Origin of the sequence: Amycolatopsis sp. NPDC051128 (genome assembly GCF_040682715.1) — a bacterium.
Classification (GTDB): Bacteria; Actinomycetota; Actinomycetes; order Mycobacteriales; family Pseudonocardiaceae; genus Amycolatopsis.
This window is the reverse complement of the sequence record NZ_JBFBBN010000043.1, coordinates 1-88,112: the sequence shown is the minus strand read 5'-3', so window position 1 is coordinate 88,112 and position 88,112 is coordinate 1. Positions and strand designations below refer to the sequence as shown.

The following is an 88,112-nucleotide window of genomic DNA, read 5'->3' as shown; positions in this document are numbered from 1 at the left end:
TATGTCCCTCAATGCGACATTCACGGCCGTGGGCGAGCACCTGAAACCGGGCCAATCGGGCCAATCGGGCAGCTTGACAGCTCGCTGCCGCAGCTGACTGCCCGGCCTGACCCAATGCCCCATTGGGGCGCTGGCAAGCGGTCAACAGCGGGAGCCGCCAAGCCCGCGGTCGTGTCATGACGCCAGACCTGCCTTCGGCCCAGGGCAGTGAAGGTGGTGTCACACAAGAGCCTTCTGCTGCTAAGCCTCGAAGCGGTAGCCCATGCCCGGCTCGGTGAGCAGGTGCCGGGGCCGGGAGGGCTCCCGCTCCAGCTTGCGCCGCAGCTGGGCCAGGTACACCCGCAGGTAGTGGGACTCCGTCTCGTACGACGGGCCCCACACCTCGTGCAGCAGCTGCTTCTGCGCGACCAGCCGCCCGCGGTTGCGGACCAGCAGTTCCAGCACGCCCCACTCGGTCTTGGTCAGGTGCACCTCCCCGCCGTCGCGCAGGACCTTCTTCGCCACCAGGTCGACGGTGAACGACGCCGTTTCCACCACCGCGTCCGCGCCGTCGGCGCCGGCCACCGCCGAGCGGCGGACCGCCGCCCGGAGGCGGGCCAGCAGCTCGTCCATCCCGAACGGCTTGGTGACGTAGTCGTCGGCGCCCGCGTCGAGGGCCTCGACCTTGTCGGCCGAGTCGCCGCGGGCCGACAGCACGATGATCGGGACCGTCGTCCAGCCGCGCAGGCCGGCGATCACCTCGGTGCCGTCCAGGTCGGGCAGCCCGAGGTCGAGCACGACGACGTCGGGCTTGGTCTCGGCGACCGCCTTGAGCGCGGCCGTGCCGTCGTGCGCGGTGATCACCTTGTAGCCGCGGGCGTTCAGGTTGATCCGCAGTGCCCGCACGATCTGCGGCTCGTCGTCCACCACCAGCACGGTGGCTCCCGTGTCGGTCATCGCACCCCCTCCTCGGCTTCTTCGAACGTGACGCTGTGCGCGGGCAGGGAAACCACGATGGTGAGCCCACCGCCCGGGGTGTCCTCGGCGCGGATCGTGCCGCCCATCGCCTCGGTGAACCCTTTCGCCACCGACAGCCCGAGCCCGACGCCCGGCGTCGTGTCCCGGTCGCCGCCGAGCCGCTGGAACGGCGCGAACGCCGAGTCCGCCGCCCCCTTGCGCAGGCCCTTGCCGTGGTCGACGATCCGCAGCTCCACCTGACCCGAGTGCGCCGAAGCCCGCGCGGACACCGGCTTGCCGCCATGGCGCAGGGCGTTGTCCAGCACGTTCGCCACCACCCGCTCCAGCAGGCCGGGGTCGGCGAGCACCGACGGGAGCTGGTCGTCGACCGCGACCACCACCCCATCGGAGTCGTCCACAGTGGACAACGCGTGCGCGACCACCTCGTCGTAGCCGACCGGACGCAGGTGCGGCCGCACCGCGCCGGTGGCCAGCCGCGACGAATCGAGCAGGTTGTCGATCAGCCCGGCGAGCCGGTCGGCGGACAGCTCGATCGCCTCCATCAGCTCCGCGGTGTCCTCTTCGGACAGAGCGAGGTCGGCGGCACGCAGGCTGCCGATCGACGCCTTGATCGACGTCAGCGGCGTGCGCAGGTCGTGCCCGACGGCGGACAGCAACGTCGTGCGCAGTTCCGTCGCCTCGGCCTTCCGCTCGGCGCGGGCCGCGGCGGCGGCCGCCCGCTGCTGGCGCAGGGCCAGGAGCGCCTGCCCGGCCACCGCTTCCAGGACCCGCCGGTCGGTCGCCGGCAGCGCCCGCCCGCGCAGGGTCAGGTGCACGTCGGCGGTGACGGCGACATCCACGTCGGCCTCGTCCGGGTCGGCGCACGGGTGCTCCCCGGCGACGGCGACGCGATGCCACTCGCCGTCCTGCTTCTCCAGCAGGGTCACCGACGTCAGGCCGAAGTTCTCGCGGACCTTCGCCAGCAGCCGCTCGATCGGGTTCGCGTGCGTCAGCACGATCTTGGCGTAGGAGGCGAGCAGCGCCGCCTCGGTCCGCGCCCGCGCGGCCTGCGTGGCCCGGCGCGCGGCCTGGTCGACGACCAGCGCGACGAGCACCGCGACCACGACCATCGCGATCAGCGTCACGAGGTTCTGCGGCGTGTGCACGTTGAGCGTGTACAGCGGCGGCGTGAAGAAGAAGTTGAGCAGCCCGGCGCCGAGCACGGCCGCGGCCAGTGCCGGGCCGAGCCCGCCGACCAGGGCGACGATCACTGTGGCCAGCACGTAGGAGATGACGTCGGTGGCGAAGTCGAGCCCGGTCGGCACGACCACGCCCACGACGGTGACCAGCACCGGCAGTGTGACGCCCAGCGCCCAGCCCGCGACCAGCCGCGAGGGCCCCAGCGGGCTCCTCCCGAGCCGCGCGCGCAGGCGGCCGCCCGCCTCGGCGTGGGTGACCATGTGCACGTCGATCGGCCCCGACTGGTGGACCACCGAAGCGCCGATGCCCTCGTCGAACAGCCGGGCCACGCGGGAGCGCCGCGAAGTGCCGATCACGAGCTGGGTCGCGTTGACGCCGCGGGCGAAGTCCAGCAGGGCGGTCGGCACGTCGTCGCCGACGACGGTGTGGAACGTCGCGCCGACCTCTTCGGCCAGCGTGCGGCAGCGGGCCATCGCGGAGGGCCCGGCCCCGGCCAGGCCGTCGCCGCGCAGGATGTGCACGACCTGCAGTTCGGCGCCCGCCCGGGTGGCGATCCGGCTGGCGCGGCGGATGAGCGTCTCGCTCTCCGGCCCGCCGGTGATGGAGACGACGACGCGTTCGCGCGCCTCCCAGGTGTCGGTGATCCGCTGTTCGGCCCGGTAGCGCTGCAGCGCGACGTCGACCTGGTCGGCCACCCAGAGCAGCGCCAGTTCCCGGAGGGCGGTGAGGTTGCCGGGGCGGAAGTAGTTGCCGAGCGCGGCGTCGATCCGCTCGGCCGGGTAGACGTTGCCGTGCGCGAGCCGCCGCCGCAGGGCTTCGGGGGTGATGTCGACCAGCTCGAGCTGCCCGGCACGGCGGACGACCTCGTCGGGCACGGTCTCCTGCTGGGTGACGCCGGTGATCCGCTCGACGACGTCGTTGAGGCTCTGCAGGTGCTGCACGTTGACCGTGGACAGCACGTCGATGCCGGCGTCGAGGAGTGCCTCGACGTCCTGCCAGCGCTTCGCGTGGCGTGACCCCGGCACGTTGGTGTGCGCGAGCTCGTCGACGACGGCGACCTCCGGCGCGCGGGCCAGGACGGCGTCGACGTCCATCTCGGCGAATTCGCGGCCGCGGTGCCCGGCGTGCCGTCGCGGGACGACCTCCAGGCCGTCGAGAAGATCCGCCGTCTTCCGGCGGCCGTGCGTCTCCACCAGCCCGACGACGACGTCGGTGCCGCGGTCGAGGCGCCGCCGCGCCTCGCCGAGCATGGCGAAGGTCTTGCCGACGCCCGGAGCCGCGCCGAGGTAGATCCTCAGTTCCCCGCGGCGCGGCCTGACGTTTTCGGTGGTCACGGTGTCAGTGTGCCCCTCCGGCCGCGGCGCGTACGGCCAAGTTGAGCGGGAGCACAGTCACCCCGGGGACGCCGATGCCCGCGCCCGAGGTGTTCGCTTCGATCAGTTGCTTCACCCGGTCGAGCGGCAGCCCCGTGTTCCGCGCGACCCGCTGTGCTTGGAGGTCGGCGTAGGCGACGCTGATCGCCGGATCGAGGCCCGAACCGGACGCGGTGACGGCGTCCGGCGGCACCTGGCCGGGTGGCACGCCTTCGCGCTTCGCGATGGCGTCCTTGCGCTCGGCGATCGTCTTCACGAGGTCCTCGTTGTCCGGGCCCTTGTTGGACGCACCGGACGGCACACCGGGGCCGGCCGCCGAGGGCCGGGTGTGGAACCACGGGTCGTGCGCCGGGTCGGCGGGCACCGGGTCGACGCCGATGAGCGACGACCCCACCGCCTGGCCGTCCCGCGTCACGACCGAGCCTTCGGCGTTCGCCGCCAGGCCGGGGACGTGGGCGATGGCCCACACGGCGAGGGGGTAGAGGATCCCGAGCAGGACCGTCATGACGAGCAGGACGCGCAGCCCCGCCCAGGTCTGCTTGACGAGAGTGTTCACTTCGTTCACCCGATTCCGGGGATGAGGCGCACCAGCAGGTCGATCAGCCAGATCCCGAGGAACGGGCTGACGATCCCGCCGAGGCCGTAGACCAGCAGGTTGCGGCGCAGCAGGGCCGAGGCCGACGACGGCCGGTACCGCACGCCGCGCAGCGCCAGCGGGATGAGCACGACGATGATCAGCGCGTTGAAGATGACGGCGGACAGGATCGCCGACTTCGGCGTGGCCAGGTGCATGATGTTCAGCCCGCCCAGCTGCGAGTAGATGCCCGCGAACATCGCGGGCAGGATCGCGAAGTACTTGGCCAGGTCGTTGGCGACGCTGAACGTGGTCAGCGCGCCGCGGGTGATCAGCAGCTGCTTGCCGATCTCGACGATCTCGATCAGCTTCGTCGGGTCGCTGTCGAGGTCGACCATGTTGCCGGCCTCCTTCGCGGCCGACGTGCCGGTGTTCATCGCGACGCCGACGTCCGCCTGCGCGAGCGCGGGCGCGTCGTTGGTGCCGTCGCCGGTCATCGCGACCAGCCGCCCGCCCTCCTGCTCCCGCTTGATGAGCGCCATCTTGTCCTCGGGCTTGGCTTCGGCAAGGAAGTCGTCGACGCCCGCGTCCACGGCGATGGCCTTGGCGGTGCGCGGGTTGTCGCCGGTGATCATCACCGTCTTGATGCCCATCGAGCGCAGTTCCCCGAAGCGCTCCTTCATGCCCGGCTTGACGACGTCGGAGAGCCGGATCACGCCGCGCACCACGGAGTCCTCGGCGACCACCAGCGGCGTGCCGCCTTGGGCACCGATCTCGTCGACCACGCGCTCGGTCTCGCCGGGGAACTCCCCGCCGTTGCCGCGAACCCACTCGCGCACGGCGGAAGCGGCGCCCTTGCGGATCCGCCTGCCGCCGATGTCGATGCCGCTCATCCGGGTCTGCGCGGTGAAGGGGACGAACTCGCCGTGCTCGTCCTGCCCCGCCTGGGCCGCGGTCAGCTCGACGACGCTGCGACCCTCGGGGGTCTCGTCGGCGAGGCTGGCCAGCCGGGCGGCGCGCGCGAGCTCGTCCGGAGTGGACGATCCGACGGGCACCAGCTCGGTGGCCCGGCGGTTGCCGAAGGTGATCGTGCCGGTCTTGTCGAGCAGCAGCGTCGAGACGTCGCCCGCGGCCTCCACCGCGCGGCCGCTCGTCGCCAGGACGTTGCGCTGCACCAGGCGGTCCATGCCCGCGATGCCGATGGCGCTCAGCAGCGCGCCGATGGTCGTCGGGATCAGGCACACCAGCAGCGCGGTCAGCACGACGACGGACTGTTCGCTGCCGGAGTAGCGGGCCATCGGCTGCAGCGCCACGACGGCGAGCAGGAAGATGATCGTGAGCGTCGAGAGCAGGATGGACAGCGCGATCTCGTTCGGCGTCTTCTGCCGCGAAGCGCCTTCCACCAGCGCGATCATCCGGTCCACAAAGGACTCACCCGGCCGGGTCGTGATCCGCACGACGATCCGGTCGCTCAGCACGGTCGTGCCGCCGGTGACGGCGCTGCGGTCGCCGCCCGACTCGCGGATGACCGGAGCGGACTCGCCGGTGATGGCCGACTCGTCGACGGTCGCGATGCCCTCGACGACGTCGCCGTCACCCGGGATCACCTGGCCCGCTTCGACGACGACCAGGTCGCCGATCTTCAGCTCGGCCCCGGGGACCTGTTCCTCGCCGTCCTCGGTGAGCCGCCGCGCGACGGTCTCCTTCTTCGACCGGCGCAGGGATTCGGCCTGGGCCTTGCCGCGCCCTTCGGCGACGGCTTCGGCGAGGTTCGCGAAGACGACCGTGAACCACAGCCAGACGGCGATCAGGATGGTGAACACACTCGGGCCGGTGACCGCGAAGACGGTGGTGAGCGCGGAACCCACCCACACCACGAACATCACCGGGTTGCCGAGCTGGTGCCTCGGATGGAGCTTCCGGAGGGCGTCCGGCAGCGACGTCCGGAGCCGGCGCGGGCTGAAGATCCCGGCGCCGGCCCGGGCCGGCGTCTCAGCCACGGGAACCACCTGCGGACGTTCTCCGGTGACGGTCATGCGAGTGCCTCCGCGATGGGCCCGAGCGCGAGCGCCGGGACGAACGTGAGGGCCGCGACGAGCACCACCGTGCCGGTGAGCAGGGTGGCGAACAGCGGCCCGGTGGTCGGCAGGGTGCCGGCGGTCTCGGGCACCTTGCGCTGCGCGGCCAGGGAACCGGCCAGGCAGAGCACGGCGAGGATCGGCACGAACCGGCCGAACGCCATGGCGACGGCGAACGACGACTGGAACCAGCCGCTCGTCACGGTCAGCCCGCCGAACGCGCTGCCGTTGTTGTTGCCGGTCGACGCGTAGCCGTAGAGGATCTCGGACAGGCCGTGCGCGCCGGAGTTGCCCAGCGCGCCCGCCGTGCCCGGCAGCAGCAGCGCGATCGCCGAGCCCAGCAGCACCACGGACGGCATCGCCAGCATGGCGACCGCCGCGCAGGTGACCTCGCGCCTGCCGAGCTTCTTGCCCAGGTACTCCGGCGTCCGCCCGACCATCAGCCCGGCCAGGAACATCGCGATGACGGCCATGACGAGGATGCCGTAGAGGCCGGTGCCGACGCCGCCGGGCGAGATCTCGCCGTAGAGCATGTTCAGCAGCGCGCCCCCGCCGCCGGGACCGGACAGGCTGTCGTGCGCGCCGTTCACCGCGCCTGTCGACGTGCCGGTGGTGGTGCCGGCGAAGATCGACGTCAGCCCGATGCCGAACCGCTGCTCCTTGCCTTCCATGCTCGCGCCGGCGGCCAGCGCGGCCGGGTTGCCCGCGTGGGCTTCCGAGAACCAGATGAGCGCCAGCGAAGCCGCCCACAGCAGGCCCATCACGCTCAGCAGGACGTAGCCCTGGCGCTGGTCGCCGACCAGCTTTCCGAAGGTGCGGGTGAGGCTGACCGGGAGCACCAGGATCAGGAACAGCTGAACCAGGTTCGTCCACGCGGTGGGGTTCTCGAACGGGTGCGCGGAGTTGGCGTTGAAGACGCCGCCGCCGTTGGTGCCCAGTTCCTTGATCGCCTCCTGGCTCGCCGCCGGGGCCAGCGCGATGGTGCTTCCGCTGCCGTCGGGACCGGTGACGGCGACCCCCGCCTTGAGGCTCTGCACGACGCCGAGCGCGACCAGCACGAGGGCGAACACGAAGGCCATCGGCACCAGCACGCGGATCGTGCCGCGCGTGAGATCGACCCAGAAGTTGCCGAGCCGGTCCGTCTTCGCGCGGACGAACCCGCGGGTCACCGCGATCGCCACGGCCAGGCCGACGGCCGCGGACAGGAAGTTCTGCACGGTCAGCCCGGCCATCTGCACGAAGTGGCCCATCGTCGTCTCGGGGACGTAGGACTGCCAGTTCGTGTTCGTGACGAACGAGACCGCCGTGTTGAACGCGACGCCGGGGCTCACCGAGCCGCGGCCCAGGCTCCACGGCAGGACCGGCTGCAGCCGCTGCAGCAGGTAGAGGAGCACGACCGAGACGAACGAGAAGCCGAGCACCCCGGCGGCGTAGACCGGCCACCGCTGTTCGGAGTCCGGGTCGACCCGGAAGAGCCGGTAGAGGCCCTTCTCGACCTTGAGGTGCTTCTCGGTCGAGAAGACGCGCGCCAGGTAGTCGCCGAGCGGTTGGTGAACCACGGCGAGGGCGGTGAGGAGCAGGCCCAGCTGGAGGAGCCCGGCCGCGGTGTCGGTCATTTCTCCGGCCTGATCAGCGCGACGAACAGGTACCCGAGCAGGCCCAGCGCCAGCAGGCCGCCGACGGCGTCGGCCACGGTCCCCGCGCCGCTCACAGCTTCTCCAACCCGCGCAGCGCCAGCGCGAGAACCACGAAAACGCCGATCAGCAGAACGGCGTAGAGCAAGTCGGCCACCAGGCACCTCTCAAGGCAGGTCACCGGGGTTCGGTGACCGGACTCGTTCACCCTGCGGCTCGGGGACGCCGTTGCGGCCTCGGACTGATGGCGCCTTGACGCGTTCCCGACGCGCGTTTACGCGGCCTTGATGGCCAGTGAGCCGAGACACAACGTGTGACCGAATGAGCGCGGAACGTGCAATTCGGGCAGACACGACCTTCGAGCCGTGTTAAACCTGGGTTACCAATAGTTGTACTAGCTAAGCGAATGGGAGGGGCTCCCCATGTGTGGTATCGCCGGCTGGGTTTCCTACGACACCGACCTCACCCGCCACCGGGACGTGGTCGACGCCATGACGGCGACCATGGCCTGCCGCGGCCCGGACGACACGGGCACCTGGGTGCGCAGGCACGTCGCGCTCGGCCACCGGCGGCTGGCCATCATCGACCTGCCCGGCGGCCGTCAGCCGATGACGGTGTCCACGCCGGGCGGCGACGTGACAATGGTCTACAGCGGTGAGGCGTACAACTTCACCGAGCTCAAAGCGGAACTGACGAAGCTGGGCCACCGGTGGGAAACCGACAGCGACACCGAAGTCGTCCTGCACGGCTACCTGCAGTGGGGCGACGCGGTCGTCGACCACCTCAACGGCATGTACGCGTTCGCGATCTGGGACGAGCGCGACGACCGGCTCGTCATGATCCGCGACCGGATGGGCATCAAGCCGTTCTACTACTCCCCGACGGCCGACGGCGTCCTGTTCGGCTCCGAGCCGAAGGCCATCCTCGCCAACCCGCTGGCCGAGAAGGTGGTCGACACCGACGGCCTGCGCGAGCTGATGGCGTTCACCAAGCGGCCCGGCTGGTCGCTGTGGAAGGGCATGGAGGAGGTCCGGCCGGGCACGATCGTCACGGTGACCCGCGACGGCGTCCGCACCCGCACGTACTGGAAGCTGGCCGCCGAGCAGCACACCGACGACCAGGAGACCACGGTCGCCCGCGTGCGCGAGCTGATGACCGACATCGTGCACCGGCAGCTCGTGGCCGACGTCCCCCGCTGCGTGCTGCTGTCGGGCGGGCTCGATTCGAGTGCCGTCACCGGCCTGGCCGCCGCGCGGCTCGCCGAACAGGGCGAGCGGCTGCGGACGTTCTCCGTCGACTTCTTCGGCCAGGAGGAGAACTTCAAGCCCGACGAGATGCGCGACACCGCGGACGCGCCGTACGTGCGCGACGTCGCTTCGCTGGTGGGATCCGCGCACCAGGACGTCGTGCTGGACCCGGCGGAGCTGACCGACCCCGACGTGCGGCGCGCGGTGCTGCGGGCGCGGGACATCCCGGCCGGGCTCGGCGACCTGGACACGTCGCTGTACCTGCTGTTCAAGGCGATCCGCGGCGAGTCGACGGTGGCGCTGTCGGGCGAGTCGGCCGACGAGGTGTTCGGCGGCTACCGCTGGTTCTTCGACGAGACGGCGGTCAACGCGGACATGTTCCCGTGGATCGCCTTCCGCAGCGCGATGATGACCGACCGGACGTCGATCTACGCTCCCGGGCTGATGGCGAAGATGGACCTGGAGGCCTACGTCCGCGACCAGTACGCCACCGCCGTCGCCGAGGTCGACCACGTCGACGGCGAGTCAGCGCGGGAGGCGCGGATGCGGACGATCTGCCACCTGCACCTGACCCGGTTCGTGCGGATGCTGCTCGACCGCAAGGACCGCGCGTCGATGGCGGTGGGCCTGGAGGTCCGGGTCCCGTTCTGCGACCACCGGCTGGTCGAGTACGTCTACAACACGCCGTGGTCGCTGAAGACGTTCGACGGCCGGGAGAAGAGCCTGCTGCGGCACGCCACGTCGCACGTCCTGCCGGAGTCGGTGGCTCAGCGCGTGAAGAGCCCGTACCCGTCGACGCAGGACCCTGGCTACGCGGCGGCGTTGCAGCAGCAGGTCAAGGAGGTCCTCGCGGAGCCGGCCCACGCGGTGTTCGGGCTGGTCGACCGCGGCTGGGCGCACCAGGTGTCCGAAGTGGACCCGGCGGCCATGGCCCCGGCGGCGCGCGTCGGCCTGGACCGGCTGCTCGACCTGTACCACTGGATCGAGATGTACTCCCCCACGCTCGAACTCTCTTGACCTCGAGTGCCCTTGAGGTCGCAGACTCGAGGGCATGAAGGTACTGCTGTTCGGTCTCAACCCGGCGACGGTCTCGAGAGTGACGGCGGCGCTGTCCGCGGCGGGTCTCACCGCGGACGGCGTCGTCTCGGAGGAGGCCACGCTGGCCAGGCTGGGCGTCGTGGACGCGGTGGTGCTGGGTGCGGGCGTGGTGGGTGAGCTACGGGAGCGCGTCACCGCCGCGGCCGTGCGGCACGGCATCGGCTGGGTTCAGGGGCCGCACATCCGGCCGGAGCGGGACGCGCTGGAGTACGTGCGGACGGAGATCCTCCCGCTCCTGCGTGCCCGAAGTGGTCCGGGTTCGTGACGTCGCCGAAGAGCGGGTCCGCCCAGCGCGCGCAGGAAAGCCCTCAAGCAGGCCGCCACGCTGGTCGAACGCACGGTCCGCAAGCTCCTGCGGCCGTATCTCGCGTGATCGGGGCCGCAACTCACGTGATTGCAGGCGGAACTCGCGAGATCCGCTTCCGATCACGCGAGTTACGGCCTCCATCACGCAAGTTCCGCCAAACGTTCCCGTGATCAGAGAGGGGCGACTCGCGTGATTGAAAGGTCAACTCGCGTGACGGGAGGGCGACACGGCGACTCGCGGCGTGTCGGCTCCGCAATCACGCACGCCGGCGCTCAGCGGCGGACCTCCGCCAGCCCTACCGGACGGCGTTCCCGGCGGGACACCTCGCACGCTTCCGCGATGTAGAACGCCTCGAGCGCGTCGGCCGCCACGCACGGCGAAGGGGCCCGGCCCGCGACGACGTCGAGGAACGCGCGCAGCTCCGTCGTGTACGCCGGGCGGAACCGCTCCATGAACCCCGGGTACGGCGGGCCGGGCAGGGGCGCCACCCCCGGCTCGACCGACCGCAGCGGCGCCCGGTCGTCCAGGCCGACGACCACACCGGAAACCGAGCCCAGGACGTCGAGGCGGACGTCGTAGCCGGCCCCGTTGTAGCGGGTCAGCGACACCGTCGCCAGGGTGCCGTCGTCCAGGGTCAGCGTCGCCGCCGCCGTGTCGACGTCGCCCGCGTCGACGAAGAACCGCTCGCCCCGGTTGGCGCCGATCGCGTAGACCTCCGTGACCTCGCGGCCGCTCACCCAGCGGATGATGTCGAAGTCGTGCACGCCGCAGTCGCGGAACAGCCCGCCCGAGTGCGCCACGTACTCCGCGGGCGGGGGCGCCGGGTCGAACGTCGTCGCGCGCAGCGTGTGCAGCCAGCCCAGCTCCCCGGACGCGACCGCCGCCCGCGCCGCCGCGTATCCCGCGTCGAAGCGGCGCTGGAAACCGATCTGCACCGGGACGTCCGAGCCGTCGATGCGGTCGAGCACCGCCAGGGTCCCCGGGATGTCCGCGGCCACCGGCTTCTCGCAGAACACCGGGATGCCCGCGTCGACCGCCGCGATGATCAGGCCCGGGTGCGCGTCGGTGGCCGCCGTGACGACCAGGCCGTCGAGCCCGGAAGCGAAGAGCGACTCCAGGCTGTCCGCCGCCTCGACGCCCAGCTTCGCCGCGGCCGCCCGGGCGCGCGCGGTGTCCACGTCGGCGACCATGACCGACTCGACCTCCTCGAAGCCCTTCAGCGTCTCCGCGTGCGCGGTGCCGATCCGGCCGGTGCCCGCCAGTCCCAACCTCATCGTGATGACCCTCCTGTCAGAGAAACCTCAGTGGTGGTCGAACGGACCACCAGGGACGGGTGCAGCAGATGCCGGACCGGCTCCGTGCGGTCCCCGCGGACGCGTTCGATCAGCGCTTCGAAGGCCAGCCGCCCCATTTCGGTGCGCGGCTGGTCCACTGTGGTCAGCGAGAGGTGCCGCAGCGCCGCGAGCGACGTGTTGTCGTAGCCGACGACCGAGACGTCCTCGGGCACGCGCAGCCCGGCTTCCTCCAGGGCCGAGATCGCCCCGACGGCGTTGAAGTCGTTGCCCGCCACCAGTCCGGTGGGCAGGTCGTCCCGCGAGTACGTGGCGAGCAGCTCGCGCACCGCCTTCTCGCCGCCGGTGTCGGTGTGCTCGCTGCGCACGACGATCGGCTCGAGGCCGTGCCGGCGCATCGCCGCCTGGAAGCCCCGGCGCCGCTGGGCCGCCCCGGCCGCGCCGCCGCCGTCGAGGTGGGCGATACGCCGGTGGCCGAGGCCGGCCAGATGGTCGACGGCCAGCGCGGAGCCCGCTTCGCCGTCATCGTTCACGGTGTCCACACCGGACGCTCGTGAGGTGCGCGAGACCAGCACCACCGGGCACTGCCGCGAGGCGGCCTCGATGGCCGACGCCGGCACGACCGGCGACAGCAGGATCACCCCGGCCGGGCGGAAGGAAAGCAGGCTGCGCAGGGCATTCCCTTCGCGAGCGGGGCTGCGGCCGCCGGTGTTGAGGACGAGGTCGAAGCCCGCGGCCTGCGCGGCCGCGTCCAATCCCTCGACGACGTCGGCGAAGAAGGCGTTGCGCAGGTCGTTGACCATCACGCCGAGCACCGTCGACGTGCGGCTGGCCAGCGACCGCGCCATCACGTGCGGCTGGTAGCCGAGTTCCTCGGCCGCGCGCAGCACCGCCGCACGGCGGGTGTCGGAGACCTTCGGTGAATTCCTCATCACCAGGGAGACCAGTGCGCGGGAAACTCCCGCCCGCGCGGCGACGTCCTCCATGGTCGGACGCACCATGACGACACCTCCTCCCCTGGTGTTACGGGCCGGAAACAGGCCCTTGACTTTGCTGTGACGGACGCTACAAGATTAGAGCGCTCTAATCAATAGAGCGCTCCAACGCACCCGATCAGAGCACGGAGTCCTCCCTATGACAGCGACGTCGAAAGTGCACGTGGCCGCCGCCCCGATCTCCTGGGGAGTGTGCGAAGTCCCGGGGTGGGGGCGCGTGCTGGACGCGGCGACCGTGCTCGGCGAGATGCGGGAGCTGGGCGTCCAGGCCACCGAGCTGGGCCCGCCCGGGTACCTCCCCCGCGACCCGGCCGAGCTGCGGGAGCTGCTCGGGAAGTACGACCTGAGGCTCGTCGGCGGCTTCCTCGCCGTCGTCCTGCACGCCGACCAGGCGAAGGCCCTCGAAGAAGCCGAGGAGTCGGCCGCGCTGTTCGCGGCGTGCGGCGGTGACGTCCTCGTGCTCGCGGCCGCGACCGGGCTCGACGGCTACGACGAGCGCCCGAAGCTCAGCGACACCGAATGGGCGACGCTGGTCGGCACCGCCGGGAAGATCCGCGACATCGCCGGGCAGCACGGCCTGCGCACGGTGCTGCACCCGCACGTCGGGACGCACGTGGAGCAGCAGGCCGAGGTCGAACGCTTCCTCGCCGACTCCGATCTCGGGTTGTGCCTCGACACCGGGCACCTGATGATCGGCGGGACGGATCCGGTCGAGCTGGCCAAGCGCTTTCCCGAACGGGTGGGGCACGTGCATCTGAAGGACGTCCGAGAAGACCTGGCGGCCGACGTCCGCGCGGGCAGGCTCGGCTACACCGACGCGGTCGGGCGGGGCATCTACACCCCGCTCGGCGAGGGGGACGTGGACGTGGCGTCGATGGTGCGCTCCGTCCAGGCGGCCGGCTACGACGGCTGGTACGTCCTCGAACAGGACACCGCCCTCGGCGACTCGAGCCCCGACGACCTACCCCGGCGGGACACCGAGCGCAGCCTGGCCCACCTCGCGAAGATCATCGACTCGCTGTACTGATCCGACCATGGTCGGATTAGTACCCGAACGGCTCAGTAACTGGTCCCAAAGGAGTGACTGTGTTTTCTTTCAAGAACCTGGCCGGGGTGGCGGCGATCGCCGCCACCGGCCTGGTGCTCTCCGCCTGTAGCGGCCCCAGCGCCGACAAGTCGGCCACCAGCGCCGCCGGCAGCACCTCGGCCGCGGCCCCGAGCTCCAGCGGCCCGCTCAAGGTCGCCGTCGTCACCCACGGGAGCGCCGGTGACGCCTTCTGGAACGTCGTCAAGAACGGCGCCGAGCAGGCAGGCAAGGATCTCAACGTCGGCGTCGACTACTACTCCGACGGCGACCCCGGCAACCAGGCCAAGCTGATCGACAACGCCGTCGCGCAGAAGGTCGGCGGCCTGGTCGTCTCGATGGCGAACCCGCAGGCGCTGCAGACGTCGATCCAGAACGCGGTCAAGGCCGGCATCCCGGTCATCACGATCAACTCCGGCGAGGACTCCAGCGCGGCGTTCGGCGCGATCGCGCACGTCGGGCAGAGCGAGGGCCTGGCGGGCCAGGGTGCCGGGCAACGGCTCAAGGCCGCCGGCAAGACGAAGATGCTGTGCGTCATCCACGAGGCCGGCAACATCGGCCAGAACCAGCGCTGTGACGGCGCGAAGCAGACCTTCGGCGCCGTCACCACGCTGCAGGTCGACATCTCCAACCCGACCGACGCGCAGTCGCGGATCCGCGGCGCGCTGCAGTCCGACCCGTCGATCGACGCGGTGCTGGCGCTGAACTCGCAGGTCGCGGCCCGCGCGGTGAGCGCGGCGAAGGAGGCGAGCTCGAAGGCGCAGGTGGCCACGTTCGACCTGAACGCCGACGTCGTCGCCGGCATCAAGGACGGCACCATCCTCTTCGCCGTCGACCAGCAGCAGTACGAGCAGGGCTACCTGCCGATCGTGTTCCTCAAGCTGTACAAGGAGAACGGCAACACCATCGGCGGCGGCCACCCGGTGCAGACCGGCCCGGGCTTCGTCGACAAGACCAACATCGACACCGTGGCCCCGTACGCGCAGCGCGGCACCCGCTAAGGGGACGGGGATGACCGCAGCGATCCAAGCCCAACCCGACGAACGCGTCGCGAAGAAGAGCCTGACCGACCGGCTGGTGGTGCGGCCCGAGATCGGCGCGCTGCTCGGCGCCGTGCTCGTGTTCGTGTTCTTCTCCGTCGTCACCAGCCAGTTCCTCAGCCCGCTCGGCGTGGCGACCTGGCTCGACGACTCGTCGACGCTGGGCATCATGGCCGTCGCGGTCGCGCTGCTCATGGTCGGCGGCGAGTTCGACCTCTCGGCCGGCGTGATGACGGCGTCGACGTCGCTGGTCACGGCGATCCTGGCGACGCAGGCGGGCTGGAACGTCTGGCTCGCGCTGCTGTTCTCGCTGGCGTTCGCGCTCGGCGTCGGCGCGTTCAACGGCTGGCTGGTGATGAAGACCGGGCTGCCCAGCTTCATCGTCACGCTGGGGTCGTTCCTGGCCCTGCAGGGGCTCAACCTCGGCGTGACGCGGCTGGTCACCAACACCGTCCAGGTGTCGGGGATGCGCTCGACCAGCGGCTACGAGTCGGCGGGGTCGCTGTTCGCGTCCACGTTCGACGTCGGCGGCACCGAGTTCCAGTCGTCGATCCTGTGGTGGATCGTCGTCACGGCGATCGCCGCGTGGCTGCTGGTCCGGACCCGGTTCGGCAACTGGATCTTCGCGGTCGGCGGGTCACAGGTGTCGGCGCGTTCGGTCGGCGTGCCGGTGGTGCGCACGAAGATCCTGCTGTTCATGGGCACCGCGCTCGCCGCGTGGCTGGTCGGCTCGATCAACATCCTGCGCTTCGCCAGCGTGCAGGCGAACCAGGGCATCGGGCTGGAGTTCCAGTACATCATCGCGGCGGTGATCGGCGGCTGCCTGCTCACCGGCGGGTTCGGCTCGGCGGTGGGCGCGGCGATCGGCGCGCTGATCTTCGGCATGGCGCGCCAGGGCATCGTGTTCGCACAGTGGAACAGCGACTGGTTCATGCTGTTCCTCGGGATCATGCTGCTGGCCGCGGTCCTGGTCAACAACGCCTTCCGGCGGCGCGCGGAAAGGGTCCGGCGATGAGTCCCCTGCTCGAGGTCCACGACATCGGGAAGACCTACGGCAGCGTGATCGCGCTGCGCGATGTGTCCACTGTGGTCAACGCGGGCGAGGTCACCTGCGTGCTCGGTGACAACGGCGCCGGGAAGTCCACGCTGATCAAGATCCTGGCCGGCGTGCACCAGCACGACCAGGGCGAGTTCCTCGTGGACGGCGAGCCGGTGCGGTTCGCCTCGCCGCGCGAGGCTCTGGACCGCGGCATCGCGACCGTGTACCAGGATCTCGCGGTGGTCCCGCTGATGAGCGTCTGGCGGAACTTCTTCCTCGGCTCGGAGCCGACGACCGGGTTCGGCCCGTTCCGGATGCTGGACCGCAAGAAGGGCCGCGAGACGACCAAGAAGGCGTTGTCCGACATGGGCATCGACCTTCGCGACGTCGAGCAGCCGGTCGGGACGCTGTCCGGTGGGGAACGGCAGTGCGTGGCGATCGCCAGGGCGGTGTACTTCGGCGCGAAGGTGCTCATCCTCGACGAGCCGACGGCCGCGTTGGGCGTCAAGCAGGCCGGCGTCGTGCTGAAGTACGTCGCCCAGGCGCGCGACCGCGGCCTCGGCGTCGTCCTCATCACGCACAACCCGCACCACGCCTACCCGGTCGCCGACCGGTTCCTGCTGCTCAAGCGGGGTGCCGCGCTCGGGCACTACGAGAAGTCCGAGATCGACATCAACGAACTGACCCGGCAGATGGCGGGCGGCGCCGAGCTCGAAGCCCTGGAACACGAGCTGCGGCAGGTGGAGAAGGCGTGAGCCTCGAAGCGCTGACGATCGGCCGGGTGGGCGTCGACCTCTACCCGGAACAGAGTGGCGTGCCCCTGGCCGGGGTCAGCACGTTCGCCAAGTCGCTCGGCGGGACCGCGACCAACGTCGCGGTCGCCGCCGCGCGGCTCGGCCGGTCGACGGCGGTGCTGACCAAGGTCGGGCGGGACGGCTTCGGCGACTACGTGCGGCAGGCCCTCGACGGCTTCGGCGTCTCGCCGGAGTTCGTGGGCACTTCACCGGACCTGCGGACACCGGTGGTGTTCTGCGAGCTGAACCCGCCCGAGGACCCGCCGCTGCTGTTCTACCGCTCCCCCATCGCGCCCGACCTCACGCTCACCGACGACGACGTGCCGTGGGACGTCGTCGCGTCGGTGCCGCTGCTGTGGGTCACCGGCACCGGCGTCTCCGCCGAACCGGCGCGGACGACCCAGCGGAAGATCCTCGAAGCCCGGGGCCGCCGGGCGCACACCGTCCTGGACCTGGACTACCGGCCGATGTTCTGGCCTGACGTCGAAAGCGCGCGCACCGAGATCGGCGGGATGCTCGACCACGTCACGGTCGCGGTCGGCAACCGGACCGAGGTCGAGGTCGCCGTCGGCACCGCGGACCCGGACACCGCCGCGGACCGGATGCTGGAACGAGGGCTGCGGCTCGCGGTGATCAAGAAGGGCGCCGAAGGTGTCCTGGTGGCGACGCCGGACGGCCGCTCGACGGTGTCGCCGCAACGCGTCGAGGTGGTCTGCGGACTCGGCGCCGGTGATGGCTTCGGCGGGGCGCTGATCCACGGGCTGCTCTCGGGCTGGGACCCGGTGCGCATCGCTGAGTACGCGAACGCGGCGGGCGCGCTGGTGGCGTCCCGGCTGGCCTGCGCCGACGCCATGCCGACCGCGGCCGAGATCGAGGCACTGCTGTGACCGCTGTGCGTGAAGGTACTGGAGGCCGCGAAGTGAGCAAGCTCCACCGTCCACTCGGGACACTGTCCGACGACGCCGACCCGGTCCGGCTCACCCCCGACACCGCGGGCTGGACCTACAGCGGGCTGCGGGTGCTCTCCCTGGCACCAGGCGAAGTCCGGGTGCTGCACACCGGCGAGTTCGAGGCCTTCGTATTGCCGCTGAGCGGCTCCGCGACCGTCCGGGTCGACGGCCAGGTCTTCGAGCTGCGCGGCCGTGACTCGGTCTTCACGCGCGTGACGGACTTCGCTTACGTGCCACGAGAAGCCGAGGTCGAGTTGTCGGCAAAGGACGGTCTCGAGGTCGCGCTGCCGATGGCGCGCTGCACCCGCCGTCTGGAACCGAAGTACGGCCCGGCCGAAGACGTGCCGGTGGAGGTCCGCGGCGCCGGGCAGGCGACGCGGCAGGTGACCAACTTCGGCGTGCCGGGGGTGTGGGACCACGCCGACAAGCTGAACGCGTGCGAGCTGATCACGCCGGGCGGGAACTGGTCGTCGTACCCGCCGCACAAGCACGACGAGGCGTCCGAATGCGAGGTCGTCAACGAGGAGATCTACTACTTCCGCGTCGCCGGCCGCGACGGGGTGACGCCGTCGCGGGAGGGCTTCGGCCTGCACCGGACCTACACCGCGGACGGCGAGCTGGACGAGGACGTCGCGGTGCGCGACCACGACGTCTTCCTGATCCCGCGCGGCTACCACGGCCCGTGTGTGGCCGCGCCGGGCTACCCGATGTACTACCTCAACGTGCTGGCCGGACCGGCCGACGAGCGGTCGATGGCGTTCTGCGACGACCCGGCGCACAGCTGGGTCCGTGACACCTGGAAGTCGCAAGAACTCGACCCTCGCTGCCCCGTGACGAGCCACGAAGGAATCGTGCGATGAAGCTGACGACGGCCCAGGCGCTGGTCCGCTGGATCCTCGCGCAGCGGTCGGAAACCCTGGCGGGGCAGGAAGTCCCGCTCTTTCCCGGCGTGTTCGCGATCTTCGGGCACGGCAACGTGCTCGGCCTCGGCACCGCGCTGGAAGAACACCGGGCCGAGCTCCCGGTGTGGCGCGGGCACACCGAGCAGGGCATGGCCCTGGCCGCGGTCGGCTACGCCAAGGCCACGCACCGGCGGCAGGTCGGCGTCGTGACGTCGTCGATCGGGCCGGGCGCGCTGAACATGGTCACCGCGGCCGGCGTCGCGCACGCGAACCGGCTGCCGGTGCTGCTGCTGCCGGGCGACACGTTCACCAGCCGCGCGCCGGACCCGGTGCTGCAGCAGGTGGAGTACTTCGGCGACGCGACCGCGACGGTGAACGACGCGTTCCGCGCGGTCTCCCGCTACTTCGACCGGATCAGCAGGCCTGAGCAGCTGCTCTCGACGTTGCCGCAGGTCGCACGGGTGCTCACGGATCCGGCCGACGCCGGGCCGGTGACCCTCGCGCTGCCGCAGGACGTCCAGGCCGAGACGTACGACTTCCCGGACGAGTTGTTCGCGCCGGTGACGCACCGGCCGTTGCGGTCGCGCCCGGACCGGCGCGCGGTCACCGAGGCGGCCGGGGTGCTGCGTTCGTCGAAACGGCCGCTGCTCGTGCTCGGCGGCGGCGTCCGGTACTCGGGCGCCGGACGACGAGCCCTCGACTTCGCCGAGCGGCACGGGATTCCGGTCGCCGAGACGACCGCGGGCCGCACGCTGGTCCCGCACGAGCACCCGCTGAACGCGGGGCCGCTCGGGGTCACCGGCTCGACGTCGGCGAACGTCGTCGCGGCCGCGGCGGACGTCGTGCTCGCGGTGGGGACGCGGCTGCAGGACTTCACGACAGCGTCGTGGACGGTGTTCTCGCCGGACGTCCGGCTGGTCACGCTCAACGCGGCCCGGTTCGACGCCGTCAAGCACGGGGCGCTGGCGGTGGTCGGGGACGCCGACGCGGGCCTGGCCGACCTCGGCGCCCAGCTGGAGAGCTGGCGGGTGGACCCGTCGTGGACGTCGCGGGCTTCGGCCGAGCGGGCTTCGTGGGACGCGCACATCGACACGCTGCGGACGAGGCCGTCGGAGCTGCCGTCGTACGCGCAGGTCGTCGGGGTCGTGAACGACCTTTCGGCGCCCGACGACTACGTCATGACGGCGTCCGGCGGGCTGCCGGGCGAGCTGATCGGCGGCTGGCGCGGGTCCGGTTCGGTTTCGATGGACGTCGAGTACGGCTTCTCGTGCATGGGCTACGAGCTGTCCGGCGCGTGGGGCGCGGCGATCGCCCACCCGGGCCTGGTGACGACGCTGCTGGGCGACGGCTCGTATCTGATGCTGAACTCGGAGCTGTTCTCGGCGGCCTTCGCGGGTCATCCGTTCGTCGCGGTGGTGTGCGACAACGACGGCTACGCGGTGATCGCCCGGCTCCAGCAGGGTCAGGGCGGGAAGCCGTTCAACAACTTCTACGCGGACTGCACGACTTCGCACGCTTCGCCGCCGCGGGTCGACTTCGCCCGCCATGCGGAGTCACTGGGCTGCGTGGTGTTCCCGGCGTCCTCGCTCGAGGACCTCCGCGCGGCGTACGCCGAGGCCCGCGAGGCAGCGGTCGCCGAACAGCGCCCGGCGGTGGTCGTGGTGAAGACGCAGCCGTCGGCGTGGACCGAGGCGGGGGCCTGGTGGGAGGTCGGGGTGCCGGAGCACCTCGCGGGCCGGGACGAGTACGAGCGGACCAAGGGCACCCAGGTGCGCTACCTGCGTTCCTAGTCTGCCGCGGCTGTCGTGAGTGCGCTAACCCTGTTTCCCGCTCACGACAGCCGCACGATCGCGAACGCGCGGCCGCAAGGTGAACCCGCTCGGCTTGAGCGTCAGCGACTCGGCGATCTCGAGTTCGTACGCCGGGTCGGCCTCGAAGTCGTAGCGCTGCAGCACCATGCCCAGCGCAAGGACCGCTTCGTGCAGCGCGAACTGGCGGCCGATGCAAGCGCGGTCGCCCGTCCCGAACGGCTTGTACGCCTGCGCCGGCCGCTTCTTCACCGCGGCGGGCTCGAAGCGGTCCGGGTCGAACCTTTCCGGGTCCGGCCCCCAGGCCGCGGGATCGCGGTGGACCAGGGGCAGCGGCACGATCACCCAGTCACCCTCGCGCATCCGGTACTTCCCGCCGAGCACGACGTCTTCGCGCGCTTCGCGGGAGTAGCCGGGCGCGGTGGGCCAGAGCCGCATCGCCTCGTCGAGCACGCGACGCACGTAACGCAGCTTCGCGACGTCTCCGAAGGCAGGCTCGCGGTCACCCCACACCGCGTCGACCTCGGCGCGGGCCTTCGCCAGCAGCTCGGGGTGGCGTGTCAGGTAGTACAACGCGAACGACAGCGCCCCGGACGTCGTCTCGTGGCCGGCGACGACGAACGTGATCGCCTGGTTGCGGATGTTCACCGGGTCCAGCCGCTCCCCCGTCGCCGGGTGCCCCTCGGTGAGCATCAGGCCGAGCAGGTCGCGGCTCTCCTCGCCGCCGCGCCGCCGCTCGGTGATGACCTCGTCGACCAGGTCCGTCATCACCGCGATGTCGGCCTGGTTCTGCGCCGGCGTCCCGGCGAACGCGCGCCGGGCGAACGGCAGCTTGACGTTCTGCAGCTGCGCGTACCGCAGCGCCCGGGTCATCGCCGTCACGAACGGGTGCGGTTCGGTGCGCTCGAACGAGCCGAAGCGGTAGCCGAAGCCGGCCCGCCCGATCGTCTCCAGGGTCAGCCGGGTCATGTCGGCGGCGACGTCGACCGGCCCGCTCGCCGCGTCCCAGGCCGCGACGAGCTCACGCGCGACGTCCACCATGATCGGGTGGTAGCGCCGCATGGCCTCGGCGGAGAACGCCGGCTGCAGGATGTCGTGCGCCAGCCGCCAGTTCGGCTCGTGGGTGTGCGCGGTGAACAGGCCGTCGCCGGCGAGCGCGCGCAGGTTCTCGACGCCCAGTCCGACGTGCTTGCCGAACTTCGTCTCGTCGTTCAGCTGGGTGACCAGGTCGACGCCGGAGACGAAGACGATCTCGAAGCCGAAGATCTTGCGGGTGAAGATCGGCCCGAGCCGCTTGCCGAGCCGCACGGTGTCCTGCAGCGGCGTGCGGGGGTTCGCCCCGATCAGGTCGCCGATCACCGGCAGACGGCCCGGCCGGTGCGGAATCCCGGTGGTGTCCACGGCTGCTCCCTATTGAACCCGAATCCAATAGAGTTACCATCCCGCGCTACTGAACCCGTGTCAAGTAAGCTCGGGAGATGCGGACGAGGCTGAGCACCGAACAGCGGCGCGAGCAGCTCCTGGCGATCGGCGCCGGGTTGTTCGCGAAACGGCCGTACGACGAGGTGTGGATCGAAGAGGTCGCCGAGATCGCGCAGGTCTCGCGCGGCCTGCTCTACCACTACTTCCCCACCAAAAAGGACTTCTTCGCTTCGATCGTCCGCGCGCAACGCGACCAGCTGCTGGAGATGAGCGCGCCCGACCCGGAGCTGCCGGTGGTGGAGCAGCTCCGGGTCGGGCTCGACGCCTATCTCGAGTTCGCGCGCACGCACCCGGACGGCTATCGGATCGTGCACCGCGCCGCGAGTGGCGCCGACCGCGAGATCCAGGAGATCCGCGAGGCCGGGATGGCCGCGAACGCCGAGCGGATCGTGGCCGCGCTGAGTGCGCTGACCACCGTCACCGAGACGACCCGGGTGGCCGTCCGCGGCTGGCTGACGTTCGTCGCCACGGTGATCCTCGACTGGCTGGACCAGCCGAAGATCACCCAGGATGAGCTGCGCGACCTCTGCGTCCGGACGCTGTTCGCGGCGGTGGACGTCACCCCGTGACGGCCGGGGACGCGGCGTCCCCGGGCCGCGGATACTTTTCCGCTGACCGCTACGCCCCGCCCAGCAGCTTCCGGATCTCCGTCACCGCGGCACGTCCGGCCCGGTTGGCCCCGACCGTGCTCGCCGACGGCCCGTACCCCACCAGGTGCAGCCGCGGCTCGAGCACGACCCGCGTGCCGTCCATCCGGATCCCGCCGCCCGCTTCACGGATGCGCAGCGGCGCGAGGTGGTCGATCGCGGCGCGGAAGCCGGTCGCCCAGAGGATCACGTCGGCGTCGAACCGCGAGCCGTCCGCCCACTCGACGCCGGACGGCACGATCCGGGAGAACATCGGCCCGCGGTCGAGGATCCCGGCGGCGCGCGCGGCCCGCACCTCCGGCGTCACCGCCAGGTCGGTCACGCTCACGACGCTCTCGGGCGGCAGCCCGGCACGCACCCGCTCATCGACCTTCGCGACGACTTCGCGTCCCCAGTTCTCGTTGAAGGGCTCGTCGCGCCAGACGGGCGGCCGCCGCGTGACCCAGGCGGTCGCGCGGGCGAGCGGGGCGAACTCCATCAGCAGCTGAACGGCCGACGCCCCGCCGCCGACCACGACCACCCGCCGGCCGCGGAAGTCCTCGGGCCCGGTGTAGTCGGCGGTGTGGAGTTGGCGACCGGCGAAGGTTTCCTGCCCGGGGTAATGCGGCCAGAACGGCCGGTCCCAGGTCCCGGTGGCACTGATGACGGCCCGCGCGGCCCAGGACTCGGCGGGGCTCGACACCACGAGCCGCTCACCCTCCCGCGTCACCGACTGGACGTCGACGGGCCTGAGCACAGGAAGGTCGTAGACGCTTTCGAAGCGCGCGAAGTACTCCGAAACCACTTCGGACGCCGGCCGCGTCACGTCCGGGGTGCCGAACGCCATGCCCGGCAGGTCGTGGATGCCGTGCACCTTGCCGAGCACCAGGGACGGCCACCGGTACTGCCACGCGCCCCCGGCGCGCTTCCCGTGGTCGAGCACGGCGAAGCCGGTCCGGTTGGCGAACCCGGCCCGCCGCAGGTGGTACGCCGCGGACAGGCCCGCTTGGCCGGCCCCGATCACCACCACGTCCGTCTCGTGATCCGCGCCGCTCATACCGGGTTCAACGGCCGGTCAGGCCGGCTATTTCGCGCCGTTCGTCACACGGCGACGCGGTTGCGGCCGGCCTCCTTGGCCCGGTAGAGCGCCGCGTCGGCGGAGCGGAGGACGTCGTCGAGCGTCGGCCCGGCGTCGGGGTGGCGCGCGACGCCGATCGACACCGAGAGGCCGTTGACCCGGACCGTGCCGCCACCCGTCGAGATCACGACGTTCAGCTCTCCCACCGCCACCCGCACCCGTTCGGCGATGGCGAGCACGTCGGCGCGGCCGATGCCGGGCAGCAGCACGACGAACTCCTCACCGCCGAACCGGCCGACCGTGTCGCCTTGGCGCACCGAACCGGAAATCGCCACCGCGACGGCCGCCAGCACGTCGTCGCCGGTCAGGTGACCGTAGGTGTCGTTGATCCGCTTGAAGTGGTCGAGGTCGATCATCAGCACCGCGAAGTCGCCGACGGCCCCACGCCGGTGCGCGCGGGCGTGTTCGCGCACCGCCGACTCGTGCCAGCCGGCGGTGTTGAGCAGCCCGGTCTTCTCGTCGGTGACGGCGGCGACCTGCAGCTGTTGTTTCAGCAGGAGGTAGCGGTGCAGCAGCAGCAACGGCGCGACGACGAACACCACCAGCACCGGCTGCGCGACCAGCGCCAGCGCGGCGAGCCCGCCGAGGCAGAGGGTCGCCAGCTCGAAAGCGTTGTCCTCCCAGGTGCCCATCAGGTCGGCCGCCGAGCGCTGGCTGGTGTAGAGGTAGATCCCGGCGGCCACCAGGCCGACGTTCACCAGTTCGAACACCGCGGCGGCCAGGCAGAGCGCGATCAGCCCGCGCGACGTATCCAACGGCGTCCCGTGCAACCCGGACACCGCGAGAACGGACGAAGCGGCGAAGCAGGAGAGCATCGCCCATGCCGTGCTGGCGACGAAGCGGTGCGCGGGCCGCGTACGAACATGACGCCACACTCGTACCCACAGGTGCGTGTAGAGCACGAGAGCCAGCAGGGCGACCCAAGCCGGCGGGAGCAGGACGACGCCGGCGAGGTACCAGACCGACGTGACGTTGATGTGCGTCTGCCCGCTCATCCACCGGCGCAGCCGCTCGATGCGGCGGGACATTTCGGCCTGGGCCACGCCGAGGCCGACCAGCGCGGCGAACCAGACCGGCCGCACCGGGCCGCCGAACCCGGTGACCAGCGCGGCCCCGGTCGCCACGACGGCGACCAGCTCACAGCTGAGCGCGTAGGTGATCCAGCGGACCTTCGCCCCGCCCCACATTCCCCACCGCGCGGGCCAGCCCGGCCAGGTCGAAAGCGCTTCCCGGCGCACGGCGGCCTGGGCTCTCAAGAGCCGAGGCTCCGGCAGTGACGGACCGGCATCGTGACGTACCCCTCGCGCGAAGTTCGGCCGACCAGGTAGCCCAGCGTAGCCGTTCCGACGAGCCGCGTCGCCGGTCCAAAGGATTTGCGGGCAACACACCTGGCCCAGCTCACCACCCACCGAACCGGCGGCACGACACCCGAGCAACCACGAGCACTCCCGCCGGAGCCCGGGTTACTTGCGCAGCGCGCGGACGATCGCCACCAGACCGGCCACCGCGGCGATCGCGACCAGCACCGGCAGCGCCCGCTTCAGCACCGACTGCCCCGCGTAGTCGAGCAGGTCGATCGCCTCCGTCTCCGGGGCCGCCGGGACGCTGCGAAGCTGGGGGCGGTCCGTGGGCGTCGACGCGGCCTTCGGCTCCGTGTCGATCTCCGGGGTCGTCGGGACCGCCTGGACCGCCGGTTCCGGCTTGGCCGCCGGCTCGACCGGAGCCGAAGCCGCGGCCGGGGCTGCGGCCGGCGCCGCGGCCGAAGAGGACTCCTGTTCCGGGCCCAGTTTGCCCGACAGGCACCCCGCGAACGTGTCGAGGATCTTGCCGCCCACCTCGCTGATCAGGCCGCGGCCGAACTGGGCCGGCTTGCCCGTGATCGCCAGGTCGGTCGCGACCGCGCCGCGCGTCCCGGACTCCGTCTCCGTCAAGGTCAATGTCACCGTCGCGGCCGCCGTGCCCGCTCCGCGCGCGTCCTTGCCCGAGGCCTTGATCGTCACCTTGTGCGCGGCGTCGTCCTTCTCGACGAACTCGCCGTTTCCCTTGTACAGCAGGGAAATCGGCCCGAGCTTGACCTTCACCGTGCCACTGAAACGATCTCCCTCGACCTTGGTCAGCGTGGCTCCGGGCATGCACGGCGCGACGCGCTCGGGGTCGACGACCGCCTGCCAGACCTCGCCGATCGGAGCCGGGACGGTGAATTCGTGGTCGAGCCGCACGGGCCGACCTCCTTCCTGCCAGTCCTGAGGTGTCCGGTGCCCACCCTAGCCGCCGCCGGAGCGGCGGCCAGGTGGACGAACTCCGAAGGTCAGGCGCCGGCCGCCGCCGCGATCGCGCGGCCCGTCAGCACCTGGGCCAGGTGACGGCGGTATTCGACGTCGGCGTTGCTGTCGACCGGCGGATTCGTGCCTTCCGCCGCATGAGAAGCCGCCGCGGCGATCGAGTCCGCCGAGGCCCGCACCCCGACCAGCGCCGCTTCGACGCCCGAGGCGCGGACCGGGGTCGAACCCATGTTGGTCAGCGCGACCCTGGCCTCTTCGATGACGCCGGCCTCGGTGCGGACGGTGACCGCGACCGCGACCATCGACCACGCCTGGGCGACCCGGTTGAACTTCTCGTAGTGCGCCCGCCACCCGGTGTGCTTCGGCACGCGGACCTCGACCAGCAGCTCGTCCGGGGCCAGCGCCGTGGTGAACAGGTCCTGGAAGAACTCCGCGGCCGGCACCGTCCGGCGCCCCGAAGGCCCGGCGATCACCAGCGTCGCCTCCAGCGCGAGCACCGGCGCCAGCAGGTCCCCGGCCGGGTCGGCGTGGGCGATCGCGCCGCCGAACGTGCCGCGGTGGCGGATCTGCGGGTCGGCGACCGTGTCGGTCGCCTCCTTGAGCAGCGCCGCGTGCTCGGCGACCAGCGCGTCGCGCTGGACGTCGTAGTGCGTGGTCATCGAACCGATCACCAGCGCGTCGCCGTCCTCGCGCACGCCGCGCAGTTCCGCGACGCGCCCGAGGTCGATCAGCGTCGTCGGCGTGGCCAGCCGCATCCGCAGCACCGGCAGCAGGCTCTGCCCGCCGGCCAGCACCTTGGCGTCCTCGCCCGCCGACGCCAGCGCCTGTACCGCCTCGTCCACTGTGGACGGGCGGACGTAGTCGAAGGGAGCCGGGATCACTGCGCACCTCCGGTGGCGTCGATGGAGCCGAGCCCGCCACCGGCTTCGCCGCGGCCGGGGCCGCCCGCGTCGGTGGTGCCGTGCTGGATGGCGTGCCACACCCGCATGGGTGTCAACGGCATCTCGATGTCGTCGACGCCGAAGTGCCGCACGGCGTCGATCACCGCGTTGACCACCGCCGGGGTGGACGCGATGGTGCCCGCCTCGCCGACGCCCTTGGCGCCGAGCGGGTTCGTCGTCGACGGCGTTTCCGTGCGGTCGGTGGTGAACGACGGCAGGTCGGCCGCCGACGGCAGCAGGTAGTCGGCGAACGTGCCGGTGGTGAGCGTGCCGCTCTCGTCGTGCTCGGTGCCCTCGAACAGCGCCTGCGCGATGCCCTGCGCGAGCCCGCCGTGCACCTGGCCCTCGACGATCAGCGGGTTCACCGCGACCCCGACGTCGTCGACGCAGACGTACGAGCGCAGCTTGATCCGGCCGGTCTCGGTGTCCACCTCGGCGGCGCACAGGTGCGTGCCGTGCGGGAACGAGAAGTTCTCCGGGTCGAACGTCGCGTCCGAGTCGAGCGACGGCTCGACGCCGTCGGGCAGGTTGTGCGCGAAGAACGTCGCGAGCGCGACGTCGCCCATGGTCGTCGACGTGTCGGTGCCCTTCACGGTGAACTTGCCGCCGGCGAACTCGAGGTCGTCCTCGGCGCATTCGAGCAGGTGCGCCGCGATGGGCTTCGCCTTCGCGACCACCTTCTCGGCCGCCTTGATGACGGCGATCCCGCCGACCACCAGCGACCGCGAGCCGTAGGTGTCCAGGCCCTTGTGCGAGGACTGCGTGTCGCCGTGCAGGACCTCGACGTCCTCGAACGCGACGCCCAGCTGGTCGGCGACGATCTGGCTCCACGCCGTCTCGTGCCCCTGGCCGTGCGCGGACGCGCCGGTCGTGACCTCGACCTTGCCGGTGGGCAGCATCCGGATCGACGCGTACTCCCAGCCGCCGGCGCCGAAGTCCAGCGAGCCGAGCACCCGCGACGGGGCGATCCCGCACATCTCGGTGAACGTCGAGATGCCGATGCCGAGCTGCACCTTGTCGTTCGAGGCGCGGCGTTTCTCCTGTTCGGCACGGAGGCCGTCGTAGTTGAAGAGCTGCTTGGCCTTCGCGGTCGCGGCTTCGTAGTTGCCGGAGTCGTAGGTGAGCCCGCACACCGTGGTGAACGGGAACTCCTCGTGCTTGATCCAGTTCTTCTCGCGCAGGTCCATCGGGTCCATGCCGAGCTCGACCGCGAGCTCGTCCATGATCCGCTCGACCGCGAACGTCGCCTCCGGCCGGCCGGCGCCGCGGTAGGCGTCGGTCAGCGTGGTCGTCGTGTACACGTTGGTGCACGCGAAGTGGTACGCCGGGAACTTGTAGATCGCGTTGAACATGAACGCGCCGAGGATCGGCACGCCGGGGCCGACCAGGCCGTTGTACGCGCCGAGGTTGGCGAGCAGCTCGACCTTGAGGCCGGTCACCCGGCCGTCGCGGGTCGCGGAGATGGTGATGTCCTGGATCTGGTCGCGGCCGTGGTGCGCGGCGAGCATCGTCTCCGACCGCGACTCGTTCCACTTGACCGGCTTGCCGAGCTTCCGCGCGACCAGCAGCGACATCATCTCTTCCGGCAGGACGCCGATCTTGCCGCCGAAGCCGCCGCCGACGTCCGGGGCGATCACGCGCAGCTTGTGCTCGGGGATGCCGAGCGTCAGCGCCGACATCACCCGCAGGATGTGCGGGATCTGCGTGGCCGACCACATCGTGATCTGCGTGCTGGTCGGGTCGACGACGCAGGCGCGCGGCTCCATGAAGGCCGGAATCAGCCGCTGCTGGCGGAAGCGGCGCTTGACGACGACCTCGGCCGAGCTGATCGCGTCCTCGACGTCGCCGCCGGTGCCGGCTTCGGCGGAGTCGAACTTCCAGACCGCGCTCGTGTTGGTGCCGAGGTCCTCGTGGACCAGCGGCGCGCCGTCGGCGATGGCGGCTTCCAGGTCGAGCACGACCGGGAGCTCGTCGTACTCGACGTCGATCTCTTCGAGCGCGTCGTGCGCTTCGGCCGAAGACCGCGCGACGACGACCGCGACGCCCTCACCGGCGAAGTTGACCTGGTCGGCGGCGAGGATCGGACGGCGCGGCGCCTTCATGTCCGGGGTGATCGGCCACGCGCAGGGCATGCCGATGGAGCTGTCCGGATCGAGGTCCCTGGCGGTGAAGACGGCGACCACGCCGGACGCGCTCTTCGCCGCCGACGTGTCGATCGAGACGATCTTGGCGTGCGCGTACGGGCTGCGCAGGATCGCCATGTGCAGCAGGCCCGGCAGCGTGAGGTTGTCGGTCCACCGGGTGCGGCCGGTGATCAGCCGCTCGTCCTCCTTGCGGCGCCGGGACTTCCCGACTTCCGGCTCGATCGTGGCGGTCATCAGTCACCACCCACGCCGACGTGCTTGTTCTCGGCGATCCGCTCGGCTTCGGGCCCGGCGCCGGGACTCATGTGGCGCGCGGCGTCGCGGACCGCGCGGACGATGTTCTGGTAGCCGGTGCAGCGGCAGAGGTTGCCTTCGAGACCTTCGCGGACGGCCTGCTCGTCCGGGTCCGGGTTGTCGGCCAGCAGGTCGATCGACTGCATGATCATCCCCGGCGTGCAGAACCCGCACTGCAGCGCGTGGTTGTCGTGGAACGCCTGCTGGACGGGGTGCAGCTTGCCGTCGCGGGCGAGGCCTTCGACGGTGGTGACCTCGCAGCCGTCGGCCTGCACGGCCAGTACGGAGCAGGACTTTACGCTGTGCCCGTCCAGGTGGACGGTGCAGGCGCCGCAGTTGCTGGTGTCGCAGCCGACGACGGTGCCGACCTTGCCGAGCCGCTCTCGCAGGTGGTGCACGAGCAACGTGCGGGGTTCGACTTCGTCGGTGTACTTCGTCCCGTCGACGGTGACGGTGATGCGCATCAGGCCTCCAAAAGCCGGTTCGGAAACGGCCCGCCCGACAGTGATCGGGCTCACAGTCCCCGAGACTGCTACGCGACCTTCGAGCGGACAAGACCTGATGTCACACGTTCAACTACCCGTTCCGCAGATGCGCGGGAAAGATCGATATCGGTCCGAATGTGCGGAGAACCGGATGGGTGATCTTTTGTGGGCCGGCCGGACCAGTCAGCCGTGGATGCGCCCCGAAAGCTCGGCGAGCCGCTGTCCCCCGCCGCCCCACCGCAGGGCGATGATCTCCGCCGCGATGGAGACCGCCGTTTCCTCCGGCGTCCGCGCACCCAGGTCGAGGCCGATCGGCGAGGACAGCCGCGCCAGCTCGGCCTCGGTGATCCCGGCCTCGCGCAGGCGGGCGAACCGGTCGTCGTGCGTCTTGCGGGAGCCCATCGCGCCGACGTAACCGACGTCCAGCCGCAGCGCGACCTCCAGCAGCGGCACGTCGAACTTGGGATCGTGGGTCAGCACCGCGATCGCCGTCCGCTGGTCGACGCGGCCCGCGTCGGCCTCCGCCTTCAGGTAGCGGTGCGGCCAGTCGACGACGACCTCGTGTGCGTCCGGGAAGCGGCTGGCGGTGGCGAACACGGGCCGCGCGTCGCACACCGTGACCTGGTAACCGAGGTAGGCGCCCATGCGCGCCATGGCGGCCGCGAAGTCGATCGCGCCGAAGACCATCAGCCGGGGCGGCGGCTCGAAGGAGTTGACGAACACCGCCATCCCCTCGCCGCGGCGCTGCCCGTCCGGGCCGTAGTGCAGGGTGCCGGTGCGGCCGCTGGCCAGCAGGCCGCGCGCGTCGTCGGCCACCGCGTCGTCCATCCGCGACGACCCGAGCGAGCCCGCGGTGCGGTCCGGCCAGACGACCATGTGCTCGCCGACCAGACCTTCGCGCTCGTGCTCGATGATCGTGACGACCGCGACCGGCTCGCCGCCCCGCACGGACGCGACGACGTCGCCGAGCTCCGGCATCGACTCGCGGTCGACGTGCTCGACGTAGATGTCGATGATCCCGCCACAGGTCAGGCCGACCGCGAACGCGTCGTCGTCGGAGACGCCGTAGCGCTGCAGCACCGGCTTGCGCTCGGTGACGACCTGCTGCGCCAGCTCGTAGACCGCGCCTTCGACGCAGCCACCGGACACACTGCCGGCGACCGTGCCGTCCGGGGCGACGACCATCGCGGCGCCGGGCGCGCGCGGCGCCGAGGAGAAGGTGGCGACCACGGTGCCGAGCCCGACCGTCTCCCCCGCCGACCAGCGGCGGAACACGTCGTCCAGTACGTCACGCATCGGAAATCTCCCCGAGCAGTCGTTCCAAGGTGGCCAGGGTGTGCCCGGCCAGCAGCCGGTCGATGTGGGGCAGCGCGGCCACGATGCCGGATTGGACCGGAGCGTAGCCCGCACGGCCGGCGTGCGGATTCACCCAGAATACGGCGTGCGCGAGCCGGCGCAGCCGGGCGAGCTGCTCGCCGAGCAGGCCGGTGTCGCCGCGCTCCCAGCCGTCGGAGAACACCGTGACCACGGCGCGGCGCGCCAGCCCGCGCTGCCCCCAGCGGTCGAGGAACGCCCGCAGCGTCTCGCCGAGCCGGGTGCCGCCGGCGAAGTCCGGCACCGCCGAGCCGGCCGCGAGCATCGCGCGTTCCGGGTCGCGCTGGCGCAGCTGGCGTGACACCCGGGTCAGCCGCGTGCCGAGCGTGAACACCTCGACGGACTGCGGCGCGGACCGCGTCAAGACGTGGGCGAAGCGCAGCAGGGCGTCCGCGTACGGGCTCATCGAGCCCGAGACGTCGATGAGCAGCACCACCCGCCGCTCCCGCGAACCGCGGCGGACGTGCGCGAGCCGGACCGGTTCCCCGCCACTGGCGAGCATTGCCCGTAGCGTGCGCGACGGATCGAGCCGGCCGCGCCGCGACGGCGTCCGCCGGGAAGCCGGCCTTCGTGGTGGCTTGGGACGGAGAGCGGCGAGCAGCGCGCGGAGGTGTTCGCGTTCCGCGGTGGTCAGCTCGGCGAGGTCGCGGTGGCGCAGCACCTCCTGGGCGCTCGCGGCGACCTTGAGCTGGTCCGGGCCTTCGCCGCCTTCGGCGTCCCCGCCCTCGGCGTCCACGAGCGGCGCGATCCGCGCCTGCTTCGGCGCCGCGGACTTCACTCGCCGCGGAGCGGGCGGCTCGGTCGAGAACCACTGGCTGAACGCCTCCTCGTAGCACGGGAGGTCGTCGGGGCTCGAGCACAGCGTCAGCCGGCCCGCCCAGTACAGCCGCGCGGGCTCGGCGACGTCGATCTCGGCGACGGCCGCCAGATACGCCTGCACGCGGTGCGCGTCGCAGGCGACACCGGCTTCGCGCAGCGCGGCGGCGAACCCGGCATAGCCGGCGACCGGATCGGCGGTGGTCATGCTTCCATTGTGCGCCGGTTTCGGTGGGGGGTGCTGGGTGTCCCGGCGAGGAGTCGAACCTCGGACCTCGGCGTTCGTAGCGCCGCGCTCTGTCCAGCTGAGCTACCGGGACGGGGCGGCCTGCGCGCACGCCCCTCCCCGGACGGGCGCAGACCGCGCTCTTCGCCGCGGCCGGCCCAAGGTAGCGGCGGGCGGGCGCGAAGAGCTTTCAGGAAGAATTTCAGCGAACGGCACGGGAGATCGTGCCGCATCGGTTCCGGTGTCCGGTCACGATCTCCTCCTCTCGGTGGGTTTGCCTGCTGTGCTGGGAAAAGCATGCCGGAGTCCGGGCCAGGGAGCAACGGAATTACCGCCGGACGACGAGGCGCCCGCCCCGAAGTCCGTTGTGGACTTCCGAGGCGGGCGCTCCGGGGCCGGCTCCGGTCAGGAAACCTTCATTCCAGGCTGGATGTTCGCGCAGCCGCGCAGGCCCGCGGTCTTGTTCAGCTCCAGGATCGGCGGCAGCGTCTTCCGCGCGTACGCCTGGAGTTCCGCGAGCTTCGCGGGGTCGACCAGGTCGCGCCGGACGTGATAGCTGACCCAGTTGCGCGAGTCGACGGTCGTGTCGCCGGTGGGCCGGTTGAGGAAGATCGTCGCGTAGTCCTGGTCGAACCGCGGGTCCCGGTCGAACTGCAGCGTCGTGACCCACGAGCCGATGAACGTGATCATCTCCGGCTTGGCCTGGGTGAACACGTAGTCGCGCAGGCCCGCCATGTCGGCGCGGTGCAGGTAGTCGGCGATCGGCTTGTCGCCGAGGCCGGCCAGGTCGAGCACCCGGATGCGGCTGCCCAGCGACGTCCCACCGAGGTCGATGAGGCCGACCTGGGCGGTGGCGGGCAGCTTCAGGATGTCCGCGAAGCCGTTGATGGCCTGGGCGTCGCGCTCGGCCACGATGCAGAACGCGGTCTTGACCTTGGCGCGGTAGGTGGTGCCCTGGGTGTAGAGGCCGCTCACCGAGCTGACCAGCGCCACCACGAGCAGGCAGGCCAGCGTGATCCGGCCGCGCGGCCGGGCCGAGGACAACGCCTCGACGATCACGATCGCGGCGCCGAACGCGCCGAGTGTCCACACCGGCGTGGCGAACCGCAGCTGCCCCATCCAGTCGTCCTCGAGCACGATGTAGGCGACCACGGTGAGCCCGAACGGCACCAGCAACGCGATCAGGCCGGTGCGCAGCCGCGACGGCCGGACCAGCAGCATGACCAGGCACGCGACCGCCACCGCGACGACCAGCCAGCCTACGTAGGAGACGATGTCGCCGGGCCGGGCGAGATCGTCGAGCGTCGGCGGTTCCTGCCCCTTCGCGACGGCGGTGTTGGGCACCAGCCTGCCGAATTCGAACCAGCGGAACACCACATAAGCGCCGTACGGCACGGCGAACGCGGCGACGGAGACGACGACGGCGCGGATGCTGCGGCCGAGCAGTTCCCGCTTGAGGAACACCGCGACCACGATCGGGTAGGCGCCGGCGTAGATGATCCCGTCCGGCCGGGTCAGTGCGGCGGCCGTGGCGATCAGCCCGGTCCCGATGGCGACCTGGTGGCTCAGCAGCTTCCCGCTCTGCACCGCGCGCAGGACGAGCACCGCGAGCGCGGCGACCGTCAGCGCGTAGAACGAGTTCTCCAGCCCCGAGAAGCACCAGATCACGAAGGACGGGATCGCGGCGAGGCCGGCCCCGGCGACGAAGGTGACCAGGGCCGGACGGCGGGTGAGCGTTTTCGCGCCGACGTGGAACAGGACGAGGACGGCGGCGCAGCAGGCCAGCGCGAGCCCCTTCGGGAAGAGGATCTGGTCGGAGATCCCGAAGAGCGTGCCGTGGTCGAACAGGCCGACGAGCTTGCCAAGGGCGAGCAGGATCATCCAGGTCGGGTTGGAGTACCCCTCGACCGGCGCGGCGCCGGGCTGGAGCACCGGCCCGAAGCCGTCGGCGACATTGCGCGAGTAGGCGAAGGTGATGGCCGCGTCGTCGATCATCCAGTAGCCGTAGAACGACGCGTGCGCGGCGATCAGCGCGGTGCCGCCGAGCACCGCGGCCACGGCGGCCAGCCCGGCCTTCCAGCTTCGCCGGGCGGTCTCAGTCCCGGCAGCGCCGGGCCGATCCGGCTCCGCCAGTGGTCTTGCCTCGGTCGATTCCGCCAAGCTCATCCGCAGGTCCTCCCACGCCTTCGGTCGCCCCGGAACCGGCCGTCAAGCGAACAGCGCGTCGAGTTTCGCCCTGACCCGGTCGAGGTCTTCGCTGTATTTCAGGACCGCGCCGAGCGTCCGCGCCGCCGATGCCGCGTCCAGCTCGTCACGCTGCAGAGTCAGCAGGGCTCTCGCCCAATCGAGTGACTCAGCTACCCCTGGTGGTTTAAGCAGGTCCATTTCCCGGAGCCGATGCACTGCTTCAGCGACCTGCCGAGCCAGGAGTTCACCTATTCGAGGGATCCTACGGCGCAGGATCATGACCTCCCGAAGCAGGTCCGGGTGTTCGAGCCAGTGGTAGAGGCAGCGGCGCTTGAGGGCGTCGTGCACCTCGCGGGTCCGGTTGGAGGTCAGCACCACCAGCGGCGGCCGCGCCGCGCGGACCTCGCCGTATTCGGGGATGGTCACGGCGTACTCGTCGAGCAGCTGGAGCAGGAAGGCTTCGAACTCGTCGTCGGCGCGGTCGATCTCGTCGATCAGCAGCACGCAGGGTGCGTCGATCAGGGCCCGCAGCAGCGGCCGGGCCAGCAGGAACCGTTCGGTGTAGAGCGAACGCTCGGCGGTCTCGACGTCGACGCGCCCGTCTCCGGCCGCTTCGAGGGCTCGCAAGTGCAGGAGCTGGCGCGGGAAGTCCCATTCGTAGAGGGCCTGGGCGGCGTCGATGCCCTCGTGGCACTGGAGGCGGATCAACGGCAGGCCGAGCGCGGTGGCCAGCGCGATCGCGAGCGAGGTCTTGCCGGTGCCGGGTTCGCCTTCGCAGAACAGCGGACGGCCCATGCGGAGGGCGAGGAACCCGGCGGTGGCGAGCCCGTCGTCGGCGAGGTAACCGGTCGCGTCGAGCGCGGCGGCAAGTTCTTCAGGCGAGGCGAGCGAGTCCGTCACGGTGTCGATCGTAGGCGGCTCCGGGGCCGCGCGCGCTGGGTCAAGGGGCCGGCAGGTCGGCTTGGCGATCGACGTCCCGGCCGCTGCCGAGATCGCCGCACTCGACGAGGCGGAGGTCGGCGCGGGTGGCCAGCCAGTCCCGGGCTCCGCGGTCGCCCCGGGCGGTCTCGGCGATTTCCGGCCACCAGCGGCGGCCGAGCAGGACCGGGTGGCCGGGAACGCCGTCGTAGGCCGCGCGGGCGACGGTCTCGGTGGTCGCGTGCGCGGCTACCCGGGCGAGGATCTCGGGGCCGACCCAGGGCAGGTCGACGAGGTGCACGAGCGCGGCGACCGGTCCTTCGGTGTTCTCGAGCGCGGCCAGGCCTGCCCTGAGCGAGGCGCCCATGCCGGTGGCCCAGTCCTCGGCCGGCACGGCTTGGGCGGGATCGGGCAGGAGCGCGCTCACATCCTCGGCGGCGGCACCGACGACGACGCGGATCGGGGCGCAGCCCGCCTCGGTGAGGATTCGCAGGGCGCGGAGCACGAGGGGTTCACCGCCGATCTCGGCGAGGGCTTTGGGGCCACCGAACCGACGACCGGCCCCGGCGGCCAGGAGAAGCCCGGCGACCGCCGGTGGGCGGTCAGCCATCGGCGCCATCCGGGGCATCGATCGCTCGGGCGGTTTCGTGCGGCCGCGCCCGCCCAGCCACGAACACGGCCCGGCGAACCGGCTCGATTCGCGGCCGCTGGTCAGCCACTGGGACAGCAGCAGTTCCGAACGGCACCGTCACCTCGGACGCCATAACACCTTCCGCCCGGTCAGCCATGGGCGCGGCTCGGGGCGCCGGCCGCCAGGTCGGCTTCGATCGCGCGGGCCGTCTGCAGGAGCGGGGGGACCAGGTCGCGCTCCACCGACTCCGCCGTCGTCCGGCTCGCGTGGGTGGACAGGTTGACCGCCGCCACCACGCGGCCCCTGCGGTCGTGGATCGGGGCCGCCACCGAGCGGAGGCCTTCCTCCAGCTCCTGGTCCACCATCGCCCAGCCGTGGGCCGTGACCTTGGCCAGCTCGGCTCGCAGGCGGTCGGGGGCGGTGACCGTGCGGTCGGTCAGGCGGTCCAGCCTGGCCACCACGAAGTACGCCTCCAGCTCCGCTTTGCTGAGCCCCGCCAGCAGGACGTGCCCCATCGACGTCGCGTACGCCGGGAAGCGGGTGCCCACGTTGATGCTCACCGTCATGATGCGCGAAACCGCCACCCGCGCCACGTAGACGATGTCCGTGCCCTCCAGCACGGAGACCGAACTCGACTCGTGCACGCCGGCGGACAGGTGTTCCAGGTGCGGCTGCGCCACCTCGGGCAGCGTCATGCTCGACAGGTACGCATAGCCCAGCTCCAGCACCCGGGCCGTCAGCGAGAAGTACTTGCCGTCGGTGCGGACGTAGCCGAGGTCGGTCAGCGTCAGCAGGAACCGCCGCGCCGCCGCGCGGGTGAGGCCGGTCGCGCGGGCGACGTCGCTCAGGGTCAGCTCCGCCGCGCCGGCGTGGAAGGCCTTGATCACGGCCAGCCCACGCTCCAGCGACTGCACGTGGTGGGCGCCCCGGTGCGCCGGCTCGCCGTCCAACTCGGCTTCGATGGGCCTCCCCGCGTCCATGCCCGGCACCTTATCCGGCGTCGCCCGGGCGGGCGCTCGGCTCGCCGAGTTCCGCGAGGGTGCGCTGCGCGACGGCGAACGCCGCGTTCGCCGCCGGCGCCCCGGCGTAGACCGCCGTGTGCAGCAGGACCTCGCTGATCTCCGCCGCCGTGAGGCCGTTGCGGACCGCCGCCCGGACGTGCATCGCCAGCTCGTCGTGCGCCTGTAGCGCGGTCAGCGCCGCCAGGGTGACGCAGCTGCGGGTCCGGCGGTCCAGGCCGTCGCGGGCCCACACCGAACCCCACGCGCCTTCGGTGATGTAGTCCTGGAAGGGACGGCTGAAGTCCGTGGTGCCCGCGACCGCGCGGTCGACGTGCTCGTCGCCGAGCACTTCGCGCCGCACCTTCATGCCCTGCTCGTGGCGGTCCGTCACGTTCGCTCCAAGTGGTCCAGGATCAGCCGGGTGAACTCCTCCGGCCGTTCGTAGTTGCCCAGGTGCGCGGCGTCCGCCACGACCTCCAGCCGCGCGCCGGGAATGCTCTCGGCGATCGGGCGGGCGTGGTCCTCCGGCGGTGTAGCCGGGTCTTCGGCGCCGGCGATGACCAGCGTCGGCGCGCTGATCTTCGGCAACGCGTCCAGCTGGTCCATCCGCTCGATGAGCTCGCAGCACGCCGCGTACCCCTCGGCCGGGGCCGCGGCGATCATCGCCCGCAGGAACTCCGCCACGTCCGGGCGGCTCTTCGCGTACGGCTCCGTCAGCCACCGGCCGACCCCGGCTTCCGCGATCGACGCCGTGCCTTCCGCGCGGACCTTGCGGGCGCGCTCCGCCCACATCGACGGCGGTCCCAGCTTGGCCGACGTGCAGCACAGCACCAGGCTCGCGATCCGGTCCGGGGCGTGCACGCCGAGCCACATGCCGGTCATCCCGCCGAGCGACAGGCCGACCAGGTGGGCGCGCTCGACCCCGAGGTCGTCGAGCAGGGCCACGAAGTCGGCGCCGAGGTCGTCCAGGCCGTAGGGCGGGGGCGGCACCGGCGATCCACCGTGGCCGCGGGCGTCGTAGCGCACCACCCGGTAACCCCGCGCGACCAGCGGCGCGACCTGGGGCTCCCACATCCGGAGGTCACTGCCGAGCGAGCCGGCGAAGACCACGACCGGCCCGTCGCCGGGTCCGTCGACGACCCGGTGCACCCGGACGGCGCCCACGCGCCCACCTCCGTTCACAGCGCGAAGAAGACGGTCTCGCCGTCGCCCTGGAGGCGCACGTCGAAGCGGTAACCGTCGCCGGTCTTCGCCGCGATCAGCGTGCCGCGGCGCTCCTCCGGGACCGTCGCCAGGACCGGGTCCGCGGAGTTGTCCTGGTCCTCGAAGTAGATCCGCGTGACGACCCGGTTGAGCAGGCCGCGCGCGAACACCGACACGTCGATGTGCCGGGCCTGCGTGGTGCCGCCCCCGCCGGGCAGCACGCCCGGGAGCAAGGTGAAGATCCCGTAGACGCCGTCGGCGGTGGTCGGGCAGCGGCCGAAACCGCGGAACTCGCCGGACGCCTCGCCCCGCGGGTCGTCGGGGTGGCGGAACCCGCCGTCCGGGTCGGCCTGCCAGGTTTCGATCATGGCGTCCGGGACCGGATCACCGTTGCCGTCACGCACGGTGCCGCGGATCCAGAACGCGCCGGGCGTGCCCTCGGGCACGACGTACGGGCCGTCCGGCCAGGGCAGCCCGATCGAGAGGTACGGGCCGACGGTCTGCGAAGGGGTGGGCAACAGCCTGGTCATCAGTCTTCGTCCTCTTCCTCTTCGAACACCGACGCGTCGCGCCCGCGCAGCACGATGTCGAACTGGAACCCCAGCGCCCACTCGGCCTGCGTGATCTCGTGGTCGTACCGCGAGACCATCCGCTGCCGGGCCTTCTCGTCCGGGATCGAGTTGAAGATCGGGTCCTGGGAGAACAGCGGGTCGTCCGGGAAGTACATCTGGGTGACCAGCCGCTGCGTGAACGCCGAGCCGAACACCGAGAAGTGGATGTGCGCGGGGCGCCAGGCGTTGTCGTGGTTCTTCCACGGGTACGCGCCGGGCTTGATGGTGGTGAAGGTGTAGCGGCCGTCGCTGTCGGTCAGGGTGCGCCCGACGCCGTCGAAGTGGGGGTCGAGCGGGGAAGGCCAGCGGTCGCCGGTGTGCCGGTAGCGGCCGCCCGCGTTCGCCTGCCAGATCTCGACGAGCGAGTCCCGCACCGGGCGGCCGTCGCCGTCGAGCAGCCGCCCGGTGACGATGATCCGCTGCCCCTGCGGCTCTTCCGCGTGCTGGCGGGTGAGGTCGTTGTCGTGCTCGCCGAGGCGGCCCGGCCCGAGCAGCGGGCCGGTGACCTCGGTCAGCATCTGCGGGAGCAGCACCAGCGGCTGCTTCGGGTACCGAAGCGCCGTGGAGCGGTAGCCGGGCGAGTCGAGTGGGGGGTGCGTGCCGTCGGGCTCCTGCCCGTAGCGCGGCAGCCTGAGTTCGGTCGGAGTAGCCATAACGCCTCCTTTCTCCTGAAACCTGTGCGTGTTCGACAACCCGAACGAACGGATCCGGACCACACGCGGGGGTCCGGGGGCTTGCCCCCCGGCGGGGGTCTGGGGGCTCGGCCCCCAGAAGACACGACGAGCGACGACGGCGTGTGCTTTCCACGCGCACACTCCTCCCACTCGCGAGGCTTCTCCCTTACCGGCCTTCGAGAACGACGGCCAGGCCCTGGCCGACGCCGATGCAGATGGCGGCGAGTCCCCAGCCACCGCCGCGGCGGTGCAGGTCGTGCGCCAGGGTGCCGAGGATCCGGCCACCGGACGCGCCGAGCGGGTGGCCGATGGCGATCGCGCCGCCGTGGGTGTTGACGATCTCCGGGTCGAGCGTCTTCCAGTCGCGCAGGCACGCCAGCGACTGCGCGGCGAACGCTTCGTTGAGCTCCACCGCGGCCAGGTCGTCCCAGCCGATGCCGGCGCGCTCCAGCGCGATCTCCGCCGCGCGCACCGGGCCGATGCCGAACACGTCGGGATCGACGCCCGCCGCGCCGCGACCGGCGATCCGCGCGAGCGGGGTCGCGTCGAGACGGTTCGCGGCGGCTTCGTCGCCGAGCAGCAGCGCCGAGGCGCCATCGTTGAGCGGGGAGGCGTTGCCCGCGGTCACGGTGCCGTTTTCCTTGCGGAAGACGGGCTTCAGCTTGGCGAGCTTCTCGGGGCTGGAGTCCGGGCGGATGCCTTCGTCGCGGGCCAGGTCCACGCCCTCGACCGGGACGACCATGTCGTCGTAGAAGCCTTCGTCCCACGCCTTGGCGGCGTTGACGTGGCTGCGCGCGGCGAAGGCGTCCTGCTCGTCACGGCCGATGCCGTAGCGCTCGGCGAGCTGCTCGGTGGACTCGCCGAGGGAGACGGTCCACTGCTCCGGCATGGCCGGGTTGACCATGCGCCAGCCGAGCGCGGTGTTGTACAGGGTCTGGTTCCCCGCCGGGAACGCCTTCTCCGGCTTGGGCATGACGAGCGGTGAGCGGGTCATCGACTCGACGCCGCCGGCGACGACCAGGGAGGCGTCGCCGACCTGGATCGCCCGGCTGGCCTGCATCACCGCGTCGAGGCCCGAGCCGCAGAGGCGGTTGACGGTGCTGCCGGGCACGCTCGTCGGCCAGCCGGCGAGCAGGGCGGCCATGCGGGCGACGTTGCGGTTGTCCTCGCCCGCGCCGTTCGCGTCGCCGAGGGTCACTTCGTCCACTGTGGATGGATCGAGGTCGTTCCGCCGTTGCAAGGCGCGAAGGACTCCGGCGGCGAGGTCGTCCGGACGGACGCCGGCCAGCGCGCCGCCGTAACGGCCGAACGGGGTACGGATCGCGTCGAGGACGTAGACGTCGGTCATGCGCTCGCCTTCTCGAGGTCTCGCAGGAGAGTCAGCTCCTGCTCCGTGGGGGCCGGGGTGGTCTTGAGGTCGTCCGACACCTTCAGTTTCCACCCGGTCGCCCGGACGGCCTGATCCAGCTCCACACCCGGGTGGAGCTCCGTGAGCGTGAGCTCGGCCGTCTCCGGATCGGGGCGCAGCAGGCCCAGATCGGTCACCACCAGGGTCGGGCCTTTGCCGGGCAGCCCCAGCCGCTCCCGATCCCCCTTGCCTGCGCCGTGGCCGAACGACGTCACGAAGTCGACCTTCTCGACGAAAGCGCGGGCGCTCTGACGCAGCACGACGAACACCTCGCCGCAGGAGGCCGCGATTTCCGGGGCGCCGCCCGCGCCCGGCAGCCGGACCTTCGGGTCGCGGTAGTCCGAGCCGATCACCGTCGTGTTGATGTTGCCGAACTTGTCCAGCTGGGCGGCGCCGAGGAAGCCGACGTCGATGCGGCCCGGCTGGAGCCAGTAGTTGAACACCTCGGGGACGCTGACCACGGCGTCGGCGGTGTCGGCCAGTTCGCCGTCACCGATGGACAGCGGGAGGCGGGACGGCTTCGCGCCCAGGCAGCCGGATTCGTAGATCAGCGTCAGGTTCGGGGCGTGCGCGCGGCGGGCGAGGTTCGCCGCCTTGCTCGGCAGGCCGATGCCGACGAAGCAGGACATGCCGTCGCCGAGCGCGCGGGCCGCCGCGACGCTCATCATCTCGTCGGCGGTGTAGCCGGTGTTCATGCCTTCACCCCGGTCAGCTCGTTCAGCCACTTCGTGAACCCCTCGCGGTCGCGGCCCACCTCGTCCCACGCCTGGTAGGCCGCGTTGTCGCGCTCGTAGTAGCCGGCCGCGTACGACGGCTTCGCGCCGCCCGGGACCTCGGCCACCGCGGTGACCACCCAGGCCGGGAGCACGACCGCGCCCGGACGCGGCGCCAGCTCGTCGACGACTTCCTCCACCGTCACCAGAGAGCGCTTCGCCGCCAGCACCGCTTCCTTCTGGACGCCGGTGATGCCCCACATCTGGACGTTGCCGGCCCGGTCGGCGCGCTGCGCGTGGACGATCGTCACGTCCGGGTTCAGCGCCGGGACCGCGGTGAGCCGCTCGCCGGTGAACGGGCAGGTGATCGGCTTGATCGTCGCCGTCTGCGCCGGGAGGTCCGTGCCCGTGTAGCCGCGCAGCACCGCGAAGGGCAGCCCGGACGCGCCGGCGACGTACCGGTTCGCCATGCCGGCGTGGCTGTGTTCCTCGATCTCCAGTGGCACCGGCCAGTCGTGCTGGACCGCGTCGCGGAAGCGGTGCAGCGAGCCGACGCCCGGGTTCCCGCCCCACGAGAAGATCAGCTTGCGCGCGCAGCCCGCGCCGATCAGCTGGTCGTACACGATGTCCGGGGTCATCCGGACCAGCGTGAGGCCACGGCGCCGCTGCCGGATGATCTCCTGCCCGGCCGCGACCGGGATGAGGTGCGTGAAGCCCTCGAGCGCGACGGTGTCGCCGTCACGCACCAGCCGGGCCACGGCCTCCTCCAGCGACAGCAGCTCCGCCATCACACGCTCCCCACTTGTTCGCATCACGCACACTCGTTCTGAAACCGAACATAGCATGACGCGCAGGCCGCCGACCAGACGTCTTCCACCCAATGGATGACGGAGGCAGGACGAAGGGGATTTTCACCTGCCGCGCGGCGCGAAAAGGCGTTGGATGGCGACCGCTGCGGCGCCACGCGCCCACTCCTCGAACGGCAGCGGCCGGATGACCAGGCCGCACCGGGCGGCGCTGCCGAACGCCTGGGCCGCGAAGGTCCGGCGGATCCGCTCCTCGAACAGGTCGTAGGTGGCGACCCCCTCGCCCGAGACCACCACCCGCTCCGGGCCGGCCAGGTTGACCAGCGCGGCCAGCCCCAGCCCGATCGCGTGGCCCGCCCCGGCGAAGACCTCGCGCAGCGGTTCGTCGCCACCGCGGGCGCGGGCGACGGCGTCGGCCATGCTCAGCACGGGGTCGCCCGCGACCCGCCGGGCGCGGGTCAGGATGGCCTCGGTGGACGCGATCGCTTCGACGCAGCCCTGGCCGCCGCAGTGGCAGGACGGCCCGCCTCCGTCGACCGGGACGTGCCCGATCTCGCCGGCGACGCCGTGCGCGCCGCGCACCAGCTCGCCGTTCACCACGAGCGCGCCGCCGATCCCGGCGCCCACCGTGACCAGCGCGAACGAGGACACGCCGACGCCTTCGCCGAACCACTGCTCGGCGACGGCGAGGGCCTTGACGTCGTTCTCCAGCGTCGTCGTCAGGCCGGTGGCGTCGTCGAGCAGTTCGGCCAGGGGGACGTCCCGCCAGCCGAGGAACGGCGAGTACCGGACGACGCCGGAAGCGCGGTCGACGTCGCCGGACACCGCGACGCCGAGGCAGTAGGCGCGTTCGCGCAGGTTGACGGCCTCATCGGGGGTGGGCCCGGCGAGGAGCTCGCCGACGAGGCCGGCCAGCGCCGCGACGACGTGCTCGACGTCGCGGGCGGCCAGCGGGCGGCGGGCGGCGGCCCGGACGTCGGCACGCAGGTCGGTGACCACGCCGATCAGCTCGTCGCCGGTGATCTTGACGCCGACGAAGTATTCGCGGCCGGGGCGGACGGCGAGGGGGTTCGCGGGGCGGCCGGCGCCGGGCGCGATCCGGCCCTCCGCGGCGAGTTCTTCGAGGTAGCCGGCCTCGATGAAGGGCCGGGCGGCCTTGGTGACGGCGGCGGAGGAGAGCCCGGTGCGCCGGGCGACGTCGACGCGGGACACGGGCCCCTGGGTCAGCACCGTGGTGAACACGGTCGCGGCCGCGGGACTGGTGATCGGCGCCCGCGCCGGCGCACTGCGAGGCATGGCGGCAAGGCTAGGCAAGATTAATTAACTTCGTCAAGAATTTATTTTTCCGCTCGAGTTCCCTACGCTCGGCGGCATGTCGCTCGTGGAACACGCCCCCGCGCACCGGCTCTGGCTGCTGCGCACCCCCGAGAGCTCGTACGCCTTCCGGCTCGGCTCCGACGACCGGCCGCGGCACGTCCACTGGGGTCCGCCGCTGACCCTCGCCCAGGCCACGCAGGTCGCCGCGCGCCGCAACCCGGCCGACAGCAGCTTCGACGAGCCCGGCGACGAACGGCAGGAACTGCCGGCCGAGGGCGGCGCGTTCTTCGGCGTCACGGCACTGGCCGTGCGCTACGAGGACGGAACTTCGGCGCTCGAGTGGCGTTACGAGGACTTCGCGATCGACGGCGACGCCCTCGTCGTGCGGCTCGCCGACCGGCACTACCCCCTGGAGCTTTCCCTGCACTACCGCGTGCGCGGCGACGTCGTCGAGCGCTGGACGACCTTGCGCAACACGGGAGAGGTGCCGGTTTCCTTGCTGCGCACCGACTCCGCGTCGTGGACGCTCCCCCGGCGTGACGGCGCGCGGCTGAGCCGGACGTCCGGCGCGTGGAGCGCCGAGTACGGCGTGCTGCGCGAACCGCTGCCGGTCGGCGAAACCACGCTCACCAGCCGCCGCGGCGTGTCCAGCCACCAGGTCAACCCGTGGGTGATGCTCGACGACGGCGACGCGACGGAGACGTCCGGCGAGGTGTGGTCCACCGCGCTGGCGTGGAGCGGGAGCTGGCGGATCACCGTCGAGCGCACGCACACCGGACGCGTCACGTGGACCGGCGGGTTCGGGCACGAGCACGTCGGCTGGCGGCTGCGGCCGGGCGAAACCTGGGAGACGCCGGTGTTCGCCGGGCTCTACGCGGCCGACGGCTTCGGCGGCACCAGCCGGCGCTGGCACTCCTACGTCCGCGAGTTCGTCCAGCCGCACCCCGGCGAGCTGCGGCCGGTCGTCTACAACTCCTGGGAAGCGACCGGCTGGGACGTCGACGAGCGGACCGAGACCGCGCTGGCCGCGGCGGCGGCGCGGGTCGGCGCCGAGCTGTTCGTCATGGACGACGGCTGGTTCGGCGCCCGCACCGGCGACACCGCCGGGCTCGGCGACTGGACCGCCAACGAACAGCGCTTCCCCGCCGGGCTCGGGCCGCTCGTCGACGCCGTCCACGCGCACGGGATGCGGTTCGGGCTGTGGGTCGAGCCGGAGATGGTCAACCCGGACAGCGACCTCTACCGCGCGCACCCGGACTGGGTGCTGCACATGACGAACCGCGAGCGGACGACGCTGCGGAACCAGCTGGTGCTGAACTTCGCCCGGCCGGACGTCGCGGACTGGGCGCACGAGTGGCTCGACCGGCTCGTCGGCGAGCACGGCATCGACTACCTCAAGTGGGACATGAACCGCGCCTTCACCGAAGCGGGCTGGCCGGGCGAGGACGCCGGACGCGTGTGGGTCGAGCACGTCCGCGCCGTGTACGCGATCCTCGACCGGCTGCGCGCCGACCACCCGCGCCTGCGGATCCAGGGCTGCGCGGGCGGCGGCGGCCGGACCGACCTCGGGATCATCGCCCGCACCGACGAGATCTGGGCGTCGGACAACACCGACGCCGCCGACCGGATCGCCATCCAGCACGGCTACGGCCAGCTCTACCCGGCGGGCACGATGTCGGCCTGGGTGACCGACAGCCCGAACCCGACGACGGGACGGGAGGCGCCGCTGAGCTTCCGGTTCCACGTGGCCATGGCGGGCGTGCTCGGCCTGGGCGGCGACCTGCCGCGGTGGTCCGCGGAGGAACTCGCCGAAGCGGCGTCGCTCGTGGCGCTGTACAAGGAGATCCGGCCCGTCGTGCAGCACGGCGCGCTGTACCGGCTGGCGGCCCCGGCTTCGGCGCTGACCGCGGCGCAGTACGTGCTGGGTGACGACGTGGTCGTCTTCTTCTGGCGGCGGCCCACGGAGTTCGCGCGGCCCTTCACCCCGCCCCGGCTCGCGGGACTGGATCCGGCCGGGCGCTACCGCGACCAGGACGGCGTCGTGCACGACGGCGCGGTGCTGCTGAGCCACGGTCTCGACGTCACTCTGCCGGGGAGCGGGTACGCGAGCGCGGTCGTGCGGCTGACGCGGGTGGGCTGAATTGTCGGGGGTTTGGCCTAGGCTGTCGGGGTGCCCAAGATCGCGGTGACCCGCTGGATTCCCGACGACGCGGTGAAGCTCCTCGCCGAGGCCGGCGACGTGGTCGTGTCGCCCGCCGACCGCCCGTTGACGCCCGGGGAACTGCACAAGTTCGTCGCCGGCGCCTCGGCTGTGGTCGGGATGTTGCACGACCGGCTCGACGGCGCGCTCGCCGACGCCGCCGGGCCGGAGTTGAAGGTGGTCGCGAACGTCGCGGTCGGCTACGACAACGTCGACGTCCCGGCGCTCGCCGGACGCGGCGTCGTCGTCACCAACACTCCGGGCGTGCTCACCGACGCCACCGCCGACCTCGCCTTCGGCCTGCTGCTCGCCGTCACGCGGCGCCTCGGCGAGGGTGAACGGCTGCTGCGTTCGCGCATGCCGTGGTCGTTCCACCTCGGCTTCCTGCTCGGCTCCGGCCTGCAGGGCAAGACGCTCGGCATCGTCGGGTTCGGCCAGATCGGCCGGGCGATGGCGAAGCGGGCCGAAGCGTTCGGCATGTCGATCGTCTACACCGGACGGTCGAAGCAGGAGACCGACGCGGAATTCGTGTCGTTCGAGGAACTCCTGGAACGCTCGGACGTCGTCTCGCTGCACTGCCCGCTGACGCCGGAGACGCGGCACCTCATCGACGCCGCCGCCCTGCGCGCCATGAAACCCGGCGCCTACCTGGTGAACACGACGCGCGGCCCGGTCGTCCACGAGGCCGCGCTGGCGGACGCCCTCGAAGCCGGGGAGATCGCCGGCGCCGCGCTCGACGTGTTCGAACACGAACCGGACGTCGAACCGCGCCTGCTCGGCCGCGACGACGTCGTGCTGAGCCCGCACCTCGGCTCCGCCACGGTCGAAACCCGCACCGCGATGGCCGTGCTGGCGGCCCGCAACGTCGCGGCGGTGCTCGCCGGGCGTCCCCCGCTGACGGAGGTGAAGCCGTGACCCGTGTCGTCGTCGCACCCGACAAGTTCAAGGGGAGCCTCACCGCCGTCGAGGCCGCGAACGCGATCGCGCTCGGCGTGCGCGACGCGCTGCCCGACGCCGAGATCGTCACCTGTCCCGTCGCCGACGGCGGCGAAGGCACCCTCGACGTGCTCGAAGCCGCGGGCGCCCGCATCGTCCGGCTGACGGTCCGCGGCCCGCTCGACGAAGCGGTCAAGGCGCGGTACGCCGTGCTGGACGGCACCGCGTATGTCGAGTCGGCGCGCGCGTGCGGGATCGAATTCGTCGACCCCAGCCCGGAAACCGCGCTGGCCGCCCACACGTGGGGCGTCGGCGAACTGCTCGGGGACGCGCTGATGCACGGCGCGAAGAAGCTTGTCCTGACCGTCGGCGGCACGGCCAGCACCGACGGCGGAGCCGGGATGCTGAGCGCGCTCGGCGCCGGCGTGCTCGACGCGTTCGGCGCGCCGGTCGGGCTGGGTGGCGGGACGCTGTCGAGGGTCGCGTCGACCGAGCTGGCGCCGGTGCGGGAGCGGCTGTCCGGGGTGTCCGTCGCGGTCGCGACCGACGTCACCAACCCGCTGCTCGGCCCGGACGGCGCCGCGGCGGTGTTCGGGCCGCAGAAGGGCGCCGGGCCCGCGGAAGTGGCGGCGCTCGACGAAGCGCTGGGCCGGTGGGCGCACGCGCTGCAGGTGGGCGGCGCCCCCGACGTCTCGCGGATTCCGGGCGCCGGGGCCGGCGGCGGAGTCGCGGCCGGCGCGATCGCCGGGCTGGGGGCGACCGTCGAATCCGGGTTCGACCTCATCGCCGGGCTGACCGGGGTCGACCGGGCCCTGGAGGGCGCCGACCTCGTCATCACCGGCGAAGGTTCGCTCGACGAACAGAGCCTCAACGGCAAAGCGCCTGCCGGGATCGCGGCACGGGCGCGGCCGCGCGGAGTGCCGCTGATGGCGCTCGCGGGCCGGATCGAACTCGACGAAGCCGGGCTGGCCCGGCTGGGGGTCGTGGCGAGCAGCGCGCTGATCGACCACGCGCCGTCCCTCGACCACGCCCGGCTGCATGCGGCGGAACTGCTGCGGGCCCAGGCCGCGGAGCTGATCCGCGGCTGGCGGTCCCGCTAGCGAACCGGGCGCCCGACAGCGAACGGACCTTCCGCACCCGACGGCGAAAGGCCCGTCCGCCGCGGTCAGCTCGTGTGCTGCGGCAAGACGGCGAAGGCGACTCCGCCGGCTTCGTCCTCCTGGACGTCGAGCACCTTGTCGTCGAGCAGCGCCGCGGCCTGGGGTTCGAGGAACACCTTCGGCCCTTCTTCGGCACCCAGCACGCTGTCGCCCTCCACCGGCTCGGGGGCGACCGACAGCGCCAGCTGGGCGCTTTCGCCGTCGGCGTTCTGGACCGCCAGGCGGAGCCCGGCGTCACTCTCCCCCTGGCTGGTCAGCGCGGTGATCGCCTCGGCGGCGGCTTCGGTCACGGTCAGCACTTTTCGGCCTTCCCTTCGTCGCGGTCCGATGCACTGGAAGACCCCACGCTAGGGGCGTCCGAACGGACGCGCAGTCTGAGCGGATCAGCCCTGCCGGGCTTGGCGGATGGCGTCGGCCACCGAACCGCCGGCGTAGTCCGCCCGGCCGCGTGGATCAGCGTCGGCCTGCCGGTGCGGCACGTCGACGTCCGGGGTCACCTCCTCGAAGTCCGGCGGGGCGTCCTCGACCGTCTCGTCGAGGTCGGTCGCGGGCGTCACCGCGAGCGGGCGGTCCGGAACCGGCTCCGGCTCGGCGTCGGGCTCTTCCTCGGCGAGGCGTTGCTTCATCGGCTCGCCTTCACGGATTTCTCTGGGCGTGGTGCCGTAGCGGTCGGCCGCACTCCAGTGCTCGGGTGGCTCGACGCCCTTTTCCAGGGGATCCACGCGCAGTTCGTCCTCGTCCAGCGCCTCGCTGGGGGACAAGCTTTCCGGTTCGGCCGTGTCACGATCACTCACAGGGTTCTCCCGGCGCGTAGGAATCAGTCATCGCCGGTGACCTACCCGAGGCCCCGGAGGCCGAAACCCGGGCGGTGTCACCGGGATCACATTTCTTCAACCGGTTCAACACATTCACAAGTTTGTGAACGCAAGGTAGGTTCGGATCATGGCCACCACCAGGTGCGCGCCGGAACGCCGGCTACTCGCCACCGATCCGGACCGCCACCACGAGCTCGGCACGCACGCGGCGTGGTACGCCGTGGCCGGCGTAGTGACGACCGGCCTCCAGGCCGTCCTGTTCCTCCTGCTGCGCGACGAGCTCGGCTCCCAGGTGGCGAACCTGGTCGCGATCGCGGTCACCACGGTCGGCAACACCGAATTCCATCGCCGCGTCACTTTCGCCGGGCGAAGCAGCAACGCCGGCAAGTGGCACCTGCAGGACTTCTTCACCTTCGCCTTCTACGCCGGGTACGGCTCGGCCGTGCTGGCGATCCTCGACGCCGTCGTCGACCGGCCGACGTCGTGGGAGGAGACCGGCACGCTGCTGCTCGCCAGCCTGGTGGGCGGGGTCGTTCGGTTCGCGGCGCTGCGCTGGTGGGTGTTCGCGCACCGCACCGGACCGGCCGTGACCGCGCACACCGGCTAGCGTCTGCGGACGTGGCCTCGGACGACATCAAGCCCCACGCGGGCGGCAGCGAACCGGACTACCGCTTCACCCTGGCCAACGAACGCACCTTCCTCGCGTGGCTCCGCACGGCACTCGGCCTGCTCGCCGGCGGCGTGGCGGTGCACCAGCTGGTGCCGTCACCGGCCACGGCCGGCACGGTGCTCGCCGGACTGTGCGTGGCGCTGGCGGCCGTCCTCGCCGCGACGGCGTACCCGCGGTGGCGGCGGGTCCAGATCGCGATGCGAGCCGGGGAGCCGCTGCCGCGGAGCTTGATGATCGTCGTGCTGACCGGCGGGCTGCTGGTCCTCATCGTGGCCGCCGCCGTGCTGCTGGTCGTTTCGTGAGCGGCATCGGCAAACGGGGGACGCCCGCCTGCCACGCTTGCCCACGGAGCGCACACACCACCAGGCTGATCGAACGGTCCCGAAGCGCCTCACAATCCGGTGCGCGAGGCACCCGGCCCCGCCCCGCGCGAGCCCCCGGCGAGTCGCGAATACCGCTGGTTCGCGATTATCACCACGTCAGAAGTACCGCCATTCACGCCCCGGGCCGGCCGTGACCGCCCCCGCCGGCGCCCAGGCCGAGCGCACCGGGCTCGCCTGGCGGCGGACCGCCCTCGGCTCCGCGGCCTGCACCGCCCTTCTCCTCCACTCCGCGGCCGTGCGGCACTGGGGCCTCAGTCTCGTCCCCGTCCTGTTCGCCGCAGGGACATCCGCCCTGTTCGCAGCCATCGGCGTCCACCGGGAACGGACTTTGCGCGCCCCCGAACCAGGGCCGCTGAACCCCGCGCTGCCCGCCATCGCGTCGCTCGCGGTGACCGCGACCGCCGGGTCCGTGGTCATCCTCCACTGACAGGTGAACTCGGCACATCCTGAAACCGATTAATCGCAATGTGCGCGGCCTGGTCGCGAGAACATCACGACCACTGCTGCTAACGGGGTATTAGTCGTTGAAATCTGGACTGACGGCATAGGAGGTGCTTACGATTACGCTGCGTCGCACGGAGCGCAGGTCAGCCCGGCTCACCCGGGACATCTGCGATGGAACGGTTACGGAGTGTTGAACCCCCGGCAGCGACGGTCGAGGGTCGGCCGGGGAGACGACCATGACAGCACCGCCGAGCACCACCGAACTATCCGCTTCCGCCCTTCGCGATTATCGCACGCCGGAGTCATTGCCCCGGCCAGGCGGACGCCTCACCAAGGAGGACCTCGACCCCCTCGTCAAGGACGCGGGCGGAGGAAATCCCGCGGCCATCCACTCCTTGCTCCAGATGGTCGAGCCGGTGGTGGTCCGCTACTGCCGCGCCCGCATGGGCGGCCGCGACCTCTCCTACCTCTCAGCCGACGACGTCGCCCAGGAAGTCTGCCTCGCCGTGCTGAAGGCCCTGCCCGACTACCAGGACCGCGGCGGCTCGTTCCTCTACCTCGTCCACGCGATCGCGGCCAACAAGGTCGCCGACGCCTACCGCGCCGTCGCCCGTGACCGCTCCGAGCCTGTCCCCGAACTCCCCGAGCGTCCGCTGGTCGGCAACGAGCCGGAGACCCGCGCGCTCCATCTCGACTTGGGCGCCCGCCTCGGCCGGCTGCTCGCTTCGCTGCCGCGGGTGCAGCAGGAGATCCTGACGCTGCGCATCGCGGTCGGCTTCTCGGCGCAGGAAACCGCCGAGGCACTCGGGATCTCCGCGGGGAACGTGCGCGTGACACAGCACCGCGCACTGACCCGGCTGCGCGGCATGATCCACGACGACGAGTTCTGACAGACCACCCCCAGCGGCGGGCGGGACGGGGACCTCTTTTGCCCCCTGGAAGAGGTCCCCGTCCCGCCCGCATCCACGTCCGGGCCGGTCAAGCGAGGCGATAGACCGCTTGGGCGTTGTGGTCGAAGACCGCCAGGCGCTCCGCGTCCGACAGGCCGCTCGTCAGGGCGACCGCCGCGTCCAGGACCAGGTTGTACGACGCCGCCAGTTCGCACACCGGCCAGTCCGAGCCGAACAGCAGGCGGTCCGGGCCGAACGACTCCAGCACGTGATCCACGTACCGGCGCAGGTGGCCCACCTCCCAGCCGGACCAATCGGCCTCGGTGACCAGCCCCGACACCTTGCACACCACGTTCTCGCGCCGCGCCAGCGCGGCCACCCCGGACGCCCACGGCTCCCAACCCCCCGACGCGATCGGGGGCTTCGCCGCGTGGTCCAGGACCAGCCGCAGCTCCGGCAGCCGCAACGCCACCTCCGTCGCCGCGGGCAGCTGGGCCGGGCGGACCAGCAGGTCGTACGCCAGGCCCGCCGACGCCACCGTGCTCAGCCCGGCCATGATCTCCGGGCGCAGCAGCCAGTCTTCGTCCGGCTCGGTCTCGACCTGGTGCCGGATCCCGACCAGGGGTCCCTGGGACCGCAGCGAAGCCAGCCGGTCCGCGATGTCCGGGGCCGCCAGGTCCACCCAGCCGACCACGCCCGCGATCAGCGGCTCCGCCACCGCCGTCGCCAGGAACTCCGAAGTCTCCTCGGCCGACGACACCGTCTGGACCAGGACCGTCGCGCGCATGCCGGCTGCATTGATGACCACGCGCAGGTCGTCCACCGTGTACGGACGGCGGATCGGATCGAGGGGCGCCCCCGTCATCCACGGGTACTCGCGCCGCGACGGGTCCCACAGGTGGTGGTGCGCGTCGATCATGAGACCCCTTCGGCGAGCACGACGTCGGCGCGCAGCAGCCCCTCGGCGACCAGTTCGGTCCACATCTCCGGCGGCACCACCGCGCGCGCCCGCCGCGCGTTCACGCTCACCTGCTCCGGATCGTGCGCGCCGACGACCACCGACGCCACCGCGGGGTGCGCCATCGGCAGCGCCAGCGCCGCTTCCGGCAGCTCGACGCCGTGCCGCGCGCAGATCGCCGCGATCCGCGCGGCCCGCTCGACCAGCTCCGGCGGCGCCTCGGCGTAGTCGTAGACGCGGCCCGGCTCCGCCGTCGCCAGGATGCCGCCGTTGAACACCCCGCCGGCCACCACCGCGACGTCGCGATCGGCGCACAGCGGGAGCAGCTCGTCCAGCGCCGGCTGGTCGAGCAGCGTGTACCGGCCGGCCACCAGCACGACGTCCAGGTCGGTGCGGCGGACGAACTCGCCGAGCATCGGCGCCTGGTTCATCCCGGCGCCGAACGCGCCGATCACGCCCTGCTCCCGCAGCTCGCGCAACGCCGGGAAGGCGCCACGCAGGGCCTCGTCGAAATGGTCGTCGGGATCGTGGACGTACACGACGTCGACGCGGTCGAGCCCCAGCCTGACCAGGCTGTCCTCCAGCGACCGCAGCACGCCGTCGCGGCTGAAGTCCCAGCGGCGCCGGTACGCGGCCGGCACGGCGAACCCCTGGTCGTCCAGGGCGCGGGCGCCGTCCGGGTTCGGCTCCAGCACGCGACCGACCTTCGTGGACAGCACGTACTCGTCGCGCGGGAACGCCCGCAGCACCGCGCCGAGCCGCGTCTCCGACAGCCCGAGGCCGTAGTGCGGCGCGGTGTCGAAGTAGCGGACGCCCTCGTCCCAGGCACGCCGCACGGTCGCCGCCGCGGTCTCGTCGCTGATCGCGTGGTAGAGGTTGCCCAGCTGCGCGCAGCCGAGCCCCAGCCGGGACAGGGAGAGTTCCAACGCCGTCACTCCTTCACCGGCAGTTCCCAGACCAGCCCGATGCCGGTGTCGTCGCCGGAGTAGTCGTCCTCGACGGCCAGCAACTCGGCCATTCTGGCCTGCCACGGCACGTTCGCGGGATGGTCCCGCAACGCCGCCCGCATCGCCGCGTAGTCGTCGACTTCGAGAACGTGAAACAGGTCGAGACCGTTACGCCAGATCCGCCAGCTGTGGACACCGGCCTCGCGCAGCGCGGCGTCCAGCTCGGGCGGGATCACCGCGTGGACGGACTCGTACTCGGCTTCCTTGCCCGGCTTCAGCCGGGTGTGGAGAGCCACTCTCCGCGGTGCGGGCTGGTGGGTCATCGCTCCTCCTTCGCCAGGACATGGCACGCTGGGGAGTACACCGAAACATCCGAGGTCTGTTGCAGGGAAGGGCGGACACGATGCCCGTCACCGATGTCGCGATCGACAAGATCAAGGACATGATCATCTCCGGCGAGCTGGCGCCGGGCGACCGGCTGCCCAAGGAGGCCGAGCTGGCCCAGCGGCTCGGGCTCTCCCGCAGCTCCCTGCGCGAGGCGGTGAAGGCGCTCTGCCTGATCCGCGTCCTCGACGTCCGCCAGGGCGACGGCACGTACGTCACCAGCCTCGAGCCCAACCTGCTGCTCGACGCGATGACGTTCGTGGTCGACTTCCACCGCGACGACACCGTGCTCGACTTCCTGGCCGTGCGCCGGATCCTCGAGCCCGCCGCGACCGGGCTGGCCGCGATGCACATGAGCGACGACGACATCGCCAAGCTGGGCGCACTGCTCGGGGAGCTGGAGGACTCCCCGACCGTCGAGGCGCTGGTCGCCAACGACCTGCAGTTCCACCGCAAGATCGCCGACGGCTCCGGCAACCCCGTGCTGTGCTCGCTGCTGGACAGCCTCTCCGGGCCGACCGCCCGCGCCCGGATCTGGCGGGGGCTCACCCAGGAGGGCGCGGTCGCGAAGACGCGCGAACAGCACTCGGCGATCTACGAGGCCATCGCCGCGCGCGAGCCGGAACTGGCGCGCTCGTGGGCGACCGTGCACGTCGCGGGCGTGGAGCAGTGGCTGCGCAATGCCCTGGGCACCGCGGACGACCCGACAGTGCCCGACCCGGACGCCGAGGAACCCGCCGCGGAAGCGTCCTGACACGCACTTCTCCTCGCAGTGGTCCGTGAATGTCGCATCGAGGGACTCCAAGTCTCTCAATGCGACATTCACGGACTTCGAACGTCGGATCTTCACGGGGTGAGGGTCAGGTTTGGGGCTTTCCGCCCGCGTACCGGGCGATGATCAGCGCGACCAGGATGATGGCGCCGTAGATCGCGCCCTGCCACTCCGCCGTGACGTGCGCGTAGTTGAGCAGGCTCGACACCGACGCCAGCAGCAGGACGCCGGTGAGGGCGCCGACCAGTGTGCCCTTGCCGCCGTCGAGCGAGACGCCGCCGATCACCGCCGCCGCGAAGACCTGCAGGATCATCCCGGACCCCTGGTTCGCGCCGAGCGCGCCGACGTAGCCCGTGTACGCGAGCCCGCCGATCGCGGCGAGGATCCCGGCGACGACGAACACCGCCCACGCGATCCGGTCGACGCGCACGCCGGCCGCCCGCGCGGCTTCGCGGTTGCCGCCGATCGCGTACAGCGCGCGGCCGACGCGGTGGTAGCGGAGCACCCAGCCGGCGATCGCGAACAGCGCCGCCGCCAGCCAGACCGACATCGGCAGCCCGAGGAACGTCGTCGTCGCCAGGTTCGTGAACGAGTCCGGCAGGTTGAACAGCGTCTTGCCCTTGGTCGAGCCGACCTGCACCCCGCGGAGCACGGTGAGCATGGCCAGGGTGACGATGAACGCGTTCAGCTTCAGCTTCACGATCAGGAAGCCGTTGACGAACCCGACCAGCGCCCCGCACAGCGGGATCACCAGGAGCCCGGCCGCCGCCGGCAGCTCGGCGCCGAAGCCCGCCGACGCCGCCGGGATGACGACCATCGCGCCGAGCGCCGGCGCCAGGCCCATCGTGGATTCCAGCGACAGGTCGAACTTCCCGGTGATCAGCACCAGCGACTCGCCGAGCACGACCAGCGACAGCGCCGCCGACGCGGTCAGGATGCTGACGATGTTGCTCCAGCCGACGAAGGTGTCGTCGACCAGGCCGCCGATGAGGAACACCACGACCAGCGCGGGCAGCAGCGCCAGTTCGCGCAGCCAGACGGCTTTGCGGCGCCGCGGTGGCGCGGGCAGCTCCGTCTGGGGAGAGGACATCACGTCGGTCACGAAAGCTCGACTCCTTCGATGTCGGCCACGAGGTCACCGTCGGACCACCCGGCCTGGTGTTCGGCGACGACGGCCCCGGCGCGCAGCACCAGGACCCGGTCGCTCAGGCGCAGATCGTCGAGCTCGTCGCTGACGATCAGCACCGCCTTGCCCTCGGCACGCACCCGGTCGACGACCGCGAGCAGCGCCTCCTTCGACTTCACGTCCACGCCCGCAGTCGGGTTGATCAGCACCACGACCCGCGGTTCGCTCGCCAGCGCCCGCGCCAGCACGACCTTCTGCTGGTTGCCGCCGGACAGGTCGGACACCGGCTGCTCGGCGCTCGCGGCCACGATGCCGTAGTCCGCCAGCGCCTGCGACGCCTTCGCGAACCGCGTGGACGGCGACGCGATCCCGCCGCGGCCCATCTTGTCCAGAATGGACAGTGTGGCGTTGTCCGCGACGGAGTGCGCCAGCACCAGGCCTTCGTGGTGCCGGTCGCGGGGCACGCAGCCGATCCCCGCCCGCAGCGCCGCCGGGATGTCGCCGGGGCGCAGCGGGGCGCCGTCGACGCGGATCGTGCCCGCGGACGGCGTCCGCAGGCCGTAGACCGTCTCGGCGACCTGGTGCTTCCCGCTGGCGTTGCTGCCCGCCAGCCCGACGACCTCACCGCGGCGGAGCCGGAACGAGACGTCCGAGAAGCTGTCGCCGGACAGCCCGTCGACCGCGAGGATCTCCGGGGTGTCCGCTTCCAGGGACTCCCGCATCGCCGCGTCACGGACCGACAGGCCGCCCGGCTCGCCGGTCATCGCGTCGACCAGTTCCGCGCGGCCCACCTCGGCGACCGGCGCGGTGAGCACGTGCTTCGCGTCGCGCAGCACCGTGACCGCCTGGCAGACCTCGTAGACCTCGTGCAGGTGGTGCGAGATGAACAGGAACGTCACCCCGCCCGCCTGCATCTGGCGCATCCGCTCGAAGAGCCGCTCGATGGCCTGCTTGTCCAGCTGCGCGGTCGGCTCGTCGAGGACGATGAACCGGGCGCCGTAGGACAGCGCGCGGGCGATCTCGACGAACTGGCGGTCCTCCACCGACAGCTCCCCGGCCGGGGTGTCGACGTCGACGTGCACGTCCCACGAGTCGAGCAGCTCGCGCGCCTTGCGCCGCAGCGTCTTCCAGCCGATGGCGAACCCGCCGCCCGCCTGCCGGTTGAGGAACAGGTTCTCGGCGACGGTGAGCTGCGGGACCACCATCGCGTGCTGGTACACGCAGGCGACGCGCGCCTTCCACTCGTCCTGTTTGGACAGGGGCGGGGCCGGCTGGCCGCCGAACTCGACGTGCCCGGTGTCCGTGGTGGACAGGCCGGTGAGGATGGAGACGAGCGTCGACTTGCCGGCCCCGTTGCGCCCGACGAGCGCGTGCGACTCGCCGGGGCGCACGGTGAGGCTGACGTCGTGAAGCGCCACGGTGGGGCCGTAACGCTTCCCGACACCTACGGCGCTGACCACCGGGACGGCGGGTTCGCCGGCGGGCAGCGCGGTCACAGGTTGTTCCCCCACAGGGCCTTGTCGTCCACGTTGTCCTTGGTGATGACGGGCGCGGGCAGCTGGTCCTCGAGGATCCCGGGGCTGATCTCGACGATGGTGCTGTCGTGGTCGGTCGGGCCCGGCTTGAACGTCTCGCCCGCCATGGCCTTCTTCAGCCAGTACAGGCCGTACTTCGCGTACGCGTCGGCCGGCTGGGACACCGTGGCGTCCAGTTCGCCCGCGCGGATCGCGGCCAGTTCCTGCGGGATTCCGTCGTTGGACACGAGCACGATGTGCTTCGGGTCGCCGACCGGGAAGAACAGGTTCTTGCGCTTGAGCGCCTGCAGGGTCGGCGCGAGGTAGACGCCGCCGGCCTGCATGTAGACGCCCTTGATGTCCGGGTTCGCGGTCAGCATGCTGTCGAGACCCGAAGACGCCTTGTCGGCCTTCCACTCGGCCGGGATCTCCAGGACCTGGATGCCGGGGTACTTCGACTTCATGCAGTCGCGGAAGGCTTCCGAGCGGTCGCGGCCGTTGACCGACGCGAGGTCGCCCATGATCTGCACGACCTTGCCGGACTTGACCTTCTCGCCGATCGCGTCGCAGGCCTTGGTGCCGTAGGCCTTGTTGTCGGCCCGCACCACCATCGCGACCTTGCCGCTCTCGGGGGCGACGTCGACCGCGACGACTGGCACGCCCTTGTTCTCCGCCTGCTTGAGCCCGGCGACGATCGCCGCCGAGTCCAGCGGCGTCACGACCAGGCCCTTGACGCCCTGGTTGAGGAAGGTGCCGATGTCGGTGATCAGCTTCGCCGGGTCGCTGTCGGCGTTGACCGTCGGGAGGACGTCGACGCCCTCTTCCTTGGCCATCTTGGGCACGTAGTTGTTGTAGGCCTGCCAGAACGGCGAGGTCAGCAGCGGCAGCGTCGCCCCGACCTTGCCGCCGGCGTTGCCGCCGCCCGTCGGCGCCGCGGCGTTGTCCTTAGTGGACCCGCAAGCGGCCAGTACCAGGCCGCAGACGGTGGCCGTGACGGCCACCTGGATCACCCTGTTGTGCACCGCATCCTCCTTGATGACAGCGGAAAATCAAGTCTTCTAGTCGTGGGAAACCGGGCCGCGAGGACGCAGGCCGTACATGCCGCCGTCGACCGCGAGCGCGGTCCCGGTGGTCGAACCGGACAGGGGACTGGCGAGGTACACGATCGCGTTCGCGACCTCGTCGGCGGTGACCAGACGGCCCATCGGCTGGCGCGCGGCGAGCGCCGCGCGTTCGGCCGCCGGGTCGTCGGCGGCGTCGAGCAGCCGGCCCACCCACGGGGTGTCCGCCGTTCCCGGGCACACGCAGTTGACGCGGATCCGGTCGGGCAGGTGGTCGGTCGCCATGGCCAGGGTCAGCGAGAGCACCGCGCCCTTGCTGGCCGAGTAGAGCGCGCGGTTGGGCAGGCCGGCCCAGGCCGCGATGGAGCAGGTGTTGACGATCGCCGCGGTCGGCGAGTTCTTCAGGTGGGGCAAGGCGGCCCGGGCGAGCCGGACCATGCCGACGACGTTGACGTCGAACACGCGGTGCCATTCGTCGTCGCCGTTGGCGGTGACGTCGCCCTGCGCGCCGATGCCCGCGTTGTTGACGAGGATGTCGAGGCGCCCGAAGCGTTCCACGACGGCGTCGATCGCTTCGCGGACTTCGTCGTCGGAGGAGACGTCGCAGCGGAACCCGTCATCGCCCGGGTTCAGATCGAGGACCGCCACCTGGGCACCGCGTCCGGCCAGCAAGGTCGCGACCGCCTTGCCGATCCCCGAGGCGCCTCCGGTGACGGCGGCCACCAGGCCCTCGAATTCACTCACGCGCGGTCTCCGTCCACTCTGGACCGTCCGGGAAGCGGAACCGGCGCAGCGTCGCGTCGTGCATGCGCGCGGAGAACCCGGGTGCGGTCGGGGCGAGGTACCGGCCGCGGTCGACGACGGCCGGGTCGGTGAAGTGCTCGTGCAGGTGGTCGACCCACTCGATCGAGCGGTCCGCGTCGGTGCCGGACACCGCGACGAAGTCGAACATCGACAGGTGCCGGACGAGCTCGCAGAGCCCGACCCCGCCGGCGTGCGGGCACACCGGGACGCCGAACTTGGCGGCCAGCAGCAGGATCGCCAGGTTCTCGTTGAACCCGCCGACGCGGGCGGCGTCCAGCTGGAGCACCGAGATCGCGTTCGCCTGCAGCAGCTGTTTGAAGACCACACGGTTCTGCACGTGCTCGCCGGTGGCGACGCGGATCGGGGCGAGCGCCTTCGCGATCGCCGCGTGGCCGAGGACGTCGTCCGGCGAGGTCGGTTCCTCGATCCAGTACGGGTCGAACGGCGCCAGCGCGGTCATCCAGGTGACCGCGGCGGCGACGTCCCAGCGCTGGTTGGCGTCGACGGCGACGGCAATGCCGGGGCCGACCGTCTCGCGGGCCAGCTTCATCCGCCGGACGTCGTCCTCGAGGTTGCCGCCGACCTTCAGCTTGATCATCTCGAAGCCGTCCGCGACGGCCTGTTCGGCCAGCCGCACGAGCTTCGTGTCCGCGTACCCGAGCCAGCCGGGAGACGTGCTGTAGGCGCGATAGCCGTTCGCTTCGAGCCGCGCGGTGCGCTCGGCGCGGCCGGGCTCGGCGGCGCGCAGGATGTCGAGGGCCTCGGCTTCGGTGAGCGCGTCGGAGAGGTAGCGGAAGTCGACGAGACTCACCAGCTCCTCGGGGCTCATCCGCGCCGCGAACTTCCAGACCGGCAGGCCCGCGCGGCGCGCGGCGAGGTCCCACGCGGCGTTGACCACCGCCCCGACGGCCATGTGCGCGACCCCTTTTTCCGGGCCCAGCCAGCGGAACTGCGAGTCGCCGACGAGCGTGCGCGACAGGTCGCCGAGCGCGGCCGCGTCCTCCGGGACGTCCCGGCCGACGACGTGCGGCGCGAGCGCGCGGATCGCGGCGGCCTGGACGTCGTTGCCGCGGCCGATGGTGAACGCGAGCCCGTAGCCGTCCGGGCCTTCGTCGACGTGCAGCACGACGTAGGCGGCGGAGTAGTCCGGGTCGGGGTTCATCGCGTCCGAGCCGTCGAGCTCCCGGGAGGTGGGGAACCGGACGTCCAGCACCTCCATGCCGATGATCTTCGCCATGTCAGGCCTGCCTCGCCGTCTGGCGCTGCCGGCCGAGGCCGTCGATCTCCAGCTCGATCACGTCGCCGTCGCGCAGGTAGGGCTTCGGGTCCGGCTGCCCGAGGGCGACGCCTTCGGGGGTGCCGGTGTTGATCAGGTCGCCGGGACGCAGCACCATCACCTGGCTCAGGTGGTGGACGATCTCGGCCACGGAGAAGATCATGTCCTTGGTGGACGAATCCTGCTTCTTCTCGCCGTTGACCCACAGCCGCAGGCCGAGGTTCTGCGGATCGGGCACCTCGCCCGCCGGGACCAGCGCCGGGCCGAGCGGGTTGAAGTTCTCGCAGGACTTGCCCTTGTCCCACTGGGCGGTGCGGAACTGGAGCTCACGCTCGGAGACGTCGTTCGAGACGACGTAGCCGGCCACGTGCCCGAGGGCTTCCTGGACGCTGCCGAGGTAGCGGGCGGTCTTGCCGATGACGACGCCCAGCTCGACCTCCCAGTCGGTGCTGACCGACCGGCGCGGGATGAGGACGTCGTCGCCGGGGCCGATCACGACGTCCGGCGCCTTCATGAAGACGACGGGCTCGGCCGGGGGCGTCGCGCCGGTCTCCTCGGCGTGGCGGCGGTAGTTCATGCCGATGCAGACGACCTTGCCGGGCTGGGCGATGGGCGCGCCGACGCGAAGGCCGTCGACGTCGGCGCGGGGCAGCTCGCCGGCGGCGAGCGCGGCGGCCGCGCGCGCGACACCGTCCGCGGCGAGGAAGCCGCCGTCGATGTCGGCGGTGAGCCCGCCCAGCTCGTAGGTCGTGCCGTCGTCGGCACGCACGAACGGACGCTCACTTCCCGGCTCTCCGAGGCGCACAAGCTGCACGGACATTCCCTTCACCCACACTGACCAGACATCCGATGTATAGCGCAGTCGCCACCCTGAATCTAGAGTCCTGACCCAATCGGGGCGAAATTGATCGGATCAGTCTCGGTTCGCCGCTCGCCTGACCACGAGGTGTCACCGATCACAGCCGGAATAGCGCCGGCCCCGGCGCCGCTGGTCCGAGTCAGGGACTCGAGGAGGCTCATGACCACCACGGCGGAACGTACCGCGCCCGGCAGGCGGGCGCAGCTGAAGTTCGTCCTCGTCCTGGGCGGCCTCTCGGCGTTCGGGCCCCTGTCGATCGACATGTACCTGCCCGCGCTGCCGCGGATGGCGAACGACCTCCACGCGGCGGACACCACGGTCCAGCTGACGCTCAGCGCGTTCATCGCGGGCCTGGCACTCGGCCAGCTCGTGCTCGGCCCCCTGTCGGACGCCTTGGGCCGCCGCCGTCCGTTGCTGGTGGGCCTCGTGCTGTACGTCGTGGGCTCGGTGCTGTGCGCGGTCAGCCCGGACGCCTGGCTGCTGGTCGCCGCCCGTCTCGTGCAGTCGCTCGGCGCGGCCGCCGGCATCGTGATCGCCCGCGCCACGGTGCGGGACCTGTACTCCGGCACCGCGATGACGAAGTTCTTCTCGACGCTGATGCTGGTCAGCGGGCTGGCCCCGATCCTGGCCCCGCTCATCGGCGGGCAGCTGCTGAACTGGACGTCCTGGCGCGGGGTGTTCGTCGTGCTCACCGCGTTCGGCGCGCTGCTGCTGGCCGTGGTGCTGTTCGCGTTGCCGGAGCCGTCTTCACAGCGCTCCCCCGCCCGGCTCGGCCAGGTGATGCGCACGTACGCGCGGCTGGCGCGCGACCGCGGTTTCGCGGGTTACGCGCTGGCGTCCGGGCTGCTGTTCGCGTCGATGTTCGCCTACATCTCGGGTTCGTCGTTCGCGCTGCAGGGCGTCTACGGGCTCAGCCCGCAGGCGTACAGCGTGGTGTTCGGCGCGAACGGCGTCGGCATCGTGCTGACCGGGCAGCTCAACGGCAGGCTCGTGGGGCGGATCCGGGAACGGGCACTGCTTCTTTCCGGGCTGCTCCTCGGCGTGCTCGGCGGGGTTTCGGTGCTGCTCGCGGTCCTTTTCCGGGCTCCGCTGCCGGTGCTGCTGGTGGCGTTGTTCCTGCTGGTGTCGAGCATCGGCCTGGTGATGCCGAACGCGAGTTCCCTGGCGCTGGCCGAGCACGCTCGTTCCGCCGGGGCGGCGTCGGCGCTGCTGGGGGTGCTGCAGTTCGTCGTGGGCGCGGTGGCGACGCCGCTGGTGGGCCTCGGCGGGCCGGGCACGGCACTCCCGATGGCGGTGACCATGGCGGGCTTCGCGGTCTTGGCGTTGGCGGCTTTCCTGGCGCTGACCCGGAACGTCGAGCCGACGACGGATCAGCCCGTCGGCCGGGTGGCATAACCGGGGAACCACACCAGTCCGATCGGTCGAACACCTCCGGGTGGTCGACGATCTCGCGGACCCGCCTTGCCCAGGTCATCAGCCAGGCGTCAGCCGACCGCTCGGCGACCTGAGCGGCATCGAGGAACTGCTGCTTCGACTGCGCGTGGCCGACCATGCAGTACAGGCTGCTGAGCAAGGTCTCCCGGGAACGGGGAGGACAAGCCGGATCGGCGATCACCTCCAACAGCAGAGGCAGGCGCTCGGGTTCGGCGATCAGGATGTCCCAGTCCTGCACCGGCTCCTCGGCGCCGCTGTACGCCCAGGCACGGATCTTCGCATCCGTCGGGTAGTAGGCGTCTTCGTCGAAGGGCACTGCGTCCATACGCGATGCTCGCACGGACGTCAGGTCAGCGACGCCAGATCCGCGGTCTTGAGCTGCTCCGCCGTCACCTTCGCCCGGCTGTCGACCAGCGCGCCCAGCGCGTCCCCGTCGTCCCACATGTTCACGTTCATCGCCGCCGCCACGCTGCCCTCGCGCAGCCAGAACGCCGTGAACTCCCGGGCCGCCAGGTCGCCGCGCACCACCAGTTCGTCGGACGCCGGGTCGGCCAGCCCGCGGTACTCGCAGCCCAGTTCGTACTGGTCGGTGAAGAAGTACGGCGAGGCGAGGAACGGTTCGTTCTCCCCCAGCAGGTTCTGCGCGACGTGCGTGCCCTGGTCCTTCGCGTTGGCCCAGTGCTCGACGCGGACGCGGCGGCCGTAGCGCGGGTGGAAGTGAGCCGCGATGTCGCCGACCGCGTAGACGTCCGGGGCCGCCGTGCGCAGGCCCGCGTCCACGCTCACCCCGCCGTCGTCGGACAGCTCGAGGCCGGCCGCGTGGGCCAGTTCCACCCGCGGCGCCGCGCCGACCGCGATCAGGACCACGTCCGCCGTCAGCTCTTCGCCGCCACCGAGGCGGACGCCGCGGACGCCGTCCGGGCCGCCCGTGATCTCCGCGACCTGCTCGCCCAGCCGCCAGTGCACGCCCTTTTCGGTGTGCAGGTCGCGGAAAACCCCGCCGACGGTCTCGCCGACGACGTTGGCCAGCGGCACCGCGACCGGGTCCACGACCGTCACGTCGGCGTTGTGCGTCCGGGCCGCCGCGGCGGCTTCGGAGCCGATCCAGCCGGCGCCGACGATCACCACGCGCTCCGCCTCGGCGAACGCCGAGCGCAGCTTGAGCGAGTCGTCGAGGGTGCGCAGCGTGTACAGCCCGGGCAGGTCGCCGCCGGGCACCGGCAGGGACCGCGGCCGGGAGCCGGTCGCGAGCACGAGCCGGTCGTAGCGGTGCTCGCCGCCCGCGTCGTCCAGCACCAGCCGCGCGCCCAGCTCGATCCGGGTCACGGTGACACCGGGGCTGAACCGGATGTCGTGCCCGTCGTAGTACTTCTCTTCGTGCACCCAGTCGGGCTCGTCGGCGTTGCCCAGCAGCACCCCCTTCGACAGCGGTGGCAGCTCGTAGGGGCGGTGCGGATCCGAGCCCATCAGCAGGACTTCGCCGGTGTAGCCGCGTTCGCGCAACGCGGCCGCGGCGGACGCCCCGCCGAGACCCGCTCCGACGATGACGATCTTCCGCGGCTCCGACATCCCGACCTCCCACAACGACGGCGACCCGTGCCGCGGACGCTACTCCCGAACCCCCGGCGCCACATCCCCACACCTGGTACGCCGGAAGCCGCGGACCGCAAGGGGAAAGCCGCGAGTACGCAGATCGGGTGAACTGGCGTCATAGCGGTCCCGGAGTCCCCTCCCACCCTCGCACGGAGCACGACCACCAAGAGCAATCGGAGGGCTGCGGCCATGAGTCGGGGCGAGTGGTCGATCGGCTGCCGGGATCTGGCCGGCAGACGCAGAGACGTGACGGTGTTCGTCAGCGAGGACAAGGTGGTGCTGGTGGCGCCGCCGGGCGAGGCGGCGGTACTCGGCCCGCTCGACGTCGGACGGCTGCGGGCCGCCCTGCGCGACGCCGTCGTGGCGACGACCGACGAGACGACCGAAGACTGACCACCACCATTCCTGCTCCCGAGCAGGCCGGCGCCGGGCCCGGGAGCCAGCGCGAAGGGACCGGCCATGACGACCTGCTCGTGATCCGGCGCGCCGCACCGGCACCGGACGCGGCGTCGTCGCCCCGCCCGATCTGGCGTCGTCGTGTGTGATCCCCGCGAGTTCCGCCGAAACCCTGGCACCACGGCGACGAGTACTTCTACCCTCGCGCGAGGCCCGTTCACCGGAGCGGGCCGGTGAACTGGGGAGTTCGGAATGCCGGAAACCAGCACTGGGGAACGATTCGCCGTGGCCGACCAGACGGCCGCGATCGGCACCGCCCGGGCGACGACCGGGTGACACGGGCCGGAGCGGGCCGCGCGCCCGCTCCGGCGTCTCCCCGCGGCCGGCCGGCGTTCATCGAGGCGGCACCAGCGAAACCCCCGTGTGCCGGGTAGCCCGACGGCCACCGCGCCCGGCCGCTACCATCGCTCCCTGGCGTGATCGGGAGCGGAAGGCGGGCAGGCGTGGACGTGGCGAGTCCGGCGCGCACCGACGCCTCGCCGGAACCCGAACGCGCGACGCCCGCCCGGCCACGGCTGCGCTGGAGCGTGCACGCCGGCTGGGTGGTGGTGCTCGCGCTGGCCACCGAATTCCGCGTCGGCCGCTTCGGCTTCCACCCGTCCGACCAGGGCTTCATCCTCGCCCAGGCGTGGCGGGTGCTGCACGGGGAAGTCCCGCACGCCGACATCATCTCCGCCCGCCCGCTCGGGTCCGCGGTGCTGCACGTCGCCGACTACGCGTTGCCGATGCCGCTGTTCTTCGGGTCGAGCTTCCTGGCCATGATCGAGATCAGCGTGGCGACCATCGCGTTCGCCACGCTGGTGACGCGCCGCCCGGTGCTGGACTGGGGCCCGGGCATGACCGCGATGGTCGCGGCGGCGTCGCTGATCAACCTCAACGCCTTCCCGCTGATGGCCTGGCACACCATCGACGGCATCGCGCTCACCGCGTGCGGCGCCTGGGCGCTGGACACCGGCCTCGGCAAGAACCGCGCCCTCGCCCGCCGCGGTGGGCTGGTGCTGCTCGGCTGCGCGGTGTTCGTCAAGCAAAGCTTCGCCCTCGCCGCCGTGATCGGCGTGCTGTGGCTGCTGCTGCACCCGGCGACGCGGGCCGGCGCGCTGCGGACCGCGCGCTGGTGGCGGCGGCTGGTCCTCGACCTCCTCGCGCTCGGCGCGCCCGGGCTGGCCTACGTGGCGTGGGTGGGCTTCGGCGGCGGGTTCGCCGAGATGGTCGACCAGCTGACCGGCGGCTTGCCCGCGTACGGCGAACGGCTGCTCGGGCTGTGGCTGGCGGACCCCGAGGTGCTGACCAGGGCACCGGTCCGGGAGCTGGGTTTCTTCGCCGCGATCGCGGTGGTCCTCCTGGCGGTCCGGCTGCCCGGCGACCGGCTCGGCGCGGCCGGGCGGGCAGCGTCCTGGGTGCTGGTGCTCGCCGGCGCGGCGGCGGTGGTCTGGACCGTGGTCGACGGCCGGTTCACCGGCTCCACGCGCTGGGCGGACGTGCTGTGGTGGATCGTCGCGGTCAGCCTGCCGGTCAACGCGGCCGTGCGGCGGAAAGTGCCGTGGGCGGGCCTGCTGGTGCTCGCGACCGGGTTCATGACCAGCCTGTCGTGGGGCAACGACACGCCGACGCTGCTCACCGGCACCCTCGCGCTGACGGCGTTGCTGCTGCTCAGCCACGTGGTCCCGCCCCGGCCGCGGCTGGCGCGCCGCTGGGTGACCGCGACGGCGGGGCTGACGGCGGTGGCGGTGTGCGGCTGGGTCGTCGTCGCGCGGCACGACCAGGCGGCCTACCTCGATCTCGGGCACGACCGGCTGACGGAGGACCTCGGCGACGTCACCCCGGCGATGAGCGGCATCCGGACGAACCCGTCGACGTTCCGGTACATCCAGCAGATCCGCGGCTGCCTCGACCGCTTCCCGGCCGGGCGGACGGCGGTGCTGCCGGACAACCCCTTCGCGTATCCGGCGTTCGGCCTGCGCAACCCGTTCCCGCTGGAGTGGCCGCTGCCGCTGGAGATCGTCGGCGACGCGCCCGCCCGGATGCTCGCGACGGCCGACGAGCTGAACGGCGAAGGCGATTACCTGGTGCTGTTCCAGACGATGACGACCGGACTGCTGGCGACCGGCGGCCCGGTGCCCGCCGAAGTCCCGGCCGACACGCCGGTGTTCACCTATGGGGGGCTGGAGAAAGCGATCCAAGCCCGGCTCACGGGACGCGTTGTCACGTGCGGCAGCTTCGTGGGCAAGTACGCGCCCGCGCCCTAGTCGACCAGGAGGTCTTCCGGGCTGCCGTTCGCCAGCGCCACCAGCACGTCCAGGGCCGCCGCCAGCGTCTCCACCGGCGGCGCCGACACCGCGAGCCGCACCGCGTTCGGCGCGTGGCCCGGCAGCACCGCGAACGCCGCCGCCGGGGAGAGCGCGATCCCCCGGCGCGCCGCCGCCGCCACGAACGTCTCCGCCCGCCACCGCTCCGGCAGCTCCCACCAGCGGTGGTACGACGCCGCGTCACCGCGCACCGGGAATCCGCTCAGCTTCGCGTTGACCACTGAAGCACGCGAAGCGGCGTCACGGCGTTTCGCGGCTTCGACTTCGGCGAGGGTGCCCGTCACGATCCACTGCGTCGCCGCTTCGACGGCGAAGCGCGGCGCCGCCCAGCCACCCGAGCGGACCGACGACGCCAGCCTCGCCGCCCAGGCCGGTGGCGGCACCAGGAACCCCGCCGTCAGCCCCGGGGCGACCCGCTTGGACAGGCTGTCGACGAACACCGTCCGCTCCGGCGCGAACGCGGCGAACGGCCGGACGTCGTCGCGCAGGAACGTGTAGATGCCGTCCTCGATCACCGGCAGGTCCAGCTTCGCGACGACGCGGGCGAGCTCTTCGCGGCGGGAAGCCGGCATCGTCGTGCCGAGCGGGTTGTGCAGGGTCGGCTGGACGTACAGCGCCCGCACCGGCCCCGCCGCGGCGAGGGCCGCCGGGACGAGGCCGGCTTCGTCGGTCTCGATCGGCACCAGCTCCACCCCGAGCCGCGAGGCCAGGGCCTTCACCACCGGGTACGTCAGCGACTCCACCGCGAGCCGCTCCCCCACCGGCACGAACGTGGCGATCGCGGCCGCGATGGCCTGCCTGCCGTTGCCGGTGAACAGCACCGTCGCCGGGTCGGGGCGCCAGTCGCCGCGGGTGAGCAACGCGGCCGCCGCTTCCCGCGCCGCGCGCGTGCCCGCGGCGCCGATCGGGTGCAGGGCCGCGGTGAGGACGTCGTGGCGCAGCAACGGTTCCAGCGCCCGCGCGAGCCGCGCGGACTCCTCCGGCAGGACGGCGAAGTTGAGCTCCAGGTCGACCCGGGCGTCGCCGGGCTCGGCGAGCGCCGGTTCGGGCGGTGGCTTCGCCGCCCGGACGAACGTGCCCCGGCCGACTTCGCCGACGGCCAGGCCGCGCCGGACCAGTTCGCCGTAGACGCGGGCGGCGGTGGAGTTCGCGATGCCGCGCTGCCGCGCGAAGCGGCGCTGCGGCGGGAGCCGGTCGCCTGGCCGGAGGCGGCCGGCCTCGATGTCGGCGGCGAGGGCGTCCGCGACGACGCGGTAGTCGTCCATCTCCACCTTCGCTTCCCGCCCGGGGCGGGCGCCGGTGAGCATGATCCCATCTCGCCCGGCGCCCGCTAGATTGACGGGTGGAGGTGCCATGACCGACAACAACTGGGCCGAAGTTGACGACTACCTCAACGGCGCGTTGCTCGCCCCCGATCCGGTACTCGACGACGCGCTGGCCGATTCGACCGCCGCGGGGCTGCCGCCGATCGCCGTCGCGCCCAACCAGGGCAAGCTGCTGAACCTGCTGGCCCGCCTCGCCGGGGCGCGGACCATCCTGGAGATCGGCACGCTCGGCGGGTACAGCACGATCTGGCTGGCCCGCGCGCTCCCGGCCGGCGGCAAGCTGGTGACCTGCGAATACGACCCCAAGCACGCCGAGGTCGCGAAGGCCAATCTGGCGCGGGCGGGCTTCGGCGACGACGTCGTCGACATCCGGGTCGGCGCGGCGCTGGACACGCTGCCGTCGCTGGCCGGGCCGTTCGACTTCGTGTTCATCGACGCCGACAAGGCCAACCTCGCGAACTACGTGCGCGCGTCGCTGGAGCTTTCACGGCCGGGCACGACGATCGTCGTCGACAACGTCGTCCGGCAGGGCGGGGTGGCCGACCCGGCGAGCACCGACCCGAACGTCCGGGGCGCGCGCGAGATGTTCGACGTGCTCGCCGCCGAGCCGCGGCTGGACGCGACCGCGGTGCAGACCGTGGGCGCCAAGGGACACGACGGGTTCGTGCTCGCCCTGGTCCGCTGACGGTCACCGCGACGGCCGCGCCACCGGCGGCGGGCCCGGGGCCATCGCCGGCCCGCCCTGGTGCGCCGCCGCCATGAAGTCGCGCCAGATGGCTGCCGGGACGACGTCGCCGCTGAGCTTCGCACCGCTCGCGTCCTTCAACCGGCGTTCGTCGTCGGAGCCGATCCACACCGCGGTCGCCAGTTGCGAGGTGTAGCCGACGGCCCAGGCGTCCTGGTTGTCCGGGCTGTCGCCGTGCTCGGCCTCGCCGGTGCGCAGCACGGCTCCGCTGCTGTCGGTCAGCGTGCCGGTGACCTTCTGGGCGATGCGGTGGCTTTGGTCGCCGTCTTCGTCGAACGCCGGGCGCGCGGTGTCGGTGTGCTCCCAGATGACCGCGCCGCTCTCGTCCCGCACCTTCGCCACCAGGTGCGGGGTCGCGCGGACGCCGTCGGCGGCGAAGGTCGAGTAGGCGCCGGCCATGTCCAGCGGCCGCAGCGGATACCGGCCGATCGCGATGCCCGGTCCGATGAGGAAGCCGTCCTTCTCGCGCATCGTCGGGACGCCGTCGACGGCGTCGGGGATGCCGGCCTGGCGCGCGGCCTCGCTCAGCGCGTCCGGGCCGAACTTCTTCGCCAGGGCGATGAACGGGCCGTCGGCGTGCGCCCGCATCGCCGTGCGCGGCGTGCACTTGAGGCTGCAGACGGCCGGGTACTTGAACTTCTCCCCGAGGAACTCCTGCTCCTCGGGCGCCGAAATCGGCACGTCCGGGCCGTAGCCGCGGCGCAGCGCCGCGGCGAGGGTGAACGGGTAGAACGCCGAGCCGGCCGCGTGCGGAGTGCTCGCGTAGTCGCGGACGCCCTGGTCACCGCCCTGGTAGGCGCGGATCGCGCCGGTCTTCGGTTCGACCGCGACGATGGCGCCGCGGAACGCCGCGGGCTCGCTCTTCAGCCTGTCCTGCAACGCCTTCTTCGCGGCGTCCTGCCGGCTGCGTTCCAGCGTCGTCTCGACCGTCAGGTTCCCCTGCTGGAGACGGCCGAGCGGGAAGCCGTCCCGGTCGAGCTCGGCCAGGACCTGCTGCTTGACGTGGAACTCGTCGTAGCTGACGCGGCCGGCGCGGGTCTCCGACGGCGGCTGGACCTCGGCGCCGGGGTAGGCCAGCTTTTCGTCGCTCTTCACGTACCCGCGGTCGACGAGCTTGTCGCGCACGTACTGCCAGCGCCGTGCCGCGTGGATCTCGCCGGAGGCGGCCGGGTCGTGCACCGACGGCGACTGGATCATCCCGGCGAGGAAGGCGGCCTCGCTCCAGGTCATCGAGTCGTCGAGCTTCTTGCCGAAGTAGGCGTTCATCGCCGCGGCGGGCCCGAAGGTGCCGCGGCCGAAGGAGATGATGTTGACGTAGCTCTCGAAGATCTGTTCCTTGGCCTGTTCCTGGGTGATCTTCGTGGCCAGCACGAGCTCGGCGAACTTGCGCCCGAGCGTGGCGTCCTCCTCGCCGGTGGACTTCTTGATGTACTGCTGGGTGATCCCGGACCCGCCGCCGACGCCGGTCAGGAACGCGCGGCCGAGGCCGGTCGGGTCGAAGCCCTGGTTGTCCCAGAAGGTGGGGTCCTCGGTGGCGATGATCGCGTCGCGCAGCTTCACGGGCACCTGCGTGTAGGGCACGAACGTCCGGTCGCCGTCCGCCGGGATCACCTTGAGCAGCTCGGTCCCGTCCGAAAACCGCAGGACGACGGTCTTGTCGAGCCCGGCCAGCACCTCCTGGGGGCTGCGGACGTCGAGCACCAGGTAGGCGACCCAGAAGGCGATCAGCGGGACGCCGACGAGCGTGCCCACCGTCCAGGACGTGATCCGCCTGAAGCGCCGCCACCGCCGCCGGCGCGGGGTGTCGGGACGGCCGGGGGTCTCGTCTGTTTCGTCCGTCGACAAGGTCACGAATGGGTGACGGCCGGTCGGGCGAGAAGGTTGTGGAGAGTGATTGGCGAGGTTGTTCGAATCCTGTCAGGGCACCCGCGCGGGCGTCAGGCCAGGAACGCGCGCAGCAGCGAAGCCGTGCCCTCGATGTGCTCGGCCATCACCTGGCGCGCGGCCACCGCGTCGCCCGCGAGGATCGCGTCCACGATCGCTTCGTGCTGGGCGTTCGAATGCTCGAGGTTCGGCGGCAGCAGCGGGATCCGGTCGAGCAGCTGGTTGACGCGGGTGCGGGCGTCGGCCATCGCCGTGGTCAGGGAGCCGGACGCCGTCACCTCCGCGATCGCCAGGTGCAGGCGGGAGTCCTTGCGGCGGTAGTCGTCGAGGTCCGCGCCCGCGGCCTCGGCGAGCGTGCCGGTGAGGTGCTGCCGGTCGGCGGGGCTCAGCGACCGCGCGGCGGCCATCTCCGCGGCGCCGGTCTCGAGGACGTAGCGCAGGCACAGTGCGTCCTCCAGCGCGACGGCGTCGACCTTGCCGCCGGGAGACCGCTCGGGCGGCCCGGGCAGGCTTTCGTTCACGAAAGTGCCGCCGTAGCGGCCCCGCCGCGACTCGACGTAACCAGCGTCGGCGAGGGCGCGGATGGCTTCGCGCAGCGTGACGCGGCTGACGCCGAGCCGCTCGGCGAGCTCACGCTCCGACGGGAGCCGCTCCCCCGCCCCGACCACGCCGAGCCGGATCGCCTGCAACAGCCGCTCGACGGTCTCCTCGAAGGCGTTGCCCGCGCGGACCGGCCGGAACAGCGCTTCTCCGGCATTCACCACCGAGGTCGACTCCATCCCGCGAGTTTAGGCCGCGCCCCGGGGGTGCCGGGTGGATCACCCCCGCCGGGGCGCACCTTCGGAGTCGCCGGACGCGGTCGCTCTCGGTGACACTGGTGTTCGCGGCGCGGAAACCGTGTTCGCGGCACGGAAAACCGGTGGAACCGGACGGGCACGGTCGGCGACGATGGGACGACCGACACCGAACATCGACGCAGGGGGCGATCCGGTGCACTTCTTGATGGCCGAAGATCTGGTTCACGAGCGCGAAAACGAGCTGCGCCACGGCGTGCGCGACCGCCCGCCGGGCCGGGCGGAACCGAGGCGCCACACCGGCACGCGGCGCCAGCAGGTCGGCTGGACGCTGGTCGAGGTCGGCCTCCGGCTGGCCGTCGAGCGGGAAGAGCGCGACCCCGTCAGCACTCGATGACGTTCACCGCCAGGCCGCCGCGGGCGGTTTCCTTGTACTTCACGCTCATGTCCGCGCCCGTCTCGCGCATCGTCTTGATCGCCTTGTCCAGGATCACCACGTGACTGAGGCTTATCCTGGTTAGGCCGCCCCTGCCTGCCCGAACGCTGCTGGTCATGATGGGAATCATGAGGCGGCCGACGGCTGAATAGCCTCACTGCCATCGCCGCGCGTGTCACGTGATCACTCTGCGCGATCGAGCAGTATGGTCCTATTCGAGAGGAGGACGCGTGGACCACGACGTGAGGTTCGACCGGCCGGTGATGAGCATGGCGGACGCCGCTCGACACCTGGGGATCCCTCAACAGACGTTCCACCGCTGGGCACGCGGCTATCCGCACGGCGGCCCCCTCCTCCACGTCTCCGTACCAGAAAGCATCCGGCAGGCCAGCGTTCCGTTCATCGCCCTTGCCGAAGCATGGGTTCTGCAGGGACTTCGCCAAGCCGGCGTCAAACCACAGAAAATCCGTCCAGCCCTCGAAAAGCTGCAGAGCTACTTCGGGCACGAATACGTCCTCGTATCACAAGAACTGGCCACCGACGGGATCTCAGTGCTCTGGGACTTCTCCAAGACCGAGGCTGGAGCCGGCCTGATAGACGGCAGCTCAGGCCAGACGGTTATCCGTGAAATCGTGCAGGACTACCTGACTTATGTAGGTTTCGGTTCGGATGGCTATCCAGACCACCTGATACTCAAGACGTTCGAACCCTCGAACGTCGTCATCGACCCTTACCATTCCTCAGGACAACCGGTTTTCAAGGGATCCGGGGCAAGAGTTTCGAACGTCGCGGCAATGCTGAAAGCAGGTGAGGAACCTGCCGTCGTCGCCGAAGAACACGGAATCAGCATCGAGTCCGTCCGGGCCGCCGCACGCGTGCTCCTGGGCCGCGCCGCCTGAGTTCTACCTCGACGAGAACGCCGTCACCCGAACAGTGCGGCGTTTTCTGATTTCGCTCGGTTATAGCTGCCACACTCCACCGGAAGTGTTCGGTACTCGAGCGAGTCGAACCTCGCGGACATCATCACGCTTTCGGCCGACCGATTACCCGACGTCTGGAAAATCACTCGCCACGGAGTCGAGCGATTCGTGGTGCGGAAACGAAAACGCTGATCAGCACTCGATGACGTTCACCGCCAGGCCACCGCGGGCGGTTTCCTTGTACTTCACGCTCATGTCCGCGCCCGTCTCGCGCATCGTCTTGATCGCCTTGTCCAGGGTCACCACGTGACTGCCGTCGCCGCGCATGGCCATGCGGGCAGCGTGGATGGCCTTCGACGCGCCGACCGCGTTGCGCTCGATGCACGGGATCTGGACCAGGCCGCCGACCGGGTCGCACGTCAGGCCGAGGTGGTGCTCGACGCCGATCTCGGCCGCGTTCTCCACCTGTGCCGGTGAGCCGCCGAGGACCTCGGTGAGGCCGGCCGCCGCCATCGCGGACGCCGAGCCGACCTCGCCCTGGCAGCCGACCTCGGCGCCGGAAATCGAGCCCGTCTGCTTGAGGATCGAGCCGATCGCGCCCGCGGTGAGCAGGAACGTCACGATGCCGTCGTCGGAGGAGTGCCGGATGAAGCGCTGGTAGTAGTGCAGCACGGCGGGGATGATCCCGGCGGCGCCGTTGGTCGGCGCGGTGACGACGCGCCCGCCCGCGGCGTTCTCCTCGTTGACGGCGAGGGCGTACAGGCTGACCCAGTCCATCGCGTACAGCGGGTCGTCCGCGCCGTCCTCGGCCAGGAGCTTCTCGTGCAGCGCGCGGGCCCGCCGCGGCACCTTGAGGCCGCCCGGCAGGACACCTTCGTGGACGCAGCCGTTGCGGACGCACTCCGCCATGACCGCCCAGATCGCCAGGAGCCCGTCCCGCACCTCCGAACGGCTGCGCCAGGCCAGCTCGTTCGCCAGCATGATCTCGCTCATCGGCAACCCGGTGGCGGCGCAGTGCCCGAGCAGGTCCGCGCCGGTGCGGAACGGGTACGGCACCGGCGTCGAGTCCTCGACGAACACCGCGTCCGTCTCGTACGACTCGTCGCGGACGAAGCCGCCGCCGACCGAGTAGTACGTGCGCTCGCGCAGCAATGAGCCCGACGCGTCGAAGGCGCGGAAGACCATGCCGTTCGGGTGGGCGGGCAGGGACTTGCGGCGGTGCATGGTGAGGTCGGTGTCTTCGTCGAACCCGATCTCGTGCGTGCCGCGCACCCGCAGCCGGCCGGACTCGCGGATGGCCGCGATCTTGCCCGGCACGGTGTCGGTGTCGATCGCCTCCGGGCGCTCGCCGGAGAGTCCGAGCAGGACGGCCTTGTCACTGCCGTGGCCGAACCCGGTCGCGCCGAGGGAGCCGAACAGCTCCGCCTGCACGCGCGCGGTCCGGCCGAGGTCGGCGCCGAGTCCGTCCGCGAAGGTCAGTGCCGCCCGCATCGGCCCGACGGTGTGGGAGCTCGACGGGCCGATGCCGATGGAAAACAGGTCGAAGACGCTGATCGCCATTGATCCGCCCCTTCCTATCGCGCCAGCAGGGAGCTGGCTTCTTGCGCGGCCGGGCCCTGGTCGGCGAGGTGCCGCAGGTTCTCCGGCAGCTCCTCACCACGGTAGCCCTTGGTCTGGGCGTACAGCCGTCCCGCGCGGTAGGACGACCGCACGAGCGGGCCCGCCATGACACCGGCGAAACCCATCGATTCCGCGGCCTTCGAGTGCTCGACGAACTCCTCCGGCTTCACCCACCGGTCCACCGGATGATGCCGCGACGACGGCCGCAGGTACTGCGTGATCGTCAGGATCTCGCAGCCCGCGTCGACCAGATCCCGCATCGCCGGCGCGACCTCGTCGGGAGTTTCGCCCATGCCCAGGATCAGATTCGACTTCGTCACGAGCCCGGACTCACGCGCCTTGGTGATCACCTCGAGGGAACGCGCGTACCGGAAGCCGGGACGGATCCGCTTGAAAATCCGCGGCACCGTCTCCACGTTGTGCGCCAACACCTCCGGCCGCGACCCGAACACCTCGGCCAGCTGGCCGAGGTCCGCGTTGAAGTCCGGGATGAGCAGCTCGACGCCGGTGCCGGGGTTCAACGCATGAATCTGCCGCACCGTCTCCGCGTACAGCCAGGCACCACCATCGGAAAGGTCATCCCGAGCGACACCGGTGACCGTCGAGTACCGCAGCCCCATCGCCTGCACGGACTCGGCGACCTTCCGCGGCTCGGTCCGATCCAAAGCAGCCGGCTTACCCGTGTCGATCTGACAGAAATCACACCGCCGCGTGCACTGATCACCACCGATCAGGAACGTGGCCTCACGATCCTCCCAGCACTCATAGATGTTGGGACAACCCGCCTCTTCACACACCGTGTGCAAACCCTCGCGGCGCACCAAGCCCTTCAGCTCGGTGAACTCCGGACCCATCCGCACCCGCGTCTTGATCCACGGCGGCTTCTTCTCGATCGGCGTCTCACTGTTGCGAACCTCGAGACGCAACAGCTTCCGGCCCTCGGGCTGCGCGTTCACCGGGACAGGCCCGCGTACAGCGGGTGCTTCGCGGCCAGCGTCTCGACGCGGTCGCGGAGCTTGGACCGCACAGCGTCGTCGAAGCCCGGTTTCAAAGCCTCCGCGATGACGTCGGCGACCTCGGCGAAGTCGTCCGCGCCGAAGCCGCGGGTGGCCAGCGCCGGGGTGCCGATCCGCAGGCCGGAGGTGATCATCGGCGGGCGCGGGTCGAACGGGACGGCGTTGCGGTTGACCGTGATGCCGACCTCGTGCAGCCGGTCCTCGGCCTGCTGACCGTCCAGAGTGGACTGGACGAGGTCGACCAGCACCAGGTGGACGTCGGTGCCGCCGGTGAGCACGCGCACGCCCGCGTCGGCGCAGTCCGCCTGCGACAGCCGCGAAGCGAGGATTCGCGAGCCTTCCAGGGTCCGCTGCTGGCGCTCCTTGAACTCCTCGCTCGCGGCGATCTTCAGCGCGACGGCCTTGGCCGCGATGACGTGCTCCAGTGGCCCGCCCTGCTGGCCGGGGAACACCGCCGAGTTGATCTTCTTCGCCAGCTCCTGACGGCACAGGATCAGGCCGCCGCGCGGGCCGCCGAGGGTCTTGTGCGTGGTCGTGGTGACGATGTCGGCGTGCGGCACCGGTGACGGGTGCAGGCCGGTCGCGACCAGCCCGGCGAAGTGCGCCATGTCCACCATCAGCCGCGCGTCGACCAGGTCGGCGATGCGGCGGAACTCGGCGAAGTCGAGCTGACGCGGGTAGGCGGACCAGCCGGCGATGATGAGCTTCGGCCGGTGCTCGACGGCGAGGCGCTCGATCTCGGCGAGGTCGACGATGCCGGTCTCTTTGTCGACATGGTAGGCGACGACGTTGTACAGCTTGCCCGAGAAGTTGATCTTCATCCCGTGCGTCAGGTGGCCGCCGTGCGCCAGGTCGAGGCCGAGGATGGTGTCGCCGGGCTTGAGCACGGCGAACATCGCGGCCGCGTTGGCCTGCGCGCCCGAGTGCGGCTGCACGTTGGCGTGCTCGGCGCCGAACAGGGCCTTCGCCCGGTCGATGGCGAGCTGCTCGACGACGTCGACGTGCTCGCAGCCGCCGTAGTAGCGGCGGCCCGGGTAGCCCTCGGCGTACTTGTTGGTCAGCACCGAACCCTGCGCCTCGAGCACGCCCACCGGGGCGAAGTTCTCGGAGGCGATCATCTCCAGGGTCGACTGCTGGCGCGTGAGCTCGTCGGCGACGGCCGCCGCGACCTCGGGGTCGACTTCGGACAGGTGCGCGTCGAAGGTCGTCATCAGTTCTCCTGGGTGAGCGCGGCGTACGCGGCGGCGTCGAGAAGTTCGGGCACGTCCCCGGTCAGAGGCACCTTCAGCAGCCAGCCTTCCGTGTACGGATCCTCGTTGATGACCTCGGGGCGGTCCGATGTGGCCTCGTTCACCTCGACGACCTCACCGGAGACCGGCGCGTACAGCTCGCTGACCGACTTGGTCGACTCGACCTCGCCGAACACCTCGCCCGCGGTGACGGTCGAGCCGGCCTCGGGCAGCTGGACGAACACGATGTCACCGAGCGACTCGGCGGCGAAGGCGGTGATGCCGACGGTGGCGACGCCGTCGGCGACGCTCAGCCACTCGTGTTCCTTGGTGTACTTCAGGTTCTCGGGAATGCTCACGGTTCCGTCAGTCCTCACGCGCGGGAGTAGAAGGGAAGGGCGACGACCTCGACGGGCTCGATCCTGCCCCGGATGTCGACGGACAGTTCAGTGCCGGGCTCGGCGTACGCCCGGTCGACGTACGCCATGGCGATCGGGTAACCCAGCGTCGGCGACAGCGCGCCGCTGGTGACCTCGCCGATCTCGGTGTCACCGGAAAGGACGGTGTAGCCGTGACGCGGGGCGCGCCGGCCTGCTCCGCGAAGCCCGACCCGCACGCGGGGGACGTCGGCCTTGGCGCGCTCCTCCAGCGCCGCGCGGCCGACGAAGTCGCCCGGCTTCTCGAACTTGACGACCCGGCCGAGCCCGGCCTCGAACGGGCTCTGCTCAAGCGTGAGTTCGTTGCCGTACAACGGCATCCCGGCTTCCAGCCGCAGCGTGTCGCGGCAGGCGAGGCCCGCCGGGACCAGGCCGTGCGGCTCGCCGGCCTCCAGCAGCAGCCGCCACAACGCGGGCGCCTCGTCGGCGTTGACGAACAGCTCGAAGCCGTCCTCGCCGGTGTAGCCGGTGCGGGCGAGCAGGATCTCGTGGCCCTTCACGACCGCCGGGACGCTGGCGTAGTACTTGAGTGAACCGAGGTCGGCGTCGGTGACGGCACCGACGATCGCCGCGGCCGCCGGGCCCTGGACGGCGATCAGCGCGGTCGTCTCCGAGCGGTCGTCCACCACGGCGTCGAAGCCCGCGACCCGCTCGGCCAGCGCGTCGGCGACGACGAGGGCGTTGCCCGCGTTCGCGACGACCAGGTAGTGCTCGTCGGCCAGCCGGTAGACGACCAGGTCGTCGAGCACGCCGCCGGAAGCGTCGCAGATCATCGTGTACCGCGCCCGGCCCGGCTTGACCCCGGTGAGGTTGCCGACCAGCGCGAAGTCCAGGACGTCCGCCGCCTGCTTCCCGGTGACGTGGATCTCGGCCATGTGCGACAGGTCGAACAGCCCGGCCGCCTCGCGGACGGCCTTGTGCTCGGCCAGCTCACTGGCGTAGCGGACCGGCATCGACCAGCCGGCGAAGTCGGTGAACAGCGCACCGAGTCCCTTGTGGACTCCATGCAGGGAGGTTTCGCGTGACACGGGTTCAGCCTTCGTAAGCGTTGAGGGGCGGGCAGGAGCACACGAGGTTACGGTCACCGCGGGCGCCGTCGATGCGACGCACCGGCGGCCAGTACTTGTTCTTCCGCGAAACACCCGACGGGTACACCGCCAGCTCCCGGTCGTAGGGCTTGTCCCATTCCCCGACCAGCGTCTCGGCGGTGTGCGGCGCCCCGCGCAGCGGCGACTCCTCCGCGCTCCACTTTCCGGCTGCCACCTCGTCGATCTCGGCGCGGATCGCGATCATCGCGGCGCAGAACCGGTCGATCTCGCCGAGGTCCTCCGACTCGGTCGGCTCGACCATCAGCGTCCCCGCGACCGGGAACGACATCGTCGGCGCGTGGAAGCCGTAGTCGATGAGCCGCTTCGCGACGTCGTCGACCGTCACGCCGGTCTCCTTGGTGAGCTGGCGCAGGTCGAGGATGCATTCGTGCGCGACCAGGCCGTCCTGGCCGGTGTAGAGCACCGGGTAGTGCGGCGCCAGCCGCGAAGCGACGTAGTTGGCCGCCAGCACGGCGACCTTCGTGGCGGCGGTCAGGCCCGGCGCGCCCATCATCCGGACGTAGGCCCAGGAGATCGGCAGGATCGACGCCGAGCCGTACGGCGCGCCGCTGATCGGGCCGACGCCGGTCGCGGGGCCGGCGGCGTCGAGCAGCGGGTGGTTCGGCAGGTACGGCGCCAGGTGCGCGCGCACCGCGACCGGGCCGACGCCCGGACCGCCGCCGCCGTGCGGGATGCAGAAGGTCTTGTGCAGGTTCAGGTGCGAGACGTCGCCGCCGAACTCGCCCGGCTTGGCCAGGCCGAGCAGGGCGTTGAGGTTCGCGCCGTCGACGTACACCTGGCCGCCGCCGTCGTGCACGATCTTCGCCAGCTCGTCGATGCCGTGCTCGTACACGCCGTGCGTGGACGGGTAGGTGACCATGATCGCGGCGAGGGTGTCGCGGTGGGCGTCCACCTTGGACCGCAGGTCGGCCAGGTCGACGTTGCCCTCGTCGGTGCACTTGACCACGACGACGCGCATGCCGGCGAGCACCGCGGACGCGGCGTTCGTGCCGTGCGCCGACGACGGGATCAGGCAGACGTCCCGGCCCTCGTCGCCGTTCGCGCGGTGGTAGGCGCGGATGGCGAGCAGGCCGGCGAGCTCGCCCTGGCTGCCCGCGTTCGGCTGCAGCGACACCTTGTCGTAGCCGGTCACCTCGGCCAGCCACTCGGCGAGCTGCGCCACGAGGACGTGGTAGCCCTCGGCGTCCTCGGCCGGCGCGAACGGGTGGATGCCGGCGAACTCGCGCCAGCTGATCGGCTCCATCTCGGCGGTGGCGTTGAGCTTCATCGTGCAGGAACCGAGCGGGATCATGCCGCGGTCGAGCGCGTAGTCCTGGTCGGACAGCCGGCGCAGGTAGCGCAGCATCGCCGTCTCGGAGCGGTGGGTGCCGAAGACCTCGTGGTCCATGAAGCCGCTCTCGCGGGCCAGGCCGCTGGGCAGCGCGACGCCGTCTCGCAGGTCCGCTTCGATCCCGAACGCGTTGAGCACCTTCGCGGCGATCGCGGGGGTGCTGACCTCGTCGAAGGCGACGCGCACGTGGTCGGCGCCGACGTGGCCGAGGTTGATCCCGTGCCGGCGCGCCGCCGCGTGGACCTCGGCGGCCTTGCCGGGCACGTGCGCGACGACGGTGTCGAAGAAGGACTCGTGCACGACCTCGACGCCGCCTTCGCGCAGGGCGTCCGCGAAGCCCGCGGCCAGGCCGTGGACGCGCCGGGCGATCGTCCTCAGGCCGTCGGGACCGTGGTAGACCGCGTACATCGCGGCCAGCACGGCGGGCAGGACCTGCGCGGTGCAGATGTTGGACGTCGCCTTCTCACGGCGGATGTGCTGCTCCCGCGTCTGCAGCGCGAGCCGGTAGGCCGGGTTGCCGTCGGCGTCGACCGAGACGCCGACCAGGCGCCCGGGCAGCGAGCGCTCGAGGCCGGAGCGGACCGACAGGTAGCCGGCGTGCGGGCCGCCGTAGCCGAGCGGGACGCCGAAGCGCTGGGTCGAGCCCGCGGCGACGTCGGCGCCGAACTCGCCGGGCGAGGTGACGAGGGTCAGGGCGAGGAGGTCGGCGGCGACGGTGAACAGCGCGCCGGCGGCCTTCGCCGACTCGGAAATCGCGTGGTAGAAGCCGCGCCCGCGCAGCACGCCGGACGCGCCGGGGTACTGCGCGACGACGCCGAAGAAGTCGTCCGGCAGCCCGGTCAGCAGGTCGCGGACCTCGACCTCGATGCCCAGCGCCTCGACGCGGGTGCGCACGACGGCGATGGTCTGCGGCAGGCACTCGGCGTCGAGGACGACCTTGTTGGACTTGGACTTGGACGCGCGACGCATCAACGTGACGGCCTCGGCGACGGCGGTCGACTCGTCCAGCAGCGACGCGTTCGCCGTGGCCAGGCCGGTCAGGTCGGCGACCATGGTCTGGAAGTTGAGCAGCGCTTCGAGGCGGCCCTGCGAGATCTCCGGCTGGTACGGCGTGTACGCGGTGTACCAGGCGGGGTTCTCGAGGACGTTGCGCCGGATCACGCCGGGGGTGACGGTGTCGGAGTAGCCCAGGCCGATCATCTGCGTCATCGGCCGGTTGCGCGCGGCGAGCGCGCGCAGCTCCGCGGTGGCGTCCTCTTCGGACGCGGCGGGCGGGAGGGTGAGGTCGCGGGTCGCGCGGATGGCGCTCGGCACGGCCGCGCCGACCAGGGCGTCCAGGCTGCCGTAGCCGCACTCGGCCAGCATCTTCGCGCGTTCGGCCTCGGACGGGCCGATGTGACGGGCGTCGAACTGCGTTGAGGTGATGGGGAGCTCCTCGGGCCGGGCACCGGGCAGAACGGTGCGCTGGGAACTCCCCCTCTGTCATGGCACCTGAGAGTTTCACCGTGGGCAACACGGCTTTCACCTTGGGTGAGGCGCGGGTGCGCCTGCTTTCCAGAGTGGCCTCGCGCGAAGCGGTAGCGGGTACCTGAGAGATTCCGGGGAGTTTGCTCCTTCGGTGCCCCACCGACTTCGTGAGGGCTCTCCCGCCTCGGCTCGACGGCCCGATCTGCAGTTGTGGCGGCTACGGTACCCGCCGGGCTCGAGGTCCGTCTACGTCACCCGGGCAACACCACATCACGCTTCGAGCCCGCCCCAAGCGCCCCAATGTGGCGTTGGGTGCGTCCAACGCACCCAATGTGGCGTTCGGTGCATCCAACGCACCCAACGCGGCGTTCGGTGCATCCAACGCACCCAACGCGGCGTTCGGTGCATCCAACGCACCCAACGCGGCGTTCGGTGCGTCCAACGCACCCAACGCCACATTGGGGCGCTTACCCCGCACCGATCCGGTACGGGCTACTCCCCCGCGGGCCGGCGGACCACGCGGCCGGCCAGCGCGGGCGGGCGCCGGACCCGGCCCGAGGGCAGGACCAGGCGTTTCAGCGGGCCGCCGAGCGGCACCGGTGGCAGCCCCGCGCCCAGCAGGACGTGCTCGACGATGTGCTCGGCGAACCACGCCACCGAGTCGTTGAGCCGGTCGAGCGACGGGCGGTCGCCGTCGAAGACGTCCGCGTCGTCGAGGACCACCTCGAAGTACTCTCCGGGCAGCCGGGCCACCACCGCGTCGACCGCGGCCTCGATGGCGCGAGTCCCGTCCGCCGGGTCCGCGAACCCGGCTTCGAGCAGCGGCTCGCGGTAAATACGCGCTGCCCGCTCGCGCATCCGGGGACCGTAGCGGACCACGACCGGGAGCCGGCCGGCCAGGTCGGGCACGGCCAGGCCGTGCAGCAGCATGATCGGCGGCACCGAGTGCACCAGCCGCGGCGCGGGCTCGGCCAGCTCGCGCGCGGTGATCCGGACGCGGTCGGCCATCGCCTCCGGGAGGCCGAAGTAGCGGAAGTCGACGTTGCCGAACCCGAGGCCGTCGGCGAGCAGCGACGCCAGCAGCTCGCCGTAGCCCCAGATCGGCGAAAGCACCACCACCGGCGGCGCGGTCACGACCGGCGGTGACGGCGACGGCGGCCGCGTCGCCTCCTGCTCGGGCACCTGGATCACCAGCCGCGGCGGCTCGTGCCAGTCGTGCACCTCGGCGACGCGCCAGTAGAGGCCCAGCGGCCGCCACAGCTCGCCGAGGATCTCGTGCTCGATGATCCGGCGCACCTCGGCGTCGGTGTGCGGGAAGCCGCGCGGCGGCACGACGCCGACGTAGTGGTGGTAGGTGACGCGGACCTCGTCGCCGCGGCTGGCCGAGCGGATCCGCATCTCCCAGTCGACCGGCGACGCCGCGATGGCGTTCGCCACCTGCGTGCCGGGCGAGGAGTAGACCAGCGCCGTGGCCTGGCGGAGGAACTGCCCGGCCTGGTCGATGCCCTCCCGCAGGGCCTTCGCCGCCTGCGCGACGTGCACCGGCGACGCGAGCGCGTCGGGCAGCACCCCGGCGACGCGCAGCAGTTCGCCCTCGCCGAGGCCGGTCACCTCGGCGAGCTGGGCCCAGTGGTCGAAGACGGTGACCTTCGGCGCGTGCCGGTGCTCGATCCAGCTGCGCAGGGTGGAGGTGGGGACGCCGACGCGGCGGGCGGCCTCGTCCAGGGAGAGCCCTTTCGCCCGGATCCCGGCCCGGACCGCTTCCGCCCACTCGTCGGCGCGCCAGTGCGTCACGTCACAAAGCTAACCAAACCCGCTAGCTTTGCGCAGGGACGAAACGCCCACCCGGAACCGACGCTGGTCACCATGACCACCACCGTCATCGCCCTCACCCTGATCGTCGGCACCCTGACCTTCGCCGCCGGCGCCTTCCTCGCCGCCGAGACCGCCGTTCGCGTGCTTCGCCGCCGTGAAGCGCGGGTCGCCGCCGAGCGCAAATCGCTCAACGCCGCCTGGAAGTACCTGCGCGAGGTGTACGGCCTCAGGAAGTCGGCGTGGCTCCCCGGGGAGAAGAACCGCGACCGCCGTTAGAGCGGGGTGACGTACGCGCCGGAGATGCCGCCGTCGACGAGGAACTGCGAAGCCGTGATGAAGCTGGCGTCGTCGCTGGCGAGGAAGGCGACCGCGGCCGCGATCTCCTCGGGCTCGGCGAACCGGCCGACCGGCACGTGCACCAGGCGCCGCGCCGCGCGTTCCGGGTCCTTCGCGAACAGTTCCTTGAGCAGCGGGGTGTTCACCGGGCCGGGGCACAGCGCGTTGACGCGGATGTTCTCCCGCGCGAACTGGACGCCCAGCTCGCGGCTCATCGCGAGGACGCCGCCCTTGGACGCGGTGTAGGAGATCTGCGACGTCGCCGCGCCCATCACCGCGACGAACGACGCCGTGTTGATGATCGAGCCGCGGCCCTGGCGCTGCATGTGCGGCAGGACGGCCTTGCAGCAGTGGTAGACCGACGTCAGGTTGACGCGCTGGACCCGCTCCCACGCCTCGATGCCGGTGGTGAGGATGGAGTCGTCCTCCGGCGGCGAGATGCCGGCGTTGTTGAACGCGACGTCCACCGAGCCGAACTGCTCGACGGTGGTGTGGAACAGGTTCTCCACCTGCTCGGCGTCGGTGACGTCGGTCTGGATGAACGCGCCGCCGATCTCGTCGGCGGCCGTCTTGCCCTCGGCCGGGGTCAGGTCCGCGATGACGACCTTCGCGCCTTCGCTCGCCAGACGGCGGGCCGAGGCGAGCCCGATCCCGCTCGCACCGCCGGTGATCACCGCGACGCGGCCTTCGAAACGCTGGACCATTACTCCTCCGTGCTCAGAAAGACGTTCTTGGTTTCGGTGAACGCCGCCGCGGCGTCGGGGCCCAGCTCACGGCCGAGGCCGGACTGCTTGAAGCCGCCGAACGGCGTCCAGTAACGCACCGAAGAGTGCGAGTTGACCGACAGGTTGCCGGCTTCGACGCCACGCGCCACCCGGAACGCGCGGCCGACGTCGCGGGTCCAGATCGACCCGGACAGGCCGTACTCGGTGGCGTTGGCCATCCGGACGGCGTCGGCCTCTCCGGCGAACGGCACGACGGCCACGACCGGCCCGAAGACCTCGTCCGCCGCGGCGGGGTGCCGCAGGTCGGGCGGGGTGAGGACGGTCGGCGGGAACCAGAACCCGGGGCCGGCGGGCGCGGTGCCCCGGAACGCGACGGGCGCGTCGTCCGGCACGTAGCTCGCGACTTTCTCCCGGTGCGCGGCCGAGATCAGCGGGCCCATCTCGGTCTTTTCGTCGGCGGGATCGCCGACGACGACGCCGTGCACCGCCGGCTCCAGCAGCGCCATGAACTCCTCGTACGCGCTCGCCTGCACCAGGATCAGCGAGCGTGCGCAGCAGTCCTGCCCGGCGTTGTCGAAGACGCCGTAGGGCGCGGTCGCCGCGGCCTTCTCCAGGTCGGAGTCGGCGAAGACGATGTTCGCGTTCTTGCCGCCCAGCTCCAGCGTCACGCGCTTCACGCGGGCCGCGCAGCCGGCCATGATCTGCTTGCCGACCTCGGTGGAGCCGGTGAACACGACCTTGCGGACGGCCGGGTGGTCGACGAACCGCTGCCCGACCACGGATCCCTTGCCGGGCAGCACCTGGAAGACGTCCTCCGGGATGCCCGCCTCACGCGCCAGTTCGGCCAGCCTGACGGCGGTCAGCGGTGTCAGCTCGGCGGGTTTGAGCACGACGGTGTTGCCCGCCGCGAGCGCGGGCGCGAAACCCCAGCCGGCGATCGGCATCGGGAAGTTCCACGGCACGATCACGCCCACCACGCCCAGGGGTTCCTGGAACGTGACGTTGATTCCGCCCGGCACCGGGATCTGCTTGCCGATCAGGCGTTCGGGCGCGGCGGAGTAGTAGTCGAGCACGTCGCGGACGTTGCCCGCCTCCCAGCGGGCGTTGCCGATGGTGTGCCCGGAGTTGGCGACCTCCAGCCGGGCGAGGTTCTCGATGTCGGCCTCGACGGCGTCGGCGAAGCGGCGCAGCAGCCGGGCGCGGTCGCCGGGGGCGACGTCGCGCCACGCCGGGAACGCCGCGTGGGCGCGGGCGATCGCCGCGTCGGTGTCCTCGGCGCTCGTCAGCGCGACCGACCGCACCACCTGCTCGGTCGCGGGGTTGATCACGTCGAAGCTGGTCATTCCGGCCTCCTGCTCGCGTCGACGAGCGCGGTGAACAAACGGACGTCGTCGGTGTCCTGCTCGGGGTGCCACTGGACGCCCAGGGTGAACTCACCGGGTAGTTCAGCGGCCTCGATCGTGCCATCGGCGGCCCAGCCGACCGGTTCCAGCCCGGCGCCGAGGCGGTCGATCGCCTGGTGGTGGTAGCAAAGGGTCTTCGTCTCGCGACCGAGAATCGCCGCGGCGCGGCTGCCCTCGGCGAGCGTGACAGTGCCCCGGCCGAACGTCGCGGGCGCGGGCTGGTGCCCGGTGGACTCCGTGGCCTCCGGCAGGTGCTGGGTGAGCGTCCCGCCGAGGGCGACGCTCATCACCTGAAGGCCGCGGCAGACGCCGAGGACCGGTTTCCGCTGCCGGCGGGCGGCGGCGAACAGGCCGAACTCGAAGGCGTCCCGCTCCGGCCGGGTGTAGGTGGCCGGGTGCGGCTCGTGTCCGTAGCGCGCGGGCTCGACGTCGGCGCCACCGGTGAGCACGAGCGCGTCCACAGTGGACATGATCTTGCCGTACCCGCCGGTCACCGGCGGCAGCAGCACCGGGATGCCGCCCGCCGCGACGACGCAGTCGACGTAGACCCGGTGCAGCAGCACGGCTTCGGTCTCCCAGACCAGGAATTTCGCGGATTCGAGGTAGCTGGTGAGGCCGATGACGGGCCGGTCGTCAGAGTCGCTCGAAGCCACGGATCAGCTCCCAGTCGGTGACGGCGGCGTTGTAGGCGTCCACCTCGATCTTCGCCGCGTTCAGGTAGTGCGTGACGACGTCTTCGCCGAACGCGGCTTTGGCCAGCTCGCTGCCCGCGAGGGCCGCGGCGGCTTCGGGCAGCGTGGTCGGCACCGTGCCGCGGTCGGAATGGTAGGCGTTGCCGACGAAGGGTTCTTCGAGCTCCAGCTCGTTTTCGATGCCGTGGAGGCCGGCGGCGATCAGCGCGGCGACGGCGAGGTACGGGTTGACGTCGCCGCCGGGCACCCGGTTCTCGACCCGCAGCGACTCGCCGTGGCCGACGACGCGCAGGGCGCAGGTGCGGTTGTCGGTGCCCCAGGCGATCGCGGTCGGCGCGAAGCTGCCGGGCACGAACCGCTTGTAGGAGTTGACGTTCGGCGCGAGGAAGTACGTCAGCTCGTACAGCCCGGCGAGCTGCCCGGCGAGGAAGTGCTCCATCAGTTTCGAGAAGCCGTGTTCACTGTCACCGGCGAGCACCGCGCGGCCCTCGGTGGAGCGCAGGCTGATGTGGATGTGGCAGGAGTTGCCCTCGCGCTCGTTGTACTTCGCCATGAAGGTGAGGCTCTTGCCCTCCTGCGCGGCGATCTCCTTGGCGCCGTTCTTGTAGACGCTGTGGTTGTCGCAGGTGCTCAGCGCGTCCGTGTAGCGGAAGGCGATCTCCTGCTGGCCGGGGTTGCACTCGCCCTTGGCGGACTCGGGGTAGAGCCCGGCGCCGGCCATGTCGTTGCGGATGCGGCGCAGCAGCGGTTCCAGCCGCGCGGTGCCGAGCATCGAGTAGTCGACGTTGTACTGGTTGGCGGGCTTGAGGCCGTGGTAGCGCTTGTCCCAGGCGGCTTCGTAGGTGTCGTCGAAGACGATGAACTCGAGCTCGGTGCCGACGTAGGCGCCGAGCCCGCGCTCGGCCAGCCGGTCGAGCTGGCGGCGCAGGACCTGGCGCGGCGACACGGCGACCGGCCCGCCCTGCACGCGCTCGACGTCGGCCAGCACCAGCGCGGTGCCCTCCTGCCAGGGGACCTCCCGCAGCGTCTCGAAGTCGGGACGCAGCACGAAGTCGCCGTAGCCGGTCTCCCAGGAGGAGAGCGCGTAGCCGTCGACGGTGTTCATGTCGACGTCCACGGCGAGCAGGTAGTTGCAGGCCTCGGTGGCGTGCCCGACCACCTCCTCCAGGAAGTACTCCGCGGAGCAGCGCTTGCCCTGGAGCCTGCCCTGCATGTCCGTGATCGCGACGAGCACGGTGTCGATCGTGCCCGCGTCCACGCGCGCCCGGAGTTCGTCGAGCGTGAGCATGCCTCGCCTGCGTGCCATCAGCCGCCCCAAAGGTTTGATGCGAATCCTTTGCGGGTCCTTCCTACCCGGTGACGCCCGCCGGGTCAACCGGAGCAAAGGTATTTTCTTGAACCTTTGAACGGGCGGTCGGATTGTCCAGGATGCCCGGCTGAGAAGAGCCTGTGAATTCGCCCGCGCGGGAGGAAAACCGGGGGGCTCGCACGTTGTACGGGCAAGAGAGGTGAGATCGATGACCACAGCATTCACGCAGACCACGATCGGACAGCAGCAGGCCCGGCCCCAGCTGCCGACTCTGCCCACCGGCTGGCCGATCGGTTCGTACGAGTCCTACGAGCAGGCACAGCGCGCGGTCGACCACCTCGCGGGCACGGACTTCCCGGTCACCGACGTCACGATCGTGGGCGTGGAGCCGCTGCTCGTCGAGCGGATCGCGGGTCGGATGACATGGGCCAAGGTCCTCGGCAGCGCGGCGACGTCCGGCGCGCTGTTCGGCCTGTTCCTCGGCCTGGTGCTGAGCCTGATGAACCCGGGCGCCGGCCTGGTCCCGATCGCGATCGGCCTCATCGCCGGTCTCGGGTTCAACCTGCTCTTCGGCGCACTGGGCTACGCGGCGAACCGCAACAAGCGCGGCTTCATCTCGCAAAGCCAGCTGGTGGCGCGGCGTTACGACGTCCTGTCCCAGCCGCGCAACGCCGAGAAGGGCCGAGCCCTGCTGGCGGACCTGGCGGCTAGGAGCGCCTTCGGCCACTGACGCCACTGACGCATCGAGAGCGAAGGCCGCCCCCGGGAGACTTCCCGGAGGCGGCCTTCGCCGCGTCCGGGCCCGGCGGCTCACGGGGCGTCGACCTGCCAGGAGGCGTCGGCCGCGTAGCCGTTCGGGGTGTCGTAGGGGTGCGAGCCGCCGGAGTCGGCCGCCCACACCTGC

The 88,112-nt window shown here is 71.5% G+C and carries 82 protein-coding genes, 1 tRNA gene and 1 riboswitch; of the genes, 26 read left to right on the top strand and 57 right to left on the bottom strand.

What is annotated here, in order from left to right:
• Window positions 1-240 precede the first annotated feature (240 nt).
• Genes AB0M82_RS33885 through kdpF form a run of 6 tightly spaced genes read right to left on the bottom strand, consistent with a single transcriptional unit; the run spans window position 241 to window position 7,872 of the window.
• Window positions 241-936 carry a response regulator gene (locus tag AB0M82_RS33885; protein WP_364730803.1) on the bottom strand — a complete coding sequence of 232 codons (696 nt, stop codon included), beginning with the start codon at window positions 934-936 and terminating at the stop codon, window positions 241-243.
• Window positions 933-3,470: a DUF4118 domain-containing protein gene (locus AB0M82_RS33880; protein ID WP_364730801.1), complete on the bottom strand. Its 2,538-nt coding sequence runs from the start codon at window positions 3,468-3,470 to the stop codon at window positions 933-935. Before AB0M82_RS33880 ends, AB0M82_RS33885 begins: the two co-directional genes overlap by 4 nt.
• Before the next feature lie 4 nt (window positions 3,471-3,474).
• Window positions 3,475-4,065 carry a potassium-transporting ATPase subunit C gene (locus AB0M82_RS33875; RefSeq protein WP_364730799.1) on the bottom strand — a complete coding sequence of 197 codons (591 nt, stop codon included), beginning with the start codon at window positions 4,063-4,065 and terminating at the stop codon, window positions 3,475-3,477.
• A gap of 5 nt (window positions 4,066-4,070) precedes the next feature.
• Window positions 4,071-6,119 carry a potassium-transporting ATPase subunit KdpB gene (gene kdpB, locus AB0M82_RS33870; protein WP_364730796.1) on the bottom strand — a complete coding sequence of 683 codons (2,049 nt, stop codon included), beginning with the start codon at window positions 6,117-6,119 and terminating at the stop codon, window positions 4,071-4,073.
• On the bottom strand, window positions 6,116-7,777 hold the full coding sequence (gene kdpA / locus AB0M82_RS33865) for a potassium-transporting ATPase subunit KdpA (RefSeq protein WP_364730793.1): 1,662 nt from the start codon (window positions 7,775-7,777) through the stop codon (window positions 6,116-6,118). The genes kdpB and kdpA overlap by 4 nt, the downstream gene beginning before the upstream one ends.
• Window positions 7,774-7,872: a K(+)-transporting ATPase subunit F gene (gene kdpF / locus AB0M82_RS33860; RefSeq protein ID WP_364730791.1), complete on the bottom strand. Its 99-nt coding sequence runs from the start codon at window positions 7,870-7,872 to the stop codon at window positions 7,774-7,776. Before kdpF ends, kdpA begins: the two co-directional genes overlap by 4 nt.
• Before the next feature lie 345 nt (window positions 7,873-8,217).
• Here kdpF and asnB point away from each other — a divergent pair, with 345 nt between their 5' ends.
• Both asnB and AB0M82_RS33850 read left to right on the top strand, forming a co-directional pair.
• Window positions 8,218-10,059 (top strand): asparagine synthase (glutamine-hydrolyzing), encoded by a 1,842-nt coding sequence (gene asnB / locus AB0M82_RS33855; protein WP_364730788.1) that lies wholly within the window; start codon window positions 8,218-8,220, stop codon window positions 10,057-10,059.
• 34 nt (window positions 10,060-10,093) lie between these two features.
• Entirely contained in the window at window positions 10,094-10,405 is a 312-nt protein-coding gene (locus tag AB0M82_RS33850; RefSeq protein ID WP_364730786.1) for a hypothetical protein, read from the top strand.
• Between the two features lie 314 nt (window positions 10,406-10,719).
• Here AB0M82_RS33850 and AB0M82_RS33845 read toward each other — a convergent pair whose 3' ends face one another.
• Window positions 10,720-11,721: a Gfo/Idh/MocA family oxidoreductase gene (locus AB0M82_RS33845; RefSeq protein ID WP_364730783.1), complete on the bottom strand. Its 1,002-nt coding sequence runs from the start codon at window positions 11,719-11,721 to the stop codon at window positions 10,720-10,722.
• On the bottom strand, window positions 11,718-12,740 hold the full coding sequence (locus AB0M82_RS33840; protein ID WP_364730781.1) for a LacI family DNA-binding transcriptional regulator: 1,023 nt from the start codon (window positions 12,738-12,740) through the stop codon (window positions 11,718-11,720). Before AB0M82_RS33840 ends, AB0M82_RS33845 begins: the two co-directional genes overlap by 4 nt.
• 133 nt (window positions 12,741-12,873) lie before the next feature.
• Here AB0M82_RS33840 and AB0M82_RS33835 point away from each other — a divergent pair, with 133 nt between their 5' ends.
• Genes AB0M82_RS33835 through iolD form a run of 7 tightly spaced genes read left to right on the top strand, consistent with a single transcriptional unit; the run spans window position 12,874 to window position 20,333 of the window.
• Window positions 12,874-13,761, top strand: a complete 888-nt coding sequence (locus tag AB0M82_RS33835) for a TIM barrel protein (protein WP_364730778.1) — start codon at window positions 12,874-12,876, stop codon at window positions 13,759-13,761.
• A 59-nt stretch (window positions 13,762-13,820) separates the two neighbouring features.
• Window positions 13,821-14,819 (top strand): sugar ABC transporter substrate-binding protein, encoded by a 999-nt coding sequence (locus AB0M82_RS33830; RefSeq protein ID WP_364730776.1) that lies wholly within the window; start codon window positions 13,821-13,823, stop codon window positions 14,817-14,819.
• A 10-nt stretch (window positions 14,820-14,829) separates the two neighbouring features.
• Complete coding sequence (locus AB0M82_RS33825) at window positions 14,830-15,873, top strand: ABC transporter permease (RefSeq protein ID WP_364730774.1); 1,044 nt, start codon at window positions 14,830-14,832, stop codon at window positions 15,871-15,873.
• Window positions 15,870-16,652, top strand: coding sequence for an ATP-binding cassette domain-containing protein (locus AB0M82_RS33820; RefSeq protein ID WP_364730772.1), 783 nt, complete (start codon window positions 15,870-15,872; stop codon window positions 16,650-16,652). The genes AB0M82_RS33825 and AB0M82_RS33820 overlap by 4 nt, the downstream gene beginning before the upstream one ends.
• Window positions 16,649-17,578, top strand: coding sequence for a 5-dehydro-2-deoxygluconokinase (gene iolC, locus AB0M82_RS33815; protein ID WP_364730770.1), 930 nt, complete (start codon window positions 16,649-16,651; stop codon window positions 17,576-17,578). Before AB0M82_RS33820 ends, iolC begins: the two co-directional genes overlap by 4 nt.
• A 32-nt stretch (window positions 17,579-17,610) precedes the next feature.
• Complete coding sequence (gene iolB / locus AB0M82_RS33810; RefSeq protein ID WP_364730767.1) at window positions 17,611-18,501, top strand: 5-deoxy-glucuronate isomerase; 891 nt, start codon at window positions 17,611-17,613, stop codon at window positions 18,499-18,501.
• Window positions 18,498-20,333, top strand: a complete 1,836-nt coding sequence (gene iolD / locus AB0M82_RS33805) for a 3D-(3,5/4)-trihydroxycyclohexane-1,2-dione acylhydrolase (decyclizing) (RefSeq protein ID WP_364730765.1) — start codon at window positions 18,498-18,500, stop codon at window positions 20,331-20,333. The genes iolB and iolD overlap by 4 nt, the downstream gene beginning before the upstream one ends.
• A 24-nt stretch (window positions 20,334-20,357) precedes the next feature.
• Here the strand turns inward: iolD and AB0M82_RS33800 are convergent, their stop codons facing one another.
• Window positions 20,358-21,752, bottom strand: coding sequence for a cytochrome P450 (locus AB0M82_RS33800; RefSeq protein ID WP_364730762.1), 1,395 nt, complete (start codon window positions 21,750-21,752; stop codon window positions 20,358-20,360).
• A gap of 77 nt (window positions 21,753-21,829) precedes the next feature.
• On the opposite strand from AB0M82_RS33800, the gene AB0M82_RS33795 reads away from it, so the two are divergent.
• Window positions 21,830-22,402 (top strand): TetR/AcrR family transcriptional regulator, encoded by a 573-nt coding sequence (locus AB0M82_RS33795; RefSeq protein ID WP_364730760.1) that lies wholly within the window; start codon window positions 21,830-21,832, stop codon window positions 22,400-22,402.
• Window positions 22,403-22,451: 49 nt separating this feature from the next.
• On the opposite strand, the gene AB0M82_RS33790 is transcribed toward AB0M82_RS33795, so the two are convergent.
• From AB0M82_RS33790 to AB0M82_RS33690, 21 genes are all read right to left on the bottom strand, one after another.
• Entirely contained in the window at window positions 22,452-23,516 is a 1,065-nt protein-coding gene (locus AB0M82_RS33790) for an NAD(P)-binding domain-containing protein (RefSeq protein WP_364730758.1), read from the bottom strand.
• A 44-nt stretch (window positions 23,517-23,560) separates the two neighbouring features.
• Window positions 23,561-24,784, bottom strand: coding sequence for a GGDEF domain-containing protein (locus AB0M82_RS33785; protein WP_364730815.1), 1,224 nt, complete (start codon window positions 24,782-24,784; stop codon window positions 23,561-23,563).
• 276 nt (window positions 24,785-25,060) lie between these two features.
• Entirely contained in the window at window positions 25,061-25,816 is a 756-nt protein-coding gene (locus tag AB0M82_RS33780; protein ID WP_364730755.1) for an SRPBCC family protein, read from the bottom strand.
• 89 nt (window positions 25,817-25,905) lie between these two features.
• Entirely contained in the window at window positions 25,906-26,760 is an 855-nt protein-coding gene (locus tag AB0M82_RS33775; protein WP_364730753.1) for a xanthine dehydrogenase family protein subunit M, read from the bottom strand.
• Window positions 26,757-29,198 carry a molybdopterin cofactor-binding domain-containing protein gene (locus tag AB0M82_RS33770; protein ID WP_364730750.1) on the bottom strand — a complete coding sequence of 814 codons (2,442 nt, stop codon included), beginning with the start codon at window positions 29,196-29,198 and terminating at the stop codon, window positions 26,757-26,759. The genes AB0M82_RS33775 and AB0M82_RS33770 overlap by 4 nt, the downstream gene beginning before the upstream one ends.
• The gene (locus AB0M82_RS33765; protein ID WP_364730747.1) at window positions 29,198-29,722 is read right to left on the bottom strand and encodes a (2Fe-2S)-binding protein; all 525 of its coding nucleotides are present in this window, start codon (window positions 29,720-29,722) and stop codon (window positions 29,198-29,200) included. Before AB0M82_RS33765 ends, AB0M82_RS33770 begins: the two co-directional genes overlap by 1 nt.
• Window positions 29,723-29,926: 204 nt before the next feature.
• Window positions 29,927-31,039, bottom strand: coding sequence for an XdhC/CoxI family protein (locus AB0M82_RS33760; protein WP_364730744.1), 1,113 nt, complete (start codon window positions 31,037-31,039; stop codon window positions 29,927-29,929).
• Complete coding sequence (locus AB0M82_RS33755; RefSeq protein ID WP_364730742.1) at window positions 31,032-32,141, bottom strand: VWA domain-containing protein; 1,110 nt, start codon at window positions 32,139-32,141, stop codon at window positions 31,032-31,034. Before AB0M82_RS33755 ends, AB0M82_RS33760 begins: the two co-directional genes overlap by 8 nt.
• 38 nt (window positions 32,142-32,179) lie before the next feature.
• Window positions 32,180-32,253, bottom strand: a tRNA-Arg gene (locus AB0M82_RS33750).
• A gap of 311 nt (window positions 32,254-32,564) precedes the next feature.
• A complete protein-coding gene (locus tag AB0M82_RS33745; protein WP_364730740.1) occupies window positions 32,565-34,325 on the bottom strand; it encodes a hypothetical protein in 1,761 nt (586 codons plus the stop codon).
• A 42-nt stretch (window positions 34,326-34,367) separates the two neighbouring features.
• Window positions 34,368-35,246, bottom strand: coding sequence for a MoxR family ATPase (locus AB0M82_RS33740; protein WP_364730737.1), 879 nt, complete (start codon window positions 35,244-35,246; stop codon window positions 34,368-34,370).
• Between the two features lie 40 nt (window positions 35,247-35,286).
• The gene (locus tag AB0M82_RS33735) at window positions 35,287-35,874 is read right to left on the bottom strand and encodes a nucleotidyltransferase family protein (protein WP_364730736.1); all 588 of its coding nucleotides are present in this window, start codon (window positions 35,872-35,874) and stop codon (window positions 35,287-35,289) included.
• A gap of 170 nt (window positions 35,875-36,044) precedes the next feature.
• A complete protein-coding gene (locus tag AB0M82_RS33730) occupies window positions 36,045-36,875 on the bottom strand; it encodes an IclR family transcriptional regulator C-terminal domain-containing protein (protein ID WP_364730733.1) in 831 nt (276 codons plus the stop codon).
• Between the two features lie 10 nt (window positions 36,876-36,885).
• Window positions 36,886-37,287, bottom strand: a complete 402-nt coding sequence (pcaC, locus tag AB0M82_RS33725) for a 4-carboxymuconolactone decarboxylase (RefSeq protein ID WP_364730731.1) — start codon at window positions 37,285-37,287, stop codon at window positions 36,886-36,888.
• Window positions 37,284-38,060, bottom strand: coding sequence for a 3-oxoadipate enol-lactonase (pcaD, locus tag AB0M82_RS33720; protein WP_364730728.1), 777 nt, complete (start codon window positions 38,058-38,060; stop codon window positions 37,284-37,286). The genes pcaC and pcaD overlap by 4 nt, the downstream gene beginning before the upstream one ends.
• A 14-nt stretch (window positions 38,061-38,074) precedes the next feature.
• Window positions 38,075-38,629, bottom strand: a complete 555-nt coding sequence (gene pcaG, locus AB0M82_RS33715) for a protocatechuate 3,4-dioxygenase subunit alpha (protein ID WP_364730725.1) — start codon at window positions 38,627-38,629, stop codon at window positions 38,075-38,077.
• A complete protein-coding gene (pcaH, locus tag AB0M82_RS33710; protein ID WP_364730722.1) occupies window positions 38,629-39,363 on the bottom strand; it encodes a protocatechuate 3,4-dioxygenase subunit beta in 735 nt (244 codons plus the stop codon). The genes pcaG and pcaH overlap by 1 nt, the downstream gene beginning before the upstream one ends.
• 187 nt (window positions 39,364-39,550) lie before the next feature.
• Complete coding sequence (locus AB0M82_RS33705; RefSeq protein ID WP_364730719.1) at window positions 39,551-40,732, bottom strand: thiolase family protein; 1,182 nt, start codon at window positions 40,730-40,732, stop codon at window positions 39,551-39,553.
• Window positions 40,729-41,487, bottom strand: a complete 759-nt coding sequence (locus tag AB0M82_RS33700; RefSeq protein WP_364730716.1) for a CoA-transferase subunit beta — start codon at window positions 41,485-41,487, stop codon at window positions 40,729-40,731. Before AB0M82_RS33700 ends, AB0M82_RS33705 begins: the two co-directional genes overlap by 4 nt.
• Complete coding sequence (locus AB0M82_RS33695) at window positions 41,484-42,293, bottom strand: CoA-transferase (protein WP_364730713.1); 810 nt, start codon at window positions 42,291-42,293, stop codon at window positions 41,484-41,486. The genes AB0M82_RS33700 and AB0M82_RS33695 overlap by 4 nt, the downstream gene beginning before the upstream one ends.
• A gap of 123 nt (window positions 42,294-42,416) precedes the next feature.
• A complete protein-coding gene (locus tag AB0M82_RS33690; RefSeq protein WP_364730710.1) occupies window positions 42,417-43,607 on the bottom strand; it encodes an ROK family protein in 1,191 nt (396 codons plus the stop codon).
• Between the two features lie 76 nt (window positions 43,608-43,683).
• Here AB0M82_RS33690 and AB0M82_RS33685 point away from each other — a divergent pair, with 76 nt between their 5' ends.
• The 3 genes from AB0M82_RS33685 to AB0M82_RS33675 are packed head-to-tail and all read left to right on the top strand — an operon-like array spanning window position 43,684 to window position 47,864.
• Complete coding sequence (locus AB0M82_RS33685; protein ID WP_364730707.1) at window positions 43,684-45,768, top strand: alpha-galactosidase; 2,085 nt, start codon at window positions 43,684-43,686, stop codon at window positions 45,766-45,768.
• A gap of 30 nt (window positions 45,769-45,798) precedes the next feature.
• Window positions 45,799-46,743, top strand: coding sequence for a D-glycerate dehydrogenase (locus AB0M82_RS33680; RefSeq protein WP_364730705.1), 945 nt, complete (start codon window positions 45,799-45,801; stop codon window positions 46,741-46,743).
• The gene (locus AB0M82_RS33675; protein ID WP_364730703.1) at window positions 46,740-47,864 is read left to right on the top strand and encodes a glycerate kinase; all 1,125 of its coding nucleotides are present in this window, start codon (window positions 46,740-46,742) and stop codon (window positions 47,862-47,864) included. The genes AB0M82_RS33680 and AB0M82_RS33675 overlap by 4 nt, the downstream gene beginning before the upstream one ends.
• Before the next feature lie 65 nt (window positions 47,865-47,929).
• Here the strand turns inward: AB0M82_RS33675 and AB0M82_RS33670 are convergent, their stop codons facing one another.
• Together AB0M82_RS33670 and AB0M82_RS33665 are read right to left on the bottom strand one after the other, a co-directional pair.
• Window positions 47,930-48,223 carry an iron-sulfur cluster biosynthesis family protein gene (locus AB0M82_RS33670; RefSeq protein ID WP_364730700.1) on the bottom strand — a complete coding sequence of 98 codons (294 nt, stop codon included), beginning with the start codon at window positions 48,221-48,223 and terminating at the stop codon, window positions 47,930-47,932.
• Between the two features lie 84 nt (window positions 48,224-48,307).
• Window positions 48,308-48,718, bottom strand: a complete 411-nt coding sequence (locus AB0M82_RS33665; protein ID WP_364730697.1) for a hypothetical protein — start codon at window positions 48,716-48,718, stop codon at window positions 48,308-48,310.
• A gap of 148 nt (window positions 48,719-48,866) precedes the next feature.
• On the opposite strand from AB0M82_RS33665, the gene AB0M82_RS33660 reads away from it, so the two are divergent.
• The 4 genes from AB0M82_RS33660 (at window position 48,867) to shbA (ending at window position 51,126) form a co-directional block, all read left to right on the top strand.
• On the top strand, window positions 48,867-49,346 hold the full coding sequence (locus AB0M82_RS33660) for a GtrA family protein (protein WP_364730694.1): 480 nt from the start codon (window positions 48,867-48,869) through the stop codon (window positions 49,344-49,346).
• Between the two features lie 11 nt (window positions 49,347-49,357).
• Complete coding sequence (locus AB0M82_RS33655) at window positions 49,358-49,711, top strand: DUF202 domain-containing protein (RefSeq protein WP_364730691.1); 354 nt, start codon at window positions 49,358-49,360, stop codon at window positions 49,709-49,711.
• Window positions 49,712-49,922: 211 nt separating this feature from the next.
• Window positions 49,923-50,219 carry a DUF202 domain-containing protein gene (locus tag AB0M82_RS33650; protein ID WP_364730688.1) on the top strand — a complete coding sequence of 99 codons (297 nt, stop codon included), beginning with the start codon at window positions 49,923-49,925 and terminating at the stop codon, window positions 50,217-50,219.
• 253 nt (window positions 50,220-50,472) lie between these two features.
• Window positions 50,473-51,126 (top strand): RNA polymerase sigma factor ShbA, encoded by a 654-nt coding sequence (shbA, locus tag AB0M82_RS33645; protein WP_364730685.1) that lies wholly within the window; start codon window positions 50,473-50,475, stop codon window positions 51,124-51,126.
• An 88-nt stretch (window positions 51,127-51,214) separates the two neighbouring features.
• On the opposite strand, the gene AB0M82_RS33640 is transcribed toward shbA, so the two are convergent.
• From AB0M82_RS33640 to AB0M82_RS33630, 3 genes are read right to left on the bottom strand one after another with little or no spacing between them, the layout of a single operon-like run.
• On the bottom strand, window positions 51,215-52,045 hold the full coding sequence (locus AB0M82_RS33640) for an amidohydrolase family protein (RefSeq protein WP_364730683.1): 831 nt from the start codon (window positions 52,043-52,045) through the stop codon (window positions 51,215-51,217).
• On the bottom strand, window positions 52,042-53,010 hold the full coding sequence (locus tag AB0M82_RS33635; RefSeq protein ID WP_364730681.1) for an aldo/keto reductase: 969 nt from the start codon (window positions 53,008-53,010) through the stop codon (window positions 52,042-52,044). The genes AB0M82_RS33640 and AB0M82_RS33635 overlap by 4 nt, the downstream gene beginning before the upstream one ends.
• A gap of 5 nt (window positions 53,011-53,015) precedes the next feature.
• A complete protein-coding gene (locus tag AB0M82_RS33630; protein ID WP_364730679.1) occupies window positions 53,016-53,354 on the bottom strand; it encodes an L-rhamnose mutarotase in 339 nt (112 codons plus the stop codon).
• An 80-nt stretch (window positions 53,355-53,434) separates the two neighbouring features.
• On the opposite strand from AB0M82_RS33630, the gene AB0M82_RS33625 reads away from it, so the two are divergent.
• Window positions 53,435-54,169, top strand: coding sequence for a FadR/GntR family transcriptional regulator (locus AB0M82_RS33625; protein WP_364730676.1), 735 nt, complete (start codon window positions 53,435-53,437; stop codon window positions 54,167-54,169).
• Window positions 54,170-54,275: 106 nt separating this feature from the next.
• Here the strand turns inward: AB0M82_RS33625 and AB0M82_RS33620 are convergent, their stop codons facing one another.
• The 6 genes from AB0M82_RS33620 to AB0M82_RS33595 are packed head-to-tail and all read right to left on the bottom strand — an operon-like array spanning window position 54,276 to window position 60,782.
• Window positions 54,276-55,289, bottom strand: a complete 1,014-nt coding sequence (locus tag AB0M82_RS33620; RefSeq protein ID WP_364730673.1) for an ABC transporter permease — start codon at window positions 55,287-55,289, stop codon at window positions 54,276-54,278.
• Window positions 55,286-56,809: a sugar ABC transporter ATP-binding protein gene (locus tag AB0M82_RS33615; protein ID WP_364730670.1), complete on the bottom strand. Its 1,524-nt coding sequence runs from the start codon at window positions 56,807-56,809 to the stop codon at window positions 55,286-55,288. Before AB0M82_RS33615 ends, AB0M82_RS33620 begins: the two co-directional genes overlap by 4 nt.
• Window positions 56,806-57,837, bottom strand: a complete 1,032-nt coding sequence (locus AB0M82_RS33610) for a sugar ABC transporter substrate-binding protein (RefSeq protein WP_364730813.1) — start codon at window positions 57,835-57,837, stop codon at window positions 56,806-56,808. Before AB0M82_RS33610 ends, AB0M82_RS33615 begins: the two co-directional genes overlap by 4 nt.
• Before the next feature lie 48 nt (window positions 57,838-57,885).
• The gene (locus AB0M82_RS33605; protein WP_364730667.1) at window positions 57,886-58,632 is read right to left on the bottom strand and encodes an SDR family oxidoreductase; all 747 of its coding nucleotides are present in this window, start codon (window positions 58,630-58,632) and stop codon (window positions 57,886-57,888) included.
• The gene (locus AB0M82_RS33600) at window positions 58,625-59,929 is read right to left on the bottom strand and encodes an enolase C-terminal domain-like protein (protein WP_364730664.1); all 1,305 of its coding nucleotides are present in this window, start codon (window positions 59,927-59,929) and stop codon (window positions 58,625-58,627) included. The genes AB0M82_RS33605 and AB0M82_RS33600 overlap by 8 nt, the downstream gene beginning before the upstream one ends.
• 1 nt (window position 59,930) lies before the next feature.
• Window positions 59,931-60,782 (bottom strand): fumarylacetoacetate hydrolase family protein, encoded by an 852-nt coding sequence (locus AB0M82_RS33595; RefSeq protein ID WP_364730810.1) that lies wholly within the window; start codon window positions 60,780-60,782, stop codon window positions 59,931-59,933.
• 204 nt (window positions 60,783-60,986) lie between these two features.
• Here AB0M82_RS33595 and AB0M82_RS33590 point away from each other — a divergent pair, with 204 nt between their 5' ends.
• Window positions 60,987-62,222 (top strand): multidrug effflux MFS transporter, encoded by a 1,236-nt coding sequence (locus tag AB0M82_RS33590; RefSeq protein WP_364730662.1) that lies wholly within the window; start codon window positions 60,987-60,989, stop codon window positions 62,220-62,222.
• 384 nt (window positions 62,223-62,606) lie between these two features.
• Here the strand turns inward: AB0M82_RS33590 and AB0M82_RS33585 are convergent, their stop codons facing one another.
• Window positions 62,607-63,830 carry an FAD-dependent oxidoreductase gene (locus AB0M82_RS33585; RefSeq protein ID WP_364730660.1) on the bottom strand — a complete coding sequence of 408 codons (1,224 nt, stop codon included), beginning with the start codon at window positions 63,828-63,830 and terminating at the stop codon, window positions 62,607-62,609.
• A 213-nt stretch (window positions 63,831-64,043) separates the two neighbouring features.
• On the opposite strand from AB0M82_RS33585, the gene AB0M82_RS33580 reads away from it, so the two are divergent.
• Both AB0M82_RS33580 and AB0M82_RS33575 read left to right on the top strand, forming a co-directional pair.
• Complete coding sequence (locus AB0M82_RS33580; RefSeq protein WP_364730657.1) at window positions 64,044-64,247, top strand: hypothetical protein; 204 nt, start codon at window positions 64,044-64,046, stop codon at window positions 64,245-64,247.
• A 506-nt stretch (window positions 64,248-64,753) separates the two neighbouring features.
• Window positions 64,754-66,556, top strand: coding sequence for a hypothetical protein (locus tag AB0M82_RS33575; protein WP_364730654.1), 1,803 nt, complete (start codon window positions 64,754-64,756; stop codon window positions 66,554-66,556).
• On the opposite strand, the gene AB0M82_RS33570 is transcribed toward AB0M82_RS33575, so the two are convergent.
• Window positions 66,553-67,881, bottom strand: coding sequence for a PLP-dependent aminotransferase family protein (locus AB0M82_RS33570; protein ID WP_364730808.1), 1,329 nt, complete (start codon window positions 67,879-67,881; stop codon window positions 66,553-66,555). The two genes, AB0M82_RS33575 and AB0M82_RS33570, sit on opposite strands and share 4 nt — an antisense overlap.
• A gap of 88 nt (window positions 67,882-67,969) precedes the next feature.
• Here AB0M82_RS33570 and AB0M82_RS33565 point away from each other — a divergent pair, with 88 nt between their 5' ends.
• Window positions 67,970-68,626: an O-methyltransferase gene (locus AB0M82_RS33565; protein ID WP_364730652.1), complete on the top strand. Its 657-nt coding sequence runs from the start codon at window positions 67,970-67,972 to the stop codon at window positions 68,624-68,626.
• A gap of 3 nt (window positions 68,627-68,629) precedes the next feature.
• Here the strand turns inward: AB0M82_RS33565 and AB0M82_RS33560 are convergent, their stop codons facing one another.
• Together AB0M82_RS33560 and AB0M82_RS33555 are read right to left on the bottom strand one after the other, a co-directional pair.
• Entirely contained in the window at window positions 68,630-70,438 is a 1,809-nt protein-coding gene (locus AB0M82_RS33560; RefSeq protein WP_364730650.1) for a transglycosylase domain-containing protein, read from the bottom strand.
• 185 nt (window positions 70,439-70,623) lie between these two features.
• Window positions 70,624-71,349 carry a GntR family transcriptional regulator gene (locus tag AB0M82_RS33555; RefSeq protein ID WP_364730648.1) on the bottom strand — a complete coding sequence of 242 codons (726 nt, stop codon included), beginning with the start codon at window positions 71,347-71,349 and terminating at the stop codon, window positions 70,624-70,626.
• A gap of 169 nt (window positions 71,350-71,518) precedes the next feature.
• Between AB0M82_RS33555 and AB0M82_RS33550 the strand changes: the two genes are divergently transcribed.
• Window positions 71,519-71,761 carry a hypothetical protein gene (locus AB0M82_RS33550; protein ID WP_364730645.1) on the top strand — a complete coding sequence of 81 codons (243 nt, stop codon included), beginning with the start codon at window positions 71,519-71,521 and terminating at the stop codon, window positions 71,759-71,761.
• Here the strand turns inward: AB0M82_RS33550 and AB0M82_RS33545 are convergent.
• Window positions 71,748-71,861, bottom strand: coding sequence for an L-serine ammonia-lyase, iron-sulfur-dependent, subunit alpha (locus AB0M82_RS33545; RefSeq protein WP_364730643.1), 114 nt, complete (start codon window positions 71,859-71,861; stop codon window positions 71,748-71,750). The genes AB0M82_RS33550 and AB0M82_RS33545 overlap by 14 nt on opposite strands.
• 169 nt (window positions 71,862-72,030) lie before the next feature.
• On the opposite strand from AB0M82_RS33545, the gene AB0M82_RS33540 reads away from it, so the two are divergent.
• The gene (locus tag AB0M82_RS33540) at window positions 72,031-72,699 is read left to right on the top strand and encodes a DUF433 domain-containing protein (RefSeq protein WP_364730640.1); all 669 of its coding nucleotides are present in this window, start codon (window positions 72,031-72,033) and stop codon (window positions 72,697-72,699) included.
• 213 nt (window positions 72,700-72,912) lie between these two features.
• Here AB0M82_RS33540 and AB0M82_RS33535 read toward each other — a convergent pair whose 3' ends face one another.
• From AB0M82_RS33535 to AB0M82_RS33505, 7 genes are all read right to left on the bottom strand, one after another.
• Window positions 72,913-74,280, bottom strand: coding sequence for an L-serine ammonia-lyase (locus AB0M82_RS33535; RefSeq protein WP_364730637.1), 1,368 nt, complete (start codon window positions 74,278-74,280; stop codon window positions 72,913-72,915).
• Between the two features lie 14 nt (window positions 74,281-74,294).
• Window positions 74,295-75,296, bottom strand: coding sequence for a lipoyl synthase (lipA, locus tag AB0M82_RS33530; RefSeq protein ID WP_364730634.1), 1,002 nt, complete (start codon window positions 75,294-75,296; stop codon window positions 74,295-74,297).
• Window positions 75,293-76,567 (bottom strand): serine hydroxymethyltransferase, encoded by a 1,275-nt coding sequence (gene glyA, locus AB0M82_RS33525; protein ID WP_364730631.1) that lies wholly within the window; start codon window positions 76,565-76,567, stop codon window positions 75,293-75,295. The genes lipA and glyA overlap by 4 nt, the downstream gene beginning before the upstream one ends.
• On the bottom strand, window positions 76,567-76,944 hold the full coding sequence (gene gcvH / locus AB0M82_RS33520) for a glycine cleavage system protein GcvH (RefSeq protein ID WP_364730629.1): 378 nt from the start codon (window positions 76,942-76,944) through the stop codon (window positions 76,567-76,569). Before gcvH ends, glyA begins: the two co-directional genes overlap by 1 nt.
• 14 nt (window positions 76,945-76,958) lie before the next feature.
• A complete protein-coding gene (gcvT, locus tag AB0M82_RS33515; RefSeq protein WP_364730626.1) occupies window positions 76,959-78,050 on the bottom strand; it encodes a glycine cleavage system aminomethyltransferase GcvT in 1,092 nt (363 codons plus the stop codon).
• A gap of 4 nt (window positions 78,051-78,054) precedes the next feature.
• Window positions 78,055-80,886 carry an aminomethyl-transferring glycine dehydrogenase gene (gene gcvP / locus AB0M82_RS33510; RefSeq protein ID WP_364730805.1) on the bottom strand — a complete coding sequence of 944 codons (2,832 nt, stop codon included), beginning with the start codon at window positions 80,884-80,886 and terminating at the stop codon, window positions 78,055-78,057.
• Between the two features lie 44 nt (window positions 80,887-80,930).
• Window positions 80,931-81,029, bottom strand: a riboswitch (glycine riboswitch).
• A gap of 391 nt (window positions 81,030-81,420) precedes the next feature.
• Window positions 81,421-82,722, bottom strand: coding sequence for a helix-turn-helix transcriptional regulator (locus AB0M82_RS33505; protein ID WP_364730624.1), 1,302 nt, complete (start codon window positions 82,720-82,722; stop codon window positions 81,421-81,423).
• Between the two features lie 72 nt (window positions 82,723-82,794).
• Between AB0M82_RS33505 and AB0M82_RS33500 the strand changes: the two genes are divergently transcribed.
• Entirely contained in the window at window positions 82,795-83,019 is a 225-nt protein-coding gene (locus AB0M82_RS33500) for a hypothetical protein (protein ID WP_364730621.1), read from the top strand.
• Here AB0M82_RS33500 and AB0M82_RS33495 read toward each other — a convergent pair.
• The 4 genes from AB0M82_RS33495 to AB0M82_RS33480 are packed head-to-tail and all read right to left on the bottom strand — an operon-like array spanning window position 83,016 to window position 87,205.
• On the bottom strand, window positions 83,016-83,783 hold the full coding sequence (locus AB0M82_RS33495; RefSeq protein WP_364730618.1) for a 3-oxoacyl-ACP reductase: 768 nt from the start codon (window positions 83,781-83,783) through the stop codon (window positions 83,016-83,018). The two genes, AB0M82_RS33500 and AB0M82_RS33495, sit on opposite strands and share 4 nt — an antisense overlap.
• Window positions 83,783-85,147, bottom strand: a complete 1,365-nt coding sequence (locus AB0M82_RS33490) for an aldehyde dehydrogenase family protein (RefSeq protein ID WP_364730615.1) — start codon at window positions 85,145-85,147, stop codon at window positions 83,783-83,785. The genes AB0M82_RS33495 and AB0M82_RS33490 overlap by 1 nt, the downstream gene beginning before the upstream one ends.
• Window positions 85,144-85,860, bottom strand: a complete 717-nt coding sequence (locus AB0M82_RS33485) for a gamma-glutamyl-gamma-aminobutyrate hydrolase family protein (RefSeq protein WP_364730613.1) — start codon at window positions 85,858-85,860, stop codon at window positions 85,144-85,146. Before AB0M82_RS33485 ends, AB0M82_RS33490 begins: the two co-directional genes overlap by 4 nt.
• A complete protein-coding gene (locus AB0M82_RS33480) occupies window positions 85,841-87,205 on the bottom strand; it encodes a glutamine synthetase family protein (RefSeq protein ID WP_364730610.1) in 1,365 nt (454 codons plus the stop codon). The genes AB0M82_RS33485 and AB0M82_RS33480 overlap by 20 nt, the downstream gene beginning before the upstream one ends.
• A 211-nt stretch (window positions 87,206-87,416) precedes the next feature.
• On the opposite strand from AB0M82_RS33480, the gene AB0M82_RS33475 reads away from it, so the two are divergent.
• Window positions 87,417-87,938, top strand: a complete 522-nt coding sequence (locus AB0M82_RS33475; protein ID WP_364730608.1) for a general stress protein — start codon at window positions 87,417-87,419, stop codon at window positions 87,936-87,938.
• Window positions 87,939-88,112: the final 174 nt, after the last annotated feature.

Excerpts from the sequence above, each read along its gene's own strand:
- AB0M82_RS33885 (WP_364730803.1), bottom strand. The coding sequence starts at position 936 with ATGACCGACACGGGAGCCACCGTGCTGGTGGTGGACGACGAGCCGCAG.
- kdpB (WP_364730796.1), bottom strand. The coding sequence starts at position 6,119 with ATGACCGTCACCGGAGAACGTCCGCAGGTGGTTCCCGTGGCTGAGACG.
- kdpA (WP_364730793.1), bottom strand. The coding sequence starts at position 7,777 with ATGACCGACACCGCGGCCGGGCTCCTCCAGCTGGGCCTGCTCCTCACC.
- asnB (WP_364730788.1), top strand. The coding sequence starts at position 8,218 with ATGTGTGGTATCGCCGGCTGGGTTTCCTACGACACCGACCTCACCCGC.
- AB0M82_RS33850 (WP_364730786.1), top strand. The coding sequence starts at position 10,094 with ATGAAGGTACTGCTGTTCGGTCTCAACCCGGCGACGGTCTCGAGAGTG.
- AB0M82_RS33845 (WP_364730783.1), bottom strand. The coding sequence starts at position 11,721 with ATGAGGTTGGGACTGGCGGGCACCGGCCGGATCGGCACCGCGCACGCG.
- AB0M82_RS33840 (WP_364730781.1), bottom strand. The coding sequence starts at position 12,740 with ATGGTGCGTCCGACCATGGAGGACGTCGCCGCGCGGGCGGGAGTTTCC.
- AB0M82_RS33835 (WP_364730778.1), top strand. The coding sequence starts at position 12,874 with ATGACAGCGACGTCGAAAGTGCACGTGGCCGCCGCCCCGATCTCCTGG.
- AB0M82_RS33825 (WP_364730774.1), top strand. The coding sequence starts at position 14,830 with ATGACCGCAGCGATCCAAGCCCAACCCGACGAACGCGTCGCGAAGAAG.
- AB0M82_RS33820 (WP_364730772.1), top strand. The coding sequence starts at position 15,870 with ATGAGTCCCCTGCTCGAGGTCCACGACATCGGGAAGACCTACGGCAGC.
- iolD (WP_364730765.1), top strand. The coding sequence starts at position 18,498 with ATGAAGCTGACGACGGCCCAGGCGCTGGTCCGCTGGATCCTCGCGCAG.
- AB0M82_RS33795 (WP_364730760.1), top strand. The coding sequence starts at position 21,830 with ATGCGGACGAGGCTGAGCACCGAACAGCGGCGCGAGCAGCTCCTGGCG.
- AB0M82_RS33790 (WP_364730758.1), bottom strand. The coding sequence starts at position 23,516 with ATGAGCGGCGCGGATCACGAGACGGACGTGGTGGTGATCGGGGCCGGC.
- AB0M82_RS33785 (WP_364730815.1), bottom strand. The coding sequence starts at position 24,784 with ATGTGGGGCGGGGCGAAGGTCCGCTGGATCACCTACGCGCTCAGCTGT.
- AB0M82_RS33770 (WP_364730750.1), bottom strand. The coding sequence starts at position 29,198 with ATGACCGCCACGATCGAGCCGGAAGTCGGGAAGTCCCGGCGCCGCAAG.
- AB0M82_RS33765 (WP_364730747.1), bottom strand. The coding sequence starts at position 29,722 with ATGCGCATCACCGTCACCGTCGACGGGACGAAGTACACCGACGAAGTC.
- AB0M82_RS33760 (WP_364730744.1), bottom strand. The coding sequence starts at position 31,039 with ATGCGTGACGTACTGGACGACGTGTTCCGCCGCTGGTCGGCGGGGGAG.
- AB0M82_RS33755 (WP_364730742.1), bottom strand. The coding sequence starts at position 32,141 with ATGACCACCGCCGATCCGGTCGCCGGCTATGCCGGGTTCGCCGCCGCG.
- AB0M82_RS33745 (WP_364730740.1), bottom strand. The coding sequence starts at position 34,325 with ATGAGCTTGGCGGAATCGACCGAGGCAAGACCACTGGCGGAGCCGGAT.
- AB0M82_RS33735 (WP_364730736.1), bottom strand. The coding sequence starts at position 35,874 with ATGGCTGACCGCCCACCGGCGGTCGCCGGGCTTCTCCTGGCCGCCGGG.
- AB0M82_RS33730 (WP_364730733.1), bottom strand. The coding sequence starts at position 36,875 with ATGGACGCGGGGAGGCCCATCGAAGCCGAGTTGGACGGCGAGCCGGCG.
- pcaG (WP_364730725.1), bottom strand. The coding sequence starts at position 38,629 with ATGACCAGGCTGTTGCCCACCCCTTCGCAGACCGTCGGCCCGTACCTC.
- pcaH (WP_364730722.1), bottom strand. The coding sequence starts at position 39,363 with ATGGCTACTCCGACCGAACTCAGGCTGCCGCGCTACGGGCAGGAGCCC.
- AB0M82_RS33705 (WP_364730719.1), bottom strand. The coding sequence starts at position 40,732 with ATGACCGACGTCTACGTCCTCGACGCGATCCGTACCCCGTTCGGCCGT.
- AB0M82_RS33700 (WP_364730716.1), bottom strand. The coding sequence starts at position 41,487 with ATGAACACCGGCTACACCGCCGACGAGATGATGAGCGTCGCGGCGGCC.
- AB0M82_RS33695 (WP_364730713.1), bottom strand. The coding sequence starts at position 42,293 with ATGGCGGAGCTGCTGTCGCTGGAGGAGGCCGTGGCCCGGCTGGTGCGT.
- AB0M82_RS33690 (WP_364730710.1), bottom strand. The coding sequence starts at position 43,607 with ATGCCTCGCAGTGCGCCGGCGCGGGCGCCGATCACCAGTCCCGCGGCC.
- AB0M82_RS33685 (WP_364730707.1), top strand. The coding sequence starts at position 43,684 with ATGTCGCTCGTGGAACACGCCCCCGCGCACCGGCTCTGGCTGCTGCGC.
- AB0M82_RS33660 (WP_364730694.1), top strand. The coding sequence starts at position 48,867 with ATGGCCACCACCAGGTGCGCGCCGGAACGCCGGCTACTCGCCACCGAT.
- shbA (WP_364730685.1), top strand. The coding sequence starts at position 50,473 with ATGACAGCACCGCCGAGCACCACCGAACTATCCGCTTCCGCCCTTCGC.
- AB0M82_RS33640 (WP_364730683.1), bottom strand. The coding sequence starts at position 52,045 with ATGATCGACGCGCACCACCACCTGTGGGACCCGTCGCGGCGCGAGTAC.
- AB0M82_RS33630 (WP_364730679.1), bottom strand. The coding sequence starts at position 53,354 with ATGACCCACCAGCCCGCACCGCGGAGAGTGGCTCTCCACACCCGGCTG.
- AB0M82_RS33625 (WP_364730676.1), top strand. The coding sequence starts at position 53,435 with ATGCCCGTCACCGATGTCGCGATCGACAAGATCAAGGACATGATCATC.
- AB0M82_RS33600 (WP_364730664.1), bottom strand. The coding sequence starts at position 59,929 with ATGGCGAAGATCATCGGCATGGAGGTGCTGGACGTCCGGTTCCCCACC.
- AB0M82_RS33590 (WP_364730662.1), top strand. The coding sequence starts at position 60,987 with ATGACCACCACGGCGGAACGTACCGCGCCCGGCAGGCGGGCGCAGCTG.
- AB0M82_RS33585 (WP_364730660.1), bottom strand. The coding sequence starts at position 63,830 with ATGTCGGAGCCGCGGAAGATCGTCATCGTCGGAGCGGGTCTCGGCGGG.
- AB0M82_RS33580 (WP_364730657.1), top strand. The coding sequence starts at position 64,044 with ATGAGTCGGGGCGAGTGGTCGATCGGCTGCCGGGATCTGGCCGGCAGA.
- AB0M82_RS33570 (WP_364730808.1), bottom strand. The coding sequence starts at position 67,881 with ATGGACGACTACCGCGTCGTCGCGGACGCCCTCGCCGCCGACATCGAG.
- AB0M82_RS33565 (WP_364730652.1), top strand. The coding sequence starts at position 67,970 with ATGACCGACAACAACTGGGCCGAAGTTGACGACTACCTCAACGGCGCG.
- AB0M82_RS33555 (WP_364730648.1), bottom strand. The coding sequence starts at position 71,349 with ATGGAGTCGACCTCGGTGGTGAATGCCGGAGAAGCGCTGTTCCGGCCG.
- AB0M82_RS33550 (WP_364730645.1), top strand. The coding sequence starts at position 71,519 with ATGGGACGACCGACACCGAACATCGACGCAGGGGGCGATCCGGTGCAC.
- AB0M82_RS33535 (WP_364730637.1), bottom strand. The coding sequence starts at position 74,280 with ATGGCGATCAGCGTCTTCGACCTGTTTTCCATCGGCATCGGCCCGTCG.
- glyA (WP_364730631.1), bottom strand. The coding sequence starts at position 76,567 with ATGACGACCTTCGACGCGCACCTGTCCGAAGTCGACCCCGAGGTCGCG.
- AB0M82_RS33500 (WP_364730621.1), top strand. The coding sequence starts at position 82,795 with ATGACCACCACCGTCATCGCCCTCACCCTGATCGTCGGCACCCTGACC.
- AB0M82_RS33495 (WP_364730618.1), bottom strand. The coding sequence starts at position 83,783 with ATGGTCCAGCGTTTCGAAGGCCGCGTCGCGGTGATCACCGGCGGTGCG.
- AB0M82_RS33490 (WP_364730615.1), bottom strand. The coding sequence starts at position 85,147 with ATGACCAGCTTCGACGTGATCAACCCCGCGACCGAGCAGGTGGTGCGG.
- AB0M82_RS33480 (WP_364730610.1), bottom strand. The coding sequence starts at position 87,205 with ATGGCACGCAGGCGAGGCATGCTCACGCTCGACGAACTCCGGGCGCGC.
- AB0M82_RS33475 (WP_364730608.1), top strand. The coding sequence starts at position 87,417 with ATGACCACAGCATTCACGCAGACCACGATCGGACAGCAGCAGGCCCGG.